The 107,412-nt window shown below is 54.1% G+C and carries 105 protein-coding genes and 1 pseudogene; 61 read left to right on the plus strand and 45 right to left on the minus strand.

Translation table 11 applies throughout. The annotated features are described in order from the left end of the window. Positions 1-373: 373 nt before the first annotated feature. A complete protein-coding gene (locus tag AOY24_RS09760) occupies positions 374-1,615 on the plus strand; it encodes an MFS transporter (RefSeq protein WP_054176554.1) in 1,242 nt (413 codons plus the stop codon). A 59-nt stretch (positions 1,616-1,674) separates the two neighbouring features. On the opposite strand, the gene AOY24_RS09765 is transcribed toward AOY24_RS09760, so the two are convergent. The 5 genes from AOY24_RS09765 to AOY24_RS09785 all read right to left on the minus strand — a co-directional run bounded on the left by AOY24_RS09765 (position 1,675) and on the right by AOY24_RS09785 (position 4,956). Further along, a complete protein-coding gene (locus AOY24_RS09765) occupies positions 1,675-2,688 on the minus strand; it encodes a Gfo/Idh/MocA family protein (protein ID WP_054176555.1) in 1,014 nt (337 codons plus the stop codon). Positions 2,689-2,698: 10 nt separating this feature from the next. Then, entirely contained in the window at positions 2,699-3,679 is a 981-nt protein-coding gene (locus AOY24_RS09770; RefSeq protein WP_054176556.1) for a PTS glucitol/sorbitol transporter subunit IIB, read from the minus strand. Further along, positions 3,676-4,050, minus strand: a complete 375-nt coding sequence (locus AOY24_RS09775; RefSeq protein ID WP_054176557.1) for a PTS glucitol/sorbitol transporter subunit IIA — start codon at positions 4,048-4,050, stop codon at positions 3,676-3,678. Before AOY24_RS09775 ends, AOY24_RS09770 begins: the two co-directional genes overlap by 4 nt. After that, positions 4,047-4,568 (minus strand): PTS glucitol/sorbitol transporter subunit IIC, encoded by a 522-nt coding sequence (locus tag AOY24_RS09780; protein WP_054176558.1) that lies wholly within the window; start codon positions 4,566-4,568, stop codon positions 4,047-4,049. The genes AOY24_RS09775 and AOY24_RS09780 overlap by 4 nt, the downstream gene beginning before the upstream one ends. Before the next feature lie 112 nt (positions 4,569-4,680). Beyond that, positions 4,681-4,956: a helix-turn-helix transcriptional regulator gene (locus tag AOY24_RS09785; RefSeq protein ID WP_054176559.1), complete on the minus strand. Its 276-nt coding sequence runs from the start codon at positions 4,954-4,956 to the stop codon at positions 4,681-4,683. Positions 4,957-5,126: 170 nt separating this feature from the next. Between AOY24_RS09785 and AOY24_RS09790 the strand changes: the two genes are divergently transcribed. Then, positions 5,127-5,327 (plus strand): helix-turn-helix domain-containing protein, encoded by a 201-nt coding sequence (locus AOY24_RS09790; RefSeq protein ID WP_369815267.1) that lies wholly within the window; start codon positions 5,127-5,129, stop codon positions 5,325-5,327. Between the two features lie 39 nt (positions 5,328-5,366). Then, positions 5,367-5,591 carry a helix-turn-helix domain-containing protein gene (locus AOY24_RS09795; protein ID WP_054176561.1) on the plus strand — a complete coding sequence of 75 codons (225 nt, stop codon included), beginning with the start codon at positions 5,367-5,369 and terminating at the stop codon, positions 5,589-5,591. A gap of 1 nt (position 5,592) precedes the next feature. Here AOY24_RS09795 and AOY24_RS09800 read toward each other — a convergent pair whose 3' ends face one another. The 3 genes and pseudogenes from AOY24_RS09800 to AOY24_RS09815 all read right to left on the minus strand — a co-directional run bounded on the left by AOY24_RS09800 (position 5,593) and on the right by AOY24_RS09815 (position 9,491). Beyond that, positions 5,593-6,513 carry a hypothetical protein gene (locus AOY24_RS09800; protein WP_235507523.1) on the minus strand — a complete coding sequence of 307 codons (921 nt, stop codon included), beginning with the start codon at positions 6,511-6,513 and terminating at the stop codon, positions 5,593-5,595. Between the two features lie 657 nt (positions 6,514-7,170). After that, positions 7,171-9,240 (minus strand): annotated as a pseudogene (locus AOY24_RS09810) (DUF927 domain-containing protein). A gap of 35 nt (positions 9,241-9,275) precedes the next feature. Beyond that, positions 9,276-9,491, minus strand: a complete 216-nt coding sequence (locus AOY24_RS09815; RefSeq protein ID WP_054176563.1) for an AlpA family transcriptional regulator — start codon at positions 9,489-9,491, stop codon at positions 9,276-9,278. Between the two features lie 519 nt (positions 9,492-10,010). On the opposite strand from AOY24_RS09815, the gene AOY24_RS09820 reads away from it, so the two are divergent. Then, a complete protein-coding gene (locus AOY24_RS09820; RefSeq protein WP_054176564.1) occupies positions 10,011-11,018 on the plus strand; it encodes a DUF4238 domain-containing protein in 1,008 nt (335 codons plus the stop codon). A 223-nt stretch (positions 11,019-11,241) separates the two neighbouring features. Here the strand turns inward: AOY24_RS09820 and AOY24_RS23750 are convergent, their stop codons facing one another. After that, positions 11,242-11,931 (minus strand): hypothetical protein, encoded by a 690-nt coding sequence (locus AOY24_RS23750; RefSeq protein WP_235507524.1) that lies wholly within the window; start codon positions 11,929-11,931, stop codon positions 11,242-11,244. Between the two features lie 176 nt (positions 11,932-12,107). Beyond that, positions 12,108-12,752, minus strand: a complete 645-nt coding sequence (locus tag AOY24_RS09825; RefSeq protein ID WP_054176565.1) for a hypothetical protein — start codon at positions 12,750-12,752, stop codon at positions 12,108-12,110. A 300-nt stretch (positions 12,753-13,052) separates the two neighbouring features. Here AOY24_RS09825 and AOY24_RS09830 point away from each other — a divergent pair, with 300 nt between their 5' ends. Further along, positions 13,053-13,286 carry a type II toxin-antitoxin system Phd/YefM family antitoxin gene (locus AOY24_RS09830; protein WP_054176566.1) on the plus strand — a complete coding sequence of 78 codons (234 nt, stop codon included), beginning with the start codon at positions 13,053-13,055 and terminating at the stop codon, positions 13,284-13,286. 30 nt (positions 13,287-13,316) lie between these two features. Next, the gene (locus tag AOY24_RS09835) at positions 13,317-13,649 is read left to right on the plus strand and encodes a hypothetical protein (protein ID WP_000437837.1); all 333 of its coding nucleotides are present in this window, start codon (positions 13,317-13,319) and stop codon (positions 13,647-13,649) included. 305 nt (positions 13,650-13,954) lie between these two features. Here the strand turns inward: AOY24_RS09835 and AOY24_RS09840 are convergent, their stop codons facing one another. After that, positions 13,955-14,146: a YfgG family protein gene (locus AOY24_RS09840; RefSeq protein WP_042999844.1), complete on the minus strand. Its 192-nt coding sequence runs from the start codon at positions 14,144-14,146 to the stop codon at positions 13,955-13,957. Positions 14,147-14,494: 348 nt separating this feature from the next. Between AOY24_RS09840 and AOY24_RS09845 the strand changes: the two genes are divergently transcribed. Continuing rightward, positions 14,495-16,735, plus strand: a complete 2,241-nt coding sequence (locus tag AOY24_RS09845; protein ID WP_042999845.1) for a sensor domain-containing phosphodiesterase — start codon at positions 14,495-14,497, stop codon at positions 16,733-16,735. A gap of 7 nt (positions 16,736-16,742) precedes the next feature. Here the strand turns inward: AOY24_RS09845 and ppx are convergent, their stop codons facing one another. The 4 genes from ppx to purM form a co-directional block, all read right to left on the minus strand. Then, positions 16,743-18,284: an exopolyphosphatase gene (ppx, locus tag AOY24_RS09850; protein ID WP_042999846.1), complete on the minus strand. Its 1,542-nt coding sequence runs from the start codon at positions 18,282-18,284 to the stop codon at positions 16,743-16,745. Between the two features lie 4 nt (positions 18,285-18,288). Further along, the gene (ppk1, locus tag AOY24_RS09855; protein WP_042999847.1) at positions 18,289-20,355 is read right to left on the minus strand and encodes a polyphosphate kinase 1; all 2,067 of its coding nucleotides are present in this window, start codon (positions 20,353-20,355) and stop codon (positions 18,289-18,291) included. 188 nt (positions 20,356-20,543) lie between these two features. Further along, positions 20,544-21,185: a phosphoribosylglycinamide formyltransferase gene (gene purN, locus AOY24_RS09860; RefSeq protein WP_044328044.1), complete on the minus strand. Its 642-nt coding sequence runs from the start codon at positions 21,183-21,185 to the stop codon at positions 20,544-20,546. Next, positions 21,182-22,219: a phosphoribosylformylglycinamidine cyclo-ligase gene (gene purM, locus AOY24_RS09865; protein ID WP_044256983.1), complete on the minus strand. Its 1,038-nt coding sequence runs from the start codon at positions 22,217-22,219 to the stop codon at positions 21,182-21,184. The genes purN and purM overlap by 4 nt, the downstream gene beginning before the upstream one ends. Before the next feature lie 262 nt (positions 22,220-22,481). On the opposite strand from purM, the gene AOY24_RS09870 reads away from it, so the two are divergent. From AOY24_RS09870 to AOY24_RS09885, 4 genes are all read left to right on the plus strand, one after another. Next, positions 22,482-23,912 carry a 6-phospho-beta-glucosidase gene (locus tag AOY24_RS09870; protein ID WP_054176567.1) on the plus strand — a complete coding sequence of 477 codons (1,431 nt, stop codon included), beginning with the start codon at positions 22,482-22,484 and terminating at the stop codon, positions 23,910-23,912. Positions 23,913-24,094: 182 nt separating this feature from the next. After that, on the plus strand, positions 24,095-24,721 hold the full coding sequence (upp, locus tag AOY24_RS09875) for a uracil phosphoribosyltransferase (RefSeq protein WP_003037929.1): 627 nt from the start codon (positions 24,095-24,097) through the stop codon (positions 24,719-24,721). A gap of 95 nt (positions 24,722-24,816) precedes the next feature. Further along, a complete protein-coding gene (gene uraA / locus AOY24_RS09880; RefSeq protein ID WP_042999850.1) occupies positions 24,817-26,106 on the plus strand; it encodes a uracil permease in 1,290 nt (429 codons plus the stop codon). Positions 26,107-26,201: 95 nt separating this feature from the next. Further along, the gene (locus AOY24_RS09885) at positions 26,202-26,903 is read left to right on the plus strand and encodes a DnaA inactivator Hda (RefSeq protein WP_061069784.1); all 702 of its coding nucleotides are present in this window, start codon (positions 26,202-26,204) and stop codon (positions 26,901-26,903) included. A gap of 119 nt (positions 26,904-27,022) precedes the next feature. Here AOY24_RS09885 and AOY24_RS09890 read toward each other — a convergent pair whose 3' ends face one another. The 3 genes from AOY24_RS09890 to celB are packed head-to-tail and all read right to left on the minus strand — an operon-like array spanning position 27,023 to position 30,747. Further along, positions 27,023-28,468, minus strand: coding sequence for a M17 family metallopeptidase (locus AOY24_RS09890; RefSeq protein WP_054176568.1), 1,446 nt, complete (start codon positions 28,466-28,468; stop codon positions 27,023-27,025). Next, positions 28,468-29,424, minus strand: coding sequence for a N(4)-(beta-N-acetylglucosaminyl)-L-asparaginase (locus AOY24_RS09895; RefSeq protein WP_042999853.1), 957 nt, complete (start codon positions 29,422-29,424; stop codon positions 28,468-28,470). Before AOY24_RS09895 ends, AOY24_RS09890 begins: the two co-directional genes overlap by 1 nt. A 3-nt stretch (positions 29,425-29,427) precedes the next feature. Further along, positions 29,428-30,747 (minus strand): PTS cellobiose transporter subunit IIC, encoded by a 1,320-nt coding sequence (gene celB, locus AOY24_RS09900; protein WP_042999854.1) that lies wholly within the window; start codon positions 30,745-30,747, stop codon positions 29,428-29,430. Between the two features lie 156 nt (positions 30,748-30,903). Between celB and AOY24_RS09905 the strand changes: the two genes are divergently transcribed. Beyond that, on the plus strand, positions 30,904-31,746 hold the full coding sequence (locus AOY24_RS09905; protein WP_054176569.1) for a helix-turn-helix domain-containing protein: 843 nt from the start codon (positions 30,904-30,906) through the stop codon (positions 31,744-31,746). Here AOY24_RS09905 and arsC read toward each other — a convergent pair whose 3' ends face one another. Together arsC and bepA are read right to left on the minus strand one after the other, a co-directional pair. Further along, positions 31,747-32,106, minus strand: coding sequence for an arsenate reductase (glutaredoxin) (gene arsC / locus AOY24_RS09910; protein WP_042999856.1), 360 nt, complete (start codon positions 32,104-32,106; stop codon positions 31,747-31,749). Positions 32,107-32,118: 12 nt separating this feature from the next. After that, on the minus strand, positions 32,119-33,582 hold the full coding sequence (bepA, locus tag AOY24_RS09915) for a beta-barrel assembly-enhancing protease (protein WP_054176570.1): 1,464 nt from the start codon (positions 33,580-33,582) through the stop codon (positions 32,119-32,121). Positions 33,583-33,805: 223 nt separating this feature from the next. On the opposite strand from bepA, the gene AOY24_RS09920 reads away from it, so the two are divergent. Continuing rightward, positions 33,806-34,870, plus strand: coding sequence for an AI-2E family transporter (locus AOY24_RS09920; protein ID WP_042999858.1), 1,065 nt, complete (start codon positions 33,806-33,808; stop codon positions 34,868-34,870). Positions 34,871-35,053: 183 nt separating this feature from the next. Here the strand turns inward: AOY24_RS09920 and bcp are convergent, their stop codons facing one another. Next, on the minus strand, positions 35,054-35,524 hold the full coding sequence (gene bcp / locus AOY24_RS09925; protein ID WP_042999859.1) for a thioredoxin-dependent thiol peroxidase: 471 nt from the start codon (positions 35,522-35,524) through the stop codon (positions 35,054-35,056). Next, a complete protein-coding gene (locus AOY24_RS09930) occupies positions 35,524-36,096 on the minus strand; it encodes a glycine cleavage system transcriptional repressor (RefSeq protein ID WP_042999860.1) in 573 nt (190 codons plus the stop codon). Before AOY24_RS09930 ends, bcp begins: the two co-directional genes overlap by 1 nt. A 145-nt stretch (positions 36,097-36,241) precedes the next feature. Here AOY24_RS09930 and dapA point away from each other — a divergent pair, with 145 nt between their 5' ends. The 6 genes from dapA to ypfH all read left to right on the plus strand — a co-directional run bounded on the left by dapA (position 36,242) and on the right by ypfH (position 42,783). Further along, positions 36,242-37,120: a 4-hydroxy-tetrahydrodipicolinate synthase gene (gene dapA, locus AOY24_RS09935; protein WP_054176571.1), complete on the plus strand. Its 879-nt coding sequence runs from the start codon at positions 36,242-36,244 to the stop codon at positions 37,118-37,120. Between the two features lie 16 nt (positions 37,121-37,136). Further along, complete coding sequence (gene bamC, locus AOY24_RS09940) at positions 37,137-38,171, plus strand: outer membrane protein assembly factor BamC (protein ID WP_042999862.1); 1,035 nt, start codon at positions 37,137-37,139, stop codon at positions 38,169-38,171. Positions 38,172-38,282: 111 nt separating this feature from the next. After that, the gene (gene purC, locus AOY24_RS09945) at positions 38,283-38,996 is read left to right on the plus strand and encodes a phosphoribosylaminoimidazolesuccinocarboxamide synthase (protein ID WP_044256914.1); all 714 of its coding nucleotides are present in this window, start codon (positions 38,283-38,285) and stop codon (positions 38,994-38,996) included. 124 nt (positions 38,997-39,120) lie between these two features. Then, positions 39,121-39,987 (plus strand): neutral zinc metallopeptidase, encoded by an 867-nt coding sequence (locus AOY24_RS09950; RefSeq protein WP_042999864.1) that lies wholly within the window; start codon positions 39,121-39,123, stop codon positions 39,985-39,987. A gap of 14 nt (positions 39,988-40,001) precedes the next feature. Next, complete coding sequence (locus AOY24_RS09955) at positions 40,002-42,011, plus strand: tRNA(Met) cytidine acetyltransferase TmcA (RefSeq protein WP_054176572.1); 2,010 nt, start codon at positions 40,002-40,004, stop codon at positions 42,009-42,011. Between the two features lie 73 nt (positions 42,012-42,084). After that, positions 42,085-42,783 carry an esterase gene (ypfH, locus tag AOY24_RS09960; RefSeq protein ID WP_044256912.1) on the plus strand — a complete coding sequence of 233 codons (699 nt, stop codon included), beginning with the start codon at positions 42,085-42,087 and terminating at the stop codon, positions 42,781-42,783. 40 nt (positions 42,784-42,823) lie between these two features. Here the strand turns inward: ypfH and AOY24_RS09965 are convergent, their stop codons facing one another. The 3 genes from AOY24_RS09965 to AOY24_RS09975 are packed head-to-tail and all read right to left on the minus strand — an operon-like array spanning position 42,824 to position 44,538. After that, entirely contained in the window at positions 42,824-43,024 is a 201-nt protein-coding gene (locus AOY24_RS09965; protein ID WP_012906607.1) for a YpfN family protein, read from the minus strand. A gap of 26 nt (positions 43,025-43,050) precedes the next feature. Next, positions 43,051-44,178, minus strand: a complete 1,128-nt coding sequence (dapE, locus tag AOY24_RS09970; RefSeq protein WP_042999867.1) for a succinyl-diaminopimelate desuccinylase — start codon at positions 44,176-44,178, stop codon at positions 43,051-43,053. Positions 44,179-44,181: 3 nt separating this feature from the next. Continuing rightward, positions 44,182-44,538: an ArsC family reductase gene (locus tag AOY24_RS09975; RefSeq protein ID WP_042999868.1), complete on the minus strand. Its 357-nt coding sequence runs from the start codon at positions 44,536-44,538 to the stop codon at positions 44,182-44,184. A 388-nt stretch (positions 44,539-44,926) separates the two neighbouring features. Here AOY24_RS09975 and ypfM point away from each other — a divergent pair, with 388 nt between their 5' ends. Then, the gene (gene ypfM / locus AOY24_RS24865) at positions 44,927-44,986 is read left to right on the plus strand and encodes a protein YpfM (RefSeq protein ID WP_001386977.1); all 60 of its coding nucleotides are present in this window, start codon (positions 44,927-44,929) and stop codon (positions 44,984-44,986) included. A gap of 93 nt (positions 44,987-45,079) precedes the next feature. On the opposite strand, the gene acrD is transcribed toward ypfM, so the two are convergent. Further along, a complete protein-coding gene (gene acrD / locus AOY24_RS09980) occupies positions 45,080-48,193 on the minus strand; it encodes a multidrug efflux RND transporter permease AcrD (RefSeq protein WP_054176573.1) in 3,114 nt (1,037 codons plus the stop codon). A 168-nt stretch (positions 48,194-48,361) separates the two neighbouring features. Continuing rightward, complete coding sequence (narQ, locus tag AOY24_RS09985) at positions 48,362-50,068, minus strand: nitrate/nitrite two-component system sensor histidine kinase NarQ (RefSeq protein WP_044256907.1); 1,707 nt, start codon at positions 50,066-50,068, stop codon at positions 48,362-48,364. A gap of 212 nt (positions 50,069-50,280) precedes the next feature. Here narQ and aegA point away from each other — a divergent pair, with 212 nt between their 5' ends. From aegA to AOY24_RS10000, 3 genes are all read left to right on the plus strand, one after another. After that, positions 50,281-52,242: a formate-dependent uric acid utilization protein AegA gene (gene aegA, locus AOY24_RS09990; protein WP_054176574.1), complete on the plus strand. Its 1,962-nt coding sequence runs from the start codon at positions 50,281-50,283 to the stop codon at positions 52,240-52,242. Between the two features lie 172 nt (positions 52,243-52,414). Then, entirely contained in the window at positions 52,415-52,990 is a 576-nt protein-coding gene (nudK, locus tag AOY24_RS09995) for a GDP-mannose pyrophosphatase NudK (protein WP_044256903.1), read from the plus strand. A gap of 125 nt (positions 52,991-53,115) precedes the next feature. Then, positions 53,116-54,156, plus strand: a complete 1,041-nt coding sequence (locus tag AOY24_RS10000) for a DUF1176 domain-containing protein (RefSeq protein ID WP_042999873.1) — start codon at positions 53,116-53,118, stop codon at positions 54,154-54,156. Between the two features lie 45 nt (positions 54,157-54,201). On the opposite strand, the gene tkt is transcribed toward AOY24_RS10000, so the two are convergent. Next, entirely contained in the window at positions 54,202-56,196 is a 1,995-nt protein-coding gene (gene tkt / locus AOY24_RS10005) for a transketolase (protein ID WP_054176575.1), read from the minus strand. Positions 56,197-56,216: 20 nt separating this feature from the next. Further along, on the minus strand, positions 56,217-57,167 hold the full coding sequence (gene tal, locus AOY24_RS10010; RefSeq protein ID WP_044256900.1) for a transaldolase: 951 nt from the start codon (positions 57,165-57,167) through the stop codon (positions 56,217-56,219). 274 nt (positions 57,168-57,441) lie between these two features. On the opposite strand from tal, the gene maeB reads away from it, so the two are divergent. The 18 genes from maeB to eutR all read left to right on the plus strand — a co-directional run bounded on the left by maeB (position 57,442) and on the right by eutR (position 74,651). Further along, positions 57,442-59,721 carry an NADP-dependent oxaloacetate-decarboxylating malate dehydrogenase gene (gene maeB / locus AOY24_RS10015; RefSeq protein WP_042999876.1) on the plus strand — a complete coding sequence of 760 codons (2,280 nt, stop codon included), beginning with the start codon at positions 57,442-57,444 and terminating at the stop codon, positions 59,719-59,721. A 159-nt stretch (positions 59,722-59,880) separates the two neighbouring features. After that, positions 59,881-60,216 carry an ethanolamine utilization microcompartment protein EutS gene (gene eutS, locus AOY24_RS10020; RefSeq protein WP_042999878.1) on the plus strand — a complete coding sequence of 112 codons (336 nt, stop codon included), beginning with the start codon at positions 59,881-59,883 and terminating at the stop codon, positions 60,214-60,216. Positions 60,217-60,229: 13 nt separating this feature from the next. Next, positions 60,230-60,709: an ethanolamine utilization acetate kinase EutP gene (eutP, locus tag AOY24_RS10025; protein ID WP_054176576.1), complete on the plus strand. Its 480-nt coding sequence runs from the start codon at positions 60,230-60,232 to the stop codon at positions 60,707-60,709. Next, complete coding sequence (gene eutQ, locus AOY24_RS10030; RefSeq protein WP_054176577.1) at positions 60,687-61,379, plus strand: ethanolamine utilization acetate kinase EutQ; 693 nt, start codon at positions 60,687-60,689, stop codon at positions 61,377-61,379. Before eutP ends, eutQ begins: the two co-directional genes overlap by 23 nt. Beyond that, positions 61,376-62,179 (plus strand): ethanolamine utilization cob(I)yrinic acid a,c-diamide adenosyltransferase EutT, encoded by an 804-nt coding sequence (eutT, locus tag AOY24_RS10035; protein ID WP_054176578.1) that lies wholly within the window; start codon positions 61,376-61,378, stop codon positions 62,177-62,179. The genes eutQ and eutT overlap by 4 nt, the downstream gene beginning before the upstream one ends. Next, complete coding sequence (gene pta / locus AOY24_RS10040; protein WP_042999882.1) at positions 62,176-63,192, plus strand: phosphate acetyltransferase; 1,017 nt, start codon at positions 62,176-62,178, stop codon at positions 63,190-63,192. The genes eutT and pta overlap by 4 nt, the downstream gene beginning before the upstream one ends. Positions 63,193-63,228: 36 nt before the next feature. Next, positions 63,229-63,519, plus strand: a complete 291-nt coding sequence (gene eutM, locus AOY24_RS10045; RefSeq protein ID WP_000387720.1) for an ethanolamine utilization microcompartment protein EutM — start codon at positions 63,229-63,231, stop codon at positions 63,517-63,519. Positions 63,520-63,596: 77 nt separating this feature from the next. Continuing rightward, positions 63,597-63,884: an ethanolamine utilization microcompartment protein EutN gene (gene eutN / locus AOY24_RS10050; protein ID WP_042317652.1), complete on the plus strand. Its 288-nt coding sequence runs from the start codon at positions 63,597-63,599 to the stop codon at positions 63,882-63,884. An 11-nt stretch (positions 63,885-63,895) separates the two neighbouring features. Beyond that, complete coding sequence (locus AOY24_RS10055) at positions 63,896-65,299, plus strand: aldehyde dehydrogenase family protein (RefSeq protein WP_042999883.1); 1,404 nt, start codon at positions 63,896-63,898, stop codon at positions 65,297-65,299. 10 nt (positions 65,300-65,309) lie between these two features. Beyond that, positions 65,310-66,149 (plus strand): ethanolamine utilization protein EutJ, encoded by an 840-nt coding sequence (eutJ, locus tag AOY24_RS10060; RefSeq protein ID WP_054176579.1) that lies wholly within the window; start codon positions 65,310-65,312, stop codon positions 66,147-66,149. Next, positions 66,139-67,326, plus strand: a complete 1,188-nt coding sequence (gene eutG, locus AOY24_RS10065; protein WP_044328172.1) for an ethanolamine utilization ethanol dehydrogenase EutG — start codon at positions 66,139-66,141, stop codon at positions 67,324-67,326. The genes eutJ and eutG overlap by 11 nt, the downstream gene beginning before the upstream one ends. A gap of 123 nt (positions 67,327-67,449) precedes the next feature. Further along, positions 67,450-68,676 carry an ethanolamine utilization protein EutH gene (gene eutH, locus AOY24_RS10070; protein ID WP_042999886.1) on the plus strand — a complete coding sequence of 409 codons (1,227 nt, stop codon included), beginning with the start codon at positions 67,450-67,452 and terminating at the stop codon, positions 68,674-68,676. Continuing rightward, positions 68,673-70,076, plus strand: a complete 1,404-nt coding sequence (gene eutA, locus AOY24_RS10075) for an ethanolamine ammonia-lyase reactivating factor EutA (protein WP_046402137.1) — start codon at positions 68,673-68,675, stop codon at positions 70,074-70,076. The genes eutH and eutA overlap by 4 nt, the downstream gene beginning before the upstream one ends. Positions 70,077-70,087: 11 nt before the next feature. Continuing rightward, positions 70,088-71,449 (plus strand): ethanolamine ammonia-lyase subunit alpha, encoded by a 1,362-nt coding sequence (gene eutB, locus AOY24_RS10080; RefSeq protein ID WP_042999888.1) that lies wholly within the window; start codon positions 70,088-70,090, stop codon positions 71,447-71,449. 20 nt (positions 71,450-71,469) lie between these two features. Further along, positions 71,470-72,363 (plus strand): ethanolamine ammonia-lyase subunit EutC, encoded by an 894-nt coding sequence (eutC, locus tag AOY24_RS10085; protein WP_042999889.1) that lies wholly within the window; start codon positions 71,470-71,472, stop codon positions 72,361-72,363. 9 nt (positions 72,364-72,372) lie between these two features. Beyond that, entirely contained in the window at positions 72,373-73,032 is a 660-nt protein-coding gene (gene eutL, locus AOY24_RS10090; protein WP_042999890.1) for an ethanolamine utilization microcompartment protein EutL, read from the plus strand. 12 nt (positions 73,033-73,044) lie between these two features. After that, positions 73,045-73,551, plus strand: a complete 507-nt coding sequence (gene eutK / locus AOY24_RS10095; protein WP_054176580.1) for an ethanolamine utilization microcompartment protein EutK — start codon at positions 73,045-73,047, stop codon at positions 73,549-73,551. 47 nt (positions 73,552-73,598) lie between these two features. Beyond that, a complete protein-coding gene (eutR, locus tag AOY24_RS10100; RefSeq protein WP_042999892.1) occupies positions 73,599-74,651 on the plus strand; it encodes an HTH-type transcriptional regulator EutR in 1,053 nt (350 codons plus the stop codon). A gap of 57 nt (positions 74,652-74,708) precedes the next feature. On the opposite strand, the gene hemF is transcribed toward eutR, so the two are convergent. Both hemF and amiA read right to left on the minus strand, forming a co-directional pair. Continuing rightward, a complete protein-coding gene (gene hemF / locus AOY24_RS10105; protein ID WP_042999893.1) occupies positions 74,709-75,608 on the minus strand; it encodes an oxygen-dependent coproporphyrinogen oxidase in 900 nt (299 codons plus the stop codon). 2 nt (positions 75,609-75,610) lie between these two features. Beyond that, a complete protein-coding gene (gene amiA / locus AOY24_RS10110) occupies positions 75,611-76,480 on the minus strand; it encodes an N-acetylmuramoyl-L-alanine amidase AmiA (protein WP_042999894.1) in 870 nt (289 codons plus the stop codon). A gap of 212 nt (positions 76,481-76,692) precedes the next feature. Here amiA and AOY24_RS10115 point away from each other — a divergent pair, with 212 nt between their 5' ends. The 10 genes from AOY24_RS10115 (at position 76,693) to cysM (ending at position 85,140) form a co-directional block, all read left to right on the plus strand. Continuing rightward, entirely contained in the window at positions 76,693-77,118 is a 426-nt protein-coding gene (locus AOY24_RS10115) for a GNAT family acetyltransferase (RefSeq protein WP_042317665.1), read from the plus strand. Beyond that, positions 77,105-77,554, plus strand: coding sequence for a DUF2919 domain-containing protein (locus AOY24_RS10120; protein ID WP_042999895.1), 450 nt, complete (start codon positions 77,105-77,107; stop codon positions 77,552-77,554). The genes AOY24_RS10115 and AOY24_RS10120 overlap by 14 nt, the downstream gene beginning before the upstream one ends. Positions 77,555-77,614: 60 nt before the next feature. After that, complete coding sequence (locus tag AOY24_RS10125; protein ID WP_042999896.1) at positions 77,615-78,190, plus strand: RpoE-regulated lipoprotein; 576 nt, start codon at positions 77,615-77,617, stop codon at positions 78,188-78,190. Positions 78,191-78,285: 95 nt separating this feature from the next. Continuing rightward, a complete protein-coding gene (yfeX, locus tag AOY24_RS10130) occupies positions 78,286-79,185 on the plus strand; it encodes a porphyrinogen peroxidase (protein WP_042999897.1) in 900 nt (299 codons plus the stop codon). 179 nt (positions 79,186-79,364) lie between these two features. Then, positions 79,365-80,156, plus strand: coding sequence for an SDR family oxidoreductase UcpA (gene ucpA / locus AOY24_RS10135; protein ID WP_044327215.1), 792 nt, complete (start codon positions 79,365-79,367; stop codon positions 80,154-80,156). Positions 80,157-80,310: 154 nt separating this feature from the next. Beyond that, on the plus strand, positions 80,311-81,327 hold the full coding sequence (gene cysP, locus AOY24_RS10140; protein ID WP_044327214.1) for a thiosulfate/sulfate ABC transporter substrate-binding protein CysP: 1,017 nt from the start codon (positions 80,311-80,313) through the stop codon (positions 81,325-81,327). After that, entirely contained in the window at positions 81,327-82,160 is an 834-nt protein-coding gene (gene cysT, locus AOY24_RS10145) for a sulfate/thiosulfate ABC transporter permease CysT (RefSeq protein WP_042999900.1), read from the plus strand. The genes cysP and cysT overlap by 1 nt, the downstream gene beginning before the upstream one ends. After that, the gene (gene cysW / locus AOY24_RS10150; RefSeq protein ID WP_044327213.1) at positions 82,160-83,035 is read left to right on the plus strand and encodes a sulfate/thiosulfate ABC transporter permease CysW; all 876 of its coding nucleotides are present in this window, start codon (positions 82,160-82,162) and stop codon (positions 83,033-83,035) included. Before cysT ends, cysW begins: the two co-directional genes overlap by 1 nt. Continuing rightward, on the plus strand, positions 83,025-84,119 hold the full coding sequence (gene cysA / locus AOY24_RS10155) for a sulfate/thiosulfate ABC transporter ATP-binding protein CysA (RefSeq protein WP_042999902.1): 1,095 nt from the start codon (positions 83,025-83,027) through the stop codon (positions 84,117-84,119). The genes cysW and cysA overlap by 11 nt, the downstream gene beginning before the upstream one ends. Positions 84,120-84,228: 109 nt before the next feature. Further along, positions 84,229-85,140, plus strand: a complete 912-nt coding sequence (gene cysM / locus AOY24_RS10160) for a cysteine synthase CysM (RefSeq protein ID WP_044268303.1) — start codon at positions 84,229-84,231, stop codon at positions 85,138-85,140. A gap of 32 nt (positions 85,141-85,172) precedes the next feature. Here cysM and AOY24_RS10165 read toward each other — a convergent pair whose 3' ends face one another. Continuing rightward, a complete protein-coding gene (locus tag AOY24_RS10165) occupies positions 85,173-85,889 on the minus strand; it encodes a type 1 glutamine amidotransferase (RefSeq protein WP_042999903.1) in 717 nt (238 codons plus the stop codon). A 13-nt stretch (positions 85,890-85,902) separates the two neighbouring features. Then, positions 85,903-87,198 carry a transcriptional regulator PtsJ gene (gene ptsJ / locus AOY24_RS10170; RefSeq protein ID WP_054176581.1) on the minus strand — a complete coding sequence of 432 codons (1,296 nt, stop codon included), beginning with the start codon at positions 87,196-87,198 and terminating at the stop codon, positions 85,903-85,905. Between the two features lie 82 nt (positions 87,199-87,280). Between ptsJ and pdxK the strand changes: the two genes are divergently transcribed. Continuing rightward, positions 87,281-88,147, plus strand: a complete 867-nt coding sequence (gene pdxK, locus AOY24_RS10175) for a pyridoxine/pyridoxal/pyridoxamine kinase (protein ID WP_042999905.1) — start codon at positions 87,281-87,283, stop codon at positions 88,145-88,147. Further along, on the plus strand, positions 88,144-88,383 hold the full coding sequence (locus AOY24_RS10180) for a hypothetical protein (RefSeq protein ID WP_042999906.1): 240 nt from the start codon (positions 88,144-88,146) through the stop codon (positions 88,381-88,383). Before pdxK ends, AOY24_RS10180 begins: the two co-directional genes overlap by 4 nt. A gap of 105 nt (positions 88,384-88,488) precedes the next feature. Here the strand turns inward: AOY24_RS10180 and crr are convergent, their stop codons facing one another. From crr to cysZ, 5 genes are all read right to left on the minus strand, one after another. Beyond that, entirely contained in the window at positions 88,489-88,998 is a 510-nt protein-coding gene (gene crr / locus AOY24_RS10185; RefSeq protein ID WP_000522253.1) for a PTS glucose transporter subunit IIA, read from the minus strand. Between the two features lie 40 nt (positions 88,999-89,038). Next, entirely contained in the window at positions 89,039-90,766 is a 1,728-nt protein-coding gene (ptsI, locus tag AOY24_RS10190) for a phosphoenolpyruvate-protein phosphotransferase PtsI (RefSeq protein WP_042999907.1), read from the minus strand. A gap of 46 nt (positions 90,767-90,812) precedes the next feature. Next, the gene (gene ptsH / locus AOY24_RS10195) at positions 90,813-91,070 is read right to left on the minus strand and encodes a phosphocarrier protein Hpr (protein WP_000487600.1); all 258 of its coding nucleotides are present in this window, start codon (positions 91,068-91,070) and stop codon (positions 90,813-90,815) included. Between the two features lie 382 nt (positions 91,071-91,452). Then, on the minus strand, positions 91,453-92,424 hold the full coding sequence (gene cysK, locus AOY24_RS10200) for a cysteine synthase A (RefSeq protein ID WP_042999909.1): 972 nt from the start codon (positions 92,422-92,424) through the stop codon (positions 91,453-91,455). 163 nt (positions 92,425-92,587) lie between these two features. Beyond that, complete coding sequence (gene cysZ / locus AOY24_RS10205; RefSeq protein ID WP_044327908.1) at positions 92,588-93,349, minus strand: sulfate transporter CysZ; 762 nt, start codon at positions 93,347-93,349, stop codon at positions 92,588-92,590. A gap of 230 nt (positions 93,350-93,579) precedes the next feature. Between cysZ and zipA the strand changes: the two genes are divergently transcribed. The 3 genes from zipA to AOY24_RS10220 all read left to right on the plus strand — a co-directional run bounded on the left by zipA (position 93,580) and on the right by AOY24_RS10220 (position 96,925). Further along, on the plus strand, positions 93,580-94,617 hold the full coding sequence (zipA, locus tag AOY24_RS10210; protein WP_042999911.1) for a cell division protein ZipA: 1,038 nt from the start codon (positions 93,580-93,582) through the stop codon (positions 94,615-94,617). A gap of 72 nt (positions 94,618-94,689) precedes the next feature. Next, positions 94,690-96,705 (plus strand): NAD-dependent DNA ligase LigA, encoded by a 2,016-nt coding sequence (gene ligA / locus AOY24_RS10215; RefSeq protein WP_042999912.1) that lies wholly within the window; start codon positions 94,690-94,692, stop codon positions 96,703-96,705. Position 96,706: 1 nt separating this feature from the next. Further along, complete coding sequence (locus tag AOY24_RS10220) at positions 96,707-96,925, plus strand: DUF3820 family protein (protein WP_042317684.1); 219 nt, start codon at positions 96,707-96,709, stop codon at positions 96,923-96,925. Here AOY24_RS10220 and AOY24_RS10225 read toward each other — a convergent pair. Further along, positions 96,922-97,920 carry a bile acid:sodium symporter family protein gene (locus tag AOY24_RS10225; RefSeq protein ID WP_044268280.1) on the minus strand — a complete coding sequence of 333 codons (999 nt, stop codon included), beginning with the start codon at positions 97,918-97,920 and terminating at the stop codon, positions 96,922-96,924. The two genes, AOY24_RS10220 and AOY24_RS10225, sit on opposite strands and share 4 nt — an antisense overlap. An 89-nt stretch (positions 97,921-98,009) precedes the next feature. On the opposite strand from AOY24_RS10225, the gene AOY24_RS10230 reads away from it, so the two are divergent. Continuing rightward, a complete protein-coding gene (locus AOY24_RS10230) occupies positions 98,010-98,936 on the plus strand; it encodes a LysR family transcriptional regulator (protein WP_044258390.1) in 927 nt (308 codons plus the stop codon). Here the strand turns inward: AOY24_RS10230 and AOY24_RS10235 are convergent. Further along, the gene (locus AOY24_RS10235) at positions 98,927-99,268 is read right to left on the minus strand and encodes a FlxA-like family protein (RefSeq protein ID WP_054176582.1); all 342 of its coding nucleotides are present in this window, start codon (positions 99,266-99,268) and stop codon (positions 98,927-98,929) included. The genes AOY24_RS10230 and AOY24_RS10235 overlap by 10 nt on opposite strands. A 236-nt stretch (positions 99,269-99,504) precedes the next feature. Between AOY24_RS10235 and xapA the strand changes: the two genes are divergently transcribed. From xapA to AOY24_RS25360, 4 genes are all read left to right on the plus strand, one after another. Continuing rightward, on the plus strand, positions 99,505-100,338 hold the full coding sequence (xapA, locus tag AOY24_RS10240) for a xanthosine phosphorylase (RefSeq protein ID WP_042999916.1): 834 nt from the start codon (positions 99,505-99,507) through the stop codon (positions 100,336-100,338). Between the two features lie 64 nt (positions 100,339-100,402). Continuing rightward, positions 100,403-101,659, plus strand: a complete 1,257-nt coding sequence (locus AOY24_RS10245) for a nucleoside permease (protein ID WP_054176583.1) — start codon at positions 100,403-100,405, stop codon at positions 101,657-101,659. Positions 101,660-101,757: 98 nt separating this feature from the next. Then, entirely contained in the window at positions 101,758-102,642 is an 885-nt protein-coding gene (locus tag AOY24_RS10250; RefSeq protein WP_044268272.1) for a LysR family transcriptional regulator, read from the plus strand. A gap of 275 nt (positions 102,643-102,917) precedes the next feature. Further along, positions 102,918-103,562 (plus strand): hypothetical protein, encoded by a 645-nt coding sequence (locus tag AOY24_RS25360; protein WP_235507525.1) that lies wholly within the window; start codon positions 102,918-102,920, stop codon positions 103,560-103,562. A gap of 83 nt (positions 103,563-103,645) precedes the next feature. Here the strand turns inward: AOY24_RS25360 and AOY24_RS10260 are convergent, their stop codons facing one another. The 5 genes from AOY24_RS10260 to AOY24_RS10275 all read right to left on the minus strand — a co-directional run. Next, a complete protein-coding gene (locus AOY24_RS10260; RefSeq protein ID WP_054176584.1) occupies positions 103,646-103,876 on the minus strand; it encodes a hypothetical protein in 231 nt (76 codons plus the stop codon). Then, a complete protein-coding gene (locus AOY24_RS10265) occupies positions 103,870-104,109 on the minus strand; it encodes a hypothetical protein (protein WP_054176585.1) in 240 nt (79 codons plus the stop codon). Before AOY24_RS10265 ends, AOY24_RS10260 begins: the two co-directional genes overlap by 7 nt. Positions 104,110-104,113: 4 nt before the next feature. Next, positions 104,114-104,569: a hypothetical protein gene (locus tag AOY24_RS24870; protein ID WP_072185384.1), complete on the minus strand. Its 456-nt coding sequence runs from the start codon at positions 104,567-104,569 to the stop codon at positions 104,114-104,116. Between the two features lie 141 nt (positions 104,570-104,710). Further along, positions 104,711-105,679 (minus strand): tetratricopeptide repeat protein, encoded by a 969-nt coding sequence (locus tag AOY24_RS10270; RefSeq protein ID WP_054176586.1) that lies wholly within the window; start codon positions 105,677-105,679, stop codon positions 104,711-104,713. Between the two features lie 62 nt (positions 105,680-105,741). Next, on the minus strand, positions 105,742-107,412 hold a 1,671-nt coding region (locus AOY24_RS10275; protein ID WP_161804582.1), incomplete at its 5' end, for an RHS repeat-associated core domain-containing protein.

Consider the following 107,412-nt stretch of genomic DNA (forward strand, 5'->3'; position numbering starts at 1 on the left):
CGTCATCCGATGATGAAAATCGGGGAGGGAAAACCCTCCCCGCAGGGCATTACCAGCCGCCACCTGTGTTTGGACCGGTATCTGCGCTATCGACAAGATGTCCATTCAGGCCCGCATGAATACCGAAGTGCTGGGCCGGAGAAACGTACTTTTTGAATAGTCTGGAAAGAATGCTCATGTTACTACCCTCATGTTTGGTTCGTTACAACAAAACAGTGGATGTAGTTCCGGAACATCAGTTACGGCATGAGAACTGACGATAACAAATTATTCACAAAATCATTACCATTTGATTGATTTTGATCAAAAAATAACCAATTCAGTTTGTGGTTTTATGAGTGCAGGATGAGTCATGTCATGTACTGGGGGAAACATGGGGGACGGTTTAGGCCGGGATTTCTGGTTCTACAGATGTGCTCAGATTGCGACAGCATTGGGTTACAGCGCCTCGTCGATTGCCGCTGTCTGGTGGATTCTGGGTGAATACCAGAAGATGATCTATGTTTCATACCTCATTGTCCCGCCATTGATCATTTCTGCTCTGGCCCAGCCGCTGATTGCACCTGCCGGTGATCGATACAATAAGAAATTGTTGCTACTGTCCGGTCTTGCTCTCCAGTTCTTAAGCTATGTTACCGTTGCTTTTGTTTTCATGTCTGGTGGCATGAAATTGTCGGCACTGATTGCATTTGAGCTTCTGTCTGCTTCAGGCCGAATTTTATTTAATGCGGGCTCAATAGGCATTCTTCCTCATCTTATCCCTGAAAACAGGATCACCGAGGGTATGAACATTACCCATCGTGTTACCTCCACGATGTCCATTATTGGTGGCGTGTCTGGTGGTGCAATGGTGACTGTATTTGGGATCGCTAATTCTTTTCTGTTTCTGGCCTTCAGCATCAGTATTGCCTGTTTATTCTGTGTATGCATGAGCTGTCATTCTCAGGCCGACCAGGGGGAGCGTCGTCGAGTCCGATGGCTGGATGATATCAGAGAGGGGCTTAACTACACGGTGAGTAACAGGGTGATCTCCGGATTTTTTATCTACAGCCTTATTATTGGCCTTGCCTTTGCGCCGATGATGGTGGCCTTTCCTTACTTGATAAAAGAAATTAAAGGGCTGTCTCCTTTCTACGTCGGATTGCTTGCAACCAGCATGGGGGCAGGTGTGATAACCGGATCGTTTATTTTTCCCCATTTACGCGCGCGATTTGATAATAAGTCTCTGGTTTATGTCTCCTCATCACTTTTCTTTCTCTCTCTGCTGCTCATCAGTTTGTGCCATCATGTCATCGTGCTTTTTATCGGACAATTTATCATAGGGTTATCACGGAACTGGATTAACGTGGTGATTGACTCTCTGTTACTGATTAATTTACCTGGGCATTTAAGGACACGTGTACTGTCGAATCTGTCATTTTTCGCCATGATCAATATGCCAGTGGCAATGCTGTTGTTTAGCTATCTGATGGATTTGATGGGGGTATATAACATCTTCCTTATGCTGTCGGCACTGTGTTTTATTGCGATGCTGGTTATTGTCTCTAACCGGGAAATCAGACGATTTTTATCTGCTGAACCCGAAGAAGCCGCAGAGATGCTGATGAGTAAATGATGGGGCTGGTAGTCAAGCCGCATAAAACTGGCGCAGGGAATTTCGCCTGCGCCGTTTGCTTAAATATTTTCAGGTTTCCCGCTCTCCAGGCTGCGATGTACCGCCTCACAAATCCGGCTTACCGCCAGTCCGTCCACTGCGGTGACCGGATAGGGCGCTTTATGCCTGACGGAGTGCACAAAGTCGTTTATCGGGTCGATACCAAAACCGCTGGCGACGCCATTGCGGTAGTTGATGAAATAGCTGTTGGGCGTGAGCGTCATGCCCGGCGTGATGATTTCCAGTCCCCGGTGCTGTGAAGTGCTGCGGATATAGGTTGCTTCACAAAGAATATCGATACGCCCGTCGTTGTCCTTCGGGAAACCTTCCGGCAGCACCCACGAATTTTCCACCACCCATGAACTGCCGTCGCCCATTGTCAGCAGGCTCTGCACGCTGTCGAAGGTGTCGAGGCCGCATTCGGCCATCAGCCGCTTCTGCCCGACGGCGTACACCGACACCACCTCCTGGCCGGAAAGATGGCGTACCAGGTCGAAGCAGTGGGAGCCGAGAAACCACACCGGGGAGCTTGCGCCCGCCCAGTTCAGCCACTCCGTCGGCACGCTGATGACATCGTCCATGCTGATATGCCCGCGCAGGATGCGCCCGGCTTCCGGCTTCTCCAGTTCAGCTTTGATGCGCATCACCGCCGGGTCCCAGCGTTTGTGGAAATCGACGCCGACCAGCAGGTCCCGTTGCTGCACCATCTCCACGATAAGCTCGCACTCGCGTACCGAGGTGGCGAGCGGTTTCTCCGCCAGCACATGCTTGCCGTAGCGCAGGGCTGTGAGGATGGATTCAGTGTGGTACGGGTCCGGTGTTGCCACCGAGACCACGTCGATGGCTTCCTCCTGCAGCAGGACATCCAGCCGGGTATAGCCCATCACGCCACAGGCCATGGCGAGGTCGTCACAGCGCTCTGTGTCGGTGTCGCAGATGGCGACCAGCACCGTGTCCGGATTATGACGGTACGCGTTCATATGGTGTTTGCCGTAGATACCCGCGCCGACCACGGCGGCTCTGATTTTGTTCATTATTGAGTCCTCAGAATAAGCCCAGGGAAAACAGCCAGCCGATGATGACCGCCAGCGGCCCCGTTAACTGACGTGAGAGCAGAAAGGCAGGGACGCCCTTTGCGATGGTCTCCGGCTTCGCCTCCTGCATCGAAAGGCCGACCGGCACGAAGTCGCAGCCGACCTGCACGTTGATGGCGAACAGCGCGGGCAGGGCGAAGGCCGGAGATATCGCCCCTGCGCCAATCTGTGTGCCTATCATCACGCCAATCACCTGCGAGATGGCAGCGCCCGGCCCGAGTACCGGGGAGAGGAAAGGAATGCCGCAAATCAGCGACAGCAGCACCAGCCCCCACAGCGAGTTCGCCAGCGGCGTCAGGGCGTCGGCAATCAGGCTGCCGAGCGCGGTCTCCTGCACCAGGGCAATCAGCAGCGAGACAAAGGCCATAAACGGGATAACGTTGCGTAGCGATACATCCACCGCCTCCCGGCTGGCGGCGAACAGCAGGGCGATAACGTGGCCGACGGCGGTGCCGGTCTGCTCGACCATGCGCACCAGCTTCTCCGCGCCACGGGGAGGTGGCGGCGTGGTGGTAATGACTGGCTCCGGAGATGGAACTGACTCAGGCTCGCAGTCCGTGGCTTCGGCGGTATCCACCAGAACCAGCTGTTCCATCGTCACGCCGGAAACGTAGTTATCCTCGTTAATAAAGTGCGCCAGCGGCCCGGCGCGCCAGGTGGGGAGCACGTTGATGGTCGGGATGCCTTTTTGCGGATACAGGCCGCATCTCAGGGACCCGGCGCAGTTAATCACCACGCACAGCAGCTCATCATCCGGGGGAATATCGGCAAAGCCGTTGATGACTTCTGACTGAGTCAGCGCACCGATTTCAATGGCGACGGGATGGATTTCCCGCCCGGTCAGTGACAGCACCTTTTTGCCGCTGCCAACGGGCAGCCACAGTCCCTTGCCGTAGCCACCGGGACCGGGAGGAATAAGTACCGTGTTCATGGCCGTCCCTCCTCAATTACCAGATTGCCGTGGAGGTCGCGCAGGTTCGGTACTGGGCCGGAGAGATGAAGCGCGCCGACGTGGCAGGGATTCAGGTCGCCGTTGAACACCAGCGTCAGGTGGCCGAGTTCAAACAGCGCCTGCTGTGCTCCTTTGCCAACGGCAGTCACCAGATAGTCGTGACCCGCCAGCAGCAGGCGGTCGCCGGGGAGTATCATCAGGCTCTCTTCCCGGAACGACGGCTCCAGCGACAGGGAGTAATCGAGGCAGTCTTTCGGCCCGTTGCTGTCGAAGGTGATGAGCATCTTGTCGGTGAGGCCATCAGCGACAAACAGCCCGATGGCAGTAATACGTGCGCAGTAAATCATCATGGCGCATTCCCCCGCCTGCTGAGCCGCAGGAACAGGTACTCGGTGATAATCCCGCGTATCAGTCCAGTCAGCATGGCAGCGGCGATATAGCGCAGCGCCAGCGGGGTGACGGGCAGGCCGAGCGCCTTAATCCCGGCAGCGACGCCGAGCCAGACAAACAACTCCGACGGCACCACATGGGGAAACAGGCTGGTGAGCGGATGGGCGGTGGTGCCGAGCGCATCTTCATAGCCGGGCTTGCTCTTCTCCGGCAACAGCTTGCCGAGCGTCAGCGCGCCGGGGCTGCTCATAAAGAACCAGCCGAGCACCGGCAGCACGCCGTAGGTGAGAATGCGCGAGCGGCCAAGCAGGGCGGCGACTTTCTCCATTCTGACGATGCCGACCAGCTTCATCAGGAAGTTGATGGCCAGCAGCAGGCAGATGAGCATCGGGATAAGCCCCGTCATCATGTCGAGGAAGATTTTGCCTGCGGTCTGGAACAGGTGGATAAAGCCTTCAGCCAGGGAGACCAGAAACATGGCGGCCTCCTGCGAGTGGTGCGATGGTGCATGGTTGTGGTTCGGTGTGCATAAACAACTCTCCTGTCAGGTATCGTTGGTTAATGCGTCCTGCCACTCACAGCGCGGGTCGTTATGTCCCGGAGTTGTCGGTTGTTGTCATGGGGTGAAGCGGTTTACGGGGTTCACGTTTATTTCCCGTGTCGAGGTAACGCTCCGGCCAGATCGCTGACGGATGCATTTCCAGCGCAATGGCAATCAGCCATTCACCTTTCGGCCAGGGGCGGTTCAGGGCATTCGCCAGCGTGGACGAGGCCAGTCCCGCTTCCCGCGACAGTTTCGCCAGACTGGTACCGCGCTTGTGTAAGGCTGCAACGATGTCGGCGGGGTGCCAGTCTTTTTTAGCCATTCCGTTTACCTCTGTTGTTGACTATAAGTCACAAATGTATGCTAGCACGCTTTTTATGTGACTCATAGTCCGTGGACCGATAATCAACGAAGATTGATGCTGGCTAGATGGAAAAGACGGGATCAATCAAAAAGGTACTGGGCAACAGAATCAGGGCGCTACGCCATGAGATGGACCTGTCTCAGGAAGCCTTTGCCGATAAGTGCGGCATCGATCGCACCTACATGAGTGGAATTGAGCGAGGAGTGAGGAACCCTACGCTTATTGTCATGTGTGCAATTTCGGATGGTCTGGGGATGGACCTTAGCCATTTATTTATGTTTGACGATGGCGCAGAAAAGGACGCCGAATCAACGGAATGTGACTTATAGTCCGTGGTCTGATAAACAACGTAAGTTCATTTTATCTGGATGAAAAATACATCCAGCATTCAGGCGCAGTTTGGTGCGCATCTCAAAAAACTCAGGCTCCAGTCAGGCCTGTCTCAGGAAGCATTTGCGGATAAGTGTGGGCTTGATCGTACTTATGTGAGCGGCATTGAGCGGGGGGTAAGGAATCCAACCCTTGAGGTGATAAGTGTTTTGGGGAAAGGGTTGGACATAGATATTAAAGAGTTATTTAACTTTGAAAGATAGGTTATCTACTAGCTGCGGCTCTTTCTGCAGCTGCTCTGGTGACTTGATTTCCTACGTCCCAGCCGTTTACGCTTGGAAGGGTCATTCCATCCATTGATCTTAAGATAAAACCACCAATCGTAGGGCCAAATGACTCAGTAGTGTTAATTCCAGCATAACTCGATATAAAAAGATTATCATTTAGGTCTGTTAAAAATGATAATCGGGCGAAAAATGGGAAAGCAGTAACCATTTGGATATAACCACCAATGGTATTCACCGTTTCTTGATTTATCCAGTTGTTTAATGCAATAAATGGCGAACGCCACCAATTTATAGTGTTAGGTGAAAATTGCTCTCGAGTAGTTTCAATGAATTCTTGCAGTTCCTGTTGACGATCACCTAATAAAATAGGTCTGCCTGATAATAAATTCTGGTTGTCTTCTATATCAATGATGCCAGGGGTTGCACTAGAGTTATTGAGCTTGACTATTTTATATGATCTTGTATTTAAACAAAAACCAAAAATAAGCATCTCAATTCTTACTGATTGGGGAAATGACTGGCCAACATCACGCATAAATTTTTCAGCAATGTCTTTTGCTAGAATTGCTATTTCATTCAATGTTGGATAGGTTTCATAAGGTATTTCTTGCTCTGGAGTACTACTTCCTATTTCATGTAATCGAGAAAGTGAAACAGCAAGCATTTCCTTAACATTAATTCCTATTATTGTACTTCCGGCAAAGCCGAAACCAAACTCGAATATTTTTTGTGGATGTATACGTAATACATCTGTAGAGCGTATAACAGATACAGGTACTGAGAATAGTTTAGGGCAATGGTCGGTTAGAGTGCTGTTTTGCTGAGTTATTCTTGAGTCACTAACAGCCCAAATACTATCGTTTTCTTCGCTATTTAACCAACATGCAATTGCAGTCATGATTTTTTGTCCAATCTTTCAGTATTAATCTCAGTATCATAGCATGTTTTTATTATGAAATTGCCGTACTTAAAATTATTGGTATCTCCACCTCAGTACATCCCGTATTCCACATAATCCGCATCCTTTCCGCCTTTTCATGTTTCTCGGTCAGCGCCAGATATATCGTGAGCGGTACCATCCAGAACAACGTCTCCATACACGTAGTTGGGGTTAGTATTGCTTTGCCCGTTTGTATGAACCTATGTATACACATAGTAACCATTGTTTGGATTGCCCCTGCCCAGGAAGACGATCCTGCCTTATAGATTGAAAGTTGAGCATGGCTTTTGCCTTTGAAGGGCAAGTCCATTCCCCTTATTCTCCCTTCCTTTCAGCCTTTGCCTTTTCAGTCCCTTTTCGCCATTTTCATTCCTTCTGTTTTTGAGGTGGTACAGGTGGGACAAGTGGTACAACCGCGCCAGCCGTGGCTTTGCGCTGTACCACCTGAAAAATACCAGCCTGAAAAGTGGGACAGATTCAGCAACGGCTGTCCCACCCTGTACCACTTTTTTTAAACTAAATTCTCTAAAGTGGGACGCTGTAACCCGCGCCAGCTCTGCGTGTACCACTTGTCCCACCCTGTACCACCTTTTTTTAAGACTCGCGAGACTGCACTCAGATACTGAGGATGCGGGAGGTGAGCCGGTAGACCCTGGCTTTACCGATCTCCTGCAGGCGAACCTGCGACTGGTATTTCCCGTCACTGCCGGGCAGCAGGCATTCTGCTTCCAGACATAATCTGGCCGCTCTGGCAGGACTGAATCCCCGGCACATTTCCCGCCAGCCCTCCGGCAGGATGTGAAACAGTGTGTATTCTTCACCCGTCAGCGGATCTTTTTCCACCCGGCGAAAGCCCACCATATTCAGCGGGCGGTCCGGGCCATCCCACGAGGCAAAGCGGCTGTACTGGTGTGCGGTGATGAACCGCTTGATCTGCGCCAGCACGCCTTCATCCTCCTGGTTAGCAATATGGCCGCGTTCGTTCAGCCAGGCGTGCAGGCAGATCTGCACCGCATCATACGCCGTGCCTTCCTGCCAGCCCGTGATACCCTGCAGCGTTGCCATCTCTCCAGCCACCGCCAGCAGGGCAAAGCGGGCCACGATGCGCTGCACCTGGTTTCCGGCATTATCTGGCATCAGGGTGGTCTGGTAGCGGCGAAGTAACTCTCTCGCCAGCGTGGTGCTGGCGTCCAGGTCGCTGGTGAGGAAGGTCAGCCAGGCACGAAAAGCGGTGCCGTGGAAGCGGGCCACCCGGTCGCAGAGGGTATCGGCGAACTGCTGGCCGCTGGCAAAGCCGTGTAGCTGCTCAAACGCGCCATGCTGCCCGGTGTCGCTTGGGATTTGTACCATGCGCACGTCCATTCCGGCGTAGAGACGCTCCCCGGCGCGTTCGGTGTGTTCCGCCAGCGACAGCTCCCCGGTGGAGAACAGCAGCAGCGTCCAGTGTCTGCGGTTACGTACTTCGCCGTCGGTGCGGGCACGCCCCTATCCCTGGCCGTTCGCCAGCATATAGGCAATCATTCCGGCTTCCCGTGGGTCCACTTCGCGCAGTTCATCGAGTGGCAGCAGGGCATCGTTGTGGCGGCTGGCAATTCCCTCCAGCGCATTCCCGGTGGCCCGCCAGGAGTGCCAGTAATCCGTGCCGCCACAGACGGAAGCGGCCACCTTCATTACCGTGGTTTTGCCGTCGGTGGACTCACCGCGCAGGTGAAAACCCCCGCCGCCCGTTCCGGTCAGGCGCAGCAGCGGGGCGGCCAGCGCACAGCAGACGGCAAAGACCAGACGCGAGTTGCCTGCACAGAGCGCGGCGACCTGCTCCTGCCATTCCGTCAGCGTACCGGACTGTACAAAGCCGCCAGTCAGGTAGTGGCTGCCCTGGAGAATGACATTGTCGCCACCGGGACCGATAACCTCATCCGGCAGCACGTACACGCCGTTGTGCCAGCCGGTTTTCTCCACGCAGGTGACCCGGCGTCCGGGGAGTGACCGTGAGATGTACTCGCACAGCAGGCTGCGCAGGGCGGGGCGGGTGGAGATATAGGTCAGGCCGTTCTCCAGCAGAATGCGCCGCAGCTCCTCGCCGTTGCCGCTGAGCATTGCCATCGGCATGGCCCAGCGCCGCAACTGCCCGGTGGTGGTATGCCATTCCAGCAGTCGGCCATAGCTGCCGTCATGGCTGTCGCAGGTGATGGCGGTGACGCGCAGAGGGGAACAGATGCGCTGGGGCTGGACATCGCTTTCACCGTCCCGGCGTTCGGTGAGCTTGTCAAACCACAGTGCCTCTTCATCGAGGCGGAAGTGCTCCGGCAGGATGTCAGAGGGCCTTTCCTGTCGCAGGCGTTCAAGCTGCCCGGTCCAGTTCTCCAGCAACTCACCGTCAGGGCTCATCAGCCGGGCCATCTGTACGTTCGTGTGCGCCAGTTTTACGGCGATTTTCAGCAACTCCTCCTCGCGGATATCGCCTGTGCGAAGTACCCGGACGTAGAGCGCGTCAGGTCTGATTATGGTCAGGTTATCCAGATCGGCCAGTTCATCTGGTCCGAGTACCACCGGAGGAACATCATCTTCCCGGTCGGGATCTTTTCGCCACACGCGTGAGGTCTCCCATGCCAGGCTTCCGGCGAGGATCACTACTTCGAGTGTGCGGTCGGGAGACTGCTTGTTGAGAAAAGGGGCGCGTTTCATGATTGGGTATCGGTCGGCTCATCCCTGAGCGTGGATTAACGGATGATAGCGCGGCGCTGTTGCCACTGACGGATTTCAGCGGCATCGAAAACCACCAGTCGGGAAGAGAGGTGGACGGGGCGGGGAAAGTCGGTGTTTTTAATCAGGCGGTAAACTGACGATTCGCTCATCGCCAGAAACTGGACCACCTGCCGCATACGCACATTGCCGCTTTCGGGAAAAGCATCGTTGCTGTCAGCACGGGTTTTCATGATTGCACCTCACGGGAACAGAGTGTCGGAGCGGTTATAGCGCGGAAAGGGAAGGGGAGGTATAGGTCCGGGTGAAAAAGTAAAGTCCGGGTAGAAAGTAATGAGTCCGGAAAGAGTTTCTTTGCTATCAAAACCGATGGCGTTAGATTAATTTATTGAAAATAAATGGTTTTTATTCAGTTGAGCCCTGTCGAGACAAGATTTGCTATGGTTAACGAATGGCAACGCACGACTACAAACGCTTCATAAAAGATGTCGCTATCTCACCGTCAGCTCTGAGTGTGAAGCGGACGCTGTTGCTACCTTGAATGCTTATGGTTTACAAAGTTGTGCTGGCGCTTTCTTCCAGTAGACATTCGAGAGCAACATCTATTCTTTTCTTATCGTATAATGTCAGTAGGAAGAATCGCATCGACTTATCCAGACTATCACTCGAACAGACCTGTTCAGGAATTTTTGTGAACACTTACAAGGCTATCACTTAGCAAATATAGTATTTACTCAATCACAGAGAGAACTATGTATAACAAGGGATTACTTCATACAGATGTTGTTAGACAGCATACCGTTCCGAGATTCTTGCTGGAAAATTTCGCCATTAGCTCGGAAAAAAAGAAACGTGGCAAACAAGTGTTCGCGCTGAATAAACGGACCCGCCAGGTTATGAAAATGAATGTAAACGATGCCACCGTGCATAGTCGTTTTTACAACCTTCATAATCAACCAGAGACTGCCAGTCTGGAATCGTTACTTTCTCTCTATGAAGGTAGTGCCTCAACAGTCATTCGTAAGCTTATTTCTACTAAGAGCATACAGGGTTTGTCAGAAGAAGAACGGAGTGTCCTGGCTCGGTTCGTGACCGTGCAGCACCTACGTACTCGTGGTGAATATGAGAATCAGAAACACATGGCTCAAGGGCTGTACAACACGCTGAAGCTCAAAGGCATCATCTGTGAAGAGCTTGAACACTATTTTAGCGATGAAGTTTTTGAGTTGAATACTAAAAGCAACTTTCTAGATCAAATTGCTGGCTGTGATTTTGAAACATCAATTATCCTAAGTAAGGAATGGTTACTTTTCGAGACGACACCGGATAGACCATTTTATATTTCTGATAACCCCGTAACTATGTATAACGAAAAAGAGTTTACCGACAGAAGCAACACAGGGATAGCCCTACCTGGCATCCAAATTTACCTCCCCTTATCCACAACACTAGTTCTTGCAATGGTATGCCCTTCCCTAAATGACAAACTAAGAGAAGAAAGAGAATTAATCTACAAATACATAGTAAGTCATCGAGGCGGAGAGCAGTCTAACGTTTTTCAAAGGCTCAGTTTCCTTAAAGACCTATTAGATAACCATCTGGTAAGTATCGAAGACTGGAGGTTGAATCATCTAAATAGTTTGCAAGTCTGGAGAGCAGAACAATTTATTTTTAGTTCGATTGAGGATTTTGAACGGGTAAAGAATCTCATTGATGATTGTCCTGAATTAGTCGATGGCCCTCGTTCAGTTGTTTCGTAACATCCTCAATGGTTACAAATTATTGGTGAAAATATTAACACCCCGTTATGGGTAAGAAGCAGAGAGCCATCCATTGGATAGCATCGATTGTTGTTAGTACAGTCCGCTTCTGGCACAGAGCGGGAATTGATTACCCGCTCTGTTCACAGTTTCATCTGGACGAAGCGGCATTGCTCTCCAGCGCCAACTAAAAGCCGCTTTCGCGGCTTTTTGAGCAGTTATCTCACTTATCCAGCAACGAATGGCAGGGCATAGGAATTGGAGGTAAATTTGTGCTAGCCTTTGCTTTATAGGGCTTTGTGCCTAATCGCCAGAGAGAATCAATATTTCTTAAATATGTAACCACTCGATGGTCTGCATCATTGATTATTCCACAAGTGTACGTTTGATGCGGCGACGTTGGTGAGCGATCGAACGTTCCAATTTCAACAGGCCAATGATCGCCATCAGAGGATTCATCGCATATTCTCTGTAGCTGCTGCTGATATGTTCTTATATCTGGGGTACCACCATAATAAAAGCAAGATGCGACTATGACGCTCAACGTACCCTTTCTCTCGCCAATGAATTGGATAGGCGAGAGCAGCCCAGAAGCATAAATATTTTCGATTACGTTGATGACTCGAGTATCGTGATCTTCATCCCAGATGACAGAGAAATCATGAATTTCACATGGCTGAGTGGGAAAACGAAGAACATCAAGCCATTCGACGGTTCTAAAGACTGAGTAGTGAGTCCCGCGACCTAAGAAACCTATTGGTTCAGGTTCATCATAGAGGCAGGAAAACAGGGTGGAGTACTGGCGTATTGGTGATTTCATATTAAATACTTCCGATTTCATCAGAAAAAGTGGGATTTGCTCCACTATGAGAAAGCTTTCGGCTTGCTCAAGGTTCACTATCGAAATTAACATGTTTTTATTATTACGCAATAGACAGATGGCTATGATCTTCCCCCGGTCAACTGTACCCACCACTGTTTGGCGAAATTCGAGATATCTATAACGTCCGCTTCTGGCACGAAGCCGACTATACGTCCGAGGTTTCAGAGCTTAATCGGTTCGCTCCACCCGACACTGGGAGCTCCTACCTACGTTCTCTTCTCCCGCCCCATCTTCAACACCTCATAAAATGTTCCTCTCCCAAGCCCATCAGATGGGACTTCCCGCTCCTGCGCCAGCATTTTCAGCTTCCGAAGTATCCGATCCGAAGTCGGTTTATCAGACGTACCATAACGCCCGTCAGTCTCCTCAACCAGAAGCTGAACCAGCAGCCAGCAGAGTCGGGAAGTATTCTCCCGTGCTTTGTCGCGCTTATGCATCCCCCGCAGAGAAGGTTGTGCTGAAACAGTGAGATCTGGCAGCGCGTCGTCGCCGAGTGTCTTCAGCCACTTGCGGCCGCGACTGTGACGCGACAGTTTCATCACCGCCTTCAGGCTGCGGGCCTTAATTTCTGGCGGAGTGAGTTCGTCATCAATAAGCCGCCAGGCCAGGGCAAACATCTCATCGGCATAGAACATGCGCTTGTTCGCCGGGGCGCTGACCATGCCCGTTGCTTTGATGGTGCGGCTGATGGCATCGTGCAGGATACGGTAATTTTCCTGATGCTCTTCCGGCAGGGCATTTGCCGGTTGGGAAGCATCTAGGCCGAGAAGCAGAAGGGCGAGATGCCGCGCTTCCAGCAGCGGCATATCACATTCCCGTTCAAACAGATTCTGACGAATGGGGCTGGTCACATTATTTTCCTCCCTCAATGGCTCTCTTCCCACTTTCATACCGATTCTGGTGGACAGGGTTTTACTCTGCCATTGCTCATTAAATAGACAAAGGCAGATTATCACCAGAGTGCGGGTAATTTTGTTCTGACATGTAGGATCTGTGGAGTGCATAAAGGAAATCAGCCTTCGGCAGGAGCAAATTGATCTCTGTGCTTTACCAGGGCTTATTTCTTAGAAGAGCAAGGTAATATGATGCCTTGTTGGTGGTCTAAATATAGTCTATATTAAAACCGAGACATGACCATTGGGCGGACCAACATGAAAGTAGAGACAATCAGCTACGTTAAAAAGAACGCAGCAACGCTTGATCTATCAGAACCTATCCTGGTCACACAAAATGGTGTGCCTGCTTATGTTATAGAGTCCTATGACCAGCAGCAGGAACGGGAGAACGCCATTGCTTTGCTGAAGCTGCTTACCCTGTCAGAGAAAGATAAAGCGGAAGGGCGGGTGTTCTCGAAAGAGCAGTTGCTGGATGGTCTTGCGGATTAAACGCAGCGCGCTCAACGTTAAGGGATTTCCATGGAACAGCAGGTGACCTTTGAGTACACGCTTACGGTAAAGCACTGCATCGACACAATAGCGGGTTTTCTGAAGCGTGTTGATGTTGAGCCGCGCCCGGTTATCGCCGATATTCTCACACAGTTTGAGAGTACCGTAGGCCAGTTCCCCTTGGGCTGCCAGATTTGCCCCGAATTGCTGAAAATTGGCTGTGCCAAATACCGGGAGTTTAACCACGCTGAAGGCTACCGGGTTTTGTATTCCGTAGACGGAACGTTAGTGACAGCACATGCGATCCTGGCACATCGGCAGGACGTCCAGCAGTTGCTGTTTAAACGTCTGATCATGGCCTGATAGCCCTAATGCGTTTTGTACGGCAATAATACGAATTTAAAGAGCGTGTTTGTAAACTATCATAACAACATGATTAATATCACAAATTTCATCATTTTGACGGTATTTATTACAGTATCGTCTGGAAGTGGTTGTCATAAAACTCTGTGATAACAAGATGTTGGATGGTTCCTAAACCATTGAGTGGGAATAATATCCCCACACGTCACTGACGGATAATCGACAAAACCCTCTGTTTAGACAGGGGGTTTTTGTTTTATTTGGGGGTATAAAAGACCAAATGGCGTCTGTCTGAAATAACAGGATTAACGTTGAGCAGGCGTTTCGACAGACAGAGTAGACTGTTGCGCGTCTTTTTTGTCCTGATGATGATGCCAGGCGCCGATAGAAGAGTAGACAAAACGTCCAAAAAAGAAGATAAAGCTGATAAGCAATACGATACGGGTCATGCGACTGTTAAATCGATGTCGTTTTCGCATACTGGTTGCCTGACTCACAAAAGGTTCCTTAAGGGATGCCCATACGGGCGATAGATACATTAAGGCACACTGTGTCAGGCGGGTCAATTCTTGATTATGTAAAATTGCGTCAGTTGAATCATATCTCGTTGTTATGAAGAATAATGATATTATTTACATTAATAATATGAGAATGATAACACCGTGAAATAAAGGTAATAATTGATTAATGGGGACGGAATTATTTGATATACGTCAAAAATAACTTCCCGTTGATAACTAAAATCTGTGCGACATGTATGGTGAGTTTTTCATCTTAATTTTGACGTCAGGTGGGATGCCTGTCTGATTCACCCCTTAAGGATCCAGGGGTTCCGCTGAGCGTCTATGCGACTGAATAAAACTTATATTGCAATCAGAGATAAGTGGTGGGGACTGCCTCTGATTTTGCCTTCCCTGTTTTTACCGCTCGTGAGCCATACGAATACCTATGCGCATGTGGCCACCGGGGATGTCATCCTTTTCTACTTACCGTTATCACTCATGATGAGCCTGATGATTTTTTTCGGTTGGGCGGCATTACCCGGTATTGTTCTGGCGGTTTTTATTCGCAAATATCCGCAGGTAGGTCTGGCGGAAACATTGCCTGTTATTGCGCATTTTCTTATTGCTGTCGTGCTCAGCTGGGGCGGTTACCGTGTTTTTACGCCCCGACGTAACAACATCTCGCATGGTGACGCGCAGCTGGTCTTCCCCCGCATTTTTTGGCAAGTTTTTTGCCCCGCAACGCTATTTCTGGTGCTTTTCCAGTTCGCAGCCTTTGTGGGGTTGTATGAAAGCAAGTTGAGCTTAATGGGGGGAACACCATTTAACATCAACGCATTAATAAACTACCAGGGTATTCTGGTGGGCAATTTGATTGGTGTACCGCTCTTCTACTTTATTATTCGCGTTATTCGTAACCCGCTACATTTACGCGGCTATTATTCGCAATTAAAGTTACAGTTTGATGCCAAGGCCTCGCAAAAAGAGATCATTATTTGGTTGCTGGTATTGTCCGCTTTAATGTCTTTGCTTTGTATGCCACTGAATGAAAATAGTTCCATATTCAGCACGAACTATACTATGTCATTATTACTCCCGGTTATGTTATGGGGAGCGATGCGTTATGGCTATCGATTCATATCACTGCTATGGGCGCCAGTTTTAATTATTGCGATCCATAATTACAGAAGCTATACGCCCTATTATTCAGGTTACGATGTACAACTGGCGATTACCTCTTCCAGTTTCCTGGTTTTTTCTTTTATTGTGAATTACATGGCGGTGCTGGCGACGCGTCAGCGGATTGTGAGCAGTCGTGCCCGACGGCTTGCGTTTCTTGATCCGGTTGTCCATCTTCCCAATCTTCGTGCGCTCAACCGCGCGCTGAGAAATACGCCCTGGTCTGCGTTGTGCTTTCTGCGCGTTCCTGAACTCGAGTTTCTCGTGAAAAATTACGGAATAATGCTGCGTATCCAGTACAAGCAACAGCTCTCCCACTGGATTGCCGAAAAGTTGGGTCCTGATGAGCATGTTTACCAAATGTCCGGGCCTGACCTGCTGCTACGCTTAAATACAGAGTCACATCAGCAACGCATTGACGATCTGGATGAGCATATCAAGATGTTCCGGTTTGTCTGGGATGGCATGACGTTCCAGCCACAGGTGGGGATGAGCTATTGCTATGTGCGTTCCCCGGTAAATCACATTTACCTGTTGCTGGGGGAGTTGAGCACGACGGCTGAGCTGTCCATCATGACCAACACGCCGGAAAATTTAGAGCGTAGTGGTGCGATGAACATGCAGCGTAATCTGCGAGACAAAGTCGCAATGATGAACCGGTTACAGCATGCGCTGGAGCATGACCGTTTTTGTCTGATGGCGCAGCCAATCGAAGGGCTTCGCGGCGATGTTTATCATGAGATTTTACTGCGATTGCTGGATGATGACGGTGGCATGATCAACCCTGATGCCTTCCTGCCCGTCGCGCATGAGTTTGGTCTCTCCTCGAGAATTGATCTCTGGGTTATCGAACACACGTTACGCTTTATGGCGGAGAATCGTGCGCAGATGCCTGCCCGTCGCTTTGCGCTTAACCTGTCGGCGTCCTCGGTCTGTCGGGCCAGGTTTGCGCAGGATATCAGCAAACTGCTGAGCAAATACCAGATCGAAGCCTGGCAATTGATATTTGAAGTGACAGAAAGTCAGGCGCTGATGAATGCCGGACAGGCGGAGGCAACGCTGCAAAATCTGCAACAACTGGGCTGCCAAATCGCTATTGATGACTTCGGTACGGGTTACGCCAGTTATGCAAGGCTGAAAAACGTTAACGCCAATATTCTGAAGATTGACGGTAGTTTCATCCGCAATATCGTTTCGAATAGCCTCGACTATCAGATTGTGGCCTCAATCTGTCATCTGGCGCGTATGAAGAAAATGCAGGTGGTCGCTGAATTTGTCGAAAGCGAGGAGATTCGCCATGCCGCGATCTCTCTGGGGATTGACTATATGCAGGGATATTTAATTGGTGTGCCGCAGCCGTTAAGCGACACGCTGAAAGAGCAGGTGCCAGTGACTGGCACCTGAGTGTGCTTCACGCGGCGATTTCCGGTGAGCGTTCTTCTTCAATTTTCAGACGCCAGCCGGTCACCGCTTCCCAGTATTGCTGTTCTTTTTCCAGATCGAGCAAAACCAGCGCGTTCTGGCTGAACCAGTCGTGAGGGAAACGCAGGGTCCAGTGGTTGTCATCGGTGATGAGCGTCAGCGTAGGCGGTGTGGTCGTGGCCTGGCGCTGGTTGTTCAGCAGTACGCCAAGACGCAATAGCTGAATGAGCGGCAGGAACTGCTTCTTCTTAAACAGCGTAAAACGGGGGAGATCGTCCAGCTTCACCGCCTTACGATGGTAGCGAACCAGCGTGGCCATCATGGTTTGCTGCTCCTGATTAAAACCAGGCAAATCGCTGTTTTGCAGGATATACGCCGAGTGACGGTGCAGGCCGCTGTGATTAATGTTCAGTCCAACCTCATGCAACATCGCTGCCCATTTCAGCAACGCTTCAAGCTGCGGATGCGCCAGCTTCGGCTGCTGCGTTTGCCATTGGTCATACATCTGCATCGTGGTTTCCAGCACGCGTCGCGCCTGTTCGCTGTCGATATTGTACTGATTCGCCAGGCTGCTGGCGGTGCGACTGCGGACATCCTGATGGCGGAAGCGACCTTCCATTTCGTACAGCACGCCTTCGCGCAGCGCACCATCGGAAAGGCGTAACTCGCGGATCGCCAGCGCATCAAAGACACCGCATAAAATCGCCAGACCTGGAACAAAGACCGCTTTTCGCTCTTCAGATAACCCCGGCAGGCTTAGCGACTCGAAACTGCGGTGTTGCAGCAGTTCGGTTACCAGTCGGTCCAGACGTTCTGGGGTGATGAACCCGTCTTTCTCGCCCATTTCTAAGAGCACTTCGTGCGCGGCTTTGATGGTGCCAGAGGCCCCCAGCGCAACGTTCCAGCCCTGAATACGGAATTGCCAGGTCAGGGTTTCAAGCTTCTGCGCCGCCGCCATTCTGGCACGCTGGAAGTTTTCCTTGCTGATGACGCCGCCGGGGAAATAGATCTGGGCAAAACTGACGCAACCCATACGACGGCTTTCAACCAGCTTCGGTTCGAAGTTTTCCCCAATGACCAGCTCCGTCGAGCCGCCGCCAATGTCGATGACCAGCTTGCGGCCTTTTTCCGGTTGCGTATGTTCTACGCCCATAAAGATCAGACGCGCTTCTTCATTGCCGGAAATGATCTCGATCGGATAGGGGATAACCTTTTCCGCTCGTTTGAGAAAATCGGTGGCGTTTTGCGCCTGACGAAGCGTATGGGTACCGACAATACACACGCTGGAGGGGGCGAACCCCTGAAGACGTTCAGCAAACAGTGACAGGCAGCTTAGCCCGCGCTCCATTGCCTCTTCGCTCAGCATGTTGTCTTCGCCGAGACCATCCGCCAGATGCACGCGCTGTTTCAGGCGACCGATAATCTGCATGGCGCCATCCACCACACGGGCAATCACCATGTGAAAACTGTTTGAACCGAGGTCGACCGCCGCAAACTCCTGCGGTCGTGGGGTCTTATCATGTATTGGCATAGCGTTAGTCAGATTGCTCGAGTGATTTGATATAGTCGTAAATAGCCAGTTGCGACTGCACTTTGCGGCGGTTTCCACGCGGCACGTAGCGATTACTCAGTTCTTTATCGATGTAGCGGGCTTTTACCGTATCGCTGAACAGGATGTCAATAATATCCAGCACCCGCTGCTTCAGGCGCGGATCAAGCAGCGGCGTCGCCACCTCAATGCGGTAGTCGATATTACGCGTCATCCAGTCGGCGGAAGAGAGATAGACCTGCTTATCGCCGCCGTTTTCGAAGATATACACCCGGTCATGCTCAAGATAGCGGTCCACAATACTGATGACGCGAATATTATCGCTGATACCTTCCAGATTCGGAATAAGCGAGCACATACCACGAATCAACAGATTGACCGGTACACCTGAGCTGGAGGCGGCATACAGCCGATCGACCAGCCCTTTGTCCACCAGGTTATTCAGTTTCAGTGTGATGCCGGAGGGGAGTCCCTGTTGAGCGTTGGCGATTTCACGATCGATCATCTCATACAGCAGGCGGCGCGAGTTTTGCGGCGAGACCAGCAGATAATCAAACGTCACCGGGCGATACGGGTTCTCGATAAAATTGAACACCCGACGGACTTCGTTAGTGATCCGCGCGTCGGCGGTCAACAGCGAATAGTCGGTATACAGACGCGCGGTTTTTTCGTTGAAGTTACCGGTGCCGATATGGGCGTAACGCACCACCTCTTCGCCTTCTTTGCGCGAAATCAGGAACAGCTTGGCGTGAATTTTTAAGCCGGGCGCGGAGAAGATGACATGCACGCCCGCTTCCGTCAGGCGTTTCGCCCAGTGAATGTTGGCCTCTTCATCAAATCGTGCCTGTAACTCCACCACAACGGTCACTTTTTTACCGTTATGGGCGGCGTGGATCATTGAGTCGATGATCCGCGAGTCTTTTGCCACGCGGTAGATGTTGATTTTGATTGCCAGCACGCTCGGGTCAAACGAAGCCTGGCGCAGCAGTTCCAGAACGTGCTCAAAGGTGTGATACGGATAGTAAAGCAACACATCGCGTTCACGAATGGCGTCAAATCCGTTACGGAACTTCTCTTTATCAAACCAGATATGGCGTAAGCGCGGCAGCGGCTTATTCACCAGATTGGCTTTGCCGACATTAGGGAAGTTAATGAAATCTTTGAAGTTGTGATAACGCCCGCCGGGAACGATAGAGTCATAGCGTGAAATCGTCAGCTTCTCGCGCAGCACTTCGACCAGTGCATTAGGCATGTCGCGCTGATAAACAAAACGCACCGGCTCGGCGGTCAGACGCTGTTTCAGGCTGGAGGACATCAGCTCCATCAGGCTGGATTCCATCTCGTGCACCAGATCGTACTCGGCGTCACGGGTCATCTTCATGGAATAGGCATTCAGTGCGTCATAATCAAAGAAGCCCTTAAAGATGTCGTCCAGACAGTAGCGCAGAATGTTATCCAGCAGGATCATTGGTTTACGGCGACGCGGGGCTTCCGGCGGCAGATTCACAAAGCGTGGAACCTTGTCAGACGGAATTTCCAGCAGCGCATAGCGAATGGTGTCGCCGCGAATAATTTCGACTGCCAGATAGGTGTAGTCATCCTTCAGGAACTGTACCAGATCCGTTTCGCGGTTAATTAAAATAGGGGTGATGTGCTGGCGCAGATACTGCTTGAAATAGTGGCGCAGCCAGCTTTGCTGATTGACTGACAGTTGACGCTCGTTGATCAGGAAGATCTGATTACGCGCCATCTCCAGCAGCAGTTCGTTATACAGGCCATCGAATTCCTGGTCGGCTTTCAGTACGCGGGACTGGATTTTTCCTAACAGGTGGCGAGAATGTGAATTTGAACCCTGTTCTTCGCTGATGATGATGCGACGTTTGAGCTCTGCGAAGCGAACTTTGTAGAATTCATCCAGGTTATTGGAATAGATGCCTAAGAAACGCATCCGTTCAATTAGCGGGTTTGATTTATCCGCGGCTTCCTGGAGCACACGTTCGTTGAACGCTAACCAGCTGAGCTCTTTCTCGATATAAAGCTTTTCCTGACCCATTAATACTTATACTCCGTTTTATTCACGGGACACTGCCTGATTATTATGGCGAGCATTGCGCTCAGATGTCCAACTGTGCCAGAAAAATATGACAATAAACCGTCTGATCGCAAAGGGGAAGGGGGACTGGAGGTCTGAAGAGAAGCGCTGGCCGGATAAGGGATGACATCCGTTATCCGGCACCGTTTTTACTCGTCGGCAGCGTAGCCCTGTGGCGGCAGGCGAACACCGTCCAGCCAGGCGGCGTTATCGCGCATTTTCAGCCGTCCGTCCACAAACCAACTGACGACCAGCGGGTAAATGGCGTGTTCCTGAACCTGAACGCGGGCGGTGATTTCATCTTCGTCATCGCCCTCAAAAACCGGAACTTTGGACTGCAAAATGACCGGTCCGCCGTCGAGCTCGTCAGTGACAAAGTGGACCGAGGTGCCGTGTTCCTCATCGCCGTTTTCCAGCGCCTGACGGTGGGTGTGCAAACCGGGATATTTGGGCAACAGGGAAGGGTGAATATTCAGCAGTCGACCGTTGTAGTGCGCGACGAACGCCGGGCTCAGAATGCGCATAAAACCGGCCAGCACCACCACGTCAGGCGCATACGCGTCGATCTCAAGGATCAGCTCGCGGTCAAATGCTTCACGGCTGGAAAACTGATCCGCCGTTAGCGTATGGGCCGGGATTGCCGCTTTTCTGGCACGCTCAAGGCCGAACGCGTCGGCCTTGTTGCTGAATACTGCCCGCAGGGTGCCGTTGATTTTCTTCTCTTTGCAGGCATCAATAATCGCCTGCAAATTGCTTCCGTTACCGGAAATAAGCACCACAATATTCATTATTCAATAACCACGCGCTGCGCGGAATCGGAAGCCTTGATGACGCCGAGCTTCCAGGCTTTTTCACCTTTTGCCTTCAGCAGGGTAAGGGCGTTGTCTACTTCTGCCGCCGGAAGAGCAATGACCATGCCGACGCCGCAGTTAAAGGTACGATACATTTCATGCTGGCTGACGTTACCGGCGCTTTGCAGCCAGTTAAAAACAGCTGGCCACTGCCAGGAGGATTCATCGATCACCGCCTGCGTGTTGTCCGGCAGTACGCGCGGAATGTTTTCCCAGAAGCCGCCGCCGGTCAGGTGCGCGATAGCGTGCACATCAACCTTTTCAATCAATTCCAGAATCGATTTCACGTAGATGCGGGTCGGCGCCAGCAGGTGGTCGGCCAACGGTTTGCCTTCCAGAACCGTCGTTTCTGGATCGCAGCCGCTGACTTCAACAATTTTACGTACCAGTGAGTAACCGTTGGAGTGCGGACCGCTGGAACCCAGTGCAATCAACACATCGCCATCGGCCACTTTGGAACCGTCAATGATGTCTGATTTTTCGACCACGCCGACGCAGAAACCCGCGACGTCATAATCTTCACCGTGATACATCCCCGGCATTTCAGCGGTTTCCCCGCCGACCAGCGCGCAGCCGGATTGCAGGCAGCCTTCGGCGATACCGTTAATCACGCTGGCTGCGGTATCCACATCCAGTTTGCCAGTGGCGTAGTAGTCGAGGAAAAACAGCGGCTCAGCACCCTGAACGACCAGGTCGTTGACGCACATCGCCACGAGATCAATGCCGATGGTATCGTGACGCTTCAGATCCATCGCCAGACGCAGTTTTGTCCCGACGCCATCAGTACCGGAAACCAGCACTGGTTCACGATATTTTTGCGGCAATGCGCACAGCGCACCGAAGCCACCCAAACCACCCATCACTTCCGGGCGGCGAGTTTTCTTCACTACGCCTTTGATTCGATCCACCAGAGCATTACCCGCGTCAATATCAACACCGGCATCTTTGTAGCTAAGAGAGGTTTTATCGGTCACTGCCTGGTTCCCCACGTTTTCTTACGGTAAAAGTAAAATTCGGCGCAATTCTAGCAGGGAAAGCAAACGTTTGCGAGCCTGTGTTGCATCCGTTTTTATCTGTCGAGATTTGCTGCATTTTCTCCGCGGCGCGGTGTTTTTATGACCTGAACCACGAAAATGAAACCGGGTTCAGTTTCACCCTTGAAAGCAGTGCCGGGATTGCTCAGTATCATACTGAAACCGGTTTCTTTTTTGTCATAGCAAATTAACGAGGGAAACTATGTCTGGATTTAACGCGAATTTCATGTGGGGCGGGGCGGTCGCCGCTCATCAGCTTGAGGGCGGCTGGCAGGAAGGCGGAAAAGGGATCAGCGTTGCTGACGTCATGACGGCGGGCGCTCATGGCGTGGCGCGAGAAATTACCGATGGCGTGCTGCCCGGCAAAAACTACCCTAACCACGAGGCGATCGATTTTTATCATCGCTACAAAGAAGACATTAAGCTTTTCGCTGAAATGGGCTTTAAATGTTTCCGGACGTCCATTGCCTGGACGCGCATTTTCCCACTTGGGGATGAAACGCAGCCAAACGAGGCGGGACTGCAATTTTACGACGATCTGTTTGATGAATGCCTGAAGTATGGCATTGAACCGGTAATTACCCTGTCGCATTTCGAGATGCCCTACCATCTGGTGACGGAGTATGGCGGCTGGCGCAACCGGAAGCTGATCGACTTTTTTGTCCGCTTTGCGAAGGTCGTCTTTACCCGCTATCAGGGCAAAGTGAAGTATTGGATGACCTTCAATGAGATCAACAACCAGGCCAATTACCATGAGGATTTTGCACCGTTCACGAACTCCGGCCTGAAGTATCAGCCAGGTGAAGATCGTGAACCGGTAATGTACCAGGCGGCGCACTATGAACTGGTGGCCAGTGCGCTGGCGGTGAAGGCGGCACGAGAAATTAACCCGGCATTGCAGATCGGCTGCATGATCGCCATGTGCCCCATCTACCCACTGACCTGTGCGCCAAACGACATGATGATGGCGATGAACGCCATGCACCGTCGCTACTGGTTTACCGATGTGCATGTGCGGGGGAAATATCCGCTGCATATTCTCAACTATTTTACGCGCCGCGAGTTTGACCTCGATATCATGGAAGAAGACCGTGTTGCTCTGTCCGAAGGCTGCGTCGACTACATCGGTTTTAGCTATTACATGTCGTTTGTCACCAAAGCGACAGACGATAACCCGCAACTCGATTATGACGAGAGCAAAAGTCTGGTCTCCAATCCCTACGTACAGAAATCGGACTGGGGCTGGCAGATTGATCCGGTGGGATTGCGCTATTCGCTGAACTGGTTCTGGGATCACTACCAGTTGCCGTTGTTTATCGTTGAGAACGGGTTTGGTGCGATTGATGTTCAGTTGCCTGACGGCACCGTGGATGACAGCTACCGTATCGAGTATATGGCGGCACATCTTCGTGAAATGAAAAAAGCGGTGGAAGAGGATGGCGTGGATCTCATGGGGTACACGCCGTGGGGATGTATCGATTTGGTTTCTGCGGGAACGGGAGAGATGAAAAAACGCTACGGGTTTATCTACGTTGATAAAAATAATGACGGTAGTGGGACGCTGGCGCGCAGTCGTAAGAAATCTTTCGCCTGGTATCAGCAGGTGATAAAAAGTAACGGTGAATCCCTCTGATTTCAGCCACTTGATACTTGGCCCCGCACAGAATGCGGGGCGTGTTTTATACTCATCACCCAAACGTATACTACTTTGCTTGATCCAGGTCATGCATACGTTATGTTGCGCCAGAGAGGAAAAGCGGTATAATCCGGCGATTTTTTTTGTGGTTGCCACTCGTCTGAGGAAAGGAGAAGAGTATGAAGATCGTGGAAGTCAAACACCCACTCGTCAAACACAAGCTGGGTCTGATGCGTGAGAACGATATCAGCACCAAACGCTTTCGTGAACTCGCCTCGGAAGTAGGCAGTCTGCTGACCTACGAAGCGACTGCGGGCCTGGAAACCGAAAAAGTAACCATTGAAGGCTGGAATGGTCCGGTCGAAGTGGATCAAATCAAAGGCAAAAAAATTACCGTTGTACCTATCCTGCGTGCCGGTCTGGGCATGATGGAAGGCGTGCTGGAAAACGTACCCAGCGCACGTATCAGCGTGGTCGGCATGTACCGCAACGAAGAAACGCTTGAGCCGGTCCCGTATTTCCAGAAGCTGGTATCCAATATCGACGAGCGCATGGCGCTGATCGTCGACCCGATGCTGGCAACCGGGGGTTCTGTTATCGCCACTATCGATCTGCTGAAAAAAGCGGGCTGCAGCAGCATCAAAGTGCTGGTGCTGGTGGCGGCGCCGGAAGGGATCGCCGCGCTGGAAAAAGCGCATCCGGATGTGGAACTCTACACCGCGTCGATCGACCAGGGCCTGAACGAGCACGGATACATTATTCCGGGGCTGGGTGATGCCGGCGATAAGATTTTTGGTACGAAGTAAGTGAATAACTGATAAATAGCCGACTTTAAGAGTCGGCTTTTTTTTGAATAAAACAACTCAACGATTCATAACAAACACACTCAGAGGAAAACACTATGACGCGCCGTGCTATCGGGGTGAGTGAAAGACCGCCACTTTTACAGACAATCCCGCTTAGTTTGCAACACCTGTTCGCCATGTTTGGCGCAACCGTGCTGGTGCCAGTTCTGTTTCATATCAACCCGGCTACCGTTCTGTTGTTCAACGGGATCGGGACCTTGCTGTATCTCTTTATCTGTAAAGGAAAAATTCCTGCCTATTTAGGTTCAAGCTTCGCGTTTATCTCACCGGTTCTGCTGCTGTTGCCGTTGGGATACGAAGTGGCGCTGGGCGGCTTCATCATGTGTGGTGTGCTGTTCTGCCTGGTTTCTTTCATTGTCAAGAAAGCGGGAACCGGCTGGCTGGACGTGATGTTTCCTCCTGCGGCAATGGGCGCAATCGTTGCCGTCATCGGTCTTGAACTGGCAGGCGTGGCCGCTGGTATGGCTGGATTGCTGCCTGCGGAAGGACAATCTGCGGATTCGAAGACCATTATTATCTCGATGGTGACGCTGGCGGTGACCGTGTTTGGCTCGGTGCTGTTTCGTGGTTTCCTTGCGATTATCCCGATCCTGATTGGGGTACTGGCAGGTTATGCACTGTCATTTGCGATGGGCGTGGTTGATACCACACCGATTGCCGAGGCGCACTGGTTTGCGCTGCCGACCTTCTACACGCCGCGCTTTGAGTGGTTCGCCATTCTGACTATTCTGCCTGCGGCGCTGGTGGTGATTGCCGAACACGTCGGTCACCTCGTGGTGACGGCGAATATCGTCAAAAAAGATCTGGTTCGCGATCCGGGTCTGCATCGCTCGATGTTTGCCAACGGTTTGTCGACGGTGATTTCTGGCTTCTTTGGCTCCACGCCGAACACCACCTACGGTGAGAACATTGGTGTAATGGCAATCACCCGTGTTTACAGTACCTGGGTAATTGGCGGCGCGGCGATTTTCGCGATTCTGCTGTCCTGCGTCGGTAAACTGGCGGCGGCGATCCAGATCATTCCGCTACCGGTGATGGGTGGGGTGTCATTGCTGCTGTACGGGGTGATCGGGGCATCCGGTATTCGCGTGCTGATTGAATCGAAAGTGGATTACAACAAAGCGCAGAACCTGATCCTGACCTCTGTCATTCTGATCATTGGCGTCAGCGGCGCGAAAGTGCACATTGGCGCGGCGGAGCTGAAAGGAATGGCGCTGGCGACGATCGTTGGGATCGGTCTGAGCCTGATCTTCAAGCTGATTTCTGTCCTGCGCCCGGAAGAAGTGGTGCTGGACGCGGAAGATGCGGATACGCCGAAGCCGTAAAATGGGATCCGGGCAGTGATGCTGCCCGGTTCTAACGCGACGGAATTCTGTGGTAAACTCATCACGATTTTAATGAAATCTGGGTTGAGGTCTCTCTGAACACACCGGCACAGCTCTCTTTGCCACTTTATCTGCCTGACGACGAAACGTTTGCAAGTTTCTGGCCGGGAGATAACGCCTCTTTACTGGCCGCACTGCAAAACGTGCTGCGCCAGGAGCATAGCGGATACATCTATCTCTGGTCGCGTGAAGGCGCCGGCCGCAGCCATTTGCTGCATGCTGCCTGTGCTGAATTATCGCAGCGTGGTGATGCCGTGGGCTATGTGCCGCTGGACAAGCGCACCTGGTTTGTACCGGAAGTGCTCGACGGGATGGAACACCTGTCGTTAGTCTGTATCGACAATATTGAATGTGTCGCGGGTGATGAAGAGTGGGAGATGGCGATATTTGATCTCTACAACCGCATTCTGGAATCCGGAAAAACGCGGTTACTGATCACCGGCGATCGTCCTCCACGGCAGTTAAAGCTGGGGTTGCCCGATCTGGCCTCGCGTCTGGATTGGGGGCAAATCTACAAGCTGCAACCGCTGTCGGATGAAGATAAGCTGCAGGCGCTACAGCTACGCGCCCGACTGCGCGGATTTGAACTCCCGGAAGACGTGGGGCGCTTCTTGCTCAAACGGCTCGACAGAGAAATGCGCACGCTGTTTATGACGCTCGATCAGCTTGATCACGCCTCCATCTCCGCGCAGCGCAAATTGACCATTCCGTTCGTGAAAGAAATTCTGAAGCTCTAGCCGAAATACAAGGTTACGCATCGCAGTCGGTCTGATAAGCGTAGTACCATCAGGCAGAACGGTGCGGATGCCGGAGGGCGACGTCGCCTTATCCGGCCTGATTACCCAAACAAACGCCCTCACTCAGAGGGTGACTTCTCAACTGCCAGATCGTTAAGTAAATGCTGCATCAGCAGTGGAATCGGTCTGCCCGATGCCACGCTTCTTCCTCCTTCGCGCCACAACGCCGTACCGCTGACGTCGAGATGCGCCCATGGAATCGTCGCCGGACAAAAATGATGAAGCAGCCAGGCCGCCGATGCGCTGATTGCCGCGTTGTTAGTCGGCGTATTGCACAGATCGGCAATCGCGCTCTCCGTTTGTTTTTTCAGGTGAGCGTCCAATGGCAGCGACCAGACTCTGTCTCCGCTCTGTTCACCGGCAACGGTTAACGCCGCACGCAGCGCGCTATCCTGGGTCATCAATCCACTCAGCTCATAGCCCAGCGCTTTCACCACGGCGCCGGTCAGCGTTGCTAAATCAATGATATAGCGAGTCTCTTTGTGGCGCTGGCTGGCCCAGGCAATGGCGTCAGCAAGTACCAGTCGTCCTTCGGCGTCGGTGTTGTTGATCTCCACCGTCATCCCGTTACAGGCGCGTGCTACGCTACCCGGCTGCATGGCGTCGGGACCAATGGCGTTTTCCGCCAGCGCCAGTACGCCCATGACTCGGACCGGCAGCGCCAGCCGGGCAATACTCAGCATCAGCCCAAGCACGTTGGCTGCGCCGCACATGTCGTACTTCATGGTGTACATGCCCGCGCCTTCTTTCAGCCACAAACCGCCGGTGTCGAAAGTGATGCCTTTCCCGACATAGCTGCGCACCGGGCCGCTGCTGACGCCGTCGTAATGAATCGCCAGCAGGCGGGGCGGGCGGCTGGAGCCTTTCCCCACGGCGTGCAGCAAGCCAAGGCCTTGCGCTACGATGGCCTGTTCGTCCAGCACTTCGCAGCGCAGGTCAGGGTAAGCCGCGCATAGACGTTGGGCCTCTTCGACAACGACCTGCGGTGTACACTGCTCGGATGGCATATCCGCCAGGCGGCGGGCGGCGACCATGCCGTTGGCAATGGCCTGCTGCCGACGGAAAATTTCCTCTAACGCTTCCTGCTGTTCGGGTAAACAAAGCGCCGTTATGTGGTCGAGTCGTATCGTCGCGTTGTCTGTAGTTTTCAGTTGCAGGTCGTCAAGGCGATGTACCTGATTGAACAGAAAACGCAGAACCTGAAGCAGCACGGTTTCGTGTATTTCGCGAACATCAATGATCACGTGAGAACTGACCGGCGTGGTGAACAGTGGACGTAATGCGTTCAGCAAACCGTCGGTCAGGTTGTCCTGCCACAGTGCTGATGGAATGAGGGTGATGCGTTTGTAAGGGGCGCAGCCAAAACAGGTATCCGCCATGTTACCCGTGGCACGCATTTCGTTTATCAGCGCGGTGTCTGGTAACTGTTGGCTTGTGGGACGGGCAATCAGGTGCGCGTTGGGTTGCGCCTCTGAAAGGGACTGAATCAACTGATATGTCATCATTATTCTTCCTCTATTGGCGCACGGATCCGTGCCGCATAGGCCTGCATCCACGCCTCATCGACTGGCTGGTAATACGTCTTTTCGTGCCGACGTTCCGCGAGATAGACGGTGAGTGGATGACTGGCGGTGGCAACGGTAAACGAGAAGGTTTTGATATTGGTCGCCGCGCCAAATTCTCCCCGGTGATTCATACACACGACGGATAAATCGCCCACCCTGCCAAAGCGGGACATCAGGTTGTCCTCCAGTTCAAAAACCACTGAGTCCGCAGCCTGCTGCGGTGTCATGCCCTGTGCCATACGGCGAACGATTTCGTAGCTGGTGCAACCCTTCATCAGGTCTTCGCCAACGCCAGTGGCGGTCGCGGCGCCGATTTGACTGTCGCAGTAGAAGCCGGAACCAATAATCGGGGAATCTCCCAGACGACCGCGTTTTTTCATAAACAGACCGCTGGTGGAGGTCGCCACGCTCATCGAACCTTGTGTGTCCAGTCCGATAATGCCGACGGTATCATGGCCGTCATAAGGACTCAGTCCCTTATCCAGCGTCTCGCGGCAGCGTTTGCGATAGTGTTGGATGGCGCGGTCGGTAAGCATGGTTTTTTCTGCAAACCCCTGGCTTAACGCCCATTCTCGTGCACCCTGGCCGACAAGCAGGCTGTTATACCGTTGACGACTCAGGGCGTGCGCAACGCGTACCGGATTGGCGATATCCACGAGATTGCCCACGGCGCCGAACGCCAGCGTGTCGCCATCCATGAATGCGGCATCCAGTTCCACCTCACCCTTTTCGGTTGGCAGTCCGCCGTAGCCAACGGACTTGTATAATGGGAAGTCCTCAACTGCGGCAACGGCATCGACTACCGCACTGGCCGCTGTTTGGCCTGCAGCCAGCGCGGAAGCGGACTCAGTAACGCCTTCAAGCGCCATTCGCCAGGTGGCGATAATTCCCCACATGTTTTACTCCTGTTTAACGGGTGTACTCTCGTTTTGTGCCAGCGTGGTGACTTCCGCCGCGCGGTACTGTTTATCGACAATACGCATAAATGGCAGATAGAGCATTGCGCCAATCAGTAAATTGATGATCTGCATGACGCTACCGCTGAGATGGCCTGTGACGATAAAACCACTGATAACCGGCGGCAGCGTCCATGGAATAAACACGCCCGTCGTGACGGCAACAGCGCCAATTTTCATTGCGACGTACTGGATGGTGACTAACACCAGAGGCACCAGGTTGAACGGTATTAGCATGATGGGGTTCATGATGACCGGCAGACCGAACAGAATGGGTTCGTTGATATTGAAAATCGATGCGCCAGCTCCCAGTCGGGCCACTTCCCGCATGTTTTTACTGCGGGCAAAAATCAGCATTGCGATAACCAGCGATAAGGTTGCGCCAGCGCCCCCCATCCAGATCATGTCAAAAAACTGCTCGGTGATAATATGCGGTGGCGTAACGCCCGCCTGAATGGCGGCGATGTTATCCGTCTGGTTCTCCATCCACAGTGGCCGGATAATGCCGTTGATCATTGAGCCAGAGTTAATCCCTACCGACCATAAAATCGTGATGCTGAAAACCGTCATCAGCGCGCCAAAATAGGAGGTGCCATAGTGACGAACCGGCGTCGCAACCACTTCATAGATAAAGCGGTGAATTGTCTGGTAGTGGGTATTTTCAAACAGGATGCGAATAATCAGCACCAGGATCATTACCAACAGGGCGGGGATCAGCGCGGCAAATGATTCCTGCACGGCAGGCGGAACCCCTTCGGGCATCTTGATGACCAGTTTTTTGCGTTTCAGCCAGCAGAACAATTCCGTCCACAGCAACGAGCCAATCATTGCCACAAATAGCCCTTTAGTGCCGATCCATTCTACTGGTATCACGGTGATGCCGCCGTTATCCGCAACTTTGATAAACGGGGTGAGGATCAGAAAGCAGACCAGCGCCAGGATGCCGCAGGAGATACGGTCTTCACCGTAATGTTCCGCCAGACGGTAGGCAACCAGGAAACTGATGAACAGTGACATCGTTGAGAACACCGCGTTAAACGGGATCTCGATAATACTGCTCCAGCTTTCACCAAACGCGCCAGACATAAATTGCTGATAGGTCTGGTTCGGAAAGGAGGAAATAACCAGCAGAATGGAGCCGACGATAATGAACGGCATAAAGGAAACATAAGCGCCGCGGATCGCGCCCAGGTGACGCTGCTGCGCCGTTTTGGCCGCAAGCGGCATCAGTTTTGCTTCAAGAAATCCCAGAACATTGTTCATTGTGAACTCCGTACAAGATCGGATGAGAGTATTTATGGTATGCCAGAGGATTATCAGGGAAGCTCCGCAGTCGAAAGGTGAATCTGGTCACAATGTGTTCGCCTTATAAATATAAATCTCATATGATTAGTTATCTCTTTGGAAAAGGATTTGGCGATGGAAATAAAACTGCATGCCAATGCCACCACGACACCGCGCATCCGTCGTTATCTGCAGCAGTCGGATAAAAGCGACAGAGCGCTGGCCGCTGAGCTGGGGATTTCCGTCACCACGGTCAGGCGCTGGCGACAACGTGAGCAGACTGCCGATCGGCAAACTACGCCGAAAGTGATACATAAAGCGATGAGACAAGAGCAGATTGCGCTGATTAACGGACTGCGGGATGCGACCGGCGCGCCGTTAGATGAGCTTTTGTTACTGGTCAATGAAGGGCTGGGCATTCACGTTTCCCGTGCGACGCTAAATCGTTATCTTAAACCTGCAAGGTTGATGCGTCAGGGGACACTTTTGCAGGGGAAAAAGGCACTGAAGGCCGGGCATTTCCCTCATGTGCTTGAGGTGCATCACCTCCCGCTTTCACTGCATATGGAGGATGGCGGGGAGCATCATGTGCTCTGGGCTCGTGAACCGGTGAGCGGCTGGTGCTACGCGCGACTGTATGCCGGGATTTCGCCGCATCTGGTCATGAAATGGCTGGATGCGCTGCTGACAGCCTGTCCGGCTGATATACAATCTATTGAGACATTCTTTTCTGACACCCATCTTGATGGGCTGGAACAGGGGCTGATAGCACGAGGAATGACGCACTACATAAACCATAACGTGCAGAATGCGATTCAGGTTAACCTTCCGCTGGTGGCGATTGTGCCGCGGGTAAAGGACGTATCAGCCAGTCAACTGCTGGCAGAAATTTGCGAAAGTTATAATACCGGCAAGGCGCAGAAAAAACTGGGGGAGATGACGCCGCAGGCTTTTCTCGAAGCACTACGGCGGGAGTGATTAGCCGATGATTTCCAGCACGTGTTCCGGTGGACGGCCAATACGCGCCTGGCCGTTCGCCACTACAATTGGACGTTCCATCAGTTTCGGGTGTTCCACCATCGCCTGAATCAATTCATCTTCACTCAGACTGCTGTCAGCCAGGTTGAGCGACGCGTAGAGATCCTCTTTTCGGCGCATCAGTTCCCGGGCGCTTTCCATGCCCAGCATCTTCAACAACTGACGCAGCGTTGCGGCATCGGCAGGCGTTTCCAGGTAAAGCACCACTTCTGGCTCCACACCGTGCGATTGCAGCAGGTTCAGCGTTTCGCGGCTCTTGGAGCAGCGCGGGTTATGGTAGATTTTTACGGCCTTTGACATGGAGAATCCTTTTTACATTTTCGTGTACGGCTTAAAGCGTTCCTGCAACTGGCGCAGTTGGTCGATGCGCGCATCGTAACGCGCCTGTTGTTGGCTGCCCAGCTTCACTTGCGAACTGGCGCTGCTCAGTAACGAGATGGCCTGATCGAGACGGCCCGCCAACGCATACCCTTCCGCACGCGCGGCCAGTTCCTGATCGCGGTTATACAGCGCGGCTTCCGCCTGCGCCAACAGATCCCAGCCGTTGGCGTCGTCCTTGTTATTAAAGGTATAACGGTTAAGGATGGTTGCCGCTTCTTGTGGCTGACCGCCCTGTAGCAGGGCGTTCGCAAGGTTAAGTTGCAAAACCGGGTTGACTCGCAAATCACGCGCTTTTTTCAGTCGGGCAATCGCGTCACTGGTTTTCTTTTGTCCGAGGTCGATGTCGGTGGCCAGATCCAGATACCAGGCGTTATTGGGCTCAGCGGACAGCAGCGGTTGCAGCGCTTTGCGAGCCTCGTCGTATTTATTGGCTTCCATCGCCTGTAACGCACGGCCATACTGCGCTGCGCGCTGCTGTCGGACGTTACCTTTTGCCCACTCGTCGAGCATGTCGCTGGTCAGTTGGTTTCGCCCGGAGTTATACATCCCCAAAGTTCGCGCTTTCGCCAGATAGAAATCTTCAGAGGATTGCACCACCACCGGACGCATCTGGTTTGCGCGATTGCGGGTATCTGAAAGACGACTTTCCGGCAGGGGGTGGGTCAGCAAAATTTCAGGCGGACGCGAGGAGTAACGCGCCTGGTCGAGCAGTTTTTCCAGGAAGGTCGGCATCGCCTGCGGATCGAATCCAGAACGTTGTAAAACCTGAATGCCGATACGGTCTGCTTCCTGTTCATTCTGCTGCGTGAAGCTAATCATTCCTTGACGCGATCCCGCCAGCGTGCCGGTGAGCGCGGCCATCCCGGCCTGAGGGCTCGCCATCGCCAATAGAATGGAGCCTAACGCGCCAACCCAGGTCAGCGGCGCGCTGCGTTTCTGATCTTCCATGGCGCGCGCAAGGTGGCGCTGGGTGACGTGCGAGATTTCGTGCGCCATAACTGAGGCGAGCTGACTTTCGTTATCGGAATAGCGAAACAGGGCAGAGTGCAGCACGACGTTACCGCCAAAAAAAGCAAAGGCGTTGATTTCGTCATTGTTAATCAAAAAGAAATGGAAGGGCGTCTTGACCGAATCGGCGTGTGAAACCAGACGCATACCCAACCCATTAATGTACTGAACCAGCAGCGGATCGTTAATCAGCGGCGCGCTGCCACGCAGCTGGCGTACATAATAATCGCCCATCTGCATTTCCTGACCGATGGAAAGCGTACTTGCCGCCGAGGTTCCCATGTCCGGCAAGCTGTCCGCGGAGTTTGCGAACGCGGGAGCCACCTGACTCAGGGTCAGCGCGGCAATGAGGGTAGCAACCAGGTTCTTCTTAAACTGCCTGAACATAACCTCTGTCCTGTTTTCTTTGAGATAGTCATTTGACCGATGCCGGGTCGTATCGTTCCGTGTCTGCCGACACAGGCAGTGTAACGGCGAAATTTGTCGATGAATACCCTGCACAAATGACTTTTCAGTTTCCAGAATCAGCAATAAAAAGCGAAGTCTTTTTTGTGACATTTCGATACAATTCGGGATCGCAATCCCGCTATTGAGGTTCAGGGAAGGTTTTATGCTCGAAATGTTGATGCAATGGTATCGCCGTCGCTTTAGCGACCCCGAGGCGATTGCCTTGCTGGTTATTCTGGTTGCCGGGTTTGGCATTCTTTTCTTTTTTAGCGGATTACTGGCGCCGCTGCTGGTTGCCATTGTGCTGGCGTACCTGCTGGAATGGCCAACGGTGCGTCTTGAAGCCATCGGCTGCTCGCGCCGCTGGGCGACCTCTCTCGTGCTGATCGTATTTGTCGGCATTTTGCTGTTGATGGCCTTTGTGGTGATGCCGGTGGCATGGCAACAGGGGATCTTACTGATTCGCGACATGCCAGGCATGTTGAACAAACTGTCGGATTTTGCCGCTACGCTGCCGCGTCGTTATCCGGCTTTAATGGATGCGGGCATTATCGATGCGATGGCGGAAAATATGCGCACCCGCATGCTGACGATGGGCGATTCGGTAGTGAAATATTCGCTGGCCTCTTTGGTCGGGCTGCTGACTCTGGCGGTCTATCTGGTGCTGGTGCCGCTGATGGTGTTCTTCCTCGTCAAAGATAAAGAGCAAATGCTGAACGCCGTGCGTCGTGTGCTGCCGCGTAATCGCGGGCTGGCGGGGCAGGTCTGGAAGGAGATGAACCAGCAAATCACTAACTACATCCGCGGCAAGGTGCTGGAGATGGTGGTGGTGGGCGTGGCGACCTGGCTGGGCTTCCTGATGTTTGGCCTCAACTACTCACTGCTACTGGCCGTGCTGGTGGGGTTCTCGGTACTCATTCCCTATATTGGCGCTTTTGTAGTCACCATTCCTGTGGTAGGCGTTGCGCTGTTCCAGTTCGGTCTGGGGACCGAGTTCTGGAGTTGTTTCGCCGTCTATTTGATTATCCAGGCGCTGGACGGCAACCTGCTGGTGCCGGTGCTGTTTTCTGAAGCAGTCAATTTGCATCCGCTGGTGATTATCCTGTCAGTGGTGATCTTTGGCGGCCTGTGGGGATTCTGGGGCGTGTTCTTCGCCATTCCGCTGGCGACGTTAATCAAGGCCGTTGTCCATGCCTGGCCGGATGCGCAGGTCGTTGACGAGTCCTGATGCGTTTATGTAACAGGGAAGTGGTGAACTGTGTGCTAGTCGATGCGCTCTGAGCGAAAGGCAAAAAGGTAGCGCGAGATAAAAAGGCGAGTGTAAAAAAGGACGCTTAAACAGACAGCCGATTACCCGGCCTACACACGGTAGGCCGGACAGGGCGTCAGCCGTCATCCGGCAGCGTGAAAGTCAGGCGTTTTCTTTCAGCCAGTTCAGCACCACATCGTGGTGATTACTGGTTTTGAAATCATCGAAAACGTGTTCAATCTTACCGTCAGCGTCAATCAAGAAGCTGATGCGATGGATCCCATCATAGGTTTTCCCCATAAAGGATTTCTCGCCCCAGACGCCAAACTGCTCGCAGACCTGATGATCCTCGTCGGACAGCAGGGTAAAGTTAAGCAGCTCTTTTTCGGCAAAACGGGAAAGCTTTTCAGGCTTGTCAGTGCTGATGCCCAGCACGTCTACACCTGCTTTTTTCAGCTCATCCATGTTATCTCGCAGGCCACAGGCCTGAACGGTACAGCCTGGCGTCATGGCTTTCGGATAGAAATAGACCAGCACACGCTGTCCCTGGAAGTCGGTCAAATTTACTTGTTCTCCGTCTTGATCCGGCAAGCTAAATTTCGGTGCGATGTCACCGGCTTTCAGTGGATTCATTACTTAACTCCATCCTGTTCATCATGTTGTGAATAATTAACAACGTTAATACTGCCTTGTGCATTGAGTTCTGTACATAGTGCTTTAAAGGCCTGTTCAATATTTGCGGCATCATCCGATGCCGGACTGTGGGCGGTAATCTGGATGTATAACTGCGCCGCCTTATCATTTTCAGCAGGTTGCGTGCGCGAAACCAGTTCCGCAATGTTCATTCGATGGTTATCAAACAGGGCTGTAAATCGTTCAATTAAATGTGGCGAATCCGGTACATCAACCTGAACCCATACCGTTGCCGGCATTGGCGGACGGGGATGCGCCGTCGTACGCTTCATCACAATCAGTAAATCCAGCTCTGCACCTTTCAACGGCAGGGTCGATTCGATCAGGGTGATGGCATTCCAGGTACCCGACAGCAGCATGATAAACGTAAACTCATCGCCCAACATGGCCAGGCGACTGTCTTCGATATTACAGCCGCAACTGCTGACATGGCGGGTGATCGTGTTCACAATTCCAGGGCGATCGGCACCCAGCGCAGTAATAACCAGGTAATGTTGCGATGAAGGTGTCAAACCTGTTCTTCCTTTGAGAGGTGGGGTAATCATAAGGAAAGCATAAAAAAAACCTGCATACAACAATCAGAAGGGCTCTCGTCGCTTGCTTTTATTGTCGTACCAAACGTAACATTGAGACACTTGTTTGCACAGAGGATGGCCCATGTTCACGGGAAGTATTGTCGCGCTTGTTACACCGATGGATGAAAAAGGTAATGTCTGCCGGTCAAGCCTGAAAAAACTGATTGATTATCATGTCGCCAGTGGCACCTCGGCGATCGTTTCTGTTGGCACTACCGGTGAGTCCGCTACGCTGAGTCATGATGAACATGGCGATGTGGTGATGATGACGCTGGAGCTGGCTGATGGGCGTATCCCGGTGATTGCCGGTACGGGCGCGAACGCGACCGCAGAAGCCATTAGTCTGACGCAGCGTTTCAATGACAGCGGAATTGTCGGCTGCCTGACGGTAACGCCTTACTACAACCGTCCGACTCAGGAAGGTTTGTTCCAGCATTTCAAAGCCATCGCGGAACATACTGACCTGCCCCAAATTCTGTATAATGTGCCATCCCGTACCGGTTGCGATATGCTGCCGGAAACCGTTGGTCGTCTGGCGGAATTAAAAAATATTGTCGCAATTAAAGAGGCGACAGGGAACTTAAGTCGGGTTCACCAGATCAAAGAGCTGGTTTCCGATGATTTTCTGCTGCTCAGCGGCGATGACGCGACCGCGATGGACTTTATGCAGTTAGGCGGTCATGGCGTGATCTCCGTGACGTCTAACGTTGCGGCGCGTGATATGGCGGAAATGTGCAAACTGGCGGCGGAAGGGCGTTTTGCCGAGGCGCGTACCATTAATCAGCGTCTGATGCCGTTACATAACAAACTGTTTGTCGAACCCAACCCAATCCCAGTGAAATGGGCATGTAAGGCGTTGGGCCTTGTGGCGACCAATACGCTGCGCTTGCCGATGACACCCATCACAGACAATGGTCGTGAAATTGTCAAAGCGGCGCTCAAGCATGCCGGTTTGCTGTAAAGTTTAGGGAGATTTGATGGCTTACTCAGTACAAAAGTCGCGCCTGGCCAGGGTTGCGGGTGTTTCGCTTGTTTTGCTGCTCGCGGCCTGTAGTTCTGACTCGCGCTACAAGCGCCAGGTGAGTGGTGATGAATCCTATCTGGAAGCCGCACCGCTTGCTGAACTTCATGCGCCTGCCGGTATGATTCTGCCGGTGACCACGAGCGACTACAACATTCCGGTCACCAACGGCAGCGGTGCCGTTGGGAAAGCGTTGGATATCCGTCCGCCGGCACAGCCGCTGGCGCTGGTTTCCGGTGCCCGGACCCAGTTTGCGGGCGATACCGCCACGCTGCTGGTGGAAAACGGGCGTGGAAATACGCTGTGGCCGCAGGTGGTCAGCGTGATTCAGTCTAAAAACTACACGATTGAAAAACGTGATGATGCCAGCCAGACGCTGACAACCGGTTGGGTTGACTGGAACCGTCTGGACGAAGACGAGCAGTACCGTGGCCGTTATCAAATCTCGGTTAAACCGCAGGGCTATCAGCAGGCGGTGATGGTGAAACTGGTCAACCTTGAGCAGGCCGGTAAGCCTGTGGCGGATGCCGCTTCACTGCAGCGTTATAGCACTGAGATGATGAACGTGATTTCTGCGGGCCTTGATAAGACCGCGACTGATGCCGCGAATGCTGCACAGAACCGTTCTGCCGCCACGATGGATGTGCAGAGCGCCGCGGATGACACCGGTTTACCGATGCTGGTGGTGCGTGGCCCATTCAACGTCGTCTGGCAGCGCCTCCCGGCAGCACTGGAGAAAGTCGGCATGAAAGTGACCGACAGTACCCGTTCGCAGGGGAGTATGGCTGTTACCTACAAACCGCTGTCCGATAGCGGCTGGCAGGAGCTGGGCGCTCGCGATCCAGGGCTCTCTTCCGGTGACTACAAACTGCAGGTCGGTGATTTAGACAACCGCAGCAGCTTGCAGTTTATCGATCCGAAGGGGCATACCCTGACGCAGAGCCAGAACGACGCGCTGGTTGCTATCTTCCAGGCAGCGTTTAGCAAGTAAAAAACAGGGCTGGAGAAATCCGGCCCTTTTTATTTCCGTGCTACGCAAACGTGTGCGTGGCATAATATTCCCCGTTTTGAATACAAATGATCACACCCAGGAGTAATGAAGATGCAAAAGCAAGCTGAGTTGTATCGTGGTAAAGCGAAGACCGTATACAGCACGGAAAACCCGGACCTGTTGGTGCTCGAATTCCGCAATGATACGTCAGCAGGGGATGGCGCGCGCATTGAGCAGTTTGATCGTAAAGGTATGGTGAATAACAAGTTCAACTATTTCATCATGACCAAACTGGCCGAAGCGGGTATCCCGACGCAGATGGAGCGACTGCTCTCTGATACCGAATGTCTGGTGAAAAAGCTGGATATGGTGCCGGTCGAGTGCGTGGTGCGTAACCGTGCGGCAGGCTCTCTGGTTAAACGTCTGGGTATTGAAGAGGGCATTGAACTGAATCCGCCGTTATTCGACCTGTTCCTGAAAAACGATGCAATGCATGACCCAATGGTCAACGATTCCTACTGCGAAACCTTTGGTTGGGTGAGCAAAGAGAATCTGGCACGAATGAAAGAGCTGACCTATCAAGCGAACGATGTGCTGAAAAAAATGTTCGATGACGCAGGACTGATCCTCGTCGACTTCAAACTGGAGTTCGGTCTGTACAAAGGCGAAGTGGTGCTCGGCGATGAATTCTCTCCGGACGGTAGCCGTCTGTGGGACAAAGAGACCCTCGAGAAAATGGACAAAGACCGTTTCCGTCAGAGCCTGGGTGGCCTGATTGAAGCCTATGAAACCGTGGCGCGTCGTCTGGGTGTGAATCTCGACTAACTTACCTTTCGGGTCGGGGATGCTCTCCGACCCGCTCTTCGCACTTCAATCTTGTTTTCCTGTGGTAATCTTCCGCTGAACCGCCTACGATCATCATCATAACGAATAGAATGTTGAGGTAAGTATGCGCTGGCAAGGGCGTCGTGAAAGTGACAATGTGGAAGACAGGCGCAGCAGCTCAGGCGGTGGTCCCTCTCTGGGCGGGCCAGGATTTCGTCTGCCGAGCGGCAAAGGCGGAATTATTCTGCTCATCGTCGTGCTGGTTGCCGGGTATTACGGCGTCGATTTAACCGGACTGATGACGGGACAACCGGTCTCTCAGCAGCAGTCTCAGCGTTCCATCAGCCCGAATGAAGATGAAGCGGCAAAATTTACCTCGGTGATTCTGGCAACGACAGAAGACTCCTGGGGACAGCAGTTTGAAAAAATGGGGCGTACCTATCAACCGCCAAAGCTCGTGATGTACCGTGGTGCAACGCGAACTGGCTGCGGTACCGGACAATCCATCATGGGGCCGTTTTATTGCCCGGCGGATAGCACGGTCTATATCGATCTCTCCTTCTACGATGACATGAAAGACAAACTGGGCGCGGACGGTGATTTCGCTCAGGGGTATGTGATTGCTCACGAAGTCGGTCATCACGTCCAGAAACTGCTTGGCATCGAGCCGAAAGTGCGTCAGATGCAGCAGAACGCCTCGCAGGCGGAAATCAACCAACTCTCTGTCCGTATGGAACTACAGGCGGACTGCTTTGCCGGTGTCTGGGGCAACAGCATGCAGCAGCAGGGCGTACTGGAGTCCGGCGATCTGGAAGAAGCATTGAATGCCGCCGAAGCGATTGGCGACGATCGTCTCCAGCAGCAAAGTCAGGGGCGCGTCGTTCCGGACAGCTTCACCCACGGGACGTCAGAGCAGCGCTATCGCTGGTTTAAGCGCGGTTTCGATAGTGGCAATCCGGCGCAATGTAATACCTTTGGTAAAGGTTTTTAACTTCTGAGGCAGGGATGTCTGGTTACACCGCGCTGAATGCGTTAACCGCGCAAATGACCCGGGAGGGGATTCGCCGCCTGCTGGTGCTGAGCGGCGAGGCGTCCTGGTGCCATGAACAAGTACAGCACCTGCGCGACACGTTGCCCGGCGACTGGCTATGGGTTTCCCCTGATGCCGCCGCCGAACCCAGTTGCACGCCGCTGGCGCTGCAAACGTTACTGGGACGTGAATTCCACCATGCCGTTTTCGATGCTCTGGCCGGGTTTGATGCGGCGGCTTTTGCTGCCTTAAGCGGAACGCTGCGCGCGGGCAGTTGGCTGGTGTTACTCACGCCGCCACTGGCGCGCTGGCATCTCTGTCCTGATAATGATTCGCTGCGCTGGAGCGACTGCGCGCAACCTATTGCGACTCCCCATTTTATCCACCGCATTCGTCGCCTCATCGCGGCGGATGAACAGACGCTGTGCTGGCAACAGTCGCAGCCGTTTTGCGTACCGTATTTTTCAGAACGTCCTCACTGGCAGTCCGCAACCGGTGCGCCGCTGCCGGAACAGGCCGCTATTCTGACGAAACTGCTCCGGATGCCCGAAGGGATCGCCACGGTGACCGCCGCGCGTGGACGTGGGAAATCGGCGCTGGCCGGTCAGTTGATTTCACGTATTACGGGCAACGCCCTTGTGACGGCACCGGCGAAAGCGGCAACGGACGTGCTGGCGCAATTTGCCGGTGACCGTTTCCGCTTTATGGCGCCAGATGCGCTGCTGAGTGCGGAGGTTGATGCCGACTGGCTGGTGGTGGATGAGGCGGCGGCGATCCCTGCGCCGCTCCTTCAGCGTCTGGTTTCCCGTTTTCCGCGCGCCCTACTGACAACGACCGTACAGGGCTACGAAGGCACCGGACGCGGCTTTTTGTTAAAATTTTGCGCCCGCTTCCCGGAACGACAGCGTTATGAACTTCAGCAACCCGTCCGCTGGGCGCAGGGATGTCCGCTGGAGAAATGGGTTAGCGACGCGCTGGTTTTTGATGATGACGATTTTGCGACTACCCCGCAGGGCTGCATGGTGATTAGGCCTTTCGAACAGGACGCCTGGCAGACGCAACCGGAAATGCCTCTGGCGGTCTATCGGCTGCTTTCCGGGGCGCATTATCGTACCTCTCCGCTGGATCTACGCCGAATGATGGATGCGCCGGGGCAGCATTTTTTCCACGCCACCTGTGACAGGGAAATCGTCGGGGCACTCTGGCTGGTTGAGGAAGGCGGTCTTGCTCCCGAACTCAGCCAGGCGGTCTGGGCAGGATTTCGGCGACCGCGGGGGAATCTCGTCGCGCAGTCGCTGGCGGCACACGGTGGCGATCCGCTGGCGGCTACCCTGACCGGTCGTCGAATCAGTCGCATTGCCGTCCATCCGGGACGTCAGCGTGAGGGGATTGGACAACAGCTGATCGCGCAGGCTCATACGGCACACTGTGACTATCTTTCCGTGAGCTTTGGCTATACGCCGGAGCTGTGGCGCTTCTGGCAGCGCTGTGGTTTTATCCTGGTGCGGGTAGGCAACCACAAGGAGGCCAGTAGCGGCTGCTATACCGCAATGGCGCTCTTACCGCTAAGCGCGGCAGGCAGGCACCTGGCCGAATATGAGCACCACCGTTTGCGTCGCGATGCGGATATTCTTGCGCGGTGGAATGGGGAGGCGATCCCGGTTGAACCGCTGAAAGCGACTACGCTTAATGAAGATGACTGGCAGACGCTGGCAGGGTTTGCTTTCGCGCACCGTCCGTTGTTGACCTCTCTCGGTGGTCTGAACCGCCTGCTGTCGACCAGCGCGTTGCCGCTACCGGCGCTGCGGGGCAGCCTGCAAGCACGCCTCAGCGATGCGGAACTCTGTGTGACATTGCGCCTTTCAGGGCGCAAAGCACTGCTGAAGCGTCAGCGGGAAGAGGCGGCGCAGGCGTTAGCCGGGCTGGATCCCGCACGGACTGAGCATGACCGTAATCGCATTCTGCAATGGCAATTTTTTCACTAACTCCTTCAATTTTCTGGCATGGTCATTGCGATTGAGCAGCGTAGAATTAACGACATCAGTTAAGGAGATCGCCATGAAACATGACCATTTTGTTGTTCAAAGTCCGGCCCAACCTGCTCAACAGCTGTTGCTGCTGTTTCATGGCGTGGGTGATAACCCCGTTGCGATGGGAGAGATTGGTTCGTGGTTTGCCCCTCTCTTCCCGGACGCGCTGGTGGTCAGTATCGGCGGCGTTGAGCCGAGCGGACCGGCATCCGGGCGGCAGTGGTTTTCCGTGCAAGGGGTGACGGAAGAGAACCGTCAGGCACGGATTGACGCTATCATGCCGGTGTTTATCGAAACCGTACGTTACTGGCAAAAACAGAGTGGCGTAGGGGCAAATGCCACGGCGCTGATTGGTTTCTCGCAGGGCGCGATTATGGCGCTGGAGAGCATCAAAGCCGAGCCTGGGCTGGCCTCGCGGGTGATTGCGTTTAACGGACGCTACGCCAGCCTGCCGGAAACGGCATCGACCGCCACCACGATTCATCTGATTCACGGTGGGGAAGATCGGGTCATTGAGCTTTCGCATGCGGTAGCCGCCCAGGATGCGCTGTTAAGCGCAGGTGGGGATGTCACGCTGGATATTGTGGAAGACCTCGGTCACGCGATTGATGACCGTAGCATGCAGTTTGCACTCGACCATTTGCGCTATACCGTGCCGAAGCACTACTTTGACGAAGCGCTCAGCGGCGGTACGCCGAACGATGATGACGTAATTGAGATGATCTAAAAGACAAAGCCGGAATGGGGAAACCCCTTCCGGCTCTGGTTTATTTCTTCGGTTGGTCTTTCTTCGGCCAATCGTCGTCGTCATCCCACTTATCGTTAAAATCACGATGCGGGGGAAGTTCCGGTTTATTCGCGAGGAATTTTTTGTGGTCGACGCGTTTGAGATCCTTGATCACATTCAGCAGCACACCTACCAAAAACACCAGCACCAGAATCCACCAATATTTTGCCAGCCAGTCCATGCGCGTTACCTCTTGCAGGAACCTCGTCAGGCGACGAGTTGTTCCATTATACGTTGATACATACGGGCAAGCAGTTGCAGGTCGGCGGCGTTCACACATTCATTAATTTTATGAATCGTGGCATTCACCGGACCGAGCTCTACGACCTGCGCCCCCATACGAGCGATAAACCGTCCATCGGACGTACCGCCCGTGGTCAGTAACTGCGGTTTAATTTCATTATAGTGCTCGATGGCGTTCACGACTGCATCCACCAGTTTCCCGCGATCGGTCAGGAACGGCTGGCCAGAGAGCCACCAGTCAACGGTATAGCGCAACTGATGTTTCTCGAGCAGCGCGTGCACCCGCGCTTTGATCATCTCGTCAGTCAGTTCGGTACTGAAACGGAAGTTGAACTGCACAAACAGTTCACCGGGGATGACGTTATTGCTACCGGTACCCGCCTGGACGTTGGCAATCTGCATGCTGGTGGCCGGGAAAAACTCATTGCCCTGATCCCACTCAATATTCACCAGTTCATTGAGCATCGGCGCGGCGCGATGTACCGGGTTATCCGCCAGGTGTGGATAGGCGACGTGACCCTGCACACCGTGGATAGTCAGGTTACAGGTGAGCGATCCGCGACGGCCGTTTTTCACCACGTCACCCACGACTTCGGTACTTGAGGGTTCGCCAACCAGACAGTAATCCAGGCGCTCATTTCGCGCCATCAGCGCCTCAACCACCTTAACGGTGCCGTTTTTCGCGCTGGCCTCTTCATCGGAGGTGATCAGGAACGCCAGGCGCCCTTTGTGGTTCGGGTGCTGAGCGACAAAACGCTCTGCCGCCACCACCATGGCCGCCAGCGAACCTTTCATATCCGCCGCGCCGCGGCCGAACAACATCCCGTCGCGGATGGTTGGCTCGAAAGGTGGGTTGATCCAGCGATCGGCATCGCCCGCCGGCACGACGTCGGTGTGACCGGCAAACGCCAGCGTCTCACCCTGTCCGCGCCATGCCCAAAAATTCTGTGTATCCGCAAAATCCATGCGCTCAACGGTAAAACCGATCGCACGCAGGCGCTCAATCATCAACGCCTGACATCCGGCATCATCCGGGCTCAGGGAAGGGCGGCGAATAAGCTGTTGTGTCAGCTCAATAACCGGGCACGACATAGACTACACCTCGTCAAAAAACTGCTGATAACTGGATTCACTAAAACCCAGCAGCATAGGCTTCCCGGGCGCACAGAGCAATGGGCGTTTGATGATTGCCGGCATTTCAGTCATTAATGCGGCGGCGGACGCGGCATCCGTGATGTGACTGCGTGTGGTTTCATCCAGTTTTCGCCACGTCGTCCCACGGGTGTTGAGAAGCGGTTCCCACCCTAATTCATTGATAAATGAAGTGAGAAGTGTGCTGTCCAGACCATCGACACGGTAATCATGAAAACGGTAGTCAATGCCACGCGCTTCCAACCAGCGGCGGGCCTTTTTAATGGTGTCGCAATTTTTAATACCGTAGAGGGTAATCATGTGCATCCTTATTAACGTAAACTGATTATATAATCATCATTATCGTTACGTCCGATAATACATCTTGTCATTTAATCGTGATCGGTAAATATAACATTGTTGAAGTAATGTGAATAATAATTCCTGAATTTGTTGGAATTTTCTTCTTAATCAAAATTCGGAATTTTCTCCGACGCAGTCACTTGTTTTTAATCGAAATTGAAGAGGTACCAGATAAGGTATGATTGTTGCGAATTATTGCAGTAAGTCACATAAAATTTATGATGACCGCGCCATAGTAATCACATCAACCACACCCCGGAGGATGTAATCACAGCAATCGGTTAATTTGTCTTCACCAGATGAGAATGTTTTTGTAGAATACCCATAATAAGAAGCAGAGGTTGTTATGATTGAACGCGAACTGGGGAACTGGAAAGATTTTATCGAAGTTATGCTTCGCAAATAAATTTCTGGAAGGATGACCAAATAACAGAACATACCGTGTGAGATTCATCACACAGAAAGGGCGACCCGTTGGCAGGTCGCCTTTTTTTGTCTGTTATTCCGGACGCGGCTTCAGTGGGAAGCGGCGACGCACCAGCACGAAAAACAGCGGCACGAAGTAGATTGCCAGCACCGTTGCCGAGATCATCCCGCCCATGACGCCCGTCCCGACGGCGTGTTGACCGCCGGAGCCTGCGCCGCTGCTGATCGTCATCGGCAGTACGCCAAAGATAAACGCCAGTGAGGTCATCAGGATCGGACGTAAGCGCTGTCGACATGCATGTAGCGTCGCATCCAGCAGATCGTGTCCTTTCTCATTCATCTCATTGGCAAATTCAACGATCAAAATGGCGTTTTTCGCCGAAAGCCCAATGACCGTCAACAGCCCGACCTGGAAATAGACATCGTTTTCCAGGCCACGCATCCAGGTCGCAAGCAACGCGCCGATGACCCCCAAGGGCACCACCAGCATCACTGAGAACGGTACTGACCAACTTTCATACAGCGCAGCCAGGCACAGGAATACCACCAACAGTGAAATGGCATACAGGGCCGGAGCCTGCGCTCCGGAGAGTCGCTCCTGGTAAGACATGGCGGTCCATTCCAGTCCAAATCCGGTCGGCAACTGACGCACCAGCGACTCCATCACATCCATCGCTGTCCCGGTACTCACTCCTGGTGCGGCTTCACCGACAATTTCGACGGCGGAATAGCCGTTGTAGCGCTCCAGACGTGGAGAACCCGTCTCCCAGCGAGAGGTGGCGAAGGCGGAGAAAGGCACCATACCGCCGCTGTTATTGCGCACGTACCACAGGTTGATGTCGTCTGGCAGCATACGGTATTTCGCTGCCGCCTGGACGTAGACCTTCTTGACGCGGCCACGGTCCATAAAGTCGTTGACGTAGCTCGATCCCCATGCGGTCTGCAACGTATCGTTGATGTCGTCAATGGATACACCCAGCGCCTGCGCTTTGCGTTGGTCGACATCAATTTGCAACTGAGGACTGTCGTCCAGACCGTTGTGTCGTACACGAGTCAGGGCGCTATCCTGCGACGCCAGGCGAAGCAGTTGGTCACGCGCGGCCATTAAGGCGTCATGACCGGCGCCGGCGTGATCTTGTAGTTCCATATCAAAACCTGCGGAACTGCCGAGACCGCTGATGGCAGGCGGACTGCTGGCGAACACGCGCGCCTCTTTGATTTTGTTAAACGCCTTCGTCGCACGTTCGATAATGGCAAACGAGGTGCCAGTCGTCGGGTCGCGTTCGCTCCAGTCTTTCAGGCGTACAAACATACGTGCCACGTTCTGACCGTTGCCCCCTGGGCCAGAACCGACCGTCGCAAAGACGGACTGGACGGTATCCTTTTCCTGGGTGAAATAATATTTCTCGACTTCCTGTACCACTTTTAAGGTTTGTTGCTGCGTCGAGCCGCTTGGCAACTGAACCGAGGTGATAAACATGCCGCGATCTTCCAGTGGCAGGAACGAGGTCGGCAGACGCAGGAACAGAACCACCATCGCGCCAAGCAGCAGCACATAAATCAGGAGCCAGCGCAGGCTGCGATGCAGAATCTTGGCAACGCCTTTTTCGTAGCGTTCGGCGTTACGGTTGAAGGTACGGTTAAACCAGCCGAAGAAACCGGTTTGCCCGTGATGCTCGCCTTTATGCAGTGGTTTAAGCAAAGTGGCGCACAGGGCAGGGGTAAGGATCATCGCCACCAGAACGGAAAGCACCATCGCCGCCACAATGGTAATGGAGAACTGACGGTAGATTGCCCCGGTGGTTCCGCCAAAAAAGGCCATCGGTACGAAGACGGCTGACAGCACCATCGCGATACCGACCAGCGCACCCTGAATTTGTCCCATCGATTTTCGCGTCGCCTCGCGCGGCGTGAGGCCTTCCTCACTCATAATACGCTCGACGTTTTCCACAACCACGATGGCGTCATCCACCAGCAGGCCGATTGCCAGTACCATCGCAAACATCGTCAGGGTATTGATGCTGTAGCCGAAGGCATAGAGCACCGAAAACGTCCCCATCAGTACCACCGGTACGGCAATGGTGGGGATCAGCGTGGCGCGGAAATTTTGCAGGAACAGGTACATCACGAGGAACACCAGCGCGATGGCTTCCAGCAGTGTTTTCACCACGTCTTCAATCGAGGCTTTAACAAAGGAGGTGGTTTCATAGGCCACCTTGTACTCAAGACCATGTGGGAAGTATTGCGCCAGTTCATCCAGACGCTTAATGACCTGGGTCGCGGTGGCCATTTCGTTGGCCCCCGACGCCAGTTTCACTCCAAGACCGGATGCCGCATTGCCATTGAAGCGGCTGAGATAGTCATACTTCTCAGCCCCCATTTCGACGGTGGCGACATCGCCCAGGGTTACTTCTGAACCATCCTGATTGACACGTAGCGTAATGGCGCGAAACTGTTCCGGCGTTTGCAGCAGCGACTGGGCATTAATGGTGGCATTCAGCGCCTGGGTATCAATGGAAGGGGTTCCGCCAAGCTGTCCGACGGCGATCTGCGCGTTCTGCGACTCAATGGCGTCGGTGACATCTTTCGCCGTCATCTGGAAGCTGTTGAGCTTTGCCGGATCCAGCCAGATGCGCATGGAATATTGCGAGCCGTAGGCATCGATGTCGCCGACGCCGCTCACCCGGCTGAGCGGATCCTGAATATTACTGGCGACGTAGTCCGCGATATCCTGCTTATCCATCGACCCGTCGGTGGAGACAAAAGCAATCGTCAGGATGTTGGTATCCCCGGTCTTACGGACCGTGACACCCTGGTTCTGTACCGCCTGCGGCAGTTTACGCATCGCCGACTGTAACTGGTTCTGGACCTGTTGTACGGCTTCATCCGGATCGGTGCCCGCCACGAAGCTCAGCGTAACCGACGCTTGTCCGGTGCCGCTGCTTTGCGATGACATGTACATCAGATTATCGAGGCCGGTCATGTTCTGCTCAATGACCTGGGTGACGGTGTTTTCCAGCGTTTGGGCGGAAGCGCCGGGATAGTTTGCCGTGATGCGCACGTTTGGCGGCGCCAGATCAGGATATTGCTCCACCGGCAAAGAGAAAATCGCCAGGGTACCTGTCAGACACAACAGAATAGCCAGCACCCAGGCAAATATGGGGCGATCGATAAAGAAATTCGCCATCAGAAAGAGGACCTCATTATTCTACATATCTTTATAGGTATGACTTGCTTCACTGTATCGGGAAGGTACGAGCCAAACGTGGAGAAAAAAAGGAGATAATGTAAATTATCATTCCTGATTACAGTGTTTGTCAGCTTCCCACATGCTCACGTCCGGTTTTGTGAGATTTTATGCCAGATGACTCGCATCCTCTTCTGATTCTGTCGAGCGAAAGCTAATGCTCACTAACGTCCCACCGCCGGAAGGCTGCGAAAAACTTAACGTGCCGCCGAGACGTTCCGCGCGCTCGCGCATAATGTTCAGGCCGTAATGCCCCGCCGGTTCTTTAGGTTCGCCAATGCCCACGCCGTTATCGCGAATATACACCGTGTGATTGCCATCCGGCGCTGTCACACAGCTGACGGCAATCTCACTGGCACTGGCGTGCTTCATCGCGTTGAGCACCGCTTCCCGGATAATCTGTAACAGATGGACCTGCATCTGCGCATCGAGCGCCAGCGTCGGCAACCGGCAGTCCAGAGTGAGTTTAGCGGCAGTTTGTCCTTGTAGCGCTTCGAGCATTTCATGCAGTGCGGAAGGTAAATCAGCCTGTTGCAGGGTCAGGCGGAAGGTGGTCAGCAGTTCACGCAGTTGACGATAGGCGTCGTTCAGCGCCCGCGAGAAGTCATCCATAATGGCCTGCGCCGGGGCGTTATCCTCAGGAATGGCGCGTTTGAGCAGCGTCAACTGAATGCGCAGATACGAGAGCACCTGCGCCAGAGAGTCATGCAGTTCACGGGCAATAGTGGCGCGTTCTTCCATCAGCAACAGTTGCTGGAAGTGTTTCTGCGCATGGTTGAAGTACAGGCCGCGCCCCAGCATTGTCGATACGCTGTTTAACAGCGGGATCGCGCTGGCGACATGCTGACTTTGCCAGTGCAGCTCGCCGTAGACCGTCTCTTGCATGGTCACCGGCAGGATTTGCATCGGCAGGTCGGCCTGTTTTTCACCTTCACTGATACGCCAGTTTTCGCCGACGGTAAGCTCCAGAAATAGTGCCGCTTCGTTATCACGGACAATCTGCAAGATATGGCGGAAGCAGTGCACATCAATCTGACTGGTATTTAGCGCCTGAGAACACTGGTACAGCACTTCCAGACGTCGCTTGGCTTCATGGAGATCGTGTGTCTTTTCTTCGACCTTCGCTTCCAGCGAGCGGTACAGCTTATGCAACTCGCTCGACATCTGATTAAAGGTCTTCGCCAGTAGCCCCAGTTCGTTGGGAAGGTGCGTATCCAGCGGCGGCGAATCAAACTGACCGTGTTCGATGCGCTGGCTGGCCATTACCAGTTGGTTCAGTGGGCGCACAACCTGATGACGAATACGGCGCAGGGTGAAAAAGACGAGGGTAAAAATCCCGATACCGCCCGCCAGCGAGATCCCCACCACCAGCATCACTTTGCGCTCGGCATAGTGCTGCAAGGCCAGCACGAAGAGATCGATCTTATCGACGTAGGCGTTAATGTTGTTCTGATACCACTGCAGATCCCCATCAATCAGGCGGGCATTCATCTCCAGCCAGTTGGCATGCAGTTGCGCGTAGCGACCTTTCACCGCCTGAGGCACATACCAGGCATTCAGATTGCTTAACGCCGATGAGTTGAGGGCCTGTTGAAAGAGCAGACGATGGGCGTTTAATTGCGGGCTGTGGCTTTGCAGATCGTACCCCAGACGATAGCTCTGCATACGTAATGAACCCGCCACGTTAATGGCTTCGGCATCCCGCAGGCTGCTGGCCAGCGTCAGTAACGCAACGCCGGTTGAGAGAATCGAGAGCAGGACAATGTAAAAAAAGGCCCGGGCCAGGCTGGCCGAGACGGGGCGTTTGACGATCACACGCGTAATTTCCTTTAAAAGTGCTTACGGTAAAAATCTCTCGCAGATCTGAAACGTAATTTCACTCTGGCTGAAATAAATTGATCTGCCACAGGTTCTGTAGAAATAGTTGTGCTTCCTGGGCAAATGAACATTGCCGACGTGTGGTCAGTCGGTTAATAACAACACTTATATAAAGAATAAGGTTTTTACAACCAAAAAAGAAGGTCGCCATGAACCGTTTTATTATGGCCAACAGCCAACAGTGCCTGGGATGCCATGCCTGTGAAGTCGCTTGCGTTTTGGCCCACAATGAAGAGCAACACGTCCTTAGCCAACGTCACTACCAGCCCCGGATCACGGTTATCAGGCATCAGCATCAGCGAAGTGCAGTGACCTGCCACCATTGCGAAGATGCTCCCTGCGCCCGCAGTTGTCCGAATGGAGCGATAAGCCACGTCAACGATAGCGTGCAGGTCAATCAGCAAAAGTGTATCGGCTGTAAATCCTGCGTGGTGGCCTGCCCGTTTGGCACCATGCAAATCGTCCTGACGCCCGTCGCCAACGATCAGGTCAAAGCGACGGCGCATAAATGTGACCTCTGCCAGGGGCGGGAAAATGGACCGGCCTGCGTGGAGAACTGTCCTGCGGACGCACTGCAACTGGTGACGGAAGGGTCGTTAACCCGGCTGGCAAAAGCGCGACGTTTACGTACTGCCCGGCAGGAGAATCAGCCGTGGCATGCGGATGCCACAGCGACCGCTTTCCCCGCAATGAGCAAAATTGAGCAAATGCACGCGACGCCGGCGCGCGGTGAGCCGGACAAACTGGCTATCGACGCGCGAAAAGTCAGCTTTGACGAAATCTATCTGCCGTTTCGCACGGCTCAGGCGGAGCGGGAGGCCTCACGCTGCCTGAAGTGTGGTGAACACAGTATTTGCGAATGGACCTGCCCGCTACATAACCACATCCCTCAGTGGATTGAACTGGTGAAAGCCGGAAATATTGATGCGGCAGTGGAGTTGTCTCACCAGACGAATTGTCTGCCGGAAATCACCGGGCGCGTTTGTCCACAAGACCGACTGTGCGAGGGCGCCTGTACGGTGCGCGACGAGCACGGCGCGGTGACGATCGGCAACATTGAACGCTACATTTCTGACCGTGCGCTGGGTAACGGCTGGCGGCCGGATCTGAGTCATGTCCAGAAGGTCGATAAGCGTGTGGCGATTATTGGCGCCGGTCCGGCAGGGCTTGCCTGCGCCGACGTGCTGGCGCGTCACGGCGTCAGCGCCACGGTTTTTGATCGTCACCCTGAAATCGGCGGACTGCTGACCTTTGGCATCCCGGCCTTCAAACTGGATAAATCACTGCTGGCGCGTCGTCGGGAAATTTTTAGCGCGATGGGGATCCATTTTGAGCTGAACTGCGAAGTGGGCAGGGATGTGAAAATGGAGGCGCTGCTCGAGGATTACGATGCCGTATTTGTCGGCGTGGGAACCTATCGTTCGATGAAGGCCGACCTGCCTAACGAAGAGGCTCCGGGCGTCTATGACGCGCTGCCATTCCTGATCGCCAATACTAAACAGGTGATGGGACTGGACGAATGTCCTGAAGAGCCGTACATCAACACCGCCGGACTTAACGTGGTGGTGTTGGGCGGTGGCGACACGGCGATGGACTGTGTCCGTACCGCGCTGCGTCATGGCGCAAGCCAGGTCACCTGCGCCTATCGCCGTGACGAAGCCAACATGCCGGGTTCGAAGAAAGAGGTGAAAAACGCGCGTGAGGAAGGGGCGAAGTTCGAGTTCAACGTCCAGCCGGTCGATCTGGAACTGAGCGCGGACGGGCGCGTTTGCGGCATTCGTTTTCTGCGTACGCAATTGGGTGAGCCGGATGCCCAGGGACGCCGCCGTCCGGTGCCAATTGCTGGCAGTGAATTTGTGATGCCGGCAGATGCTGTGATCATGGCGTTTGGTTTCCATCCGCACGGGATGCCGTGGCTGGAGAGCCATGGAGTGCAAGTGGACAGCTGGGGTCGCATCGCGGCAAACGTGGAGAGTGCATACCGTTACCAGACCACTAACCCGAAAATTTTTGCCGGCGGCGATGCTGTTCGCGGCGCCGATCTGGTGGTCACCGCGATGGCGGAAGGGCGCCATGCGGCGCAGGGGATCATCGACTGGCTGGGGCGGTAAACGTTTGACTATCCCGTAGGCCGGATAAGGCGTAACCGACATCAGGCTTGATAGCGCTGCGCTTATCAGGCCTGCCATTCGCCTCTATCCGGCATAAATCAGCCTTATCTTACACAGACAAAACCGGCTTCACGGCGTAGTATAATTTCTCTTCTTATGCTGTGGAGTCGATATGTCGCAAAAAATCACCCTCGTTAAAGACAAAGTCCTTTCTGATAACTATTTCATCCTGCGCAATATTACCTACGATCTGACCCGCTCGAACGGCGATGTCATCCGCCACAAACGTGAAGTGTACGATCGCGGCAATGGGGCAACGATCCTGCTGTATAACGCAGAGAAAAAGACGGTGGTGCTGATTCGTCAGTTCCGCGTAGCGACGTGGGTGAACGGTAACGAAAGCGGGCAGTTGATTGAAACCTGCGCCGGATTACTGGATAACGACGAGCCGGAAGCCTGCATTCGCAAAGAGGCCATTGAAGAGACAGGCTATGAAGTGGGTGAGGTGCGCAAGCTCTTTGAGCTGTACATGTCTCCCGGCGGTGTGACGGAGCTGATTCACTTTTTTATCGCCGAATACAGCGAAAGCCAGCGTGCTAACGCGGGGGGTGGTGTCGAAGATGAAGACATCGACGTGCTGGAATTACCGTTTACTCAGGCGCTGGAGATGATTAAAACCGGTGAAATACGAGACGGTAAGACCGTGTTATTGCTCAACTATTTGCAATCTTCCCATTTAATGGATTGATAAATAAGGTTTATATTTCTTTACGAATGATTGAATCTATCCGACAAATCCGATTGAGCATGGTTAACAGCACAACGAAGATACGACCTGTGTTGTTCGTTTGACTTCTGGGGTTATTACCGTCCATGCGCTATCGCGTTATTTTCCTTTTCCTGCTCGGCCTGATTCCGGCCCGCTTGCTGTGGGCCGCGCCCGCGCAACAGGCCTTTTCTGACTGGCAGGTAACCTGTAATAACCAGAATTTTTGTGTCGCGCGTAACACCGGTGAACATGGCGGGCTGGTGATGACGCTGAGCCGCAGTGCCGGGGCGCATACCGATGCCGTCTTGCGCCTCGATCTTGGCGGATTGACCGCGCCCACCAACGAAGCGGATATCGCGCCACGCCTGTTGCTGGATGGCAAACCGTTGGCGCTGAGCCCAGATCACTGGAGAATGACGCCGTGGCACCTGATGACAGACGACCCGGCGACTATCGCTGAATTTCTGCTGACGATTCAGGACGGGAAGGCGATTACCCTGCAAAAGGGCAATCAAACCATTTCGCTGGCCGGGCTGAAAGCGGCGCTGTTGTTCATCGACGCGCAGCAGAAGCGGGTGGGCAGCGAAACGGCGTGGATTGAAAAAGGGGACGATCCTCCACTGAGCGTGCCACCGGCACCGGCGCTGAAAGGCGTAGCCGTCGTTAACCCAACACCCACACCGCTCTCCCTCGACGAACGCAACGACCTTCTTGATTACGGCAACTGGCGAATAAACGGCATTAAGTGTTCACTCGATCCTTCACGCCGTGAGGTGCGGGTGACCGCCCTTACCGATGACAAAGCCCTGTTGATGATCGCCTGCGAAGCCGGAGCGTACAACACCATCGATCTGGCGTGGATCGTGTCGCGGAAAAAACCACTGGCCTCACACGCCGTACGCCTACGTTTACCGTTTAACAGCGGCGCGGAAAGTAATGACATGGAGTTAATGAACGCCGTGTTTGATGAGAAGTCGCGTGAACTGGTTACCCTGGCAAAAGGGCGAGGATTAACGGACTGCGGCATCCAGACTCGCTGGCGTTTTGACGGTCAGCGTTTTCGTCTGGTGCGTTATGCCGAAGAGCCGAGCTGTGATGGCTGGCATGGGCCAGATGCCTGGCCCACGCTATGGATCACGCGTTGATTTTTTATCGGATGACGACGCAGTCGTCATCCGGCGTTGCAGACATCAGGCGTTCAAAACCTTGTGTGCTTTCTCCACAATGTTCTCAACCGTAAAGCCGAAGTAAGGGAACAGCTTCTCTGCTGGCGCGGATTCACCGTAGCCGGTCATCCCGACAATCGCCCCTTTTAAGCCCACATATTTGTACCAGTAATCGGCAATACCGGCTTCGACCGCGACGCGCGCGCTGACGTTCGATGGCAGCACCGACTCGCGGTATGTCTCGTCCTGGGCATCGAAAATATCCGTTGAGGGCAGCGATACCACGCGGACGTTACGCCCTTCGCCGGTCAGTTTCTCCGCGGCCTGCAGGGTAATCTCCATTTCTGACCCGGTGGCAATCAGAATGATATCCGGTTTGCCGCCGCTGTCTTTCAGCACGTAGCCACCGCGGGCGATCGCTTTCACCTGCTCCGGCGTGCGTTCAACCTGCGCCAGGTTTTGTCGTGACAGGATCAGCGCCGTGGGGCCATCATGGCGCTCGACCGCCAGCTTCCAGCCCACTGCAGCTTCAACCTGATCGCACGGACGCCAGGTGCTGAAATTAGGCGTCAGACGCAGGCTGGCCAGTTGTTCCACTGCCTGGTGGGTCGGACCATCTTCCCCCAGACCGATGGAGTCATGGGTATACACCATGATTTGTCGCGCTTTCATCAGTGCCGCCATGCGCGCGGCATTACGCGCATATTCAACGAACATCAGGAAGGTGGCGGTATAGGGCACGAATCCGCCGTGATGGGCGATGCCGTTGGCGATGGCGGTCATACCAAATTCACGCACGCCATAGTGAATGTAATTGCCCGCCAGATCCTCTTTCAGTGAGGTGGAACCTTTCCAGATCGTCAGGTTGCTCGGCGCCAGATCCGCCGAACCGCCTAACAGCTCCGGCAGAAGTGGGCCGTAGACGTTGAGAGTATTTTGCGATGCCTTGCGGGTGGCGATTTTGGCGGGGGTCGCCTGTAACTCGTTGATGTATTTCTGTGTGTTTTTTTCCCAGGACTCTGGCAGACCGCCGGTCATGCGGCGCGTGAACTCTGCGGCCAGTTGCGGGTGCGCTTTCTGGTAAGCGGCGAATTTTTCGTTCCAGTGCTGTTGCGCTTTCTCGCCTTTTTCGCGGGCGTCCCAGGCGCGATAAATCTCTTTCGGGATCTCAAATGCCGGATGGTGCCAGCCGAGTTTTTGGCGGGTCAGCGCCACTTCTTCTTCGCCCAGCGCCGCGCCGTGGGATTCCTCTTTCCCTGCTTTGTTCGGTGAGCCAAAGCCGATCACCGTGCGGCAGATAATCAGCGACGGTTTGTCCTTCACGCTCTGCGCTTCCTGAATCGCTCTCTTCACCGCTTCCGGGTCGTGGCCATCAATCTCGTGGACGACATGCCAGTGGTAGGCCTCAAAGCGTTTGGCGGTATCATCGGTAAACCAGCCGTCGGTTTCACCATCAATGGAGATACCGTTGTGATCGTAAAAACCGATCAGCTTGCCCAGCCCCAGCGTTCCCGCCAGCGAACAGACCTCATGCGAAATGCCTTCCATCAGGCAGCCGTCACCCATAAACACATACGTGAAGTGATCGACAATCTCGTGGTCCGGCTGGTTAAACTGTGCCGCCAGCGTGCGTTCGGCAATGGCTAAACCGACGGCGTTCGCCAGCCCCTGGCCCAGCGGCCCGGTGGTGGTTTCCACGCCTGGCGTATAGCCGATTTCCGGGTGGCCTGGCGTTCTGGAATGCAACTGGCGGAAGTTTTTCAACTCTTCAAGCGGCAGGTCATAGCCTGACAGATGCAGCAGGCTATAGAGCAGCATAGAAGCGTGACCGTTCGAAAGAATAAAACGATCGCGATCGTACCAGGTTGGATCGGTCGGGTTGTGCTTAAGAAAATCGTTCCACAGCACTTCGGCGATATCCGCCATTCCCATCGGCGCGCCGGGGTGACCGGAATTGGCTTTCTGAACAGCGTCCATACTGAGCGCACGAATGGCATTGGCAAGGTCTTTACGGGACATAGAACACTCCGTGGCAAGGTTTAGAGTTTGGCCGCAAGCAGGTCTTCCAGTTTGCGTTGGTCAACGGCGAACAGACGGATACCGTCAGAGAGTTTCTCTACCGCCATCGCATCCTGGTTATGCTCCCAGCGGAATTCAGCTTCGCTCATGGGGGCGGGACGATGGAAGGTTTGCGAAGACGGCACCAGCTTGCGCACGACCGGTTCTTCTTTTTCCTGTAATTCTTTCAGGAGATTGGGGGCAATCGTCAGGCGATCGCAGCCGGCCAGCGCGAGGATCTGCTCAGTGCGGCGAAAACTGGCGCCCATGACGATGGTGTCATAACGATGCTGTTTGAAGTAATCGTAGATATTGCGCACCGACTTCACGCCGGGATCTTGCTCGACAACGTACGGGTCCATGGGGCTGCGCGCCTGATACCAGTCATAGATGCGCCCGACAAACGGAGAGATCAAAAAGACGCCCGCTTCAGCGCAGGCGCGGGCCTGAGCAAAGGAAAACAGCAGCGTCAGGTTGCAGTTAATTCCCTCTTTCTCTAACGCTTCTGCCGCGCGAATACCTTCCCATGTGGAGGCCAGTTTGATCAGTATGCGGGATTTATCGATCCCCTGCTGCTGGTACAAATCCACCAGGTGGCGGGCCTTGTCGATACTCTTTTGTTGATCGAAGGAGAGGCGGGCATCCACTTCGGTCGACACGCGTCCCGGAATGCTTTTAAGAATTTCCGCACCAAAATTGACCGCCAGTTTGTCGCAGGCTTCGGCAACCTGCTGTTCCTGGGTTTTACCCCGCTGCTTTCCCCAGCGGATCGCATCGTCAATCAGATGCGCGTAGTGCGCCAGGCCAGCGGCTTTCAGCAGCAGGGAAGGGTTGGTGGTGGCATCCTGGGGTTGGTAATGACGAATAGACTCAATATCGCCGCTGTCGGCCACGACAGTGGTGAATTGTTTGATGCCGTCTAACTGGTTCATAGGAAATACTCCTTGAAAAGTAACGTGTTAGGTGAGTGCTTAAAATCACACTTCTGAGAAATTCATGATGTGCACCACAAAAAAGCATAGCAGACAGGCATGGTATTGCTGGCTTAAGCAGGTAACATGGTTGTTATGAGTTGATTACGAAATCTTTATTTAAGTCGTGATAGTTTGGGGACCTTCAAAGTTTGCGTCCCGCAGTGCGGTGATAATGTGCGACGCACCTGGCTGCGCGTGACTTTTTTGAACGATACGTGAAAGGAACAACAAGATGGATGACCAGTTAAAGCAAAGCGCCCTTGATTTCCACGAATTCCCGGTACCTGGTAAAATCCAGGTTTCTCCGACCAAGCCCCTTGCCACGCAGCGCGATCTGGCGCTGGCCTACTCGCCGGGCGTCGCGGCACCTTGTCTTGAAATCGAAAAAGACCCGCTGGCTGCGTATAAATACACCGCGCGTGGCAACCTGGTTGCCGTTATCTCTAACGGGACGGCGGTGCTGGGCTTAGGCAATATCGGTGCGCTGGCCGGTAAACCGGTCATGGAAGGCAAAGGCGTTCTGTTTAAGAAATTCGCCGGTATTGATGTGTTCGATATCGAAGTCGATGAGCTCGATCCGGACAAATTTATTAACGTCGTTGCCGCGCTGGAACCGACGTTCGGCGGGATCAACCTGGAAGACATCAAAGCGCCGGAGTGTTTCTACATCGAACAGAAACTGCGCGAACGCATGAATATTCCGGTGTTCCATGACGATCAGCACGGCACCGCGATCATCAGTACCGCCGCCATTCTTAACGGCCTGCGGGTGGTAGAGAAAAATATCTCCGACGTGCGGATGGTGGTATCCGGCGCGGGCGCGGCGGCGATCGCTTGTATGAACCTGCTGGTGGCGCTGGGAATGCAGAAGCACAACATTGTGGTCTGCGACTCCAAGGGCGTTATCTACAAAGGTCGCGAGCCGAATATGGCTGAAACCAAAGCGGCCTACGCGGTAGATGATGACGGCAAACGGACGCTGGATGACGTTATTGACGGCGCGGATATTTTCCTTGGGTGTTCAGGCCCGAAAGTGCTGACCCAGGAGATGGTCAAGAAAATGGCCCGCGCGCCGATGATTCTGGCGCTGGCTAACCCGGAACCAGAAATTCTGCCGCCGTTGGCAAAAGCGGTGCGTCCGGACGCCATCATCTGTACCGGCCGTTCCGACTACCCGAACCAGGTCAACAACGTCCTGTGCTTCCCGTTCATTTTCCGTGGCGCACTGGACGTTGGCGCGACGGCAATCAACGAAGAGATGAAGCTGGCTGCGGTCCATGCCATTGCCGAACTGGCGCATGCCGAGCAAAGCGAAGTCGTGGCCTCGGCCTATGGCGACCAGGATCTGAGCTTCGGCCCGGAATACATCATTCCAAAACCGTTCGACCCGCGTCTGATTGTTAAAATCGCACCAGCGGTTGCCAAAGCGGCGATGGATTCCGGCGTGGCAATGCGTCCCATTGCCGACTTTGACGCTTATGTCGACAAGCTGACGGAATTTGTCTACAAAACTAACCTGTTCATGAAGCCGATTTTCTCGCAGGCACGCAAAGCACCGAAGCGTGTCGTGTTGCCGGAAGGGGAAGAGGCGCGTGTGCTGCACGCAACGCAAGAACTGATCACGCTGGGACTGGCGAAGCCGATCCTGATCGGCCGTCCGGGCGTAATCGAAATGCGCATTCAAAAACTGGGGCTGCAGATCAAAGCAGGCGTCGATTTTGAGATCGTCAACAATGAATCCGATCCGCGCTTTAAAGAGTACTGGAGCGAGTACTACCAGATCATGAAGCGTCGAGGCATTACCCAGGAGCAGGCGCAGCGTGCGGTGATCGCCAACACCACGGTGATTGGGGCGATCATGGTACAGCGCGGTGAAGCGGATGCGATGATCTGCGGCACTATCGGTGATTACCATGAACACTTCAGCGTGGTGAAAGCGGTGTTTGGCTACCGTGAAGGCGTCCATACCGCCGGGGCGATGAACGCGTTACTGCTGCCGAGTGGCAACACCTTTATTGCTGATACCTACGTCAATGACGATCCTGAGCCGGAAGAGCTGGCGGAAATCGCCGTGATGGCGGCGGAAACCGTGCGTCGCTTTGGTATCGAACCGAAAGTGGCGCTGCTGTCACATTCTAACTTTGGTTCGTCCAACTGTCCGTCTGCCGGCAAAATGCGTGCCGCGCTGGAGATTATCAAAGCACGTGCGCCTGACCTGATGATTGACGGCGAAATGCATGGTGATGCCGCGCTGGTGGAAAGCATTCGTAATGACCGGATGCCGGACAGCCCGCTGAAAGGCTCGGCCAATATTCTGGTGATGCCGAATATGGAAGCGGCGCGTATTAGTTACAACCTGCTGCGTGTTTCCAGCTCGGAAGGGGTCACTGTTGGGCCGGTACTGATGGGGGTCTCGAAACCCGTTCATGTATTAACGCCGATCGCCTCTGTTCGTCGAATCGTTAATATGGTCGCGCTGGCGGTGGTTGAAGCACAAACACAGCCGCTGTAATTTTACTTTAATTAATTCCGGCGCGGGTTTTTCCCGCGCCTTTTTATTTTCCGCGTATTAGTGATCCACTTCACCTTTTAAATCACCTTGCCGAATTTTGTTATTTACCCTGACAAAAAATTGCCACGATAAGCCCAGTCTTAACACAGGCGGTGAGCAATGGATAAAGAACGCATCATTCAGGAATTTGTGCCGGGCAAACAGGTCACGCTGGCGCATCTCATTGCGCATCCTGGTGAAGAACTGGCGAAAAAGATCGGCGTTCCCGAAGCAGGTGCCATTGGCATTATGACCCTGACGCCGGGTGAAACCGCCATGATTGCTGGCGATCTGGCGATGAAGGCGGCTGACGTACACATCGGTTTTCTCGACAGGTTCAGCGGCGCGCTGGTGATCTACGGCTCCGTTGGCGCGGTAGAAGAGGCCTTATTGCAAACGGTCAGCGGGCTGGGTCGGTTATTACATTTCACGCTCTGCGACCTGACGAAAAGCTAATTTTGAGGTGCTCATGAAACGTATTGCGTTTGTTGGCACTGTCGGCGCGGGAAAAACAACGCTTTTTAATGCATTACAGGGAAATTATTCCCTCGCCAGAAAAACCCAGGCCGTGGAATTTAATGAAAATGGCGATATCGATACGCCGGGGGAATATTTTAGTCATCCCCGCTGGTATCACGCCTTAATTACCACGCTGCAGGATGTAGATACGTTGATTTATGTCCATGCGGCCAATGACAAAGAAAGTCGCTTACCTGCCGGGCTGTTAGATATCGGTGCCAGTAAACGACACATCGCCGTGATCAGCAAAACGGATATGCCGGATGCCGACGTAACCGCAACGCGGGAATTACTGCGCGGAATTGGGTTTCAGGAGCCGATTTTCGAGCTCAACATCCATGACCCGCAAAGCGTGCAGCACCTGGTGGACTATCTGACTGAGCTCAGCCAAAAGGAGGAAGGGGCAGGTGAAAACACTTATCACAGCTAACGATATACGTGCGGCGCACGCACGAGGCGAACAAGAGATGTCGGTGGTGCTGCGCGCCAGCATCATCACTCCGGAAGCCCGTGAAGTCGCGGAGTTACTGGGCATCACGATTGTGGAGCGCGAGGGAGCCGCGCCAACGGCAGCCTGCAGTGTCGACGAGGCCAAATCTGAAACTCAGCGCATTCGTGAAACTATCATCGCGCAACTACCAGAAGGGCAGTTTACCGAAAGCCTGGTTTCACAGCTGATGGACAAGGTGCTGAAGGAAAAACAGTCGCTGGAACAGGGCGGGATGCAACCGGGATTTACCTCGGTGACCGGCAAAGGCGGTATCAAAGTGATCGACGGCAGCAGCGTTAAGTTTGGCCGCTTCGATGGCGCGCAGCCACACTGCGTAGGCCTGACCGATCTCGTCACCGAGCAGGACGGCAGCAGTATGGCCGCCGGGTTCATGCAGTGGGATAACGCATTCTTCCCATGGACGCTGAACTACGACGAAATCGACATGGTGCTCGACGGTGAACTGCATGTGCGCCATGAAGGCGAAACGATGATCGCTAAAGCCGGGGACGTCATGTTCATCCCGAAAGGCTCGAGCATTGAATTTGGCACGCCGACGACCGTGCGCTTCCTGTACGTTGCGTGGCCTGCGAACTGGCAATCGGTATGAAAGATTTCATCACCGAAGCATGGCTCAGAGCGAACCATACGCTCAGCGAAGGGGCGGAAATCCATCTCCCCGCTGACGCTCGCCTGACGCCCTCTGCCCGCGAACTGTTGGAAGGCCGTCATCTGCGCATCAAGTTTCTGGATGAGCAGGGCAGTCTGTTTGTCGACGACGAGCAACAGCAGCCGCAGCCGGTGCACGGGTTAACCAGTAGCGATACGCATCCCCAGGCCTGCTGTGAACTGTGTCGCCAGCCGGTGGCGAAAAAGCCTGACACCTTGACCCACCTGACGGCGGACAAAATGGTCGCCAAAAGCGATCCGCGTCTGGGCTTTCGCGCCGCGCTGGACAGCACCATCGCGCTGGCGGTGTGGCTGCAAATCGAACTGGCGGAGCCGTGGCAGCCCTGGCTGGCGGATATTCGTTCGCGGCTGGGCAACATTATGCGCGCCGATGCGATGGATGAACCCCTGGCGGCACAGTCCATCGTTGGGCTGAACGAGGATGACCTGCATCGTCTTTCCCATCAACCGTTGCGTTATCTGGAGCACGATCATCTGGTACCTGAAGCCCGTCATGGTCGTGAGTCCGCGCTGCTGAATCTGCTACGTACCAAAATTCGCGAGACGGAAACGATCGCCGCCCAGGTCTTTATCACCCGCGGATTTGACGTCCTGCGCCCGGATATTTTGCAGGCGCTGAACCGTCTCTCCAGCGCGGTCTACGTGATGATGATTCTGTGTGTCACCAAACACCCACTCACCGTCAACCAGATCCAACAGCGACTGGGAGGTGAACAATGATCATTGAACGCGCCCGTGAACGGGCTCAGCAGGCGCCAGCCCGGGTGGTCTTTCCGGATGCGTTAGACGAACGCGTGCTGAAAGCAGCGCACTACCTGCAACAGCACGGTCTGGCGCACCCCATTCTGGTGGCCAGTCCGTTTGCACTGCGCCAGTTTGCCCTTACGCATCGGGTGGCGCTGGACGGTATTCAGGTTATCGACCCATACAGCAATCTGGCGATGCGTGAAGCGTTCGCCCAGCGCTGGCTCGCCCGGTCTGGAGAGAAAACGCCGCCGGATGCCCTTGAGAAACTCAATGACCCGCTGATGTTTGCAGCGGCGATGGTAAGCGCAGGCCAGGCGGATGTCTGTATCGCTGGCAACCTTTCATCCACAGCTAACGTGCTGCGTGCGGGCTTACGCATTATTGGCCTGCAGCCGGGATGTAAAACGCTGTCGTCCATTTTCCTGATGCTGCCGCAGTATGTCGGACCCGCGTTAGGGTTTGCCGACTGCAGCGTGGTGCCGCAGCCGACGGCGGCGCAACTGGCAGATATCGCGATCGCCAGCGCCGACACCTGGCGCGCCATCACCGGTGAAGAACCGCGTGTGGCGATGCTGTCATTCTCCAGTCAGGGTAGCGCCCGTCATCCCTGTGTGGCGAACGTGCAGCAGGCAACGGAGATTGTTCGCGAACGTGCGCCCACGCTACTGGTGGATGGCGAATTGCAGTTTGACGCCGCCTTTGTGCCGGAGGTCGCTGCGCAAAAAGCGCCCGCCAGCCCTTTGCGCGGTAACGCCAACGTGATGGTTTTTCCGTCACTGGAGGCCGGCAATATTGGTTACAAAATCGCCCAGCGTCTGGGAGGGTATCGTGCCGTCGGGCCGCTGATTCAGGGGCTTGCCGCACCGCTTCATGACCTTTCGCGAGGCTGTAGCGTACAGGAAATTATCGAACTGGCGTTGGTGGCAGCCATGCCGCGCCAGACTGACGTGAGACGCGAACGTGACTCACAAACCCTGGTTGTATAAATGGTCCCGTTCTGGACCCCATGAGAGGAAAACACAATGGAAGCTTTAGGAATGATTGAAACCCGGGGCCTGGTTGCACTGATTGAGGCCTCTGATGCGATGGTAAAAGCCGCACGTGTGAAGCTGGTTGGTGTGAAACAGATTGGCGGCGGTCTGGTGACTGCGATGGTTCGTGGCGATGTCGCGGCCTGCAAAGCAGCAACAGATGCCGGTGCCGCAGCGGCACAGCGTATCGGCGAACTGGTCTCCGTTCACGTGATTCCGCGTCCGCATGGCGATCTGGAAGAAGTCTTCCCGATCAGCTTCAAAGGCGACAGCAACATCTAAGCAGGACTGGGGGCCGGATGGCGCTGCGCTTATCCGGCCTACAGGATCGCAGCACAACGTAACCCACGGAGGCGGGTATGAAACTGGCAGTCGTCACAGGACAAATCGTTTGTACCGTACGCCATCAAGGACTGGCACACGATAAATTGCTGATGGTGGAGATGATCGATGCCCAGGGAAATCCCGACGGGCAGTGTGCCGTCGCCATTGACAGCATCGGGGCGGGAACCGGGGAGTGGGTGCTGCTGGTTAGCGGCAGTTCTGCTCGCCAGGCGCATCGCAGCGAAGCGTCCCCTGTCGATCTGTGCGTGATTGGTATCGTCGATGAAGTGGTGGCTGGCGGTCAGGTGATATTCCACAAATAGGACTGAACATCATGAATCAACAGGATATTGAACAGGTGGTGAAAGCGGTACTGCTGAAAATGAAAGACAGCAGTCAACCTGCGACCGCCGTTCATGAAATGGGCGTCTTTGCCTCCCTGGATGATGCGGTGGCGGCAGCAAAAGTCGCTCAGCAGGGGCTGAAGAGCGTGGCGATGCGCCAGCTTGCCATTCACGCCATCCGTGAAGCGGGCGAAAAGCATGCCAAAGAATTAGCGGAACTTGCCGTCGCAGAGACCGGCATGGGACGCGTCGACGATAAATTTGCCAAAAACGTGGCACAGGCTCGCGGGACGCCGGGCGTGGAGTGCTTATCGCCGCAGGTACTCACCGGCGATAACGGCCTGACGCTGATCGAAAATGCGCCGTGGGGCGTCGTCGCCTCAGTGACGCCATCTACTAACCCGGCGGCGACAGTGATTAATAACGCCATCAGCCTGATTGCCGCGGGTAACAGCGTCGTGTTCGCTCCCCATCCGGCGGCGAAAGGCGTTTCACAACGCGCTATCACACTGCTTAACCAGGCGGTGGTGGCGGCAGGTGGCCCGGAAAACCTGCTGGTGACCGTGGCGAACCCGGATATTGAAACCGCACAGCGGTTGTTTAAGTACCCAGGCATTGGTCTGCTGGTCGTCACCGGCGGCGAAGCGGTGGTCGACGCTGCCCGCAAACACACCAATAAACGTCTGATTGCCGCCGGTGCCGGTAATCCGCCGGTGGTCGTCGATGAGACGGCGGATCTGGCGCGGGCTGCACAATCCATCGTCAAAGGCGCTTCTTTCGATAACAACATCATCTGCGCGGATGAAAAGGTACTGATTGTCGTCGATAGCGTGGCGGATGAGCTGATGCGCCTGATGGAAGGCCAGCAGGCAGTGAAACTGAGCGCCGCACAGGCTGAACAGCTCCAGCCGGTGCTGCTGAAAAATATCGATGAACGCGGCAAAGGCACTGTCAGTCGTGACTGGGTTGGACGCGACGCGGCAAAAATCGCCGCCGCCATTGGCCTGCAAGTTCCGCCGCAAACCCGTCTGCTGTTTGTTGAAACGTCAGCCACGCATCCTTTTGCCGTCACGGAACTGATGATGCCGGTTCTGCCGGTGGTGCGGGTGGCAAATGTCGACGAGGCGATTGCGCTGGCGGTGCAACTGGAAGGCGGCTGCCACCATACCGCTGCGATGCACTCACGCAACATCGACAACATGAACCGGATGGCGAACGCCATTGATACCAGCATCTTTGTCAAGAATGGACCGTGCATTGCCGGGCTGGGGCTGGGCGGTGAAGGCTGGACCACCATGACCATCACCACGCCAACCGGGGAAGGGGTGACCAGCGCGCGTACGTTTGTACGTCTGCGTCGCTGTGTATTGGTGGATGCGTTTCGAATTGTATAAGGGATGAATGATGGCGCACGACGAAGAAAATTGGCTCACGCCAAGACTGCAAAAAGCCGCTGACCTGTGTAATCAGGCGCCTGCGACGAGCGATTCCGCGCTGTGGCTGGGTGTTGATCTCGGCACCTGCGACGTGGTGTCGATGGTTGTCGACGGTGACGGACAACCGGTCGCGGTGTGTCTTGACTGGGCTGACGTCGTGCGCGACGGCATCGTCTGGGATTTCTTCGGTGCGGTCACTATTGTGCGCCGCCATCTCGATACGCTCGAACAACAGCTCGGCAACCGGTTTACCCACGCGGCGACGTCGTTCCCGCCGGGCACCGACCCGCGCATCTCCATCAACGTGCTGGAATCTGCCGGGCTGGAGGTCAGCCATGTGCTGGATGAACCAACCGCGGTCGCCGATCTGCTGCAACTGGATAACGCCGGTGTCGTGGATATCGGTGGTGGCACGACCGGGATCGCCATCGTCAAACAGGGCAAAGTGACGTACTCGGCGGATGAAGCGACGGGCGGCCACCATATTTCGCTGACGCTGGCCGGAAACCGGCGCATCGAGCTGGAAGAGGCCGAGCAGGTCAAGCGCAGCAACGCGCAGGAGATTTGGCCGGTGGTGAAACCGGTCTACGAGAAAATGGCGGAGATCGTTGCTCGTCATATCGAAGGACAAGAAATAGCCGATTTATGGCTGGCGGGCGGCTCTTGTATGCAACCGGGTGTAGAGGCGTTGTTTCGCCAGCGCTTTCCTGAACTCCAGGTACATCTGCCCCGGCATAGCCTGTTTATGACACCGCTGGCGATCGCCAACAGCGGGAGAGAGAAAGCGGAGGGAATCTATGCAAGCTGAATTGCAGACGGCGCTCTTTCAGGCATTCGATACCCTGAATCTGCAACGCATGAAAACGTTCAGCGTACCGCCGGTCACGCTGTGCGGGCTCGGGGCGCTCAGTTCCTGCGGACAGGAAGCGCAATCGCGAGGCTTAAGCCATCTGTTCGTGATGGTCGACAGTTTCCTGCATCAGGCGGGGATGACCGCGTCGTTAGAGCGCAGTCTGGCGATGAAAGGCGTGGCGATGACGGTCTGGCCGTGTCCGATGGGTGAGCCGTGCATCACCGACGTCTGCGCAGCGGTCGCCCAATTGCGCGAGTCAAAATGCGACGGCGTTGTTGCCTTTGGCGGCGGTTCGGTGCTGGATGCGGCAAAAGCAGTCGCCCTGCTGGTGACGAATCCACATCAGACGCTGGCCCAGATGACGGAATACAGCAGCTTACGCCCGCGACTGCCGTTGATTGCTGTCCCCACCACCGCCGGAACCGGATCGGAAACCACGAACGTAACGGTGATTATCGACGCGGCGACAGGACGCAAGCAGGTGCTGGCACATGCGACGCTGATGCCGGACGTGGCAATCCTTGATGCCGCGCTGACTGAAGGCGTACCGCCTCATGTGACGGCAATGACCGGGATTGATGCGCTGACGCACGCGGTTGAGGCATACAGCGCGCTGAATGCCTCGCCGTTTACCGACAGCCTGGCGATTGGCGCGATTGCGATGATTGGCAAATCGCTGCCGAAAGCGGTGGGCTACGGTCACGACCTCGCCGCACGGGAGAGCATGCTGCTGGCCTCCTGCATGGCAGGAATGGCGTTTTCCAGCGCCGGGCTGGGGCTGTGTCATGCGATGGCGCATCAGCCTGGTGCCACATTGCACATTCCGCACGGCCAGGCGAACGCCATGCTGCTGCCAACGGTGATGGGCTTTAACCGTATGGTGTGTCGCGAACGCTTTAGCCATATTGGACGCGCCTTGACCAATAAGAAAGCAGACGATCGCGACGCTATCGCCGCCGTCAGCGAACTGATTGCGGAGGTGGGCCTGAACAAACGGCTCGCTGATGTCGGCGCAAAACCAGAACACTACAGCGTCTGGGCGCAAGCCGCGCTGGAGGATATTTGTATACGCAGCAACCCACGCACCGCCACGCAGAGCGACATTATTGAGTTGTACGCGGCGGCACAATAAAAGCATACCAGGACGTAGGCCAGATAAGGCGTTCGCGCCGCCACCCGGCAAAACGCGACATCATTGCCTGATGACGCTGCGCTTATCCGGTCTACGAAAACCCTGGCAAATGGAGATAAGGGTATGGGAATTAACGAAATCATCATGTACATCATGATGTTCTTTATGCTGATTGCCGCCGTGGACAGGATCCTGTCGCAGTTCGGCGGGTCGGCGCGTTTCCTCGGGAAGTTCGGCAAAAGTATTGAGGGATCCGGCGGTCAGTTCGAAGAAGGGTTTATGGCGATGGGCGCTCTGGGACTGGCGATGGTCGGTATGACCGCGCTGGCGCCGGTGTTAGCCAAACTGCTCGGGCCGGTGATTATTCCGCTGTATGAAATGCTTGGCGCGAACCCATCCATGTTCGCCGGAACGCTGCTGGCGTGCGATATGGGCGGCTTCTTCCTTGCCAAAGAGCTGGCGGGTGGCGACGTCGCGGCGTGGCTCTACTCGGGGTTGATTCTGGGGGCAATGATGGGGCCCACCATCGTGTTCTCTATCCCCGTTGCGCTGGGCATTATTGAGCCGTCTGACCGCCGTTATCTGGCGCTTGGCGTGCTGGCAGGCATTGTCACGATCCCTATCGGCTGTATTGCCGGTGGTCTGGTCGCGATGTATTCGGGCGTTGAGATCAACGGACAACCGGTCGAGTTCACCTTCGCGCTGATCCTGATGAACATGATCCCGGTGATTATCGTCGCCGTGCTGGTGGCGCTGGGATTGAAATTCATCCCGGAAAAAATGATCAACGGCTTCCAGATCTTCGCCAAATTCCTCGTTGCGCTGATCACCATTGGTCTCGCCGCGGCAGTCATCAAGTTCCTGCTGGGCTGGGAGCTGATCCCCGGTCTCGACCCCATCTTTATGGCACCTGGCGACACCCCCGGTGAAGTGATGCGTGCCATTGAAGTGATCGGTTCTATCTCCTGCGTACTGCTCGGGGCGTATCCGATGGTGCTGTTACTGACCCGTTGGTTTGAGAAACCGCTGATGCGCGTCGGAAGCCTGTTGAAAATCAACAATATGGCAGCTGGCGGCATGGTGGCGACACTGGCGAATAACATCCCGATGTTCGGCATGATGAAGCAGATGGATACCCGCGGCAAAGTGATCAACTGCGCCTTCGCCGTCTCCGCAGCCTTCGCGCTGGGTGACCACTTAGGCTTCGCGGCGGCCAACATGAACGCCATGATCTTCCCGATGATTGTCGGCAAATTGATTGGCGGTGTTACGGCGATTGGCGTGGCCATGATGCTGGTGCCAAAAGATGAAAACGTTCCGGCAGAAACGGAAGTGGAGGCGCAATCGTGAACACGCGCCAGCTACTGAGCGTCGGTATCGATATCGGCACCACGACCACGCAGGTGATCTTCTCGCGCCTGGAACTGGTTAACCGTGCGGCAGTGTCGCAGGTGCCCCGTTACGAATTCATCAAACGCGACATTAGCTGGCAAAGCCCGGTCTTCTTTACCCCCGTCGATAAGCAGGGCGGGTTACGGGAGGACGACCTTAAAGCGCTGATCCTCGCGCAGTATCAGGCGGCGGGGATCGCGCCGGAATCGGTTGATTCAGGAGCCATCATCATCACCGGCGAGAGCGCGAAAACCCGCAACGCGCGCCCGGCGGTGATGACGCTCTCCCAGTCGCTCGGTGACTTTGTGGTTGCCAGTGCCGGACCGCATCTGGAATCGGTGATTGCCGGTCACGGCGCCGGGGCGCAAACCCTGTCTGAACAGCGGATGTGCCGGGTGCTGAACATCGACATCGGCGGCGGCACTTCGAACTACGCGCTGTTTGATGCCGGAAAGGTGAGCGGCACCGCCTGTCTGAACGTCGGCGGGCGTCTGCTGGAGACCGACGGTCAAGGGCGCGTCGTACATGCCCATCAACCCGGTCAGAAGATTGTCGATGAGGTATTCGGGGTGGGTACCGATGCCCGTTCACTGACCGTCGCGCAGTTAGGGCAGGTGGCGCAGCGGATGGCGAGTCTGATCGTAGAAGTGATCGACGGCGCGTTGTCGCCGCTGGCGCAAACGCTGATGCAAACCGGGTTACTGCCAGCGGACGCGAAGCCGGAGGTCATCACCCTGTCCGGCGGCGTGGGAGAGTGCTATCGCAATCTGCCTGCCGATCCGTTCTGCTTTTCTGATATTGGGCCGCTGCTGGCGACGGCGCTGCATGAGCATCCGCGTCTGCGTGCGATGAACGTGCAGTTTCCGGCGCAGACCGTGCGCGCCACGGTGATTGGCGCAGGGGCGCACACGCTGTCGCTCTCGGGCAGCACCATCTGGCTGGAAGGGGTTCAGTTGCCGCTACGTAATCTGCCGGTAGCGATCCCGCTGGATGACGCCGATCTGGTTGGCGCGTGGCAACAGGCGCTGATGCAGCTCGATCTGGATCCACAGACTGACGCATACGTACTGGCGCTTCCCGCCTCGTTGCCGGTGCGTTACGCCGCATTACTTACGGTCATCGACGCGCTGCTGGCCTTCATCGCGCGTTACCCGAATCCGCATCCCCTGCTGGTGGTGGCCGAGCAGGACTTTGGTAAAGCGCTGGGCATGCTGTTGCGCCCACAGTTACAGCAACTCCCGCTGGCGGTCATTGACGAAGTGATTGTCCGGGCGGGCGACTATATCGACATTGGTACGCCTTTGTTTGGCGGATCGGTTGTGCCGGTGACGGTGAAATCACTCGCATTTCCTTCCTGAGGGAACGACTTATGAAACTAAAGACCACATTGTTCGGCAATGTTTATCAGTTTAAGGATGTAAAAGAGGTGCTGGCAAAAGCCAACGAACTGCGTTCGGGGGATGTGCTGGCCGGCGTCGCGGCGCAAAGCTCGCAGGAGCGTGTCGCGGCGAAACAGGTGTTGTCGGAAATGACGGTGGCGGATATTCGCAATAACCCGGTGATTTCCTATGAAGAGGACTGCGTCACACGCCTGATTCAGGACGATGTCAACGAAACGGCCTACAACCGCATTAAGAACTGGAGCATCAGCGAGCTGCGTGAGCATGTGCTGAGCGATGACACCTCGGTTGATGATATTGCCTTTACGCGTAAAGGACTGACCTCGGAAGTGGTGGCGGCAGTGGCGAAGATCTGCTCTAACGCCGATCTGATCTACGGCGGCAAGAAAATGCCGGTAATCAAAAAGGCCAACACCACGATCGGTATTCCGGGCACCTTCAGCTGTCGTCTGCAGCCGAACGATACCCGTGATGATGTGCAGAGTATTGCCGCGCAAATCTACGAAGGGCTCTCTTTTGGTGCCGGCGATGCGGTGATTGGCGTCAACCCGGTGACCGACGATGTGGAGAACTTAAGCCGCGTACTGGACACGGTTTATGGGGTGATCGACAAGTTCAACATCCCGACCCAGGGCTGTGTGCTGGCGCACGTTACCACGCAGATTGAAGCGATCCGTCGCGGTGCGCCGGGCGGACTGATCTTCCAGAGTATCTGCGGCAGTGAAAAGGGCTTAAAAGAGTTCGGCGTAGAGCTGGCAATGCTGGACGAAGCGCGTGCGGTAGGGGCGGAGTTTAACCGGATCGCCGGAGAAAACTGCCTGTATTTTGAAACCGGACAGGGCTCGGCGCTGTCCGCCGGGGCGAACTTCGGGGCGGACCAGGTAACGATGGAAGCACGTAACTACGGCCTGGCGCGTCACTACGATCCATTCCTGGTGAACACCGTGGTGGGCTTTATCGGGCCGGAGTATCTCTACAACGACCGCCAGATTATTCGTGCCGGTCTGGAAGATCACTTTATGGGCAAGCTGAGCGGCATCTCGATGGGCTGTGACTGCTGCTACACCAACCATGCCGATGCCGATCAGAACCTCAACGAAAACCTGATGATTCTGCTCGCCACCGCGGGCTGTAACTACATCATGGGTATGCCGCTTGGCGACGACATCATGCTCAACTACCAGACCACCGCCTTCCACGATACGGCGACCGTACGCCAGTTGCTGAATCTGCGTCCGTCGCCGGAGTTTGAACGCTGGCTGGAAACGATGGGCATTATGGCAAACGGTCGCCTGACCAAACGGGCGGGCGATCCGTCACTGTTCTTCTGATGACGCGGGGATGACAAACAATGGATCAAAAACAGATTGAAGAAATTGTACGCAGCGTAATGGCGTCAATGGGACAGACACAGCCGCAGACCGCCGCCCCGTCGCAGTCCTGCGACAAACCGCAGTGTGCGGCACCGTCGACTACAGAGAGCTGCGCGCTGGATTTAGGCTCCGCTGAAGCAAAAGCCTGGATTGGCGTGGAGAACCCGCATCGCGCAGAGGTGCTGACCGAACTGCGGCGCAGTACCGCAGCGCGCGTTTGCACCGGGCGTGCCGGTCCGCGTCCACGCACTCAGGCGCTGCTGCGTTTTCTCGCCGACCACTCACGCTCAAAAGACACCGTACTGAAAGAGGTGCCGGAAGAGTGGGTGAAAGCGCAGGGACTGCTGGAAGTGCGTTCGGAAATCAGCGACAAAAATCTCTACCTGACGCGCCCGGATATGGGCCGCCGTTTGAGTCAGGAAGCCATAGAGGCGCTGAAATCGCAGTGCGTCGCAAATCCGGATGTTCAGGTGGTGGTGTCTGACGGCCTGTCTACCGATGCGATCACCGCGAACTATGAAGAGATCCTGCCACCGCTGCTGTCCGGTCTGAAGCAGGCCGGGCTGAAGGTCGGGACACCGTTCTTTGTCCGCTATGGTCGCGTGAAGATTGAAGACCAGATCGGCGAGATCCTCGGAGCGAAAGTGGTGATTCTGCTGGTCGGTGAACGTCCAGGACTGGGGCAGTCGGAGAGTCTCTCCTGCTACGCGGTCTATTCACCGCGCGTGGCGACGACGGTGGAGGCCGACCGTACCTGTATTTCCAACATCCACCAGGGCGGTACGCCGCCGGTAGAAGCCGCTGCTGTCATCGTGGATTTGGCCAAACGCATGCTGGAGCAGAAAGCGTCCGGCATCAACATGACCCGTTAAGGAGGCATCATGCCAGCATTAGATTTGATTCGACCGTCGGTCAGCGCGATGCGCGTGATTGCTTCCGTGAACGACGGGTTTGCACGCGAACTTAAATTACCGTCGCATATACGTAGCCTCGGTCTCATCACGGCAGATTCTGATGACGTGACGTATATTGCCGCAGACGAAGCGACAAAACAGGCGATGGTTGAAGTGGTGTATGGCCGTTCGCTGTACGCCGGGGCGGCCCATGGGCCATCGCCGACTGCCGGTGAAGTGTTGATTATGTTGGGCGGTCCAAACCCGGCGGAAGTGCGCGCCGGGCTGGATGCGATGGTGGCGCATATCGAAGGCGGCGCGGCGTTCCAGTGGGCGAACGATGCGGAAAACACCGCGTTCCTGGCGCATGTGGTGTCGCGTACCGGCTCTTATCTGTCGTCAACGGCAGGGATCGCGCTGGGCGATCCGCTGGCCTATCTGGTGGCACCTCCGCTGGAAGCAACGTATGGCATTGATGCGGCAATGAAATCAGCAGATGTTCAACTGGTGACCTACGTGCCGCCTCCGTCAGAAACTAACTACTCGGCGGCGTTTTTGACCGGTAGCCAGGCTGCCTGTAAAGCTGCCTGTAATGCCTTTGCCGATGCGGTTCTGGACATCGCCCGTAATCCTGTTCAGCGCGCGTAACGGAGGTCATCAATGATCAATGCACTGGGGTTACTGGAAGTGGAAGGCATGGTCGCCGCCGTTGATGCGGCGGATGCCATGCTGAAGGCGGCTAATGTCAACCTGCTGAGTCATGAAGTGCTTGACCCGGGCAAAGTGACGCTGGTGGTGGAAGGCGATCTGGCGGCGTGTCGTGCGGCGCTGGATGCCGGAAGCGCCGCAGCACAGCGGACAGGCCGCGTCATCAGCCGCAAAGAAATTGGTCGGCCAGAAGACGACACCCAGTGGCTGATCGGCGGATTTAAGCGCGCGTCGAAATCCCCTGAGCAGAAGACAGCGCCGAAGCCTGAAGCACCTGTACGGACTGAATACGCCGACGCGCTGCTGGCGCAGCTCGCTACAGCGCGTCAGGGAATGACGGCAGGAGAGGTCGCCGCGCACTTTGGCTGGCCGCTTGAAGAGGCCAGAAACGCACTGGAACAGCTCTTCACTGACGGGGCGTTGCGTAAACGCAGTAGTCGCTATCGCTTAAAAAATTAACCTGTCGGAGGGCCGGGCGTCTTACCAGGCGTCCGGCATAAAAGATCATGAAAAAGACCCGTTCAGCCAGTTTGCACCATCTTTATCATGAAGCGTTACCCGAAGACGTTAAACTCACGCCAAAGGTGGAAGTGGACAACGTTCACCAGCGGCGGACCACGGATGTTTATGAGCACGCCCTGACCATCACTGCCTGGCAGCAGATTTACGATCAACTGCATCCGGGGAAGTTTCATGGTGAATTCACGGAAATCTTGCTCGATGACATTCAGGTTTTTCGCGAATACACCGGACTGGCGCTGCGTCAGTCATGCCTGGTGTGGCCGAATTCGTTCTGGTTTGGCATTCCGGCCACGCGGGGCGAGCAGGGATTTATTGGCGCACAGTGTCTCGGCAGCGCCGAGATTGCGACCCGCCCGGGCGGTACGGAGTTCGAGCTGAGCACGCCGGATGATTACACGATTCTCGGGGTAGTGATTTCAGAGGATGTGATTTCCCGTCAGGCACAGTTTTTACATAATCCGGAAAGGGTGCTGCATATGCTGCGCAACCAGTCGGCGCTGGAGGTCAAAGAGCAGCACAAGGCGGCGCTGTGGGGCTTTGTCCAGCAGGCGCTGGCGACTTTTAGCGAGAACCCGGAGAATCTTCATCAACCCGCAGTGCGTAAGGTGCTGGGGGATAATCTGTTGTTGGCGATGGGCATGATGCTGGAGGACGCGCATCCTATCAACTCGGCGGAGAGTATCAGCCACCAGGGCTACCGCAAACTGCTCTCCCGGGCGCGTGAGTATGTGCTGGAAAATATGTCGGAGCCGCTGACGGTACTCGACCTCTGCAACCAGCTTCACGTCAGCCGTCGTACGTTGCAGAATGCATTTCACGCCATTTTGGGGATTGGACCGAATGCGTGGCTGAAAAGGATCCGCCTGAATGCGGTGCGACGGGAATTAATCAGCCCGTGGTCGCAGAGTACCACGGTCAAGGATGCGGCAATGCAGTGGGGGTTCTGGCATTTAGGGCAGTTCGCCACCGACTACCAGCAATTGTTTGCCGAGAAGCCGTCGCTGACGTTGCACCAGCGTATGCGCCAGTGGATGTGATGAACGCAGGCTGCAATGGATTGTAGGCCTGGTAAGGCGTAAGCCGCCATCAGGCAATTACACCCACTCACGCACCTGAATAAAATCGCTGAGAGCGGCCTCCGGGCTGCCAGCGTCCGGCTGCCAGTCGTATTCCCAACGCACCAGCGGCGGCATCGACATCAGGATGGATTCCGTGCGCCCGCCGGTCTGAAGCCCAAACAGGGTGCCACGATCCCACACCAGATTAAACTCCACGTAACGACCGCGACGATAGAGCTGGAAGTTACGCTCACGTTCACCCCAGTTCATCGCCTTGCGGCGCTCAACGATCGGCAGATACGCCTCGGTATAGCCTTCGCCGACGGCCTGCATGAAGGCGAAACAGTGGGCAAAATCCGGCGTGTTCAGATCGTCAAAAAACAGCCCGCCGATGCCACGCTGCTCGTTGCGATGTTTGAGGAAGAAATAGTCATCGCACCACTTTTTGTAACGTGGATAGACATCGTCGCCAAACGGCTGACACAGATCACGCGCAGTGCGATGCCAGTGAATGGCGTCTTCTTCAAAGCCGTAGTAGGGCGTTAAGTCAAAACCGCCGCCAAACCACCAGACCGGGTCGGCACCCGGCTTTTCGGCAATAAAAAAACGCACGTTGGCATGGCTGGTGGGAATATAAGGGTTGAGCGGGTGCACGACCAGCGACACGCCCATCGCTTCAAAACTGCGTCCTGCTAGTTCCGGGCGATGGGCCGTGGCCGATGCTGGCATGGCGTCACCGTGTACGTGAGAAAAATTGACGCCAGCCTGTTCGAAGATGCCGCCGTTACGCAGCACCCGACTCCGTCCGCCGCCGCCCGCGTCACGCTGCCAGCTATCTTCGACAAACTCCGCACCGTCAATGGCGGTGAGCTGCTGGCAAATGGCATCCTGCAGGTTCAGCAGGAACTGTTTTACGCGTAGAGCATCGGGTTTCATGATTACCGTTTCTTCGAATGCGCTTTCTGATTATCAAACCAATGGAAATAGCTGATCACACCATTAGCGATGGCGGTGGCGATCTTCTGACGAAATGCCGTGGTGCCCAGCAGTCGCTCCTCTTCCGGATTGGTGATGAACGAGGTTTCCACCAGTACCGACGGGATTGACGGTGATTTTAGCACCACAAACGCCGCCTGTTCCGTATTCCGGCTGTGCAGTTTATGTACCGGTTTGATCTTCCTGAGAATATGTGACCCCAGCGTCAGGCTGTTTTTGATGGTATCCGTCTGTACCAGGTCAAAGAGCACCTGTTGCAACAGGTGATCCTTGTCGGTCGTTTTCTTACCGGCGACTTCGTCGGCGCGGTTTTCGCGGTCGGAAAGGTATTTCGCCATGGCGCTACTGGCCCCGCGATTGGAGAGGGCAAACACCGACGCGCCCGCCGCGCTGGGATTGGTAAAGCCGTCCGCGTGGATTGACATAAACAGATCCGCGCCGTGCTTGTGGGCGATTTCGACGCGGTCATACAGGGGAATAAAGGTATCGCCTGAACGCGTCAAACGGCAGTCGATCCCCTGGCTGCGCAAAATGGAACGCACATTTTTCGCAATCGCCAGCACAACATGCTTTTCTTTGGAGCCGTTGCGGCCAATGGCGCCGGTGTCGATGCCGCCGTGGCCCGGGTCCAGCACGACAATGCGCTTGCCACCCGATTTTTTCGTGGCAGGCTGACTGTGACCATTGCTGGTTTTCAGTGGGGCTTCTTTGGCTGTGGCGTTCGCCATCCCTGTTAATGTCAGTGCCGCCAGTCCGGCTTTCAGCACCTGACGGCGCGATGTGAGAGTTTTTAGCGGTTTAAAAGTGCTCATACGGCCTGAGTTGTAAAAAAAAAGAATCCCGATGTTATATCGTATCGCGTAATCCGTTACGACGCTTGATGTTGAGAATTGTTTTACTTTTCATTTCAATACGTGACAATCCGCTATTATGCCATTTTTTCCGCCGTTTCGCGTCAGATATTGGCTAAATGGGGCGTTCGCGCCATAATCGGAGTATTAACCTTGAAAAGGGCCTCAATACCATGGAGATACGCGTTTTTCGCCAGGAAGATTTCGAAGAGGTGATCACCCTCTGGGAGCGCTGCGATTTGTTGCGTCCGTGGAATGACCCGGAAATGGATATCGAGCGGAAGGTGAACCATGACGTTAGCCTGTTTCTCGTTGCGGAAGTAAACGGGGAAGTGGTAGGGACGGTGATGGGCGGCTACGACGGTCATCGCGGATCGGCCTATTATCTTGGCGTGCACCCGGAATTTCGCGGTCGCGGCATCGCCAATGCGCTGCTTAACCGGCTTGAGAAAAAACTCATTGCGCGCGGTTGCCCGAAGATTCAGATCATGGTGCGTGAAGATAACGACGTGGTGTTGGGGATGTATGAACGACTCGGCTATGAGCATTCCGACGTGCTATGTCTCGGAAAACGCCTGATCGAAGATGAAGAATATTGAGTTTCATCCTGCAGATTACGACGGCCACGGCCATTTGCGTCTGCCCTTTTTGTTCTGGCTTGTGCTGCTGCTTCAGGCGCGGACCTGGGTGCTGTTTGTGATCGCCGGTTCTTCTCGCGAGCAGGGTACTGCGCTGCTGAATCTGTTTTATCCCGATCACGACAACTTTTGGCTGGGGCTGCTACCCGGCATTCCTGCCGTGCTTGCATTTTTACTGAGCGGGCGACGTTACACTTTTCCGCGTTTATGGCAGGCATTGCGACTGCTATTGATTGTTGCGCAGGTGGTGCTGCTCTGTTGGCAGCCCGTTCTCTGGTGCAATGGCGATCCTGTCAATGGCGCGGGTCTGGCGCTGGTGATGGCGGATATCGTGGCGCTTTTGTGGCTATTGACCAACCGACGGATGCGCGCCTGTTTTACTCTGGAGAAAGAATAACGGAACTTTTTAGTGAAGCCGGACTCCAGGTAACGTTGATCATTAATGAAAGGAAGTGAGATGAAATCGCTGCGTGTAGTGTTATGTGCTATGCCGCTGGTGCTGACCGGCTGTTCGACGCTGTCGTCGGTAAACTGGTCTGCCGCCAATCCGTGGAACTGGTTTGGTTCATCGACAGAAGTAACCGAACAGGGCGTTGGCGCACTCACGGCATCGACGCCGCTAAATGAACAGGCCATTGCCGATGCGCTGGACGGCGACTATCGCCTGCGCAGTGGCATGAAGACCGAGAATGGCAATGTGGTGCGCTTTTTCGAAGCCATGAACGGCGACAAGGTGGCGATGGTCATTCACGGCGAGCAGGGAAACATCAGCCGCATTGATGTCCTGGATAGCGGGATTCCTTCCGACGCGGGCGTTGAAATTGGCACACCGTTTAGCGACCTCTACAGCAAAGCGTTCGGCAATTGTCAGCCTGCCAGCCACGCTGAGCAGAGCGCAGTAGAATGTAAAGCCGAAGGCAGTCAACACATCAGCTATCTCTTTACCGGTGAATGGAAGGGGCCTGAAGGGTTAATGCCGCCGGACGATACGCTGAAAGCGTGGAAAGTGAGCAAAATTATCTGGCGTCGTTAATTTGCGTCTGAACAAACCCTCGAACGTAAAAAAAGGGTAAAATAACGCCCATCAATGCCACGATTGCGTGGCATTCTCATTTTTCAGGAGGAATGATGTCTCAGGTTCAGAGTGGCATTTTGCCAGAGCATTGCCGTGCGGCGATTTGGATTGAAGCGAATGTAAAAGGCGACGTTGATGCCCTGCGTGGTGCCAGCAAAGCGTTCGCCGATAAACTGGCGACCTTCCAGGCGACATTCCCGGACGCCCATCTGGGTGCGGTCGTGGCCTTCGGCAACAACACCTGGCGCGCCCTGAGCGGCGGAGTGGGGGCTGAAGAGCTGAAAGACTTTATCCCTTACGGTAAAGGCCTGGCCCCGGCGACCCAGTACGATGTGCTGATCCACATTCTTTCTCTGCGTCACGATGTGAATTTCTCTGTCGCTCAGGCGGCGATGGAAGCCTTCGGCGATTGCATTGAGGTCCAGGAAGAGATCCACGGTTTCCGTTGGGTGGAAGAGCGTGATCTCAGCGGCTTTGTCGACGGTACGGAAAACCCGGCAGGGGAAGAGACGCGCCGCGAAGTGGCGGTCATCAAAGACGGCGTGGATGCGGGTGGCAGCTACGTCTTTGTTCAGCGCTGGGAACACAATCTGAAGCAGCTCAACCGCATGAGTATTCACGATCAGGAGATGATGATCGGGCGTACCAAAGAAGCCAACGAAGAGATCGATGGCGACGATCGCCCGGTAACGTCGCACCTGAGCCGTGTGGATCTGAAAGAAGACGGCAAAGGGCTGAAAATTGTTCGCCAGAGCCTGCCATACGGTACCGCCAGCGGCACTCATGGTCTCTATTTCTGCGCCTACTGTGCGCGTCTGCATAACATTGAACAGCAACTGCTGAGCATGTTTGGCGACACCGACGGCAAACGTGACGCCATGCTGCGCTTCACCAAACCGGTGACCGGAGGGTATTACTTTGCGCCGTCTCTGGACCGTTTGCTGGCACTGTAATTTTCCGCTTACGCACGTCGCTACGACCAGCATAAAAATAGTGTCCCCGCCCCGGCGGGGATGATTTTTATCTAAGATTTACCTTAATTAGTGAGCTGTTCCTCAGCACGTATCCTTTTTTCCTGTATTTTCAATGTTAATGGAGTGTGAGACTTCATATTCACAAGGAGAGCATTGAAATGGGTAAACTCACGGGCAAAACAGCATTGATTACAGGCGCATCACAGGGCATTGGCGAAGGCATCGCCAAAGTGTTTGCCCGGCATGGGGCGAACTTAATCTTGCTGGATATCTCCGATGAGATTGAAAAGCTGGCGGATGAACTCGGTGGCCGCGGGCATCGCTGTACGGCGGTGATTGCGGATGTGACCGATCCCGCCTCCGTGGCGGCGGCGTTGAAGAAAGCGAAAGAGGTGGAAGGCCGCATCGACATTCTGGTCAACAATGCAGGCGTCTGCCGTCTGGGCAGCTTCCTCGACATGAGCGACGAAGATCGCGACTTCCACATTGATGTGAATATCAAAGGCGTCTGGAACGTGACCAAAGCGGTCCTGCCGGAGATGATTAAGCGTAAAGACGGACGCATCGTGATGATGTCCTCGGTCACTGGCGATATGGTCGCCGATCCGGGCGAAACGGCCTATGCGTTGTCGAAGGCCGCGATTGTCGGGCTGACCAAATCGCTGGCGGTGGAGTACGCCCAGTCGGGGATTCGCGTGAATGCGATTTGCCCGGGCTACGTGCGTACCCCGATGGCGGAAAGCATTGCGCAGCAGTCTAACCCGGACGATCCGGAAGCAGTGCTGACCGAAATGGCGAAGGCGATCCCGCTGCGTCGACTGGCCTGCCCGCTGGAAGTGGGTGAACTGGCCGCCTTCCTGGCGTCGGATGAGTCCAGCTATCTCACGGGCACGCAAAACGTGATTGACGGCGGCAGCACGTTGCCGGAGACCGTCAGCGTCGGAATCTGACGACCGCACAACCCCTTCTGACCATCAGGAGGGGTTTCTCTTATTCCCTTTTCAACTTTCAAATCAGTAAACGGTATATAAAACCGTTACTCCTTTCACACTCGTTATAAATATTATGGCTATTAGAAAGTCATCAAATTTATAAGGGTGCGCAATGGCCGTTAACTTACTGAAAAAAAGATATCTGACGCTGATGGCGTCGTTGTTACTGGTCGGTCAGGCGCAGGCGACGGAGCTGTTGAACAGCTCGTACGACGTCTCCCGCGAACTGTTTGCCGCCCTCAACCCGCCGTTTGAACAGCAGTGGGCGAAAGATAACGGCGGCGATAAGCTGACGATTAAACAGTCGCACGCGGGCTCCTCAAAGCAGGCGCTGGCAATTTTACAGGGACTGAAAGCCGACGTCGTGACCTACAACCAGGTGACCGATGTGCAGATCCTGCATGACAAAGGCAAGCTGATTCCGGCTGACTGGCAAAGCCGTCTGCCGAACAACAGCTCACCGTTTTACTCCACGATGGGATTCCTGGTACGTAAAGGCAACCCGAAGAACATTCGCGACTGGAACGACCTTGTCCGTTCTGATGTAAAACTGATCTTCCCGAACCCGAAAACCTCCGGTAACGCCCGTTACACCTATCTGGCTGCCTGGGGCGCCGCCGATAACGCGGACGGCGGCGATAAAGCCAAAACTGAACAGTTCATGACCCAGTTCCTGAAAAACGTCGAAGTGTTTGATACCGGCGGTCGCGGCGCGACCACGACGTTTGCTGAGCGCGGACTGGGCGATGTGCTGATTAGCTTTGAGTCCGAAGTGAACAACATTCGCAAACAGTATGAAGCGCAGGGTTTTGAAGTGGTTATCCCGAAAACCAATATTCTGGCTGAGTTCCCGGTTGCCTGGGTGGATAAAAATGTGCAGGCCAATGGCACCGAGAAAGCGGCGAAAGCCTATCTGAACTGGCTGTACAGCCCGCAGGCGCAAACCATCATCACGGACTACTACTACCGCGTGAACAACCCGGAGGTGATGGACAAGCTGAAAGATAAATTCCCACAGACCGAACTGTTCCGCGTGGAAGAGAAATTTGGCTCCTGGCCTGAGGTGATGAAAACCCATTTCACCAGCGGTGGCGAACTGGACAAACTGCTGGCGGCGGGGCGTAAGTAATGTTTGCAGTCTCCTCCCGACGCGTACTGCCTGGCTTTACTTTAAGCCTGGGCACCAGCCTGCTGTTCGTTTGCCTGATTTTGCTGCTGCCGCTCAGTGCGTTAGTGATGCAACTGGCACAGATGAGCTGGGCGCAATACTGGGATGTGATTACCAATCCGCAGGTGGTTGCTGCCTATAAAGTGACGCTACTGTCGGCGTTTGTGGCGTCGATTTTTAACGGTGTGTTTGGCCTGCTGATGGCGTGGATCTTAACCCGTTACCGTTTTCCGGGCCGGACGTTGCTGGACGCGCTGATGGATCTGCCGTTTGCGCTGCCGACGGCAGTTGCCGGTCTGACGCTGGCTTCGCTGTTTTCCGTTAACGGTTTCTACGGCGAATGGCTGGCAAAATTTGATATCAAGGTGACATACACCTGGCTTGGCATTGCGGTGGCGATGGCGTTCACCAGTATTCCGTTCGTGGTGCGTACCGTGCAACCGGTACTCGAAGAGTTAGGCCCGGAATATGAAGAAGCGGCGGAAACCCTGGGCGCCACGCGGCTGCAAAGCTTTCGCAAGGTGGTCCTGCCGGAACTGTCACCTGCGCTGGTGGCCGGTGTCGCGCTGTCGTTTACCCGCAGCCTTGGCGAGTTCGGCGCAGTGATTTTCATCGCCGGTAACATTGCCTGGAAAACGGAAGTCACCTCGCTGATGATTTTTATTCGTTTGCAGGAGTTTGATTACCCTGCCGCCAGCGCGGTTGCCTCGGTGATCCTCGCGGCATCGTTATTGCTGCTGTTTTCAATTAACACCCTGCAAAGTCGCTTTGGCCGACGTGTGGTAGGTCACTAATGGCGGAAGTTACTCAATTGAAGCGTTATGACGCCCCCCGCATCAACTGGGGAAAATGGTTTCTGATTGGCACCGGCATGCTGGTGTCGGTGTTCATCCTGTTGGTGCCGATGATCACCATTTTCGTCCAGGCGTTCAGCAAAGGGGTGTTGCCCGTGCTACAGAATCTGGCCGATCCGGATATGCTGCATGCCATCTGGCTGACGGTGTTGATCGCCCTGATTGCGGTGCCGGTGAACCTGGTGTTTGGCGTTCTGCTGGCCTGGCTGGTGACCCGTTTTAACTTTCCGGGCCGCCAGTTGCTGCTGACGCTGCTGGATATTCCTTTTGCCGTCTCGCCGGTGGTGGCGGGGCTGGTGTATCTGCTGTTTTACGGTTCCAACGGCCCGTTGGGCGGCTGGCTGGACGAGCATAATCTGCAAATTATGTTCTCCTGGCCGGGGATGGTGCTGGTGACCATCTTCGTCACCTGTCCGTTTGTGGTACGTGAACTGGTGCCGGTGATGCTCAGTCAGGGTAGTCAGGAAGATGAGGCGGCGATTTTGCTGGGCGCATCCGGCTGGCAGATGTTCCGTCGCGTGACGCTGCCGAACATTCGCTGGGCGCTGCTGTATGGCGTGGTGCTGACTAACGCCCGTGCGATTGGCGAGTTTGGCGCGGTGTCGGTGGTTTCCGGCTCAATTCGCGGCGAAACCCTGTCGCTGCCGTTACAGATTGAATTACTGGAGCAGGACTACAACAGCGTCGGCTCTTTTACCGCTGCGGCGCTATTGACGCTGATGGCGATTATTACCCTGTTTTTGAAGAGCATGTTGCAATGGCGCCTGGAGAATCAGGAAAAACGCGCGCAACAGGAGGAAAATCATGAGCATTGAGATTGCCAATATTAAGAAGTCTTTTGGTCGCACCCAGGTGCTGAACGATATCTCACTGGATATTCCTTCAGGTCAGATGGTTGCCTTGCTGGGGCCGTCCGGTTCCGGTAAAACCACACTGCTGCGCATTATTGCCGGGCTGGAACACCAGTCCAGCGGACATATTCGCTTCCATGGTACCGACGTCAGCCGCCTGCATGCGCGCGATCGTAAGGTGGGATTTGTCTTTCAGCACTACGCGCTGTTCCGCCATATGACGGTGTTCGACAACATCGCCTTTGGCCTGAGCGTCCAGCCGCGTCGTGAGCGTCCCAATGCGGCGGCGATTAAAGCCAAAGTGACGACACTGCTGGAGATGGTGCAACTGGCACACCTGGCGGATCGCTTCCCGGCGCAGCTTTCAGGTGGGCAAAAACAACGTGTCGCGCTGGCCCGCGCGTTAGCGGTTGAACCACAAATTCTGCTGCTGGATGAGCCGTTTGGTGCCCTTGATGCGCAGGTGCGTAAAGAGCTGCGCCGCTGGCTGCGTCAACTGCATGAAGAGCTGAAATTCACCAGCGTCTTTGTCACGCACGATCAGGAAGAGGCCACTGAAGTGGCGGACCGCGTGGTGGTAATGAGCCAGGGGAATATTGAACAGGCCGATGCGCCGGATCAGGTCTGGCGTGAACCGGCGACCCGCTTTGTACTGGAATTTATGGGTGAAGTGAACCGCCTGCAAGGCACCATTCGTGGTGGGCAGTTCCACGTTGGCGCACACCGCTGGCCGCTGGGCTATACGCCTGCGTATCAGGGGCCGGTCGATCTGTTCCTGCGTCCATGGGAAGTCGATATCAGCCGCCGTACCAGTCTGGATTCGCCGTTGCCGGTTCAGGTTATTGAAGCCAGCCCGAAAGGTCATTACACCCAATTGGTCGTGCAGCCGCTCGGGTGGTATCACGACCCGTTGACCGTGGTCATGCAAGGGGACGATGCTCCGGTACGCGGCGAGCGTCTGTTTGTAGGCCTGCAAAACGCACGCTTGTATAACGGCAATCAGCGTATTGAACGTCATGATGATGTTGTTTTCGCAGAAATAGCGTAATCTCAGAGCGTTTTTTATGTAGGCCGGATAAGGCAGTTATGCTGCCTCCGGCAATACACATTTGCCTGATGGCGCTGGGTTTATCAGGTCTGGGTTGTGGACTGAAATTGTGAACACATTAGAACAAACTATTGGCAACACGCCGCTGGTGAAGCTGCAACGGTTGACGCCGGATAATGGCAGTGAAATTTGGGTCAAACTGGAAGGCAATAACCCGGCGGGGTCGGTGAAAGATCGTGCTGCGTTATCGATGATTGTTGAAGCGGAAAAACGCGGGGAGATTACGCCTGGTGATGTATTAATTGAGGCTACCAGCGGGAACACTGGCATTGCGCTGGCGATGATTGCGGCCCTGAAAGGCTATCGTATGAAGCTACTGATGCCGGACAACATGAGCCAGGAACGCCGCGCCGCGATGCGCGCCTACGGTGCTGAGCTGATTCTGGTGACCAAAGAGCAGGGGATGGAAGGGGCGCGCGATTTAGCGCTGGAGATGGCTCAGCGCGGCGAAGGCAAGCTGCTGGACCAGTTCAATAACCCTGATAACCCATACGCGCATTACACCACTACGGGGCCGGAAATCTGGCGGCAAACGTCCGGACGTCTCACCCATTTTGTTTCCAGCATGGGGACGACTGGTACTATCACCGGGGTTTCTCGCTTTCTGCGCGAGCAGGCCCGCGCGGTCACTATTGTGGGTCTGCAACCGGAAGAGGGCAGCAGCATTCCGGGGATTCGCCGATGGCCAGCGGAATACATGCCGGGCATTTTTAATGCTCAGCTTGTCGATCAGGTCGTCGATATTCACCAGCGAGACGCGGAGAACACTATGCGTGAACTGGCGGTACGTGAAGGGATCTTCTGTGGCGTCAGCTCTGGCGGCGCGGTCGCCGGTGCAATACGGATTGCGAAAGCCAATCCGGGCGCGGTGGTAGTGGCGATTATTTGCGATCGCGGCGATCGTTATCTCTCTACCGGCGTGTTTGGCGAAGAGCACTTCAGCCAGGGCGCGGGGATTTAACCCCATTGCCCGGCGATGACCGGGCATGCGGATTAACCCTGACGTTTTTTCACCAGCAGATCCAGGAACTGCCAGAGTTTTTCATTCATTTCCTTATAATCCCATTCGCGCATTTCCGCCTTCGAGCGAATAAAGCGCTTCCCTTTGGCTTCCGCCAGCTCTTGCTCAGAATGTTGAATCAGTCCTTCCACCGCCTCGGCAGTAAATTCCATATGGCACTGGAAGCCGTAGACAAAGTTGCCGTATTGCACGATCTGTCGTGGACAGCCGATGCTTGTGGCAAGCACCGTGGCCTGATCGGTAAGCCCTGGCATGTCGTTATGCCAGTGGCCGACCGTCAGCGGAGAGCCGAAGTGGGCAAGCAACGGATGCTGTTTTCCTGCTTCGGTCAGCGTAATGGGATAGTGACCAATCTCTTTTTCTGGACTCTGGCAGACCCTGGCTCCCAGCGCTTCGCCAATCAACTGTGAACCCAGACAGATCCCGACCACGATCCGACCCGCCGAGATAGCCTGGTTGATCAGGTGTTGTTCAGCCTTAGAGTCAAAATAAGGGCACTCTGCAAGCGTGGTGCGCGGTGACTGCGGGCCGCCAAACACGACCAGCATATCAAAGCCATCGGCGTTGGCCGGAACCGGTTCGCTGTCATAGACGCGGGTCCAGGTGATGTGATGACCGCGCGTTTCAGCCCACGGCAAATAAGCGCCTGCCGATTCAAATGATTCGTGAATAATAAAATGGACGTGCACGGATACTCTCCTGTTATTGGCTCAGCGCCTGATGAAGATGGCCGGCCAGGCGGTTGATGTCGTTGTCATTGAGTGTGGAAAGGGTGATACGCAGTCCCTGTGCGGGCGTGTTAACGCCGAAAGCGTCGCCTTCACGCACCAGCCAACCGGATTTCGCCAGCGCGAATGCAACGTTTTGGCTGGCTTCGGCAAGGGGTAGCCACAGGTTCAGACCATCGCCGGGGAAAATGTTGTTGATGCCTTGTGCGTGCAGCGCCTGCGCCAGTTTGCGCTGCTGATCGGCGTAAAACTGGCGGGATTCGGCGAGCGTTTGCTGCCAGACGGGGTCTGCCAGACAGGTGTAAACCAGATCCTGCAAAATGTGGCTGACCCACTGACTGCCGGCGTTTAGACGCAGGCGTAATTTTGCTGACGTCGCGGGATCGCTGGCGACAATGGCAAGACGCAGGTCTGGCCCCAGCGTTTTCGACATTGAGCGAACGATTGACCAGTGGAGCGTTTCTGCCGCAATCACCGGATGCCACGCGCAGGCGGAAAGCAGGGCAAAGTGGTCGTCAACAATCACCAGTACCTGTGGGTATCGCGCAAGGATGGCCTGTAATGCGCCAGCGCGTGCGGCGCTTAAACTGCATCCCGTCGGGTTGTGCGCCCGAGGTGTAACGATCACTGCCCGGGCGCCTTTACTCAGCGCCTGTTCGAGCCCCTCCGGTCGCATCCCTTCACTGTCGACGCTCACCGGGCTGGCGCTGAATCCGGCGTATCGCAGCATATTGATACTGCTTAAAAAGCAAGGGTCTTCAACCACCACGCTATCGCCGGGCAGCAGATGGGCGCTCAGCAGGCGTTCAATGGCGTCAATTGCGCCGCTGGTGATATCAATTTCATCCGCAGCGGGAACGGCATCCTGCATCCACTGCGTGGCCCAGCGCTTTAACTCCGGGGAAACCGGCGCGTCACCGTACAGGCGGTGGTCGTGATGACATTTTGCAAAGTAACGGCTCAGGTCCGGCAGGCGAGCCGGGTCAGGATTTCCGCTGGAGAGATCGTGAAGCGGCGTGTGGGGGTCGCCGCCTTCGCGTGCGATGGGCGTCGAGGCGCTTTTAATAACGGTGCCATTGCGGCCACGACTTTGCGCCAGTCCGGATGTCACCAGGCGTTTGTAGGCCGCTGCAACAGTATTGCGATTTACATTGAGTTGCGCAGCCAGTTCCCGTACCGGCGGCAATGTTTCACCTGCAGACAACACGCCGCTGGTGACGTGCTGCCGTATACTGTCAAAGATTTCGCTGGCGGTTTTTCCGTCGATCATTATTGACCTATGACAAAATGAATTTTAGCATATGACGATAATAGTGAGGCACCCGCCCGCTGTCCAGTGAGAGGAGAAGTTAATGGAGCAGGAGAGTGATATTCAGTCAGTACTCTTCGACGATAAGCATCGGGCGTTGCAGACCGATATTGTCGCCGTTCAGTCACAGGTGGTGTATGGCAGCGTCGGCAATAGCATCGCTGTGCCAGCCATCAAAGCAAAGGGTTTGCGGGTGACGGCGGTGCCTACCGTCCTGTTCAGTAATACTCCGCACTATGACACGTTCTATGGGGGCGTTATTCCGGCCGACTGGTTCCGTGGTTATTTGCTGGCGTTAAGCGAGCGTGATGCGCTGCGCGAGTTAAAGGCCGTGACCACCGGTTATATGGGCAGCGCAGAACAAATCGTGCTGCTGGCGCAATGGTTGCAAAACGTTCGTCAAACGCATCCTGACATTCCTGTTCTGGTCGATCCGGTGATTGGCGATACCGACAGCGGAATGTATGTGAAAGCCGAGATACCGGATGCCTATCGACATCACCTGCTGCCGCTGGCGCAGGGGCTGACGCCGAATGTCTTTGAACTGGAGATGCTCAGCGGTATGCCGTGCCGCACCCTGGAGGAGGCTGTTATCGCGGCGAGATCGCTGCTGACCGACACGCTGAAGTGGATTGTCATCACCAGCGCGCCAGGACAGGACAGTGAAACCATCAATGTGGCGGTGGTCACGGCCCAAACGCTGGATGTGATTGAGCACCCGCGGGTAGAAACCGATCTGAAAGGGACCGGCGATCTGTTCTGTGCCGAGTTGATTAGCGGCATTGTGTTGGGGAAATCGTTGACGCAGGCAACGCAACAGGCCGCGGAACGCGTACTGGCGGTGATGACCTGGACGCAGCAATGCGGATGTGACGAACTGATACTGCCTCCGGCAGGGGAGGCGCGATGAAGAGTTATCGGTTAGTGGTTCGTCAGCAGGGACGTATCGTGGGACATTTTGAAACCAGCGGGCTGAATGCGCTGGAAGATATCTGCGTGGCGCGCGCGATGTTTGGCATCACGGGCGGCTATCAGTGCGAACTGTTGGTTTCTGATTCAGAAAAGCGGATGCTGGAGAGCGGGCCGGAAGGGATGAAAATCCTGATGCGTGAAAAGTGTTATCGCCCGGTGACCTCACCATTGTAACCGCGAACTGATGCCGGATGGCTGCGTAAGTCCCATCAGGCGGGTTTGCCATCCGGTAGATAAAAAAATGGCGCCAGAAGGCGCCATTTTTCTCTGCGGCAAGAATTATTTCTTGATGCGGATAACCGGGGTTTCACCCACAGTCACGCTACCGGACAGTTTGATCAGTTCTTTGATTTCGTCCATGTTGGAGATAACAACCGGAGTCAGGGTTGACTTGGCTTTTTCTTCCAGCAGCGGCAGATCGAATTCAATTACCGGGTCACCCACTTTCACACGCTGGCCTTCTTCAGCGATACGCTTGAAGCCTTCGCCTTTCAGCTCAACGGTGTCGATACCGAAGTGAACAAACAGTTCGATACCGCTATCGGATTCGATAGAGAACGCATGGTTGGTCTCAAAGATTTTGCCGATGGTACCGTCAACCGGTGCAACCATCTTATTACCGGTTGGTTTGATAGCGATGCCATCACCCACGATTTTTTCAGCAAAAACGACATCCGGTACGTCTTCGATGTTGACGATCTCGCCAGAGAGCGGTGCAACAATCTCAATAGTTCCGGTGTCTTTCTTATCATCAGAAACCAGAGACTTCAGTTTATCGAACAAACCCATGATCTTCTCCTAAGCAGTAAATTGGGCCGCATCTCGTGGATTAGCAGATTGTTTTTTCTTCAATGAACTTGTTAACCAGCGTCATTAACTCGTCCGTTGTCGGTTGAGCAAGAGCCTGCTCTGCTAACACCTTCGCATCTTCGAAGTTCGTGTTACGGATAATCTTCTTAATGCGCGGGATAGAAATGGCGCTCATAGAGAATTCGTCCAGACCCATCCCCAGCAACAGAAGTGTAGCACGTTCGTCGCCTGCAAGCTCACCACACATGCCAGTCCATTTACCTTCAGCATGAGAAGCATCAATAACTTGCTTGATCAATGTGAGGACAGATGGCGACATTGGCTGGTAGAGATGTGAAATCATATCATTACCACGGTCAACTGCCAGAGTGTACTGCGTTAAATCATTGGTGCCGATACTAAAGAAATCAACTTCTTTGGCTAAATGACGAGCAATCGTTGCCGCAGCCGGTGTTTCCACCATCACGCCAATCTCAATGGTCTCGTCAAAAGCTTTACCTTCGTCACGCAGTTCCTGTTTGTAGATTTCGATCTCTTTACGCAGTGCGCGAACTTCTTCAACAGAGATGATCATCGGGAACATAATGCGCAATTTGCCGAAAGCAGACGCGCGCAGGATAGCGCGAACCTGATCGCGCAGGATCTCTTTACGATCCATCGCGATACGCACAGCACGCCAGCCCAGGAACGGGTTTTCTTCTTTCGGGAAGTTCATGTACGGCAGCTCTTTGTCGCCGCCGATGTCCATGGTACGCACGATCACCGCCTGAGAGCCACACGCTTCAGCCACGGCTTTGTAAGCTGCAAACTGTTCTTCTTCAGTCGGCAGCGCGTCGCGATCCATAAACAGGAATTCAGTACGGTACAGACCCACACCTTCCGCACCGTTGCGCTCTGCGCCTTCGACGTCACGCACGGTACCGATGTTGGCGCACACTTCAACCTGATGGCCATCCAGGGTGATGGCAGGCAGATCTTTCAGTTTAGCCAGTTCCGCTTTTTCAGTGGCAACTTGCTCCTGAACGGCGCGCAGTTTTTCAATTTCTTCGTTGGTCGGGTTGACGTAAACCTGGTTGTTTACGGCATCCAGAATCAGATAATCGTCGTTTTTCACCTGAGAGGTGACGCTACCGGTACCCACGATGGCTGGCAGTTCCAGAGAACGCGCCATGATAGAGGTGTGGGAAGTGCGGCCGCCCACGTCGGTAATGAAACCCAGCACCTTTTTCAGGTTCAGCTGTGCGGTTTCTGACGGGGTCAGGTCAGCGGCAACCAGGATGACTTCATCCTGAATTGCGCTCAGGTCAATAATTGCCAGCCCGAGGATGTTGCGCAGCAGGCGCTTACCGATGTCACGTACGTCAGCCGCACGTTCTTTCAGGTATTCATCATCCAGTTCTTCCAGGGCAGTGGCCTGACCTTCGATAACTTCATGCGCAGCCGCGTCAGCCGTCATGTGTTTATCTTTAATCAGGGCTATGATTTCCTGCTCCAGCTCCTCATCTTCGAGCAGCATAATATGCCCTTCGAAAATGGCTTCTTTTTCTTCACCGAACGTTTCACCAGCTTTCGTTTTGATCGCTTCTAACTGTGCAGATGCCTTGGCACGACCGCTCAGAAAACGTTCAACTTCCTGATCAACCTTGTCGGCAGAAATTTTTTTCCGGTCAATGACGATTTCGTCTTCTTTCAGCAAAAGTGCTTTGCCGAAAGCGATACCCGGGGATGCTAAAATGCCTGAAATCATAACCCTACCTTACTTGTGACTGATTTTTAAAAGAACCCGGAAAAACTTATTCCAGTTCCGCCATCAGCTTGACCAGATGTTCTACGGCTTTCTGCTCGTCTTCACCTTCTGCAGAGATGGTCACGACGGTACCCTGAGTCAGACCCAGAGTTTGCAGTTTAAACAGGCTTTTCGCGCTGGCGCTTTTGCCGTTGGAAGTCACAGTAATCTCAGAAGTGAAGCCTTTCGCTTCTTTAACAAACTGAGCAGCAGGGCGGGTGTGCAGACCGTTCGGAGCGGTAATGGTAACTTCTTGCTGGAACATTGTATTTCCCCAACTTATAGGTTTAGTGTTGTGGAACTAAAGTCTAGCCTGGCGGTTTGACTTTAGCCTGTATTGTTAGCGCCGGCGTAAACGGGCGCGACACACCAGGTGTTTTACGCCATCCGTTGCTGTCAACCTCTGGCCGCTGACGTTTCGCTCGTCATTAAACATTATGCCGCTAAATCAATACTTGAACCAAATCATAAAATCGATTCAGCTAGCAGTTTTCCTGTAACGATTAATTTCGCGCTTCAAAATAATTAATCAGGTTAAATACCAGACCTGGCGGGGTGAAGCAATGGCAGGTGGGGTGAAAGTTTGAAGCAGGCCACAAAAAAGCACCTGAAAAGGTGCTTTTTTACGCGTTTTTAACATGCTGGCATTACTGTTGCAATTCTTTCTCTGTGAAGAGATCGGCAAACAGTGCAGTGCTCAAATAACGCTCACCCGATGACGGTAGGATAACCACAATATTCTTATTGGTAAAGGTTTCATCTTCCTGAAGCTTAAGCGCGGCAGCCACTGCGGCTCCGGAGGAGATACCGGCAAGAATGCCTTCCTCTTCCATTAGGCGGCGGGCGGTGGAGATCGCCTCTTCGTTGGTGATGGCGACCACTTTGTCGATCAGTTTCAGATCCAGGTTACCCGGAATGAAACCGGCGCCGATACCCTGAATTTTGTGCGGACCTGGCTTCAGCTCTTCGCCTGCCAGCGCCTGAGCAATGACCGGGGAATCCGTTGGCTCAACGGCAACGGTAATCAGGTCGGTTTTGCCTTTGGTGCCTTTAATATAGCGGGTGACGCCGGTTAGCGTCCCGCCAGTCCCCACGCCGGAGATGAAAACGTCAACCTGGCCGTCGGTATCTTCCCAGATTTCCGGACCGGTGGTTTTTTCGTGAATTTCTGGGTTTGCCGGGTTGCTGAACTGCTGAAGCAACAGATATTTCGCCGGATCGCTGGCGACAATCTCTTCAGCTTTCTGAATGGCGCCTTTCATGCCTTTTGCGCCTTCGGTCAGCACCAGGTTGGCACCCAGCGCTTTCAGCAGTTTACGACGTTCGATACTCATGGTTTCCGGCATGGTCAGCGTCAGTTTGTAACCACGTGCCGCCGCGACATAGGCCAGCGCGATACCCGTGTTGCCGCTGGTGGGTTCAACCAGCTCGACGCCCGGTTTAAGCACGCCGCGTTTTTCAGCATCCCAAATCATATTGGCACCGATACGGCATTTCACGCTGAAGCTCGGGTTACGTGATTCCACCTTCGCCAGAATGCGTCCGTTACCGATACGGTTCAGTCGAACCAGCGGCGTATGACCGATAGTCAGCGAGTTGTCTTCAAAAATCTTACTCATGGCCTGTCCTTAACTGTATGAAATTGGGATACCTTCCCAGCATACCCTTCAGACGAATATGGGGAAGTAAGGATTTCGCATATCTATATGCTATGAAGAAATAATGGGTATCAGTATGGAATAAGAGGCGTTATAAACAACCTCTTATTTACACAAACTTTCGTTATTTCCATAACGCGTGCTTAGCACGATAGCAATCCACCCACATCGCCGTGGCGCCACAGACTGCCACTGGCATGATGAAGAGATTAAGAACCGGGATCAGGGTAAACAGGCTGGTGAGCGCACCAAACTGCATATTGGTGACCTTACGGCTGCGCAGAGCAGTGCGCATCTCTTTAAACGGCACTTTATGGTTGTCAAAAGGGTAATCGCAATACTGAATGGCCAGCATCCAGGCGCTGAACAGGAACCACAGTACGGGGGCGACGGTTTGCCCGATGCCGGGAATAAAGTAAAGGATCAGCAGTACGATGGCGCGTGGCAGATACCAGGCCAGCTTTTGCCATTCGCGTTTCATAATCCGCGGCACATCTTTCATGATCCCCAGAATGCCCGTGTCCGGCGGCGTTGCGCCGGTGAGCCGCGCTTCCAGTTGCTCCGCCAGCAGCCCGTTAAACGGCGCGGCAATCCAGTTGGCCAGGGTCGAGAAAAAATAGCCAAACACCAGCAGCACAGAGATGACCGCGACAGGCCACAGCAGATAGCTCAGCCATTGCAGCCAGTCCGGGACGTGACTCATAAGCGACGGGATCCAGACATCCAGCTGTGTGAACAGCCACCAGAACGCACTGCCCATTAGCAGGATGTTGACCAATAGCGGTAAAATGACATAGCGACGGATCCCTGGTTGCGAAACCAGTTTCCATCCCTGAGCAAAGTAGTAAAAACCGCTGCGTGGCGCAGTGACAGATGATGACACCATAGTCAGGACATGCTCCTTTTCGTATAAGTCCTAAGCGAACACGGGTATCTTACCGGGTTATCGCACACAGAACAGTTCGGAAATGTTCGAAAAAACAGCAAAAAGCACGATTTCGTTCATCTTTATGCTGTGAAAGCTAAGAGTACACTTGCACTTGACGTAATCGGCAAATACTCTTAGTGAGTAAATGTTTGCCGTGGTGGCAAGGTGTTAGAACAACAGAGAATATAATGATGCAGGATTTGCGTCTGATATTAATCATTGTTGGCGCGATCGCCATAATCGCTTTACTGGTACATGGTTTCTGGACCAGCCGTAAAGAACGATCTTCTATGTTCCGCGATCGTCCACTGAAACGCATGAAATCAAAACGCGACGACGACTCGTATGACGATGATGTCGAAGCAGACGAAGGCGTGGGTGAAGTTCGTGTTCACCGCGTGAATCATGCCCCTGGCAACCCGCAGGAGCATGAAGCTCCTCGTCAGTCGCCGCAACACCAGTACCAGCCGCCTTATGCGTCGGCACAACCGCGTCAGCCGGTTCAGCCATCGTCTGAAGTGCCGGTACAGCCGCAGCATGCCCAGCGTCCGCCGCAGCAGCCGGTACACCAGCCACAGCCTGCGCCGCAGCAATCCGCTCAGCCGCAGCCAGTGCATCAGCCTGCGCCACAGCAACCTGTGCATCAGCCGCAGCCGGTTCAACAACAGCCCGCCGCGCCGCAGATTCAGCCCGTTCAGCCGACTGCACCGCAGCCGTCGCCACAGGCTTTCCAGCCTGCAGAACCCGTGGTCGAGCCACAGCCTGAGCCCGTCGTTGAAGAAGCACCAGCCCCGGAAAAGCCTCAGCGTAAAGAAGCGGTGATCATCATGAACGTCGCCGCCCATCATGGCAGCGAGCTTAACGGTGAAGTGCTGCTCAATAGCATTCAGCAGGCCGGATTCAAGTTTGGCGACATGAATATTTTCCATCGTCATCTGAGTCCGGATGGCAGCGGCCCGGCGTTATTCAGCCTGGCGAATATGGTTAACCCGGGTACGTTTGATCCAGAAATGGTCGACTTCACCACGCCGGGCGTGACCATCTTTATGCAGGTGCCGTCTTACGGCGATGAACTGCAGAACTTCAAACTGATGCTGCAATCCGCACAGCATATTGCCGATGAAGTCGGTGGTGTGGTGCTCGACGATCAGCGTCGGATGATGACGCCGCAAAAATTGCGCGAGTATCAGGACCGTATCCGCGAAGTGAAAGACGCGAACGCCTGATACACTCAAAGCACGACAACTTCCTTTCTGAACCCCCGCCTGTCGGGGGTTTTTTATCATTGATGGTGCGATATGGAATCAATCGAACAACAACTGACCGAACTGCGAACCACGCTTCGCCATCATGAGTATCTTTACCATGTGATGGATGCGCCGGAAATCCCCGATGCAGAATATGACCGCCTGATGCGCGAGCTGCGTGAACTGGAAGCGCAACACCCGGAGCTGATTACTCCGGACTCTCCGACCCAGCGCGTGGGCGCTGCGCCGCTGGCGTCTTTCAGCCAGATTCGTCATGAAGTGCCGATGTTGTCGCTGGACAACGTCTTTGATGAGGAGAGTTTCCTGGCGTTTAACAAGCGCGTGCAGGACCGTCTTAAGAGCAGTGACAAGCTGACCTGGTGCTGTGAGCTGAAACTGGACGGTCTGGCGGTCAGCATTCTCTATGAAAACGGGGTGCTGGTGAGTGCCGCAACTCGCGGTGATGGTACGACCGGTGAGGACATTACCTCAAACGTGCGGACTATTCGCGCCATTCCGCTGAAACTCCACGGCGATAACATTCCGACGCGTCTGGAAGTGCGAGGTGAAGTTTTCCTGCCGCAGGCGGGTTTTGAAAAGATCAATGAAGATGCTCGCCGCACGGGCGGAAAGCTGTTTGCTAACCCGCGAAATGCGGCAGCGGGCTCGCTGCGCCAGCTCGATCCGCGTATCACCGCGAAGCGACCACTCACTTTCTTCTGCTATGGCGTTGGCGTGCTGGAAGGCGGCGAACTGCCTGATACTCATCTGGGGCGTCTGCTGCAATTCAAAGCATGGGGGTTGCCGGTCAGCGATCGCGTGACGCTGTGCGACTCGCCGGAAGCGGTGCTGGCGTTTTACCACAAGGTGGAAGAGGACCGTCCGACGCTGGGTTTCGACATCGATGGGGTGGTGATTAAGGTCAACTCGATGGCGCTACAGGAGCAACTGGGTTTCGTCGCACGTGCGCCGCGCTGGGCGGTGGCCTTTAAATTCCCGGCGCAGGAACAGATGACCTTTGTTCGTGACGTGGAGTTCCAGGTCGGACGCACCGGAGCAATTACTCCCGTTGCGCGTCTTGAACCGGTACAGGTTGCGGGTGTGCTGGTGAGTAACGCCACGCTGCATAATGCCGATGAAATCGAACGTCTTGGCCTGCGCATTGGCGATAAGGTGGTAATTCGCCGTGCTGGCGATGTTATTCCGCAGGTGGTCAACGTGGTGCTTTCCGAGCGTCCGGACGACACGCGTCCGGTAGCATTTCCGACGCATTGCCCGGTATGCGGTTCAGACGTTGAGCGCGTGGAAGGTGAAGCGGTTGCTCGCTGTACCGGCGGTCTGATTTGCGGCGCGCAGCGTAAAGAGTCTCTTAAGCATTTTGTGTCTCGTCGTGCGATGGACGTGGACGGGATGGGCGACAAAATTATCGACCAACTGGTCGAGAAAGAGTATGTCCACACGCCGGCGGACCTGTTTCGGCTGACAGCCGGGAAACTGACCGGTCTCGACCGAATGGGGCCGAAGTCGGCGCAAAACGTGGTGGAGGCGCTGGAAAAATCGAAATCGACCACCTTTGCCCGTTTCCTGTATGCACTCGGTATCCGGGAAGTTGGAGAGGCCACGGCCGCTGGTCTGGCCGCTTACTTCGGTACTCTGGAAGCGCTGGAAGCGGCGTCTATTGACGAGCTGCAAAAAGTCCCCGATGTGGGCATTGTGGTCGCCACCCATGTGTTCAATTTCTTTGCTGAAGAGAGCAATCGCGAAGTCATCGGGCAACTGCTGGCGGAAGGCATTCACTGGCCTGCACCGGTAGTGATCAATGCGGAAGAGATTGACAGTCCATTTGCCGGGAAAACGGTAGTGCTGACGGGAAGCCTGAGCCAGATGTCGCGCGATGATGCTAAAGCGCGGCTGGTGGAGCTCGGTGCGAAAGTGGCGGGCAGCGTCTCGAAGAAGACCGATCTGGTTATTGCTGGCGAAGCGGCCGGGTCCAAACTGGCAAAAGCGCAGGAGCTGGGGATTGCAGTGATTGACGAAGCGGAAATGCTCCGCCTGCTGGGTGTCTGAGATGGAGAAAGAGCAGCTCGTTGAGATTGCCAACACGGTGATGCCGTTTGGTAAATATAAAGGGCGTCGGCTGATCGATGTGCCAGAAGAGTATCTGCTGTGGTTTGCCCGCAAGGATGAGTTTCCGGCGGGTAAACTGGGCGAGCTGATGCAAATTACGCTGCTAATCAAAACCGAAGGGCTGAGCCAGCTGGTTCAGCCCCTGAAGCGCCCGCTTTAAGCTTTGGCGGCGCGGCTGTCCTGCTGCGCCTGTAACTGTTCGGTCTGGCGCTTATAGCGGCGCGCCAGTACCGCACAGACCATCAACTGAATCTGGTGGAAGATCATCAGCGGCAGCACCATCATCCCAATGACGGACGTCGGGAAAAGGATGTTGGCCATGGGGACGCCGTTTGCCAGACTCTTTTTCGACCCGCAGAAAACAATCGTGATTTCGTCGGCTTTGTTGAAGCCGCATTTGCGCGCCACAACGATGTTTACAGCAATCACGATGGCGAGCAACACGATGCTGACCACGACGATAAACAGCAGCGATCCCCAGCCCACTTTGTGCCAGATCCCGTTCACGACGGCTTCGCTGAAGGCGGAATAAACCACCAGCAAAATTGACGTTTGATCAGTCTTCGCAATCCATTTTTTATTTCGTGCGACCCACTTGCCGATCCACGGGCGGGAAAGGTGTCCGAGCACAAACGGCAACAGCAGTTGCAGCATGATTTTCCCGACCTGCTCCAGACTGCCTTCTGCGCCATGAATATTCATCACCAGACCAACCAACAGCGGGGAGAGGAAAATCCCCAGCAGGCTGGAGGCTGAGGCTGAGCAGACCGCCGCCGCAACGTTTCCTCCCGCCAGCGACGTAAAGGCAATCGCCGACTGTACCGTAGCGGGCAAAATGCACAGATACAGAAAGCCGGTGTACAGCATCGGATCAACGTTGACCGGCGCCCACCAGGCAAACAATACGCCGAGCACCGGGAACAGAATGAAGGTGCTGCACATCACCCACAGGTGTAACCGCCAGTGGCTGCCGCCCGCGATAATGGCTTCGCGTGAGAGCTTTGCCCCGTGCATAAAGAACAGGAGCGCGATGGCCGCGGTGGTGATGCCTTCAACAACAGGCACAAAATCTCCCTCAGCGGGGAAAAATGAGGCCAGCAGGACGACCGTAATCAGGGTCAGCGTAAACGGATCGAGGATACGAAAAATATTCATAAATACTCCAGGAATTCGGTGTCCTTATTTTGCGTTTTTCATTTTGAGAAATAAAATTGATTTATTGCATCTATATATGAATCGAATCGATGAATTATTCACTGCGTCAACTTCGGGTGTTTGTCACTGTAGCCCAGGAAAAAAGTTTTAGCCGTGCAGGCGAGTGCATTGGCCTGAGTCAGTCGGCAGTGAGCCACAGTATTAAAGAGCTAGAGCGCCAGACGGGCGTTAAACTGCTGGATCGCACGACGCGAGAAGTGGTGCTGACGGACGCCGGTCAACAACTGGCGGGTCGTCTGGAGCGACTGCTGGATGAGCTACACATCACGCTGCGTGAAGCGGGTAGGGTGGGCACGCAACTCACCGGTACGGTCCGCGTGGCGGCAAGCCAGACGATCTCCGCCCATCTCATTCCGCAGTGCATTGCGCAAAGCAACTTGCGCTATCCGGCGATCGACTTTGTCCTGCACGATCGACCGCAGCAGTGGGTACTGGAGAGTATCCGCCAGGGAGAAGTGGATTTTGGTATTGTGATTGATCCGGGGGCGGTGAGCGATCTGCAATGTGAAGCTGTGCTCTCCGAACCTTTTCTCCTGCTTTGCCATGAGTCACACTCGCTGGCGACACGGGAATGGGTGAACTGGCAGGATCTCCGGGAGGAACGGCTGGTCTTACAGGATTATGCATCGGGGAGTCGACCGCTCATTGACGCGGCGCTCGCGCACTTTGCGATAGAGGCCAATATTGTGCAGGAGATTGGTCATCCGGCGACGCTGTTTCCGATGGTAGAAGCGGGAATAGGTATCAGTATTCTGCCTGCGCTGGCCTTACCGTTGCCGCAGGGGAGCCACTTGCAGGTGAAGCGACTGACGCCGGTGGTGGAGCGGCAACTGATGCTGGCGCGTCGCAAGAATCGCTCGCTGTCGACAGCCGCCCAGGCGCTGTGGGAAGTGGTCCGCACCCAGGCGAATGCATTAACAAATTTACGTGCGCAGGATCCACTTTATCAGATATAAACATCAATCTGATGGTCGTCGGAAGGATGATTAACGCCTTGTGCGTTAATCTGGGTTTGTTCCTGCTTTTGCTGAGTCTCTTCGGCCTGCTGGTGCTGTAACTGCGCCAGTTGTGCCTGCAACACTTTGATCTGTGTCTGGAGCATTTCTTGTTGTTTTTTCTTATCTTCCGTGCTGCCGGTGCTATCCGGCACCTCTTTGAGCTTCTGCGTCAGTTGGGTGATTTTCTCCACAATCTGGGCGATCTGCGCGGCGGTACTGTTACCTGAAGCGGTTTTTGCGCTACTCCCGCCGCTTTGAACGGAAGGGGTTGAGACGTTGATGGTGGTCATCGTGGTTTCCTTTTGTCATTAAACCTACGATATCGGCATAGAAAGACAGACCTTCAGTGCATCCTCCTATTTCTGGCAGGGACAATTAGCCTTCATACGTGCTTGCCGGGCCCAGGATTGATATACATTTGCTATCGATCATCCGGGAAAACTGTATTGGTAATCGATTGCGTACTCTCGCTATAACCATTACCTCCCTCACTCAATGAGTGACTAGCTGATTATAAGGACATCTCATGACTGACTCCCACTTTTCCCAGAATCCCTGGAACAGCGCTGATATTATCCGCGGCTATAAACCTGACTTCACGCCGCGCGTCGCTTTTATCCTTGGATCGGGTTTAGGCGCGCTGGCCGAGCAGATAGAAGATGCGGTGGCGATCTCTTACGAGAAGCTGCCTGGGTTCCCGGTGAGTACCGTTCACGGGCATGCCGGCGAGTTAGTGCTCGGTCATCTGGCCGGGGTTCCGGTCGCCTGTATGAAAGGACGCGGGCACTTCTACGAGGGGCGCGGCATGACCGTGATGACCGACGCTATTCGCACCATGAAGCTACTGGGTTGCGAACTGCTGTTCTGCACCAATGCGGCGGGGTCTCTGCGTCCGGAAGTGGGGCCAGGGAGTCTGGTGGCGCTGAGTGACCATATCAACACCATGCCGGGAACGCCGATGGTTGGGCCGAACGATGAACGCTTTGGTGAGCGTTTCTTCTCGCTGGCGAATGCCTATGATGCCGATTATCGTGCGATTTTACAGACCGTAGCTGCCGACGAGGGTTTTACGCTGAGCGAAGGCGTATTTGTTTCTTATCCGGGACCTAACTTTGAGACGGCCGCGGAGATTCGCATGATGCAGATTATTGGCGGCGATGTGGTGGGGATGTCGGTGGTACCTGAAGTTATCACCGCCCGCCACTGCGGACTGAAAGTGGTTGCCGTGTCGGCGATCACCAATCTGGCGGAAGGGCTGGGGGATGTGAAGCTCTCGCACGCGCAAACCCTGGCGGCGGCTGAACTTTCACGTCAGAACTTTATCGACCTGATTTGCGGGTTCCTGCGCAAACTGGCCTGAAACCGATAATAATAATGACCCCGCCAGCAGGCGGGGTTCGTACTCTACGGCAAGGAAGAAAAAAATGGGTATTGCGTCCCGATTAAAGATCATGTCGTTTATGCAATATTTTATTTGGGGAAGCTGGCTGGTCACCCTGGGTTCATACATGATTAACACCCTTCATTTTACCGGTGCCAACGTGGGTATGGTGTACAGCTCAAAAGGGCTGGCGGCGATTATTATGCCCGGCATTATGGGGATTATTGCGGACAAATGGCTGCGGGCAGAGCGTGCTTATATGCTTTGTCATCTGCTCTGTGCGGTCGCGCTGCTCTACGCGACGACGGTGACCGATCCGGACACCATGTTCTGGGTGATGTTGATCAACGCAATGGCCTTCATGCCGACGATTTCGCTTTCCAACAGTGTCTCTTATTCCTGTCTGGCGCAATCAGGGCAGGATCCGGTGACGGCATTTCCGCCTATTCGCGTTTTTGGCACGATTGGTTTTATCGTTGCGATGTGGACCGTCAGCCTGATGGGCCTGGAGCTGAGCAATGCGCAACTGTACATTTCGTCTGGCGCATCGCTGCTGCTGGCTGCCTACGCACTCACGCTGCCGAAAATTCCGGTCGCCGAGAAGAAAGCGAGCGCGTCGTTTGCCAGTAAGCTGGGGCTGGATGCGTTCGTGCTGTTTAAAAATCCGCGGATGGCGATTTTCTTTCTGTTTGCCATGATGCTGGGTGCAGTGCTGCAAATTACCAACGTTTTTGGTAACCCCTTCCTGCACGACTTTGCCCGCGATCCGCAGTTTGCCGACAGTTTTGTGGTGAAATACCCGTCCATCTTACTCTCTGTCTCGCAGATGGCGGAAGTCGGCTTTATTCTGACTATCCCGTTCTTCCTCAAACGCTTTGGCATCAAAACGGTCATGCTGATGAGCATGCTGGCGTGGACATTGCGCTTTGGCTTCTTTGCTTTTGGCGACCCGTCTCCACTCGGATTTGTTCTGCTGCTGATGTCGATGATCGTCTACGGTTGCGCATTCGATTTCTTCAACATTTCAGGCTCGGTCTTCGTTGAACAGGAAGTGGATTCGAAAATTCGTGCCAGTGCGCAGGGGCTGTTTATGACGATGGTCAATGGCGTCGGCGCGTGGGTTGGCTCCATCCTGAGCGGTATGGCGGTGGATTACTTCTCAGTGGATGGCGTGAAAGACTGGCAAACTATCTGGCTGGTCTTTGCGGCGTATGCCCTGGTGCTGGCGGTGATTTTTGCGCTGTGCTTTAAGTACAAGCATGAACCTGAAAAGCAGGCACAGCCCTCGCTGGCCCGTTAATCCCCCTTTGCGGCGGGCATATGTTGCCCGTCGTTCCTGTTCTGCGACGCAATGTGGTAATTTGGCGCATCAGTCCTCTCCCCAGGAGCGCATTACCCATGGAACGCACGCCTCGTATCGATCTCAAGTTACTGCGTTATTTTCTTGCTGTCGCCGAAGAGTTACATTTTGGACGCGCCGCCGCTCGTCTGAATATGTCGCAGCCTCCATTGAGTATTCATATTAAAGAGCTGGAACAGGAGCTCGGCACGCTGCTGTTTATCCGCCATTCGCGCAGCGTAGCGTTGACCCATGCAGGGAAAATCCTGATGGAAGAGTCACGACGTCTGCTTTCCAGCGCCAGCCAGGTGTTAGCACGCGTCGAACAGATCGGGCGCGGTGAGGCAGGGCGGATCGAACTGGGCGTGATCGGCACGGCGATGTGGGGAAAAATGCGCCCGGTAATGCGGCGATTCCTGAAGGACAATCCTAACGTTGAGGTGCTGTTTCGTGAAAATATGCCAGCGATGCAGATGGCCATGCTGGAGCGACGTGAACTGGATGCCGGTGTCTGGCGAATGGCGGTTGAGCCAGCGCCTGGGTTTACCAGCCTGCGCTTGCATGAATCCTCTTTTCTGGTGGCGATGCCAGAAGAGCATGCGCTGACTGTGCGGGAGGCCGTACCATTAGAAGCCCTGCGCAATGAATACTTCGTCACCATGCCTTCGATTCACACTGACTGGGCATTCCTGCAACGCGTTTGCCAGAGTGCGGGGTTCTCTCCGATGATCATACGTGAAGTGATGGAACCGCAAACGGTACTGGCGATGATCAGTATGGGAATTGGCATTACGCTGATTGCCGACAGCTACGCGCAGATGAACTGGCCGGGTGTGGTGTTCCGTCCATTAGAAGAGCGTATTCCGGCTGATTTGTACATTGTGTATGACCAGCAACAGGCGACACCCGCACTGGAACACATGATTAATGCCTTAACGGCGTAACGGGTGCATCGTGTACTTTTTTGCTTCAACGTACCCGAACCGACCCCGTTGTGGTGCCAGGACGTCTGGCAGTGGACCAATCATTGTATAGCATCACCAATTGATCCTATGCGGTTGATGGTGACGCTGGGAATATATGTTTGAACCAATTTCCGCAAGGATTATTCACAATTTCGGTAAATGAAAATGCAGCAATGTATATGCGGAAGGTGAAATTTAAATTTGTTATTATTTATTGAATTTTTCCGTTCGGGGCGTATGCTGAAGTAAAATAAATGGAGGTTGTTATGTGCGAAAGGATATTGAGAAACGCTTCTTTTGATCATGAAGGCACTATTCTGAGAGACTGTCAGGAACTATTAGGGTTATCTTCTGGGGCTGATCCTGTATTATTCAGATCGTTAACCTCCGGAGAGTTAAAACTGGCGCAAACTCTATTTAAGAATATCATCAACTACGACAGAGTAAAAATATATTGTGACCGCAATCATTCAAGGTATCAATCTAAAGTAATAACCAATACCAGAAATGGTGAGATTCTTTTGAGTGTAAACGAGTATAAATCTGATTTTTCAGCAGATTATACAAACTTCCATGATTCTGTAAAATATCCTCATTTGTTTATATTTGCCATGTCTTTTGTCTGGCAATATTATCGGCATGACTCTTCTTTTCATGATAATACCTATGCTTCAACACGCTGGGATTCATATCATCTTGATGAGCCTCATTTTATTTTTTACTCTATGGAGCAACAGGCGGCAATGATTGCTGACTACTGGTTATTGAAAAAATATGGACTTACGGAATATGAAAAGTTAAGTCAGTATCAAAAACATGGTCAAGTTGATTTTAGTATAAGAAAAGAGTTATTGGATAAATACCAATCTATTTTATGGATGCATATTCAAACTATGTAATCATCCTGGCAATTTAATAGGCATTTTGTTGGGACTATTACCTATCTCGTATGCATCCTTACCAAAACGTTCGAAAAACACTCTTATAGTTTTATTACTTTTCCACGCTTGCCACCGTCATCAATAAAATATGTTCCTAAACGCAATTTATCACTATCATCCTTTCTCATTAGAGTAAACTCCTCTACTAATGAATAATGTTTATAGGTTGAGCGATAAGTAAGCACCACCACATTAGAATTAATAACATTACTGGATATTAAATCAGACATTATGAAATCGCCTAAGATTTGTTTTTTTCTTCTCATCAACATAAAAAAATTTCTTTGCTTGTAATTTTTTGGAAATCATTAGTTCCATTTGAATACATATTGGAGAAATCATTTTTATCATATAATTTTTGAATGTAAATAACCTTTTCTTGAGCCTCGTTTCTTACTTCTGCATCACTCTGTATAAAAGAATGCGTTACAAGTCTTCCTATAAATACGACAAGTCCAGCAAAAAAGAACGCTACCGCAATCAATATGTATTTCTTGCTCTTCATTTAATTACCCCAACAATTCTGACACGCATCGAGAAATTTGAGAACACGTTAACTCCCCACCAAAAACACCTAACCCAGGACCAGCGCTGAGTGCTCCTGAATAATTGCCAGCCGAATCCTTTGTTCCTGAACCAGAAAATTTACCCAATAATCTTCCTGAATGTATAATCCCTTTCGACTTGGTTTCTCCAGGAAATATACCACCACCAGAAATAGTCCCTGATATTGATAGCCCACCAGCAATTCCTACTCCGCTGTGCTCACAAAGAATATAGTACGCACAAATGTCACTATCTCCTGATGCCCTATTATTTGTCCCAATTGATATTTCAGTAGCAAAACTTCCTCCGCTAAATGTATCCAAAGAACCGCCAATATCAACTGAAAGAGAACAAGATGGTGGTAAATATGTTGGCCCATTAGCTACGTCTATTGCAGCAGCAGAATTATCGTAAGACATTTGACCTTCCGATGCGGCATTGGCAGCGGAATCTGCCCATCAAGGTAGAAACAGACTTTAATCTCATCACTATTATAATAATATTGAACGCCACTCGACATTCTTGAAAAATTAATTGCCTGACCCCATGCCCCCCTCTTGTTAAGGATATCTACATTCTGTTTGAGATTTATAGGTATCATCCTCGATCGGAGAGGAACGATATTTTTGGCTATACCCTGCGGCCATTTTTTTTGCTTCGATGAGTTCTTCATTACTCATTTTTTTGGTAAGAAAATCAAGTTCATGTTGAGTACTTAAAGAACCATTAATATACGCAACATAATACCATGCGTAGGCTTTTTTATAATCTATCGGCGCTTCTCCATTATTTTCAGTATAAAATGACCCAAGATTAATCTGTGCCTGGACATACCCCTGGCATGCTGAAGCTTCGACCAGAGGTAAAACTTTATCCCGATCATTCGAATGGAGTCCTAATCCTTTGCCATAAAAAGCCCCCAGTGAATTTCTTGCACTCATAGAACCAAGAGCAACAGCTTTAAGATACCATTTCTCAGCATCAATATTATTTTTTTCAACCCCTAAACCGTTAGCATAAATTTGCCCCAGGTTGTTCATTGCATTGGTATCATTTTTTTCTGCAGCCTTTAATAGCCATTTTTTTGCTTCTGGATAATTTTTTTGTACGTTGGGGTTTGCGAGATACAGTGTGCCAAGATTCACTTGGGCCTTTGTCATGCCTTGCTCAGCTGCTTTTTTATACCACTTTATCGCTTGTTGGGGATCACTTAAAGTGCCCCAACCATTCTCATAGTAAAGGCCAAGGTTAAATTGTGCCTGTGCATAACCTTGCATCGCCGCCTTATTATACCAGTAGAGCGCTTTTGCGTAATTTTGACTTATACCATCACCATTTCCATAAGCAACTCCCAAATCTGTTTGAGCCTCCATATTTCCACTTTTTGCTAACTTGGTTAGATATGATATATCAACCGCCCTTTTTCTTTCTTTTAGATTCAAGTTTTTATTTAAGTAATGAAAACAAGAAATAATTAGTAAGAATGTTAGAGTTAATGTGATTTTTATTATCAATTTGTTTTTTTTCATGTTACTGTGACACCTTTATAAGTAAGATGAATGAATTTTCACTATATTATAATAAATAATGACTATTGTTTTTGTTCATAGGATAAAAGTGTATCAATAAGATAATCTGATACCTTATTTTGAAACTTGCTGCTTCCTTTATTTATAATGCTTTTCCCGCAGATCAACGCTAAATTCTTTGGATTTCTTTCACCATCTTTTATCATAGAATTAGCCACGTTTTCGATACATGCTGAACCTTTTTCTGCTACGGTCGCCACTCCGAAACTCATACCAGCCATAGCAATGACGGCTGAACCTTCTGATATCCCGAGTACATATTCAGATAGCGGATTGTAGGCATTATGCATTGTTTCCATGTTATGTATCACTCCCGCTGCATCACCCGGTGACAGATGGGTTACAGCTGAACTTGCCTGCTGGCAATAATTGCTAAACCCATTACCAAAATCTCCTATCCCGTTTAAACCTAAAGGATCTCTATATGCGACAGGATTTAACGGATATTGATACAGATTCCACCCGCCTTCCAACCCAATCGGATCCTGCGTGATATACCTTCCCTGTGCTGGGTCGTAGTACCGGTGCCGGTTATAGTACAGTCCGGTCTCTTTATCCCACTGCTGCCCCGGCAGACGGATGAGCTGTTCCAGGTTATGCGGGTTATCTTCCCGCAGCACATTCCCCCATTCATCAAACTCTGCGCGCCATGCAATGGCCCCGTTAACGTCAATCAGCGCCAGCGGCAGCCCCCGGTGGTCGCAGTGGTACAGGTGGATTTTGCGCTCCGGCGTGTATTCCGGCTCCAGCTGATTTTTCATCTGCTCCGGCGTCAGGCCGCACTGTGCCAGCCACGTCCGGCTGGCTTCGCTGAGTTCCCCGCGCCGTAGTTCCGCTTCCAGATTATCCACCATCGCCACCAGTTCCGGCGGGAAGGTCACGTTTGCTTCCTGCTGAAATTTCTCTGCCAGCGTGCGGCGGGTGGCTCTGGTCAGTTCTCCGGTTGCCGTTTCAATACGGATGAGCGGGGTGAAGCTCCCCGGCAGGTACACCGTCTGGATGCGGGTTTTGTCCGTCTGCGTGGTGGTCAGCCGGTCGCCATCCTGGCCGTACCACACGGTTTCCTGCAGCGCTGGTTGTGAACACGAACCATCGTGAAATACCGTACATGCCCACACCCGTTTGCTGATGCGGCGGCCCGGCGGGTCGTAAAGATAACGGCTTTCCGTCAGCACGTTGCCTGCCTGCATCCGGCGGTAGTGCACCAGCCGGTGCTGGTTATCATACTCATAATGATGCGACAGGCTGCCGTGCGGGTGTATCCGGCGTTCATCTTTCTCCGTCAGCCTGCCGTGTTCGTCATAATGATAAAAATTCTCCACATCCTGGCTGATGCGGTTATCCCGGAAATGGTCCGGCAGCATCGGGTATTTATCCCGCTGCGCTGTCCGGTTGCCCGCCGGGTCGGTGAACGTCCACTGCGCCAGGTCGTGGTGGGGCGATGTGATATGTGTACTGAGCAACCTTCCGGCGTCGCCGTACTGATAATCCCGCTGCTCATGCTGCCCGCGGATGCGAACAAGCTGCCCGCCGCTGTTCCAGGTGTAGTCGCGGTTAAGCTGAAGAATGCTGAGGTGATGGCTCTGTAGCTGACCGCCCGGCGTGTATGCCGTGGTCAGGTCGTATTCGCCGAAGCGGCGCTGCGTTTCCCGGTGCAGGCGGTCGCGGGTGAA

Origin of the sequence: Citrobacter sp. CtB7.12 (assembly GCF_001297795.1) — a bacterium.
GTDB classification, from domain to species: Bacteria; Pseudomonadota; Gammaproteobacteria; order Enterobacterales; family Enterobacteriaceae; genus Citrobacter_A; species Citrobacter_A amalonaticus.

Coding starts and splice junctions, on each gene's coding strand:
- AOY24_RS09760 (WP_054176554.1), top strand. CDS start 374: ATGGGGGACGGTTTAGGCCGGGATTTCTGGTTCTACAGATGTGCTCAG.
- AOY24_RS09765 (WP_054176555.1), bottom strand. CDS start 2,688: ATGAACAAAATCAGAGCCGCCGTGGTCGGCGCGGGTATCTACGGCAAA.
- AOY24_RS09770 (WP_054176556.1), bottom strand. CDS start 3,679: ATGAACACGGTACTTATTCCTCCCGGTCCCGGTGGCTACGGCAAGGGA.
- AOY24_RS09775 (WP_054176557.1), bottom strand. CDS start 4,050: ATGATGATTTACTGCGCACGTATTACTGCCATCGGGCTGTTTGTCGCT.
- AOY24_RS09780 (WP_054176558.1), bottom strand. CDS start 4,568: ATGTTTCTGGTCTCCCTGGCTGAAGGCTTTATCCACCTGTTCCAGACC.
- AOY24_RS09785 (WP_054176559.1), bottom strand. CDS start 4,956: ATGGCTAAAAAAGACTGGCACCCCGCCGACATCGTTGCAGCCTTACAC.
- AOY24_RS09790 (WP_369815267.1), top strand. CDS start 5,127: ATGGACCTGTCTCAGGAAGCCTTTGCCGATAAGTGCGGCATCGATCGC.
- AOY24_RS09795 (WP_054176561.1), top strand. CDS start 5,367: ATGAAAAATACATCCAGCATTCAGGCGCAGTTTGGTGCGCATCTCAAA.
- AOY24_RS09800 (WP_235507523.1), bottom strand. CDS start 6,513: ATGACTGCAATTGCATGTTGGTTAAATAGCGAAGAAAACGATAGTATT.
- AOY24_RS09815 (WP_054176563.1), bottom strand. CDS start 9,491: ATGAAAACCCGTGCTGACAGCAACGATGCTTTTCCCGAAAGCGGCAAT.
- AOY24_RS09820 (WP_054176564.1), top strand. CDS start 10,011: ATGTATAACAAGGGATTACTTCATACAGATGTTGTTAGACAGCATACC.
- AOY24_RS23750 (WP_235507524.1), bottom strand. CDS start 11,931: ATGTTAATTTCGATAGTGAACCTTGAGCAAGCCGAAAGCTTTCTCATA.
- AOY24_RS09830 (WP_054176566.1), top strand. CDS start 13,053: ATGAAAGTAGAGACAATCAGCTACGTTAAAAAGAACGCAGCAACGCTT.
- AOY24_RS09835 (WP_000437837.1), top strand. CDS start 13,317: ATGGAACAGCAGGTGACCTTTGAGTACACGCTTACGGTAAAGCACTGC.
- AOY24_RS09845 (WP_042999845.1), top strand. CDS start 14,495: ATGCGACTGAATAAAACTTATATTGCAATCAGAGATAAGTGGTGGGGA.
- ppx (WP_042999846.1), bottom strand. CDS start 18,284: ATGCCAATACATGATAAGACCCCACGACCGCAGGAGTTTGCGGCGGTC.
- ppk1 (WP_042999847.1), bottom strand. CDS start 20,355: ATGGGTCAGGAAAAGCTTTATATCGAGAAAGAGCTCAGCTGGTTAGCG.
- AOY24_RS09870 (WP_054176567.1), top strand. CDS start 22,482: ATGTCTGGATTTAACGCGAATTTCATGTGGGGCGGGGCGGTCGCCGCT.
- upp (WP_003037929.1), top strand. CDS start 24,095: ATGAAGATCGTGGAAGTCAAACACCCACTCGTCAAACACAAGCTGGGT.
- uraA (WP_042999850.1), top strand. CDS start 24,817: ATGACGCGCCGTGCTATCGGGGTGAGTGAAAGACCGCCACTTTTACAG.
- AOY24_RS09890 (WP_054176568.1), bottom strand. CDS start 28,468: ATGATGACATATCAGTTGATTCAGTCCCTTTCAGAGGCGCAACCCAAC.
- AOY24_RS09895 (WP_042999853.1), bottom strand. CDS start 29,424: ATGTGGGGAATTATCGCCACCTGGCGAATGGCGCTTGAAGGCGTTACT.
- celB (WP_042999854.1), bottom strand. CDS start 30,747: ATGAACAATGTTCTGGGATTTCTTGAAGCAAAACTGATGCCGCTTGCG.
- AOY24_RS09905 (WP_054176569.1), top strand. CDS start 30,904: ATGGAAATAAAACTGCATGCCAATGCCACCACGACACCGCGCATCCGT.
- arsC (WP_042999856.1), bottom strand. CDS start 32,106: ATGTCAAAGGCCGTAAAAATCTACCATAACCCGCGCTGCTCCAAGAGC.
- bepA (WP_054176570.1), bottom strand. CDS start 33,582: ATGTTCAGGCAGTTTAAGAAGAACCTGGTTGCTACCCTCATTGCCGCG.
- AOY24_RS09920 (WP_042999858.1), top strand. CDS start 33,806: ATGCTCGAAATGTTGATGCAATGGTATCGCCGTCGCTTTAGCGACCCC.
- bcp (WP_042999859.1), bottom strand. CDS start 35,524: ATGAATCCACTGAAAGCCGGTGACATCGCACCGAAATTTAGCTTGCCG.
- dapA (WP_054176571.1), top strand. CDS start 36,242: ATGTTCACGGGAAGTATTGTCGCGCTTGTTACACCGATGGATGAAAAA.
- bamC (WP_042999862.1), top strand. CDS start 37,137: ATGGCTTACTCAGTACAAAAGTCGCGCCTGGCCAGGGTTGCGGGTGTT.
- purC (WP_044256914.1), top strand. CDS start 38,283: ATGCAAAAGCAAGCTGAGTTGTATCGTGGTAAAGCGAAGACCGTATAC.
- AOY24_RS09950 (WP_042999864.1), top strand. CDS start 39,121: ATGCGCTGGCAAGGGCGTCGTGAAAGTGACAATGTGGAAGACAGGCGC.
- AOY24_RS09955 (WP_054176572.1), top strand. CDS start 40,002: ATGTCTGGTTACACCGCGCTGAATGCGTTAACCGCGCAAATGACCCGG.
- ypfH (WP_044256912.1), top strand. CDS start 42,085: ATGAAACATGACCATTTTGTTGTTCAAAGTCCGGCCCAACCTGCTCAA.
- AOY24_RS09965 (WP_012906607.1), bottom strand. CDS start 43,024: ATGGACTGGCTGGCAAAATATTGGTGGATTCTGGTGCTGGTGTTTTTG.
- dapE (WP_042999867.1), bottom strand. CDS start 44,178: ATGTCGTGCCCGGTTATTGAGCTGACACAACAGCTTATTCGCCGCCCT.
- AOY24_RS09975 (WP_042999868.1), bottom strand. CDS start 44,538: ATGATTACCCTCTACGGTATTAAAAATTGCGACACCATTAAAAAGGCC.
- acrD (WP_054176573.1), bottom strand. CDS start 48,193: ATGGCGAATTTCTTTATCGATCGCCCCATATTTGCCTGGGTGCTGGCT.
- aegA (WP_054176574.1), top strand. CDS start 50,281: ATGAACCGTTTTATTATGGCCAACAGCCAACAGTGCCTGGGATGCCAT.
- nudK (WP_044256903.1), top strand. CDS start 52,415: ATGTCGCAAAAAATCACCCTCGTTAAAGACAAAGTCCTTTCTGATAAC.
- AOY24_RS10000 (WP_042999873.1), top strand. CDS start 53,116: ATGCGCTATCGCGTTATTTTCCTTTTCCTGCTCGGCCTGATTCCGGCC.
- tkt (WP_054176575.1), bottom strand. CDS start 56,196: ATGTCCCGTAAAGACCTTGCCAATGCCATTCGTGCGCTCAGTATGGAC.
- tal (WP_044256900.1), bottom strand. CDS start 57,167: ATGAACCAGTTAGACGGCATCAAACAATTCACCACTGTCGTGGCCGAC.
- maeB (WP_042999876.1), top strand. CDS start 57,442: ATGGATGACCAGTTAAAGCAAAGCGCCCTTGATTTCCACGAATTCCCG.
- eutS (WP_042999878.1), top strand. CDS start 59,881: ATGGATAAAGAACGCATCATTCAGGAATTTGTGCCGGGCAAACAGGTC.
- eutP (WP_054176576.1), top strand. CDS start 60,230: ATGAAACGTATTGCGTTTGTTGGCACTGTCGGCGCGGGAAAAACAACG.
- eutT (WP_054176578.1), top strand. CDS start 61,376: ATGAAAGATTTCATCACCGAAGCATGGCTCAGAGCGAACCATACGCTC.
- pta (WP_042999882.1), top strand. CDS start 62,176: ATGATCATTGAACGCGCCCGTGAACGGGCTCAGCAGGCGCCAGCCCGG.
- eutM (WP_000387720.1), top strand. CDS start 63,229: ATGGAAGCTTTAGGAATGATTGAAACCCGGGGCCTGGTTGCACTGATT.
- eutN (WP_042317652.1), top strand. CDS start 63,597: ATGAAACTGGCAGTCGTCACAGGACAAATCGTTTGTACCGTACGCCAT.
- AOY24_RS10055 (WP_042999883.1), top strand. CDS start 63,896: ATGAATCAACAGGATATTGAACAGGTGGTGAAAGCGGTACTGCTGAAA.
- eutJ (WP_054176579.1), top strand. CDS start 65,310: ATGGCGCACGACGAAGAAAATTGGCTCACGCCAAGACTGCAAAAAGCC.
- eutG (WP_044328172.1), top strand. CDS start 66,139: ATGCAAGCTGAATTGCAGACGGCGCTCTTTCAGGCATTCGATACCCTG.
- eutH (WP_042999886.1), top strand. CDS start 67,450: ATGGGAATTAACGAAATCATCATGTACATCATGATGTTCTTTATGCTG.
- eutB (WP_042999888.1), top strand. CDS start 70,088: ATGAAACTAAAGACCACATTGTTCGGCAATGTTTATCAGTTTAAGGAT.
- eutC (WP_042999889.1), top strand. CDS start 71,470: ATGGATCAAAAACAGATTGAAGAAATTGTACGCAGCGTAATGGCGTCA.
- eutL (WP_042999890.1), top strand. CDS start 72,373: ATGCCAGCATTAGATTTGATTCGACCGTCGGTCAGCGCGATGCGCGTG.
- eutK (WP_054176580.1), top strand. CDS start 73,045: ATGATCAATGCACTGGGGTTACTGGAAGTGGAAGGCATGGTCGCCGCC.
- eutR (WP_042999892.1), top strand. CDS start 73,599: ATGAAAAAGACCCGTTCAGCCAGTTTGCACCATCTTTATCATGAAGCG.
- hemF (WP_042999893.1), bottom strand. CDS start 75,608: ATGAAACCCGATGCTCTACGCGTAAAACAGTTCCTGCTGAACCTGCAG.
- amiA (WP_042999894.1), bottom strand. CDS start 76,480: ATGAGCACTTTTAAACCGCTAAAAACTCTCACATCGCGCCGTCAGGTG.
- AOY24_RS10115 (WP_042317665.1), top strand. CDS start 76,693: ATGGAGATACGCGTTTTTCGCCAGGAAGATTTCGAAGAGGTGATCACC.
- AOY24_RS10120 (WP_042999895.1), top strand. CDS start 77,105: ATGAAGAATATTGAGTTTCATCCTGCAGATTACGACGGCCACGGCCAT.
- AOY24_RS10125 (WP_042999896.1), top strand. CDS start 77,615: ATGAAATCGCTGCGTGTAGTGTTATGTGCTATGCCGCTGGTGCTGACC.
- yfeX (WP_042999897.1), top strand. CDS start 78,286: ATGTCTCAGGTTCAGAGTGGCATTTTGCCAGAGCATTGCCGTGCGGCG.
- ucpA (WP_044327215.1), top strand. CDS start 79,365: ATGGGTAAACTCACGGGCAAAACAGCATTGATTACAGGCGCATCACAG.
- cysP (WP_044327214.1), top strand. CDS start 80,311: ATGGCCGTTAACTTACTGAAAAAAAGATATCTGACGCTGATGGCGTCG.
- cysT (WP_042999900.1), top strand. CDS start 81,327: ATGTTTGCAGTCTCCTCCCGACGCGTACTGCCTGGCTTTACTTTAAGC.
- cysW (WP_044327213.1), top strand. CDS start 82,160: ATGGCGGAAGTTACTCAATTGAAGCGTTATGACGCCCCCCGCATCAAC.
- cysA (WP_042999902.1), top strand. CDS start 83,025: ATGAGCATTGAGATTGCCAATATTAAGAAGTCTTTTGGTCGCACCCAG.
- ptsJ (WP_054176581.1), bottom strand. CDS start 87,198: ATGATCGACGGAAAAACCGCCAGCGAAATCTTTGACAGTATACGGCAG.
- pdxK (WP_042999905.1), top strand. CDS start 87,281: ATGGAGCAGGAGAGTGATATTCAGTCAGTACTCTTCGACGATAAGCAT.
- AOY24_RS10180 (WP_042999906.1), top strand. CDS start 88,144: ATGAAGAGTTATCGGTTAGTGGTTCGTCAGCAGGGACGTATCGTGGGA.
- crr (WP_000522253.1), bottom strand. CDS start 88,998: ATGGGTTTGTTCGATAAACTGAAGTCTCTGGTTTCTGATGATAAGAAA.
- ptsI (WP_042999907.1), bottom strand. CDS start 90,766: ATGATTTCAGGCATTTTAGCATCCCCGGGTATCGCTTTCGGCAAAGCA.
- ptsH (WP_000487600.1), bottom strand. CDS start 91,070: ATGTTCCAGCAAGAAGTTACCATTACCGCTCCGAACGGTCTGCACACC.
- cysK (WP_042999909.1), bottom strand. CDS start 92,424: ATGAGTAAGATTTTTGAAGACAACTCGCTGACTATCGGTCATACGCCG.
- cysZ (WP_044327908.1), bottom strand. CDS start 93,349: ATGGTGTCATCATCTGTCACTGCGCCACGCAGCGGTTTTTACTACTTT.
- zipA (WP_042999911.1), top strand. CDS start 93,580: ATGATGCAGGATTTGCGTCTGATATTAATCATTGTTGGCGCGATCGCC.
- ligA (WP_042999912.1), top strand. CDS start 94,690: ATGGAATCAATCGAACAACAACTGACCGAACTGCGAACCACGCTTCGC.
- AOY24_RS10220 (WP_042317684.1), top strand. CDS start 96,707: ATGGAGAAAGAGCAGCTCGTTGAGATTGCCAACACGGTGATGCCGTTT.
- AOY24_RS10225 (WP_044268280.1), bottom strand. CDS start 97,920: ATGAATATTTTTCGTATCCTCGATCCGTTTACGCTGACCCTGATTACG.
- AOY24_RS10230 (WP_044258390.1), top strand. CDS start 98,010: ATGAATTATTCACTGCGTCAACTTCGGGTGTTTGTCACTGTAGCCCAG.
- AOY24_RS10235 (WP_054176582.1), bottom strand. CDS start 99,268: ATGACCACCATCAACGTCTCAACCCCTTCCGTTCAAAGCGGCGGGAGT.
- xapA (WP_042999916.1), top strand. CDS start 99,505: ATGACTGACTCCCACTTTTCCCAGAATCCCTGGAACAGCGCTGATATT.
- AOY24_RS10245 (WP_054176583.1), top strand. CDS start 100,403: ATGGGTATTGCGTCCCGATTAAAGATCATGTCGTTTATGCAATATTTT.
- AOY24_RS10250 (WP_044268272.1), top strand. CDS start 101,758: ATGGAACGCACGCCTCGTATCGATCTCAAGTTACTGCGTTATTTTCTT.
- AOY24_RS25360 (WP_235507525.1), top strand. CDS start 102,918: ATGGAGGTTGTTATGTGCGAAAGGATATTGAGAAACGCTTCTTTTGAT.
- AOY24_RS10260 (WP_054176584.1), bottom strand. CDS start 103,876: ATGTTGATGAGAAGAAAAAAACAAATCTTAGGCGATTTCATAATGTCT.
- AOY24_RS10265 (WP_054176585.1), bottom strand. CDS start 104,109: ATGAAGAGCAAGAAATACATATTGATTGCGGTAGCGTTCTTTTTTGCT.
- AOY24_RS24870 (WP_072185384.1), bottom strand. CDS start 104,569: ATGTCTTACGATAATTCTGCTGCTGCAATAGACGTAGCTAATGGGCCA.
- AOY24_RS10270 (WP_054176586.1), bottom strand. CDS start 105,679: ATGAAAAAAAACAAATTGATAATAAAAATCACATTAACTCTAACATTC.